Origin of the sequence: Neisseria lisongii, from assembly GCF_028463985.1 — a bacterium.
In the GTDB taxonomy this organism is placed as follows: Bacteria; Pseudomonadota; Gammaproteobacteria; order Burkholderiales; family Neisseriaceae; genus Neisseria; species Neisseria lisongii.
In genome coordinates, this window is sequence record NZ_CP116766.1 from 802445 (window position 1) to 917787 (window position 115343).

A 115343-nucleotide genomic window follows, 5' to 3' on the forward strand; every position below is an offset into this window, starting at 1 on the left:
GAAACTCGGGTGCCAGCGCCATGTATTCGGCAGGATTGGCAACGTGAACCAAAGTCAGACGGGCGTTATTGGCCTGAGCCAGGCTGGTGGCGTGTTTCAAGGCGTTCAATGAAGTTTCGCTACCATCGACTGCAACGACTAAATGTTTGTACATAGTATTCTCCTTGGAGGCAGTATCGGATTGGCCGCACAGCTTTATTGCGGACGGGCATTCTGATTATAGTCTGTCCGGCATGATTTGTACAACAGCCAAAAACGGCCCGATGGCTTACGCAGGCCTGTTTCTTCGTTATAATACGCTTTCGCATTCACACGCACGATTTTAATTGGACACAAGGTTGGTTTATGGCAGATATGGATTCTATGGTTTCCCGACGTTTCGGCGGCATTGCCCGTTTATACGGCAGCGGGGCATTGCAGCGTTTTCAAGAGGCGCATGTCTGCGTGGTTGGAGTCGGCGGGGTTGGTTCGTGGGGCGTGGAAGCCTTGGCACGCAGCGGCATCGGCAATCTAACGCTGATTGATTTGGACAATGTGGCGGAATCCAATATCAACCGCCAACTGCACGCTTTGAGCGACGATTTCGGTAAGCCAAAAGTCAGCGCGCTGCACGAGCGGATTGTGCAGATTAACCCCGAATGCAGGGTAACGGAAATCGAAGATTTTGTCGATGAAGACAATCTGGACACGCTTTTCAGACGGCCTTTTGATTTTGTAATCGATGCCATCGACCAAATCCGGGTCAAAGCCGCAATGGCAGATTATTTTGTGAAACACCGCCAACCGTTTATCTTGAGCGGCGGGGCGGGCGGACAGCGCAATCCGGCGCTGATTCAAACGGCGGATTTGAGCAAAGTTACCCACGATCCGCTGCTGGCAAATCTGCGATATACCCTGCGTAAAAAATACGGTTTCAGCCGGGATACCAAAGCAAAAATGCACGTTCCCTGCGTCTATTCGACTGAGAACATTACGCCGCCGCAAATAGAAGGCGGATGCGCCGTCGGCGAAGCGCCGCAGGGTTTGTCGTGCGCCGGTTACGGGGCCAGTATGCTGGTAACGGCAACTTTCGGCCTATATTGCGCCCAAGCCGCCATCGACTTTATCGCAGGTAAAAAATGAACCCGACCGCCACCGTTGCCGAACCGACCGTTGCATGGGTATTCGGCCAGCCCGTTACCGATTTGCCGCAAGATCTGTTTATTCCGCCCGATGCTTTGAAAGTGGTGTTGAGCAGCTTTCAAGGGCCGCTGGATTTGCTGCTGTATTTAATCCGCAAGCAGAATATTGATGTTTTGGATATTCCGATGGTGAAAATCACCGAGCAATATCTGCACTATATCGCCCAGATGGAAAGCTATCAGTTTGATTTGGCGGCAGAATATCTGCTGATGGCGGCAGTATTGATTGAAATCAAATCACGTCTGCTGTTGCCCCGCACCGAAGCGCCGGAAGAAGAGGAAGCCGACCCGAGGGCAGAATTGGTGCGCCGCCTGCTGGCATACGAACAGATGAAACTGGCCGCTCAGGGTTTGGATGCTTTGCCGAGGGCGGGGCGGGATTTCGCATGGGCGTATTTACCGCTGGAAATCGCCGCCGAAGCCAAATTGCCGGAAGTCTATACCGCCGATTTAACGCAGGCGTGGCTGGGCATTCTGTCCCGTGCCAAACACACCCGCAGCCACGAAGTGATACGGGAAGCCATTTCCGTGCGGGCGCAGATGACTTCGATTTTACGCAGGCTCAATGAGGGCGGAAGCTGTCCGTTTCACGCTCTGTTCAAGCCCGAACAGGGCAGGGCGTATGTGGTGGTAAACTTTATCGCCCTGCTGGAACTGGCAAAAGAAGGCTTGGTGCGGATTGTGCAGAACGAGCAGTTCGGCAGCATCGAAATCCATCTCAAAAACGAACAAAACGCCGCCTGATTTTTACCGAACTCACCCCAAAATCACACTTTTCAGACGGCATCGCCCGAAAAATCGTGTACACTTACGGCAGTTTGCCAAAAAAGAAGAGAATAGAGCCATGACCGAGCGAGCGCCCATCATTCAATCGCTGCTGGACACCGATTTATACAAATTCACCATGCTGCAGGTGATTCTGCACCAATTTCCGCAAACCCACAGCGTGTACGAATTCCGTTGCCGCAACCAAGAAACCGACTATCCGCTAGCAGAAATCCAACAGGAATTAGAGTGGGAATTAGATGCACTCTGTCAGCTGCGTTTTCAGGAAGACGAGCTGGACTATCTGCGCAGCCTGCGCTTTATCCGCAGCGATTTTGTCGATTATCTCGAACTGTTCCAACTCAAACGCCGCTTTGTCAAAATCAGCCCCGACGAACAAGGCCGTCTGAATATCCGCATCGAAGGCCCGATGGTGCAGGCGATGTTTTTTGAAATCTTCATTCTCGCCATCGTCAACGAACTCTACTTCCGCCGCTTGGAAACCCCCGAAATTCTCGCCGAAGGCGAACGCCGCCTGCAAATAAAAGTAGCGCAGCTGCACGAAATCGCCAAGCAGCAAAACCCCGCAGACCCACCGTTTGTTATCTCCGACTTCGGCACCCGCCGCCGCTATACCCGAGCATGGCAGGAACACGTTGTGCGCACCCTCCTTGCCGCCGAACCCGACATCGTACGCGGCACCAGCAACGTTTATCTGGCAAAAAAACTCAACATTACCCCCATCGGCACCATGGCGCACGAGTTCCTACAAGCCTTCCAAGCCCTTGACGTACGCCTGCGCAACTTCCAAAAAGCCGCCCTTGAAGCCTGGGTACACGAATACCGAGGCGACCTCGGCATCGCCCTGACCGATGTAGTCGGCATGGACGCATTCTTGGTCGATTTCGACCTCTATTTCGCCAAACTCTTCGACGGCCTGCGCCACGACAGTGGCGACCCGTATATTTGGGGCGACAAAGCCTACCGCCACTACCAAAAACTCAAAATCGACAGCCGCACCAAAATGCTTACCTTTTCAGACGGCCTCAACATCGAAAAATCTTGGGCGCTGCACCAATATTTCAAAGACCGCTTCAAAACCAGCTTCGGCATCGGCACCAACCTCACCAACGACTTAGGCCACACCCCGCTGAACATCGTCTTGAAACTGGTCGAATGCAACCGCCAATCCGTCGCCAAACTCTCCGACTCCCCCGGCAAAACCATGACCAACAACCGCACCTTCCTCGCCTATCTGCGGCAGGTGTTCAATGTTCCGGAGCAGGGGGAAACGGAAAACGGGAAGTAAATTCAGGCAATAAAAAAGACGGTTCACAATCGAACCGTCTTTTTTCAACTATATTCTTAAAAATAACCCGCTTTTTTACGTTCTTCCATCGCTGCTTCGGAAACCCGGTCGTCCATGCGGGTGGCGCTGCGTTCGGAGATGGTTGCCGTAGCGGTTTCGGCGATGATGTCTTCCGGTGTGGCGGCGGTGCTGGCAACGGGGCAGGTGCAGGAAATATCGCCGACGGTGCGGAAGCGGACATCTCGGATTTCGGATACTTCGCCGTCCCGTTTCGGTGTCAGCGGCGTAACCGGAACCAGCAGGCCGTTGCGTTCGACTACTTCCCGTTGGTGGGTGTAGTAAATCGGCGGCAGGGCGAGTTGTTCTCGGGCGATGTATTGCCAGATGTCGAGTTCCGTCCAGTTGGAAATCGGGAAGACACGCATATTTTCGCCGGGGAACAGGCGGGTGTTGTAGAGCGACCATAATTCGGGGCGCTGGTTTTTCGGGTCCCATTGGCCGAATTCGTCGCGGAACGAGAAAATCCGCTCTTTGGCACGGGCTTTTTCTTCATCTCGGCGTGCGCCGCCCATCAGTGCGTCAAACCCTTGTTCTTCAATGGTTTCTACCAAAGTAACGGCTTGAGCGGCATTGCGGGAATCGGTTTCCCGACGCAAAACGACCGTGCCTTTTTTGATGGAGTCTTCCACGCTTCCGACCACCAGCTGCACGCCGGTGCGGGCAACAGTTTCATCACGGAACTGAATCACTTCGGGGTAATTGTGTCCGGTATCGACGTGCAGCAGCTTGAACGGCAGTTTCAGCGGACGGCCTTCCAACTGAAAGGCTTTAACCGCCAGCGCCAGCAGCACAACCGAATCTTTACCGCCGGAAAACAGCAGCGCCGGATTTTTCGCTTCGGCAATCACTTCACGGATAATGTGGATAGACTCGGCTTCCAGCCAGTTGAGATGGTGGTTTTGGATAGACATGGTATTCGGCTCTTTAGTGGAATAAGAAATGGCATTACTGTAATCATGCCGTCTGAAAAAGGGAAAGAATGGTTTGTTTGTTAGAAAGATGATTTTGTTATATCGGTTTATTTCCGGTTGAAAAAATGCTTTTGATGCCGTCTGAAAATGGGTTTTCAGACGGCATTATCGGTGATATCGTGAATTAACCTAATAATCCATACAGTTTTTAAACAAGGCGTAGATACTATAAGCCCCCCAACAAATCAAGCCTTATCCAGACACATTTTCGCATAGCGTTCTTCGTTAAAGGGTTGTTGGTACTTCAATACAGATTGGGCAATGGTTACGAGTTTACGCATCAGAGCCACAATCACGGCTTTTTTCGCCAGTTTATTACGCTCCAGCAAGCGTTGGACAAACGAGCTGTAAATACTGTCCTTATATTTGCCAAAGCAAAACGACACGGCCGGCATATAGAGTATCTTCCTCAAATCACTCTGTCCGATACGGGAGATACCGACCCGCTTATCTACACTCGTTCCCGATTGTCTGACCATCGGGGTCAGTCCGGCATAGGTCGCAGCAGCCCTTCCGTTTTTAAACCGAGTGCCGTCGCCCAGTATGGCGAGCAGCCAACAGGCTGTGGTTTTGCCGATGGCGGGAATACTGCTCAACAGACGATGGTTGTGTTTCAACTGATCGTCCTGTTTCACCAACTGATGAATATGCGTTTCAACGGTTTTGACTTCGCACTCAAGAAAAGCAATCAGACGTTCGGACGAAGCCATTGCATACTCGTCCAACAGCATCTGCAGCCGGACTTTTTCTTTGGTCAGCGCTGTTTTTAAATGTTCGAGATGACGAAGTTGGCGCAATAAGGCTTTTTCGTTATTGCCCTTCGGTTGCCACAGGTCAAACTCATGAACATAGCTTTCGGCTAAGCGGGCAAGTAATTTGGCATCCGCTTTGTCGGTTTTGGAACGTAAGTTCAAACCTTTGGCAAAGTTGGCGGCACATTTGGGATTAATCACGACTACCGAATGTCCGGCCGCATATAAGTATTCGCACAACCTTTCGTGATAGACGTTTGTCGCTTCCATCACGATATAGAGCGGCTTATCCGAAAAGCTGTTCAGCCATTCGCTCAAAGCAGCAAAACCTTGCGGATGGTTCTCAAACTGGTGGTGTTGATACACTTTTGCGGATTTTTTAACCGCAACATCGAACTTTAACTTGGCAATATCGATGCCGATAAAATAAAATGGGGTGTCCATCATGCTCCTAACCTTGTGAATGCAGACTATGCACAGCATGTCTATGATACTATTCGGGGTGTTTGGACATTGAAAACAGGCTTTTATCTACGTCGCGGGCTTTGAAGCCCAAGGTTGGCGTACAACTCTGTTTTCAATCCCGCCCCTGATAGCTGCTTCTGTCGGGGGCTTTTTATTTTATCTTGTGGGTGGTGTTTCTTATACAAGGTTGGGTCGAGACCCAACATGATTTAAAACATAAGATTTTGTTGGGTTACGCTCGTGCCTCGCTAATCACAACCTACGCCTGCTTCTGTACAAGCCAGTAAGCTAATGCCACCTGCACACTGTCCCCCGTCCCGCTGGCGGGAAGGGGTTAGGGGGAAGGGTGGCTCGCTGCGGTGTCATATTTTTTTAGGTTAATTAACTATATATTTCCGAAAACAGACTGTTTTAAAAAAAGAAAAACCGATTTCTTTGTCGTTTTTCCCCATATTCGTTTTCCTGCTTGATTTTCTCAAAAAATCGGTTAAAATCCGCTTCTTGAAAAGATAATGATTTTTATTTATTAATGTATTATCTGTTCAAAAAGACATTTTTATTTTAATAAAAGGATTTTTTTATGCTGAAACCAAACAAACTTTTAGTGGCTTCTATCTTGCTGGCTGCTGCGCCGCTGCTTTATGCCAAGCCGGTTCAGGTTACGGATATTTTAAACCGCAAGGTAACGGTGGATTTGCCGGCCAAGCGGGTGGTGTTGGGCTTTTATTATCAGGACTATATGGCGGTCGGCGGTAATAAGGCGCTGGATAATGTGGTCGGTTTTTCTAAAAAAGTGTGGTCGGGCTGGGCGCCGGCAAGCTGGGAATTGTTCAGCAAGGCTGTGCCGAAGTTGAATCAGCTTGCGGACATCGGCGAAGTGGAAGAAGGGACTTTCTCGGTAGAAAAAGTATTGTCGCTGAATCCTGATTTGCTGGTGTTGGCGGATTGGCAATATAAGGCGCTGGGTTCGGATTTGGACAAGATTACCAAAGCCGGTATTCCGGTTGTGGTGTTGGACTACAATGCGCAAACTTTGGCCAAGCATGTACGTTCTACCGAGATTTTGGGCCAACTGACCGGCCAGCCGCAGCGTGCGAAACAGATTTCGGGCGAATATCAAAAAGCGGTGCAGCAGATTCAGCAGCGGGTGCGTACTGCAAAACAGCCTAAGCCGAAAGTGTATGCGGAATTCGGTCGCGGCGGTCCGAACGATCAGGGCGTAACCTTTTATTCGAGCATGTGGGGTTCGATGATTAATCTGGTGGGTGCGCAGAATATTGCACCGAGTTCGATAGGCGCTTGGGGTGCATTGAGTGCGGAACAAGTGCTGGCAACCAAACCGGATACCGTGATTATCACCGGCCGTGAAACCGAGTTGAAGAAAAATCAGGAAGGCATGGTGATGGGCTTCAATATCACGCCGTCTGAAGCGCAACGCCGTTTGGCGGGCTTTACCAAACGTGCCGGTTGGTCGGCATTGCCGGCGGTGAAAAACCAACGGGTCTTCGGTGCATATCACGCCAATTCCCGTTCGATGTCGGACGTGGCTTCGGTGCAGTTTGTCGCAAAAGCGGCCTATCCTGAATTATTTAAGGATTTGAACCCGACCAAAACCTATACCGATTTCTACCGTAAATACTTGCCGGTTGTGCCGAGCGGTACATTCTATATCCAACTGGCGAAATAAGGTCGGGCGGTTCGGATATGGAAAACGCTTTGAACCGCGACAACATTATCCGTCAACAGCGTTTGCTGGAACGTAAACGCTGTTTGATTTTATTGTTGTTTGCTTTGGCCGGTCTGACCGGTCTGGTGTTTGATATTGTTACCGGCCCGTCTATGTTGCCGGTGTCGGAAGTGGTGAAATCGCTGTTGGGCATGGAAGTGGCGGACGAGATGACGCACACGATTGTGTTCGAATTGCGTTTGCCGATTGCGCTGATGGCGCTGGCGGTGGGGGCGACTTTGGGCGTAGGCGGGGCGGAAATTCAAACGCTGTTGAATAATCCGATGGCAAGCCCGTACACTTTGGGTTTGGCAGCGGCGGCCGGTTTCGGCGCTTCGGTGGTGATTGCCTTCGGCAGCTTTGGTTTGCCGCTGCAATATGCCGTACCGATCGGCGCATTTTTAATGACCATGCTGGCGGCGGCGGTATTGTTTGCATTTGCTTCGGCACGCCGTTTCACTTCGGCAACGCTGGTGCTGGTCGGCATTGCCCTGCTGTTTATCTTCCAATCGCTGCTGTCGCTGGTGCAGTTTATCTCAGCACCGGAAATTTCGCAGCAGATTCTGTTTTGGCTGTTCGGCAATCTGAACAAGGCAACTTGGGAACATTTGGCGGTGTTGTGCATCGTCAGCGCCTTTTGCCTGACCCTGCTGCTGAAAGACAGTTGGAAACTGACTGCTCTGCGTTTGGGCGAAGAGCGGGCGGCAAGTCTGGGCATCAATTTGGTGGCGCTGCGCTTTAAAACGCTGGTGTTGGTGGCAATGATGACGGCGACCGCCATCAGTTTTGTCGGCATTATCGGCTTTATCGGTCTGGTTGCGCCGCACATCGCCCGTATGCTCTTGGGAGAAGACCAACGCTTTTTCCTACCCGGCGCAATGTTGATGGGCGCAGCATTTTTATCGCTTTCATCAGTATTGTCCAAAGTGATTATTCCGGGGGCGCTGTTTCCGGTGGGGATTGTAACCTCGTTTGTCGGCGTACCGTTTTTCTTCTGGATTATTTGGAGTAAACGCTGATGGATACGCTGTATATCAACGACTTAACCGTCCGTCGGGGCAGCCTGACGGTTTCAGACGGCATCAGTCTGGCGTTTGAAGCGGGCAAGGTTTACACCGTGCTGGGGCCGAACGGCACCGGCAAATCTTCGCTGATTAAAACCGTTTTCGGCGAATTGCCGTATCAGGGCGAAATCCGCTTTAATCAGGAAACACTGAGCCGCAGCCGTTTGGCAGACTGGCGGCAGCGTATCGGCTATATGCCGCAAGACAGCCATGTCGAAGCTGCGCTGACCGCTTTGGAAGTGGTGCTGCTCGGGCAGATGGACGCACTGCATATGCACGTCGGCGACACGCTGCTGCAGGAAGCCGCCGATTTAATGGCGCAGCTCAATATCGGCCATCTGGCGCACCGCCCGATTACCGGTTTGAGCGGCGGGCAGAGGCAACTGGTGATGTTTGCCCAAGTATTGATGCGCAAACCGAAAATCCTGTTGCTGGACGAACCGGTCAGCGCCTTGGATATGCACCACCAGCTCAACCTGCTCGAACAAGTGTGCCGCTATACCCGTAACCACAATTTAATCACCATGATGGTGTTGCACGATTTGAGCTTGGCAGGCCAGTTTTCAGACGGCCTGATCATGCTCGGCAACGGCAAAGTGCAGGCGCAGGGCGATGCACAAACGGTTTTGCAGGCAGACTTAATCAGCCGCCTGTATCAAATCGAAGTCGAACTGCTGCAATGCAGCCAAGGCTTGCCGGTTGTCCGCCCGCAACGCCGGAAAACCGAATCATCATCATAAGGAAACCAAATGAAATACCTACTCGCCGCCCTGATGATGGGCGCTTCGCTGGCCGCATCGGCCGCCAACCACGAAATCAAAATGCTGAATGCCGGCAAAGACGGCACCATGGTGTTCGAGCCGGGCGTGCTGAAAGCCGCTCCCGGCGATACCGTAACCTTTAAAGCCGCTTCCGCCGGACATTTCGTACAAAGCAAAGCCGTACCGAACGGGGCGAAAGACTTCACTTCCGAAGAAGACGAAAATTTCACCGTCAAACTGGATAAAGAAGGCGTGTACGTCTATATCTGTCCGCCGCACCGCACCATGAATATGGCGGGCATTATCCAAGTCGGCAAAGCCGTGAACCGAGCGGAAGCGGAAGCCGCCGTTGCCGAGCTTGAAAAACGGGCAACCGTCAATCAAGGCCGTCTGAAAACCTATCTGCAACAAATCAAATAATGCTGACCATTACCACCTGTTGCCAATATCCCGAACCGCCTGCAACCCTGATTGCCGTACAACAGCGTTTGCAGGCACTCGGCATCGACACCGCATTCGACACTTGGCAAAACCGCCCGCAAAGCCCGTATCTGCTCCCTTTGTGCGCATGGGATTACAGTGAGCAGCCGGAGGCTTTCCGCCATTGGTTGTACGCAGCACAGGCAGCGGGCAGCCGTTTTGCCAATGCGCCCGATTTGATGATGTGGAACAGCGACAAACGCTATCTCTGCGATTTGGCGGCACAAGGCGTTGATGTGATTCCCAGTCTGTATCTCGAACACGCCGATCGGGAAAACCTTGCCCGCATCATGCGGCAAAATGCTTGGCAGCAGGCGGTTATCAAACCCGCAGTCGGGCAGAGCGGCAAACAGGTGCAGAAAATCAGCCCTGCGCACATGCCCGCAGACTGTTCCGCCTACCGCAACGGCATGATGATTCAGCCCTATATCGCCGAAACCGCCGGCGGCGGCGAAATCTGCATGGTATTTTTTCAGGGGCAATACAGTCATGCCGTCCGCCGCCAGCCGCCGCAGGGCGAATGGCGGGCCAACTCCGCTTACGGTGTCGCCATTTTGCCGTATCAACCGGCAGAACACATCATCGCCGCCGCCCAAGCCGTTGTGCAGAAATTACCCGAATTGCCGCTCTACGCCCGAGTGGACGGCACATTAATCGGGCAAAACCTGCTGCTGAACGAATTGGAATTGATCGAACCGAGCCTGTATCTCGACCAAGCTGCAGGCGCAGTCGAACGCTTTGTTCAGGCAGTGGCGGAATGGGTAGCACGTTAAATCGGTATATAAGCCGTCTGAAAACCGATTTTCAGACGGCATTCTTTCATGAAAAAACGGCTAAAGTGAACTCACGATAAATTTCTTTAAAAACAAAGCGGTTAATAATCTATGTTGTTTGGTTTACAAAACTTACCGCAAATGGGATTTATTTTTAAATTAACTGTCGATAAAATGCCCCGCAATCCGCTGCACAAAGGTTCGCCTGCGGCGGGAAACCAAGGTTAAATTTCAAAAAGGATTGAAGAATGAAACTGTTATCCGCCATTGTGTTGTCTTCTCTGGTTGCCGTAAGCGGTACAGCCGCAGCAGCGCAAAAAACAGCCAACACCAAATCTGTGCAATACAGTTGCCAGCAGGGTAAAAAAGTCAAAGTAACTTATGCGTTCAACAAACAAGGCTTGCCGACTTATGCTTCTGCGTATGTAAACGGCAAAGTACGCACCATGCCGATCAACCTGAACCACTCCAATTCAGTGGATACCATCTTCGGTCAGGAAGATTCCTACATGCTGAACAGCAACTATCTGGACAGCAAAAACTACCGCAAATCTTCCATTATGATTACTGCGCCGGACAACCAGATTGTGTATAAAGGCTGTTCAGCCCGAGGTTAATAGCAATTGTTCCGATTCAGGCCGTCTGAAAAGCGATTTTCAGACGGCTTCTGCTTTTGGGCGGCTTTTTCCGTTATAATTCCGCATTGCCCGCTGCGGGCGTTTTCTAAAAGTAAGCACCATGACGCAACGCCAAATTATTCTCGATACCGAAACCACAGGCCTGTATGCCGACAACGGCGACCGGCTGGTGGAATTTGCCGGTTTGGAAATGATCAACCGCCAAATGACCGACCAAACCCTGCATTTATACGTCCACCCCGAACGGGATATGCCCGAAGAAGCGGCAAAAGTCCACGGCCTGACGATTGAAGTATTGGAAGCCAAAAATGCGCCGCCGTTTGCCGAAGTCGGGCAGCAGATTGCCGATTTTCTGCGGGGGGCGGAACTGATTATTCACAATGCCAAATTCGATGTCGGCTTTCTGGATATGGAATTCGAGCGTATGGGCTTGCCGAGTATCGAAGATTTGGGCTGCAAAGTAACCGATACGCTGACAATGGCACGGGAAATGTTCCCTGGGCAGAAAGCCAGTTTGGACGCATTGTGCAACCGGTTTTCAGTCGATAGAAGCAAACGGGTGTTTCACGGCGCACTAATTGACTGCGAACTGTTGGGCGAAGTCTATCTGGCGATGACCCGCCGGCAATTCGACCTGATGGGCGGGGCGCAGAGCGAAGACGAGCAGGCGGGCAAACCGCAGGCAGTGGCAGAAACCGTGCGCACAGGCCGTCTGAAAGTGATTGCCGCTTCCGCCGAAGAATTGGCGGCACACGAACAATATCTTGATGAGCTGGGTGAAGGCTGCGTATGGCGTGCCGCAGCGAAAACGCAGGCATAAAGGGCGGCATATGAACCACAGGCAGAACATCGTGCTGATTCCGGCGGCGGGCAGCGGCAGCCGTTTCGGCGCAGCCAAACCCAAGCAATATATCGAAATCAACGGCAAAACCGTGTTGCAGCACACCGTGGACATTTTCGAGCGGCAGCCGCAGATTGCACGGATTGCAGTGATTGTTTCCCCCGATTGCGCAGCAGAATTTGCCCGTTTTCAGACGGCCTCGGCGAAAACGCAGATATTTGCCGTCGGCGGCGACACTCGGGCGCAGACCGTGAAAAACGGCGTTGATACGCTGCTGGCACAAGGTCTGGCGCAGCCTGACGACAATATTCTGGTACACGATGCCGCCCGCTGCTGCTTGCCGCCCGAAGCCTTGCAGCGTTTGCTGGCAACAGCCGCCGACCGCCCCGAAGGCGGCATTTTGGCAGTTCCCGTCGCCGATACACTGAAACGGGGGCAGAGCGGTGCCATCGCCGCCACCGTTGACCGCAGCGGCCTTTGGCAGGCGCAGACACCTCAGCTGTTCCGTGCAGCGCTGTTGCAGCAGGCACTGTCTGTTTCCGATTTAAACGGCATTACCGATGAAGCCTCGGCAGTCGAAAAACTGGGCGTGCGGCCTCTGTTGGTGGCGGGCGACATCCGAAATCTGAAACTGACTTTGCCGCAAGACGAATATTTAGTGCGGCTGCTGCTGAATGCGGCCGAACAGGTCGTCTGAAAATCCGCTTTATCCGTTTTTCAGACGGCATAACGCCAAATATTTTATTCAAAAGTGATTGATTAGGAATAGATTTTATGAATATCCGAATCGGGCAGGGCTATGATGTCCACCAACTGGTCGAAGGCCGAAAACTGATTTTGGGCGGCGTAACCATACCGTTTGAAAAAGGCCTGCTCGGGCATTCCGATGCCGATGCCCTGCTGCATGCTATTACCGATGCCCTGTTGGGCGCAGCCGCCTTGGGCGACATCGGCAAACTGTTTCCCGATACGGCGGCAGAACACAAAGATGCCGACAGCCGTGTGCTGCTGCGGGCAGCTTATCAGGCCGTGCAGAAACAGGGTTGGGCGGTCGCCAATGTGGACAGCACGATTATTGCCCAACAGCCGAAACTGCGGCCGCATATCGATGCCATGCGGGCCAATATCGCCGCCGATTTAGGCTTGGACATCGGTGCAGTCAATGTTAAAGGCAAAACCAATGAAAAACTCGGCTATCTGGGACGCATGGAAGCGATTGAGGCGCAGGCGGTGGTGTTGCTGGTGCATAATGGTGCCGGAAAATAACACTTTCAACAGAGGCGGCAAAAATGGTATAGTTTTCCATCTTTACACGATATTGCATTCGCCTCACCATCAGGTACGGAATTTAAAGGGATAAAAGGAACACACTATGGCAACTCAAGACGATTTGAAACGCATTGCGGCGGAAAAAGCCGTTGAATTTGTACCCGAAAACGAATATATCGGCATCGGCACCGGCTCGACCATCAATTTTTTTATTGAAGCCTTGGGTAAAAGCGGCAAAAAAATCAAAGGCGCAGTGTCCACCTCCAAAAAATCCAGCGAGCTGCTGGCGCAATACGGCATTGAAGAAGTTTCGCTCAACGATGTAAACGGTTTGGCGGTGTATATTGACGGTGCCGACGAAGTCAATCATGTTTTGCAGATGATTAAAGGCGGCGGCGGTGCGCATTTGAATGAAAAAATCGTTGCCAGCGCTTCAGAAAAATTCATTTGCATTGCCGACGAGAGCAAATACGTTTCCCGTTTGGGCAAATTTCCATTGCCGGTAGAAGTGATTCCCCATGCCCGTTCGCTGGTGTCCCGCAAACTGCTGGCGATGGGCGGCCAACCCGAACTGCGTGTCGGTTTTACCACGTTTAACGGCAACCAGATTGTCGATGTCCACAATCTGAAAATCGATCAGCCGGTCAGCATGGAAGACACCATCAACCGCATTGTCGGCGTGGTGGAAAACGGCATTTTCGGCCACGATGCCGCCGACGTGCTGATTTTGGGTACGGCGCAGGGCGCAAAAGTGATTTTGCCGGGTCAGGAATAAGCCGGACGCAGAATGAATCACCCGTAAAGCGGATTTTCAGACGGCCTTTGGAGTAGGAAATACATGTTGAAACGCTTGGCAGCGCTGTTGGCTGTCGCAGGCGCATTGGGCGTTGGCGGCGAATATGCCGGCTGGTTTCGTGCCGCCGTGCCTTTGTTGGAAAAAATAGCGGGCGTTGGTGCCGGTCAGGGGATAAGCGAATGGCTGACAGTAATTCGGCAGTTGGTTCCCGAAAGCGAAGCGGCAGCAGAGCGCAGCCGCAGCGAACGCCCCGCCAAAACCGGAAAATACAGTTACAGCGGCACAGTCAGCCGTGTTCACGACGGCGACACGCTGCATGTCATCGACAATAGCGGTAAAAAACACAAAATCCGTATGGCGTATATCGATGCGCCCGAAATCGATCAGGCATACGGCACAGAATCCCGCAACCGCCTGCGCTCGGCAGCGCTGGATAAAAAAGTGCGGGTAAAAGTATTGGAAACCGACCGCTATCAGCGGGAAGTGGCGCAGGTGCTGCAGGGGCAGACCGATTTGAATTTAATGCAGCTCCAAGAAGGCGCAGCGTGGCATTATCAGGCGTATGCCAAAAAACAGCAAAACCGTTTGGCATTTGCCGATTACGCCGCCGCCGAAAAAGCCGCAAAAAACAAACGCAAAGGCCTGTGGCGCAAACATAATCCGACCGCGCCGTGGGATTTCCGCAAACAGAAAAACGCCCAACCGCAAAACGGCGGCAGCCGCCATTGGTACGGCTGGTAACATCCGAGAAAGAGCATGGCCATGCCTACGCTGTTGATTATCCGCCCCGAAGGGCGGGCAGAAAAAGAGCGGCAGATTTGCGCTCAGGCAGGCTGGCGGCCGCTGGTACTCAGCCCGATTGACATTGTGGCAGATACGGTGGCACTGGCAGAATTGCCGCAGCAGCTGGCGCAGGCCGATGCCATGTTTTGGGTCAGTCCGAGCGCCGTTGAAACCGCTTCACCGGTATTGAATGCCGCACTTGCAGACCAAACCCGTTTTTCAGACGGCCTACCGCCGCAGATTACTGTCGGCAAAGCCAGCCGCCAAGCATTGGCGAACTATATAACAGACGAAATTCATTGTCCGGAAGCGGGCAACGACAGCGAAGCCGTATTGCGGCTACCGTTGTGGCAAACCTTGCCGAAAGGCGCAACGGTGTTGATTGTCCGGGGGCAGGGCGGCCGCAATCTGTTGGCAGATACCTTGCGGGCGCAGGGTTTTCGGGTTGAGTTTGCCGAAATCTACCGCAGGGAAAACCGGCAGCTCAACTGGCAAAACTTCGATACCGCCGATATTGCCGCCGCCTACATCACATCGGTCGGGCAGGTGGAAGCGCTGTTTGCACAAATTCCGCCGCCGCTCGCCCGATTTTTCAAAAACTTGCTATACTTCACCCATCACCCCCGCATTGCCGCCGCTTTGGCGCAGGCGGGAGCAGAACAGATAAAAGTGGTTGCGGCGCTGGATGCCGCAGCTTTGCAAACCGTCCGACACGGAGCGAATATGAGTTCATCAGAAAACCTACCTGAAAACAAACGTCCTGATTCAAGCGCAGCAGCGCAGAAGCCGTCTGAAAAGCCGAATAATCCGCAGCCGTCCGCAGCGGCCGAACAAGGAAACACCATGTCGAAACAAGAACAGCCTGTACAGGCAGCCCAGCCGGTGGTGATCCGCCAATCATCGGGCAAAGGTTTGGCCGCCGGTGCGCTGGTGCTGGCGGTTTTGGGTTTGGGGGCGAGCGGATTTTTATTCGTTCAGGGGCAAAACGTCTTGAAAAACCAAGAGTTGGCGTTTTCCCAAAAAATCAGCAATGCTGCTTTGGGCGAATCGGAAAACGCTGCGCTGCTGAAAGACAACCTCAACCGCCAAACCGTTATTCAGGCTGAATTGGCACGTTTGGGCGACGGCCAGAAAGCCAACGGCGAACAAATCGCCCAAGCCCGTGCCGCTTATCAGGAATTGGTGAAAGGGCGGGTAAACTGGCTGGTGGACGAAGCCGAAACCATGATTAACATTGCCGCCCAGCAGTTGCAGCTTTCAGGCAATGTGCAGGGGGCAGTCGGCGTGTTGGAACACATCAACGAGCGTTTGAGCCGTTTCGATCAGCCTGATTTGTTGCCGATCAAACAGGCGGTCAGCAACGATCTGGCAGCCTTGAAAAACCGTCCTTATGTCGATGTATCGGGTACGGCGCTGCGCTTGGACCGTTTAGAAACCGCCGTTGCCGGTTTGCCGCTGATGGTGGACGGCGTACTCAAACCGGGTGCAGCCGAACCTGTGGCGGCCGACACCGCCGCTTCATGGTGGGAAAACGCTTGGCAGAAATCATGGGATGCTGTGAAAAATCTGGTGGAAATCCGCCATCTCGACAACAACGATGCCATGTTGCTGGCACCGGAACAGATTTACTTTATCCGTGAAAACCTGCGCCTGCGCCTGCTGGATGCCCGCACCGCATTGCTACAGCAAAACGGCGAAGTGTTCCAAAGCGATTTGAACAATGTTGAAGCTACGGTCAAACAATATTTCGACAAAAATTCACCCGCCACCCAATCGTGGCTGAAAGAAATTGCCGAACTGAAAACCTTGGACGTGCGCACCGTTGCCGATGATGCGCTGAAAGCCAGCTTGGCGGCGGTTCATAATTATCAGGACGATGTGAAAATGCGCCGCAGTGCCGCCCAAGCCGAAACCTTGCCTGCAGAGCAGGCGGCTTCGGAGGAAGCGGCTTCCGCACCGGCCGCCGCTTCCGGTGAAGCATCAGAATCCGCCAAAGGCGGCGTAGAAGCGCCGCAGTTGCCGTCTGAAAAGAAAGCCTCGGAAGCCTCGCCGGCCAAAGCGCCGAAAGCTGATGCCGTTAAAGGGGAAAAAGCATGAAGAGCGTGGTTTGGATTGTCGTATTATTCGCCGCCGCCATCGGTTTGGCGCTGGCCTCGGGCATTTACAGCGGCAACGTCTATGTAGTGGTCGAACAGACCATGCTGCGCATGAACCTGCACGCCTTTATTTTGGGCTTGGTGTTGGCGGTGGTGGTGCTGTATCTCTTGGTCAAACTGCTGGCGGGGATTTTAAACGTACCCGGCAGAATGCAGCGTTTCGGTTCAGCACGCAAAGGCCGTCGGGCTGCGGCAAATTTGAACCGTGCCGGATTGTCGTATTTTGAAGGACGGTTTGAGAAAGCCGAACAGGAAGCAGCCAAAGTTTTGGCCAATAAAGAAGCGGGCGACAACCGTGTGCTGGCGCTGATGTTGGGCGCACATGCCGCCGATCAGATGGACAATCTCGAACTGCGCGACCGCTATCTGCAGGATATTGAATTATTGCCGAAAAAACAGCAGCTTTCCCGCTATCTGCTGCTGGCAGAATCCGCTTTAGGACGGCAGAATTATCCGACTGTGGAACACAATCTGACTGCAGCGGCGCAAATCAATCCCAAGCTGACCCGCTTGGTACGCCTGCAGTTGCGTTATGCGTTTGACCGGGGCAACGCTTTGGAAGTATTGGATAAAGCGGAAAAACTGGCCAAAGCAGGTGCAATCAACGATTTTGAAGCCGAGCAATACCGAACTTGGGCATACCGCCGCCTGCTGGCGCTGGCAAGTGATGCCGACAGCCTGAAATCCTGTCTGAAACGCATTCCCGAAAGCATGAAAAACGGCGAATTGTGCGTAGCAGTGGCAGAGAAATACGCCCGCTTGGGTCTGTATGCGCAGGCAGTGAAATGGGTCGGCCATTATTATCCGCAAACCCACCAAACCGAGCTGCTCGGCCCGTTTGTCGAAAGCGTGCGCTATCTCAACGATCGGGAACAGCAAAAAGCCATCGACCTTGCCGATTCATGGCTGAAAACCCGTCCCGACAACGCCCAGTTGTTGCTGTATCTCGGTCAGTTGGCATACGGCAGACAATTATGGGGCAAGGCGCAGGGCTATCTGGAAGCCAGTTTGGCACTGACCCCGAGCGTATCCGCCCATCTGGCGCTGGCACGGGTGTTTGACGAAACCGACCAGCCGGAAAAAGCGGAACAGCAGCGCCGTCAGGTACTCGACAGCGTGGTTGATGAAGAATCACTGCACGGCGAAGTAAAAACCGCCGATTAATCAATACCCAAGCCGTCTGAAAAGCGGATTGTGTGTCAGCTGACGGGATTTAACCCATCATAGCCGAACACCGCTTTTCAGACGGCCTCATTCAGGATAAAACAACATGACCCCTTTAAAAAACGATACCTTCCTGCGTGCCTTATTGAAACAGCCCGTGGAATACACCCCGATTTGGATGATGCGCCAAGCCGGCCGCTACCTTCCCGAATACAAAGCCACCCGAGCGCAGGCGGGCAGCTTCTTGGATTTGTGTAAAAATACCGAATTGGCGACCGAAGTAACCATTCAGCCTTTGGAACGCTTCGATTTGGATGCCGCCATTCTGTTTTCCGACATCCTCACCGTTCCCGATGCCATGGGCTTGGGCCTGTATTTTGCCGAAGGAGAAGGCCCCAAATTCCAACACGCCCTGCAGCACGAAAACGACATTGCCAAACTGAGCGTGCCGGATATGGACAAACTCGGCTATGTATTTGATGCCGTATCCTCAATCCGAAAAGCGCTGGACGGCAGAGTACCGCTGATCGGCTTCTCCGGCAGCCCGTTCACATTAGCATGCTATATGGTCGAAGGCGGAAGCAGCAAAGAATTCCGCACCATCAAAACCATGATGTATTCCCGCCCCGACTTGCTGCATAAAATTCTGGAAACCAACGCCCAAGCCGTTACCGCCTACCTCAACGCCCAAATCGACGCCGGCGCACAAGCCGTGCAGATTTTCGACACCTGGGGCGGCGTATTGAGCGATGCTGCATTCGAAACCTTCAGCCTGAACTACATCCGCCAAATCGTCGCCGGATTAAAACGGGAAAACGAAGGCCGCCGGGTACCGGTTATCGTATTTGCCAAAGGCGGCGGCCTGTGGCTCGAAAAAATGGCCGACATCGGCGCAGACGCATTAGGCTTGGACTGGACATGCAATATCGGCGAAGCCCGCCGCAGAGTCGGCGACAAAGTCGCCCTGCAAGGCAACTTCGACCCCTTTGCCCTGTTCGGCACCCCCGAAGCCATCGAACAAGAAGCCGCCCGCATTCTCGCCGACTTCGGCAACGGCAGCGGCCACGTGTTCAACCTAGGCCACGGCATCAACCAACACGCAAACCCGGAACACGCCAAAATACTGGTCGATACCGTCCACCGCTTATCCAAAACTTACCACCAAGCCGGTTAAACCAAACACCATGCCGTCTGAAAATAGCGTTCCACATTTTCAGACGGCATATTTTTCGTCCCGCAAACAATAATTAAAGAGTAGGGCGGATATAGTGAATTCACTATAAATTTTTTCATTAATAAAATCCCTTACGGAAATCACATGAAACTGACCCTGATGTTTCGAGAATACTGCAGCCTTTGCCATAAAATGAAAGAACAGTTGCAACCTTATCAGCAGCAATACGGCTTCGAACTGGAAATCATCGATGTCGATGAAGACCCGGTATTAGAAGAACAATACAACGAACTCGTCCCCGTTTTACTAAACGGCAACACCGAAATCTGCCACTGGTTTTTAGATGAACCCGCATTACAGCAGGTTCTGCAGGCGGAATAAGTTGAAATATATTTTACGCATGGTATAACTTATTCAATATGCCAGCTTAAATCGAACCTTAAAACAAGCCGTCTGAAAACGGATATTCCCATTTTCAGACGGCTTGTTTTTAATACACCGCTTATCCTGACAAGCATCAGAGTTTATTTTTGGACTTGAGAATTATCAAAAAAGCAGTTTTTTAAGCTATGCTTTGTGTTAGTTATCTGCCGCAAAAAACAGACCTTTTCCGTGCAGATAAACGCTGGTCGGGCTGCCTGCCTGCCAGCTTTCATCGGTGAAGCGGCTTTCTAAAACCAGCGGAAAGCCGTGGCACAGGAGGTGGATTTCGGTGGTGCAGGCTTTTTGTTCGGTTTTAAGGATTTGGGCGTTCAGTTTGTGGGCATTGTGGCTCGGGGTATGCAGCAGGCTGAGTTGCTCAGGACGCAATAGCAGTGTGCCGTTTTCAGACGGCCTTTGCGGGGCATGGACGGGTATATCGCCCAAGTTGCAGTGTACGCTTTGGCGGTCGGGGTTGAGGGTGGCGGGCATGGTCAGGTTGTCGCCGATAAAGGTGGCGGCGGCAAGGGTATCCGGCTGCCAATATAGCTTGCGGGGAGCGGCTAGTTCGACAATGCGGCCTTGTTGGATAATGGCGATTTTGTCGGCGTAGCGCAGGGCTTCGTCCCGATCGTGGGTAACAAATACGGCGGATTTTCCGCTTTGGCGCAGGGCGGTGAGCATATCGTCGCGGATTTGTTGGCGTAAATGTTCATCTAAGGCACTGAAAGGCTCGTCCAGCAAAATCAGTTCGGGATTGGGTGCAAGGGCGCGGGCGAGGGCGACGCGCTGCTGCTGACCGCCGGAGAGTTCGTGCGGGTAGCGTCCGGACAATTCGCTGATGCCGGTCAGTGCCATTACTTCCTCAATCCGCTGCCGTTCGGCGGCGGTTTTGCCTTTGCCGTTGCCCAAGCCGTAGGCGATGTTGCGGTAAACGGTCAGATGGGGAAAGAGTACGCCTTCTTGGACGACATAGCCGATTTGGCGTTGCTGGGTCGGCAGGTTCAGTCCGTTGCCGAATACGGTTTTGCCCTGCAACAGGATTTCGCCCTGTTCGGGGGCTTCAAATCCGGCAATACTGCGCAGCAGGGTGGTTTTGCCGCAGCCGGAGGCACCGAGCAGAAACAGGATTTCGCCCTGTTCGAGGGTGAATGAAATATCCTGCAAGACAGGCGTATGTTGGAAGGTTTTGCTGAGTTGTTTGATTTGTAAAATTGGATCAGTCATCATTTAAACGCATATTTTTTCAGTAGAAACACGGGAATGCCAGAGAAAATCACCAGCATCAGGGCGTAAGGGGTGGCAGCGGCGTATTGTGCATCGCTGGTATATTCCCACAAGGCGGTGGAAAGGGTATGTACATCGTTGGCGGTCAGCAGCAGGGTGGCGGTCAGCTCTTTCATCAGATTGAGGAACACCAGTGCAAAGGCGGCGGTAATCCCCGGCAGAATGGCGGGAACAATCAGAGTGCGGAAAATATAGACGGGATTGCGTCCGAGCGTTTGCCCGACTTTTTCCATATTTTGCGGAAGCTGTTCCAGCGAACTTCGCAGGGTAGTCTGCGCCATCGGCAGATAAAGCATGAAGTAGGCGATGACGACAACGATAAAGGTTTGGTAAACCGGCTTGGCGTAGTTGACGCTGAAATAAATCAGTGATAAGGCAATCACCAAGCCGGGAACGGCGTGCAGCAAATAAGGCAGGCGGTCTATCCAAACCGTCAGACGGCTGCGGTAGCGGATTGCCGCCCATACCAGCGGCAGGGCGCATAATACGGTAACGGCGGCACCCAGTGCAGAAATCAGCAGGGAGTGGCCGAAGGCATCGAAAAATGAGGCGAAGTCGGTTAAATTATCGTGGGAGCTTCCGACAATCAGCCAATAAATCAGCATACTGAACGGCACGACGATACTGAGGGTAAACAGTGTACCGAAAAAGGCAATCAGCGGAATTTGTTGCAACGGAGTCAGTTTTTTAACGGGATACGGACGAATCACACCTTTGCCGCTGTGAAACAGTTTGACTTTGCCGCGAAACACGCTTTCAGACAACACCACCATGCCGCAAATCGCAATCAACACGGCAGAGAGCAGGGCGGCAGTGCTGTTGTTAAACGACATTTCATATTCTTGGAAAATAGCAGTGGTAAAGGTTTGGTAGTTCAGAATAGACACCGCACCAAACTCAACCAGCATATGCAGCGCAATCAGCAGAATGCTGCTTCCGATGGCGGGTTTGAGCTGGGGCAGAACCGCATAACGGAACGTTTGCCAGCGGGTTTTGCCCAACGACAGGCTGACTTCTTCCATCGAGCGGTCGAGCCGTTTGAGGGTGGCGGAAACGGGCAGATAGGCAAGCGGGAACGAGCTGAGGCTCATAATCATGATGGTTCCCCAAAACCCTTCGACACGAAAGGTCAAGCTGATCCAAGTGAAACAGCTGACAAATGCGGGAATGCACAGCGGCAGCGTCATCGCCGTCTGAAAAAAGGATTTTCCGAAAAACCGGAAGCGTTCAAATAAAAATGCGCTGACAATGCCCAAAATAATGGAAAATGCAGTTACGCAGACCATCAGCAGCAGGGTATTGCTCAATAAATCCCACATATACGGGCGGAACAGTAATTCGATGCTACGTTCCCAGCCGACTTCGTAGGCTCGGACGACAACGTATAAAAAAGGCAGAATCAGCGGCAGGCTGATGGCGATGACAGTCAGTGCCAGCCAGCGGGGCAGCGGACGGGTTCGCATAAAGATTCCCAATATCGGATAAATAACAAGCGGTCGGATAAGGCATCAGGACTTATCCGACCGACAGAAGCAGCCGTTTTATTTCATATTAAAAAGTGAAATTCAGCAGAAAATAATCTTCAATCATTTTTTTAATAAGAGAAAATTTCATTTCAAACCAAATTTCGGCAATTATACCCAATCACTTTGTTTGAAATCAAACAGTTTATGCTTCGCTAAAACACGTTTTTCAGACGGCCTTATTTTAAGCCGGCCTGTTCCAACAATTTGGTTGCCAACTCTTTATCCGCAACCGTGGTTGCAGATACCACCGGCGCCTGCAGTTTGGCATAAGGTTCCATATTGAATGCAGATTTCACGCCGGGATGCAGCGGATATTCGGCACGGGCGGCCGCCAATGCCTGTTGGCCCGGTTTGCTGGACAAAAATTCTACAAATTTTTTCGCTTCAGCTTTGTTTTTAGAGGTTTTCAATACCGCAGCGCCGGAATAGGTTACCAGCGCGCCCGGATCTTGATGACGGACAAAGTTCAGGCGGGAATTGAGGTTGGCAGTGCCTTTTTCTTTGGCCAGCGCATACCAGTAGTAGTTGTTAATCAGCGCAGCAGGCACTTCGCCGTTTTCTACCGCTTGCAGGGCAACGGTATTTTTCGCATACAGTTTGCCGTTGGCTTTCAAGCCTTTCAGCCAGTTCAACGCAGCGGCTTGGCCTTTCAGCTTCACGATGGCAACCACTTGTTCCAAGAATGCGCCTGAAGTCGGTACATAGCCGATACGGTCTTTCCATTTCGGCGTAGCGTAATTCAGCACGGATTTTTCCAAGTCTTTTTCAGACAGTTTGCGTGTGTCGTACACCACCACACGGGAACGGCCGCTCAAGGCTACCCAGTCTTTTTTGGCAGCGGCAGGCACGCCTTTGGATGCGGTGTTTTTAATGGTTGCAGCCGGCAGCGGCTCAAGCAGGTTGGCGGCAGACAGCGTTACCAAAGGAGGGATTTGTTCGGAATAGAAAACATCGGCAGGGCTGTTGCCGCCTTCTTCTTTGATTTGACCGGCAAGCTGTTCGCTTTTGCCGCTGTTGAGCGTTACTTTAATGCCGGTGGCTTTGGTAAAAGCGTTGGCTACGGCTTGGGTAGCTTCTTTGTGCTGGCCGTTATATACCGTAATATCGGCAAAACTTTGGGCGGAAAAGAGCAGGGAGAGAGCCAGCGTGGTGGCTTTAATGGAACGGGCGTTCATAGTTTTCCTCTGAAAATGCCGCCTCGGAAGCGGCGTTGCGGTTGAATCGGATGGCGTATCATGGTGGATTAAATCAATTCAAGATGATACGGCAGCCGGTTTTCAGACGGCATGATGCCGACACGGGGTTCATTCTAAAACTTTGGAATAAAAAATGCAAATAGTTCTTTTTTACAAAATGGTTTGGAGTTGAGAGATATAATTGAAACTTCATCTCATAAAGCACCAAAAATCCCGTATTCAAAAAACATGCCGTCTGAAAATCTGATTTTCAGACGGCATCGATGTAAAATTCAGTGAACACGTCTGCCGGAGCATACACATGTTCACTGAATATGTTCACTCAATATAGGAAATTAGTGGTGAGAATGGCCGATTTGGAAAGTCAGCGTCGTGTAAGTAGATTCTTTTTGGCAGACTTTTTGATCAGGGAAATCGGTTTTATATTCAACATTGGCTTTCCAGAAACCTTGGCGCAACGGGATAATGTCCACTTCGCCGTTGTCGTTGGTGGTGTCTGAGAATGCCTGCGCTTCGGTTTTATGGGTTTTCTTGCGGTCGCTGTTATCAAAACCGTCGTAAGTGGCAGTGAGCGTTGCACCCGGCAGCGGCTCGCCACGATACAGCACACGCACTTTAAAGCGTTCGCCGACGTGAACATTGGCCGGATTATCCAAAGGCACGATTTCCAGCAGTTGGCCGACTTGCTTGGTAATCACAGCAGTATCGGCACTTTCATGGCCGACATTGACGATGTTTTTGCCGTACATGCGGGTTTGTTCGCAATAAGCAGCATCCGGCATCTGTTTCATATCGTTTTGCTTCCAGCCCGCCTGATTTTTCGACCAGAAAGTCGGTTGGTATTCGGCAATCACCAAATAGCTACCGTCTTTAACCGGGTGGTTGCTGCGGTATTGGTAATTATATGTGCCTTTTTGCAGCATATTTTCTTTGCCTTTTTCTGTAACCAGCTGCATCGGTTTGCTGAAAATGTGCAGACGGTCTTTGGCAATCGGCTCCAACTCAGGAAATTCGCCGTAGCCCAATTCTGCGTTCAGATATTCGCCGCCGTGGGTGTGGGCGGTTTCCACCCAAACACGGTGGGCGTGTGCGGCGGTGGAGAGAAACAGGGCTGAGGTAATCAGTAAAACGGTTTTCTTCATCATGAATCCTTAAATGCGGAGAGAAATGATTTGTTATAGTATAACAAAAAATGTTAGAAGAAAAGAGGGGCGGGGATAAGAGCATTCAGACCGTTGATGGAGGAATCACTGTACTTGTCGGTTTCTATTCCACCAACTGTTCATTGAACGATAAGACTTTCAAGACCATGTTTTCCGGAAGCGCCACCCACTCTTCGCCTTTCTGCAGCTTGGAGGGTAAAGGAATTCGCCGATGATGCTCAAAATAAAAATCCATTGCACACTGCAAAGCATCTTCAGCCATCATACGGGTTTCAACCAAGTCGTCGCCTTGCGTTATGGCTTCCGGAATATCACGGAAGGTAACAATATATCCGCCTTTTTCATCGGGTGTAAATTGTGCAGGGTAAAGCATACCAAGTCTCTATAGTGAAATAATCTTAAAGTACTACAGCGTTGGCTTCGCCTTGCCGTATTGTCCATACTGTCTGCGGCTTGCCGCCTTGTATTGTTTTGGGGTTATTTCACTATAGAAAACGCCCAAAGGCCGTCTGAAAATCCGATTTTCAGACGGCCTTATTCAATATCAATTCAAGCGCTTATGCTGTTTAAAGCATTAAGCCGCACGTTTGCGGAATTCGCCGGTACGGGTATCGATTTCCACTTTGTCGCCGGTTTCGATGTAGGCCATTACTTGGATTTCGGTGCCGCCAACCAAGCGTGCAGTTTTCATTACTTTGCCTGAAGTGTCGCCTTTAACCGCAGGCTCGGTGTATTCCACTTCGCGTACGATGATGGTTGGCAGTTCGACAGAAATCGGGTTGCCTTCGTAGAAGGTAACTTCGCATTGGTCTTCCATGCCGTCAACGATGAATTTCAATGCGTCGCCGATGTTTTCGGCTTCGATTTCGTATTGGTTGAATTCTTCGTCCATGAAGACATACATCGGATCGGCAAAGTAGCTATAGGTACAGTTTTTGCGGGACAATACGACTACGTCGAATTTGTCGTCGGCTTTATAAATGGTTTCGCTGGCTGCGCCGGTCAGCAGGTTTTTCAGTTTCATGCTGACTTTGGCAGAGCTGCGGCCGCCTTTGATGTATTCGCTTTTTTGCACGACCATAGGATCGTTGCCCACCATAAATACATTACCGGCACGTAATTCTTGAGCTGTTTTCATTTGTGTTTTCCAATCAAAATCGGTTATCAGTAAAACGTGTTATTTTAGCGTATTTGATATAAATTTGGCTAGTTTTTCCAAAGCGGAAGGCTGCGCAAACAGAAAATCACGCCATGTTTCGGTGCTTCTCCGCCACACATCAAAGCGGCTGTCGAGCAGCTTCCAAGCGTGCAGACGCTCTTGCGCCGTCAAAGTTATGCCGCCGTTTAATTCGTCCGACAGGGCTTGGTGGGCGGCGGAAATTTCAGGGGCGTAGCAGTCGGCGGCTTTGCGCCAAAAAGCGTGCAATTTGTCTAAATGAACATTTTCATCTTGCGGATAAATATGCCAGAAAAAAGGTTTGGCGGCATATTGCGCCCGCATGAAACTGTCTTCGCCGCGCACAATCAGGCCGTCTGAAAACTGCAGCAGGCGGTCGAAATCTTGTTGCGGAACAAAGGGTAGGCGGTATAGCGTCAGGCAGCCGGTGCGGAAACAGCTACCGTCCTGTTGCAACGCATCGGGCGGCACGCAGCCGCTTTGCCGCAAACTGTCGATGATTTGCCCACCCGCCAGCAGCAGGGTTATCGGTTTGTCGTATTGCCGCCACATTTCCAGCCATTTTGCCCAAATTTCGCTGCGATAGCCAAACAACAGCCATGTGGGCGTATCGGTTTGGGGTAGATTGATTTTGCGGCGGAACTGTTCCTGCTCGTCAGGCGGATAAATGCAGTAATCCCGTTCCCGAATCAGGCCGCCGCCGGCTTCGCCGAAACCCATAAACCAAAAATATTTCTGTATGCCGCCGGCTTGCGGCGAGGGCAGAAGATGCAGCCGTTCGTTGCTGACTTCAGCGCTGAGGTATTCCCAGTTCAGCCACACAGGGCCGCTGTTGCGGATAATTTGCTGTATGTTTTCAGGCAGTTCGCAGGCAAACGTTTCAATCACCATATCCGGCGGCGGCAAAGTTCCCGCCGCTTCGGCATGATTTGAATTCCAGCGGTAAAGATGAATTGCCTGATAACGGCAGGGCAGCGGCGGCACATTTGGGCATAAAGCGGAAAGGGCGGCAAAATCGTCCACCCACAACGACACTTCGGCATTTAATTCCCGCTGCAGACTGCGTGCCAGCCGCCACGAAACGCCGATGTCGCCGTAATTGTCGATAACGTTGCAAAACAGCCAAATATGGTAAGGATGTTTGGGAAGCATAAGTTTTGTCGGTTAAAAATCAAACAGGCCGTCTGAAAATGCGGTTTGAGCAAAACTTGCAGTTTTCAGACGGCCTTTGCGGTTTAGAATACGCCGTAATAGTGAAACAGATACACAATCAAGGCAATAATCGGAATAAACAGCAGCATATTTTTCCGTTTTAACGCAAAATCTTGCCGCAAATGGCAGTGAATCACGCCGAATAAGACGAATTTAAACAGAAATGTAGCCTCACACGCCAAAATAATGCCGTTGATAAAATATTGGGTTTGATCCGGCGGCGGGAAGAGGGCGAAAACCAACAGCGTCAGCAGCGGAATCAGGCAGACAATCAGCCAGCGCAGCCATAATTTTTGAGAATCGGAAACAGCCATAATTATTTAATCTTTTGTTTTATAAACTATTTTGAACAATCCAAACCAAAATGCAGATAGCTGCGTTCGGTCGCCACCCGCCCGCGCGGCGTGCGCTGCAAAAAGCCTTGCTGAATCAGATACGGCTCAATCACATCTTCAATCGTATCGGTCGATTCGCCAATGGCCGCTGCAATATTTTCCAAACCCACCGGCCCGCCGTTGAATTTGTGCAACACCGCTTCCAAAAATTTGCGGTCCATCACATCCAAACCCTGATAATCGACATCCAGCATACTCAACGCCGCATCAGCCACCGCCGTATCAATCAAACCGTTGTTTTTCACTTCAGCATAATCCCGCACCCGCCGCAGCAGACGGTTGGCAATTCGGGGCGTGCCACGGCTGCGGCGTGCCACTTCCAAAGCCCCGTCGTGATCCATATCCAGCTCCAACAACGCAGCCGAACGGCGGACAATGGTAGCTAAATCGTTGTTTTCATAAAACTCTAATCGAGAAACAATGCCGAAACGGTCGCGCAGCGGATTGGTCAGCATACCGGCACGGGTGGTCGCACCAATCAGCGTAAACGGCGGTAAATCGATTTTCACCGAACGGGCCGCCGGTCCTTCACCGATCATAATGTCTAATTGATAATCCTCAAGGGCAGGGTACAGCATTTCCTCAACCACCGGACTCAAACGGTGGATTTCATCAATAAACAGCACATCATGCGGATCAAGCGTGGTCAAAAGCGCCACCAAATCACCGGTTCGTTCCAACACCGGCCCCGAAGTCTGTCGCAGATTCACGCCCAATTCATTGGCAATAATATGCGCCAGCGTCGTTTTCCCCAAGCCCGGCGGACCAAACAGCAAAGTATGATCCAAAGCCTCGCCACGGTTTTTCGCCGCCTCAATAAAAATAGCCAACTGCTCCTTGGCTTTGGGCTGTCCGATATAGTCGCTCAGACTTTTCGGCCGCAACGCCCGTTCCAATAATTCCTCTTGTTGGGAAATATTCTTTGAAGAAACAATACGCTGGGGCGATTGGGCAGTCAAATTGTCGGTATGTAGCATAAACGTTTATCCATTCAGATTTTCAGACGGCCTCAACCGCGCATTTCACGCCAAACCAGATAATCACGCAGCGGCGGTAACGGCGGATTGATACAGTGCGGACACACACCGGTTATATCCTCATCATCGCTGTCGATATGAAACGCATTCGGATCAAACCGAACCTGCTGCAAAACCGCCTGAGCCAAAGCCTGCGCCTGAACCACGTCAAACTGAAAACGGCTTAAAATATCGTTCAACAACGCCAGCTCGGCAGCGCTAAACTCAGCGCAAGCAGTTTGAATCATACGCCGATAATCAGAATTGGTAATTTTTGAGAGCAGCAAATCGTTTTCGGTTATCATGAAAAAACAGCATCAGACAAATTAAATAAGGCTGATATTATAGCCGTATTACCCCTGTTTTCGGAAAACTATTTTTATTCGTATAATGTATATTATGTTAAATTTTTAATATGGTAAAAAATAGCCTAAATCAGTTTCATGCAAAATCTTTATTCCCTTTTTTAAATTTAGGATGATTTACGGATATGTTCTACCCGCTCAACCTGTTTGGCCAAATAAAGTGCGGCGGCTGCGCCGCATATATCGGCGAGTGCGTCGCCCCATGTGCCTTCTCGGTCTAGGGTAAACAGTGCCTGCGCCAATTCGCTGGCAACCGCCCATATCAGTGCCGCTGATAATAGTCCGACTATGGGAATGTTTTTTCCTGCGGCTCGATATGCCCGGGTGCAAAGCCAGATTTGGGCGAAAAATAGTAGGAAATGTACCAGTTTGTCAAAATGGGGAAACGGCATAGCGCCGCCGCTGCTGTGGTGAAACAGCAGTGCGTAGATTGAGGCGGCAAACCACAGGGCGGCAAACAGGGTAAATTTATTTTTGGGCAAGCTCATGTTCTTCGTCCAGCCATGTTTGGCACAGTGCGGCCAGTCGGGTGAATTTTCCGCCCCGCTGCTGCAGCCAGTTTTGCCATTGTGCCACTTCCTGCGGCTTCGGCGCTTCGTCTATGCTGCATTCATAAAGCAGAAAATTGAGGGTTTCTTCGACCGTGCCGACGGTTTCGGTGCGGATTAAGTCTGTCAGTTCGCTCATGGTCTTTGTTTTGATGAAAATTGCTTGAGATGATGCCGTCTGAAAATCGGGGATATTTTCAGACGGCATCGCTGTTTTCGGTTTTATAAAAAAATATGATACTGCAGCGAGCCACCCTTTCCCTTCCCGTAGCGGGACGAGGAATCGTGTGTAGCGTGCTTGCCTAAATATGCACGTGTTCTTTAAATTTCATATAAATGCCGTCTGAAAATGAGCGTAGCGAACTTCGGCGAAGCTAAAATCGGATTTTCAGACGGCTTCGACATAAAACTCACAGAACAGGTGCGTGCTTTGGCGCACATCCTACAAGTGCCGGATTAAATGGTATGGATTATTCAGTTAATCCACTATATTTTGTACAGAAACTTCGGTGTTTTAACTATAAAACCACTTCCAAATTATCGATCAGCCGTGTCCGGCCCAAGCGGGCGGCGGCGAGGATAACGAGGGCTTTGTCGCCGCTGCGGGCAACGGCCAAATCTTCGGCTCGGCGGATTTCGACATAATCGACTGTCCAGCCTCGGGCGTTGAGTTCGGCGGCGGCGTTTTGCTCCAAGGCAACGTAGTCGGTATTGCCGTCTGAAAGTCGGGTGGCGACGCTTTGCAATACTTGATACAGTTGCGGGGCTTCTGCCCGTTCTTGTTCGTTCAGGTATTGGTTGCGGCTGGAGAGTGCCAAGCCGTCGTCGGCTCTTCCGGTATCGACGGGGACGATTTCAATCGGGAAATTCAGGTCTTCCACCAAGCCTTTGATGATGGCAAGCTGCTGGTAGTCTTTTTTGCCGAAACAGGCGACATCGGGGCAAACGATGTTGAAGAGTTTGGCAACGACGGTGGCAACGCCTCGGAAATGGCCGGGGCGGAATTTACCGCACAATTCGTTTTGCAGATGCGGCGGCTCGATGTTGAAGCGTTGTTCGGTATGCGGATACAGTTCTTTTTCGTCCGGCGCAAAAATAACGGCCACGCCCTCGCCTGCCAGTTTGTCGGCATCTTGCTGCAAGGTGCGGGGATAGCGGTCGAAATCTTCGCCCTGCCCGAATTGCAGGCGGTTGACGAAAATGCTGACAACGATATTGTCTGCCCGTTTGGCGGCTTCGCGCACCAATGCCAAATGGCCTTCGTGCAGGTTGCCCATGGTCGGAACGAAAGCGACTTTGCCGGCGGTTTTGCGCCACGCCCGCAGTTCTTGAACGGTATGAATGATTTTCATGGTGTGGGTTATTCCTTATTTGGAACGCTGTTTTTCAGACGGCCTGCCCTGAATCTTCAAATCAGGGCTTGAGGCCGTCTGAAAATGCGGTTTTGCCTTACATGGCAAAAGTGTGTTCATCGGCGGGGAAGGTTTTGGCTTTGACTTCGGCGACATAGGCCGCCACTGCTGCCTGAATGCTGTTTTGCCCCGCCATAAAATTTTTCACGAATTTGGCGGTTTTGCCGGGGAATATGCCCAGCATATCGTGCATCACCAATACCTGCCCGTCGCAATCTGCGCCTGCGCCGATACCGATGGTCGGACAGCTTGCGGCTTCGGTTACCTGTTTGCCCAATTCCGCCGGTACGCATTCCATCAGCAATACGGCGGCACCGGCTTCTTCATGCGCACGGGCATCGTTCAGCAATACTGCTGCCTGATCGCCCCGCCCCTGCACTTTATAGCCACCGAAGGCAAACACCGACTGCGGTGTCAGACCGATATGGGCGCACACGGGAATGCCCCGCTGCTGCAGAAATGCGGTGGTTTCCGCCATAAATGCGCCGCCTTCGAGTTTGACCATATGCGCACCGGCCGCCATCAGTTCCGCCGCCGCTGCAAACGCCTGTTCTTTGCTCTGCTGATACGCACCGAACGGCAAATCGCTGAGTATCAACGCATTTTTTGCACCCCGTGCCACGCATTTGGTGTGATAACACATATCCGCCAAGCTCACCGGCAAAGTCGAAGCCCGCCCCTGCACAGCCATACCCAGCGAGTCGCCCACCAGCAAAACGTCCACGCCGGCATTTTCCGCCAGCGAAGCAAAGCTCGCTTCGTAAGCGGTCAGCATGGCGATTTTTTCACCGTCCTGCTTCATTTTGCGCAAGGTGTTTACAGTAATCATATTTTCATTATCCCGCCTGATTTTCAGACGGCCTCAGTCTGATTAAGAAGCCGCTATTATAAAGTTTTGCCGCCGCAATGTGGGAAAACCGTTCCAATTTGATTGCAAAAATTTGTTTATTCAGGTGATAGCCTACCAAGCTATAGTGAATTCACTAAAAAGTAGGACAAGGCGGCGAGCCGAAGACAGTACAGATAGTACGGCTAGGCGAGCCAACGCCGTAATACTTTTAAAGTGGGTTCACGATACCCATGAACGCAGCGTTTCCCAATAAAACAGACACACCACGGCGACCAGCGCCATGCTGATACCGGCGGCGTTGATGCTGCTGATTTTTTCCTTGAAGAAACCGGCACCAATCAGCGTACCCAATACAATCACGCCCATGTTCATACCGGCAAATACGATGCTCGGATTCTCGCTCAGGGTTTGGTGCGCCCGGATATAGGTCAGGATATTCAGAAAATTCAATCCGCCCAACACTGCGCCGCCGATAATGCTTTCCGGCCGCCACTTGCTGCCTTTGGCAAACAGCCAGCCGAACATCAACACCGCTGCCAGACAAAACGCCACCAGCAGATTGCCCGAAAACGCCGTGCCGCTTTTTGCCAGCTGTTTGAACAGAATATCGATCACACCGTAGCCCGCCCAAACGCCCAACAGCAAGCCCGCCTGCTGCGTCAGCGTGCCGCCTTTTTTTGCGGTATCCGCTTTCCACAACAGACACAGCAGCGCTGCAAACGCCAGCACAATCCCGATCAAACGCCCTTCGGTAAGCGTTTCGCCGAAAATCAGAAACGATGCCAAAATCGGCAAAAACAGCGATAATCGCTGCGCTGCGTCCGATTTGACAATCCCGACCTGCTCGACCGCCCGCCCCATAATGATAAACACGCCGGGCAACAACACGCCCAAGGCGGCGAAAATCCACCATGTCGGCAAAAACTGTTGCGGCTGGTGCAGATCAGGCTGCAAAACCCACATCGTCAGCGCCACTGCCACAATATAGTTCACCGCCACCGCCTGCTCGATATCGATTTTCTGTTTGCGGGCGATTTTCAGCAAAACCGACACGCTGACGCTGCACAAAATACTGGCCAAAAGATAAATCATTTTATTCCCTTTTTATTTCAAAACCTTATACCGCTACATTTACCGTTTGCGGATTCAACACTTTCAAACCCTCGGGCGAAATGGCGGCGATAAAGCCCCGCTTGCCGCCGTTGATATAGATTTCGGGCAAATCCCAAATCGATTGCTCGACATAGACCGGCAACGCCGTTTTGCAGCCGAACGGCGTTGTGCCGCCGACCAGATAACCCGTCCATTTGTTTGCCTGCTTCGGATCGGCCGGCTCGATGTGTTTCATGCCCAATTCACGGGCAAGATTGCGGGTGGAAATCTGTTTGTCGCCGTGCATCAATACAATCAGCCCCTGTTTGTTTTCATTTTGCAAAACAATGGTTTTAATCACACAATGTTCGTCTGTATCAAACAGAGCCGCAAACTGCGCCGTGCCGCCGTGTTCCTCATAAGGATAGACATACGGACGAAATTCGATTTTGGCGCTGCGCCACACCCGCACGGCGGCGGTTACCGGATAATCCTGTTTACTCATCGTTTCCCTTCCATTAAATTCTTTGATTTTCAGACGGCATGCCGTCTGAAAATCAAAGACAATGCAAAGCGCAAATGTTACCATATACCGCACTTTTGGTTTAACAATCATTCACACTTTTAAGGAATCCTCAGCATGACTGTCCAATATTTCGGCCAAACGCCCCGCCTTTCCGAAGCCACTGTTGCCAACGGCTTCGTTTTTCTCTCCGGCATGGTACCGGAAAACACCGGAGACAACGTCAAAGCCCAAACCGAAAACGTGTTGGCGCAAATCGACCACTGGCTGGCGCAATGCGGTTCGGACAAACAGCATATTCTCGAAGCCACCATCTTCCTGCCCGACCTCGCCGACTACGCCGCCATGAACGAAGCTTGGGACGCATGGGTCAATCCCCAACGCAGCCCCGCCCGTGCCTGCGTGGAAGCCAAGCTCGCCAATCCCGAATGGAAAGTCGAAATCAAAGTTTCCGCCGTTCAGATCAAACCTTGATTGGCGGTAAAGATAAGGGATTTGTTCCGAAATATTCGAACAAATCCCTTTACTTTCCGGCAAGCGTCCCCATCTCGCCATCATGTTTCCCAACGCTAAGGACAGACTATGCACACCTCACGCCTGCCGTTTTTCGGCGTGGCCCGTGTCAGCGGCGATGAGCGCACCGCTTTTTTACACGGCCAACTTTCCAACCATATCGAAGCGCTGCAAGCCAACGAAGCCTGCTACGCCACCTACAACACGCCCAAAGGCCGGGTGATTGCCAATATGCTGGTAATCAACCGTGGCGACGATTTGCTGCTGGTGATGGCCGCCGACCTGCTCGAGAGCGTTATCAAACGCCTGCGCATGTTTGTATTGCGTGCCAAAGTCGTGTTTGAACCGCTGCCCGATTTTGCCGTCGCCTGCGAATTGGACGACAAGGCCAAAGCGCAAACCGCCGCCGAACCCTGCTTCACTTTTCCCGCCGCTACGGAAAACGGCATCACCACCGTTGCCCTGCCGCACACAGGCCGTCTGAAAATCGGCTTGGCCGACGACTTGCCCGCTTACCAAGCAGACGCTGAAAACACATGGCAACTGCACGAAATCCAAAGCGGCTACCCGTGGATCAGCGCCGCCACCAAAGAAACCGCCGTTGCCCAAATGCTCAACCAGCACACCATCGGCGGCGTTCACTTTAAAAAAGGCTGCTATCCCGGCCAAGAAATCATCGCTCGCGCCCAATACCGAGGGCAAGTCAAACGAGGCTTGGCCATCCTCTCCGGCAATAATAACCCCGCAGCAGGAACTGCGGTCGAACACAACGGCGAAGAAGCCGGCATCATCATCAACGCCGCCCGCAACGGCGGACAAACCCTCAGCCTCGCCGTTATCAAATTCGCCGCCGCCCAAGCAGCATTAAGCGACAGCAACGGCAACCCGCTGCAAGTGGAACAACGGTTTTTCCAAATCGACAGCGAATAAACCGCAAGCAATAAATAACACCATGCCGTCTGAAAACCGGTTTTCCCGATTTTCAGACGGCATGGTGCAAACATTGATTATAACTGTCTCAAAAATCCCCGCCCTTTTTCCAAGCCACCATCTGCCGGATTAAGTTTAACAGTTCAACCCGTTCCGGCTCGTCAAGCCGACGCAGCAAGGCTTCAAGCTGCACCGCCTGATCACGCACCCTCGTGCTGCCTTCCTGAAGCAGATCCACCGTATCGCAATTAAAAATATCCGCCAATTCAAGCAAACGCTCCACCGTCCAACCGATACCGCCCCGCTCCAAACGGGATACCGCATCCAAACTCAAATTCAAACGCTCTGCCAATTGCTCCTGCGTCATGCCGCAGCTTTTCCGGTATTTGGCAACCGTATTGCCGATGGTTTGATTGATGGTAGCTTTCACGATATTTACCGAGTTTTCCAAAACCCCAAATATCCGCTATTTAAACATCCAAAATAACCGACTAAAATTCTGTTGAAAGAATTTTATTCTTAAATTAAGATAGAAACACTACATAATATTCACAAAAAATTACAAAACAGCCTAAGCCTGCGACACAACCGTGCAACCCCAAACCGTACAATTCCCCCATTCCCATTCAACACGAGGCGAATAATGAAAGGCAAACACGAAAAACTGGCCTACCGGCTCACCGAAATACTCTGCAGGCTCAACAAAGGCGAACGCCTCGATATTCAACAACTCGCCGAAGAATTCCAAACCACGCCCCGCACCATTCAGCGAGACCTCAACGAACGCCTTGACTTTCTCGCATGGAACGAACAAGGCCCCCGCCATTACAGCCTCGACAAAGCCAAACTCGGCCACCTCTATCCGCAAGACATCGAACGCTTCGCCCGTTTTTGCAGCATTCAAGACCTACTGCCCCAAATCGACCGCCGTTTCTACCAAGAACACCTGACCCAAAGCGTACAGATTAAAGGCTTTCAATACGAAGACATTAAAGACAAGCTGCACGAGTTCCAACTCATCAACCACGCCGTAGAACACCGCAACCCGATTGAATTCCACTACCGCAAAGCCGGACAAGAAAGCGGCAAATACTACACCCTCGAACCCTACGCCCTGCTCAACCGCAACGGCATTTGGTACGTCATCGGCATCGACTGCGCAGCGGGCAAACAAAAAACCTTCTGCTTTACCCAAATGGCGGGATTAAACCGACAAAACACCTGTTTCGAACACAACCCGGAACTGCTGCAAGCCATACAGGACAACGACAGCATTTACCACGGCAACCAAGTAGAAAGCGTCATCATCCGCATCAGCGCCAAAGCCGCCCCCTACTTCCAACGCCGCGCCCTGCTGCCCAACCAGCAAATCTTGGAAAAACTGAACGACGGCGGCCTGCTGCTCAAATGCGAAAACGTAAACGAAATGGAAATCGTCCCCATCGTCCAATACTGGCTGCCCGATGCCACCATCATCAGCCCCGAAACATTCCAGCAGAAAATGGAACAACGGTTGAGAAACTATTTAGGAAAGTGAGTTAAATATGAGCGACAACATTTACCAAATCCACTACAGCGAAGCCGACCAAAATACCTATCTGACGCTGATTCAGGAAAAACAGAGCTTTGAAATCTGGGGTATAGACTTCAGCGATATGCTTGAAGAAGTCGGTACTTTAGAAAAACTTATCGAAGCCAACCGCCTGACTTGCCGAATTTATACCAAAGGACGGCTTGTCAGCGCAGGTCTCGGTTTCCTTACCATTGGTGCCGGTATTACCGCCCTAGCCGGAATTGCTGCCCACAATTTATTAACCTACAACCCCGACTACGAAATCTGCCGCGATATTGCCAACAATAGAATATTGGTTGAGTTTAAAAAATAAGTAGGAATGAAAAAATGTTTCAAGCTAAAAAGCAATACTCAGATGATTATTCAGCTCAGGTGCTGAGTGCTCTTAAAAATGAACTTAAAAGTGAAATTAACGATATTGATATGGAAAAAGCAACTTTAAATAATCAGAAAGGAAAGCAAGCCTCTATTTCCGTTGAAGCAACCCAGCCTCAGTACAAACTTGAAGATGTTATTTTGTCTTCTGCAACACGCACTCAACTTGAAGAAGGAATGGCAAAATTACGATTTCATAAAATCATCTATGAAGAATGGAATTTTGCTTCTGTAGATAAACAAGGCAAATCCGTCATACTCAATTTTTATGGCGATCCAGGCACAGGTAAAACACTGACAGCAGAAGCGTTTGCCGGAAGTTTAAATTTACCTATTATTAAATTAGGCATTGCTGAATTAGAAAGCAAATTTATGGGAGAAACATCAAAAAATATTCAAACTGTTTTCCAAAAAGCAACAGAAAGCGGAGCGATTCTATTTTTTGATGAAGCCGATACCTTATTAGGGAAGCGATTATCGTCCGTTACACAAGGGATTGATAATGAAGTAAATTCCATGCGTTCTACCTTACTAATTGAATTAGAAAAATTTGATGGAATTGCTATTTTTGCCACAAATTTTGCCAAAAACTATGACGAAGCATTCCGTAGCCGCATCAGCCATCATATCCATTTTGATTTACCTGATTCGGAAAACCGTAAAGCATTATGGCAAAGAATGTTAGTTGAACAAATTCCATTAGAAGGAGAAAGAGAACAAATTATTGCAAATATTGCAGAATTAACCGAAGGTTTTTCTGGTAGAGAAATTCGTACTTGTATGCGTTTAGTTTTGCCTAAAGCGTTACTAGAAGCAGAAAAAGCTCAAGTAGCTCCGAAAGTAACATTAGAACAGTTACAAGCGGTTATTTCTCAAGTAAAACTTGCCAAGCAAGAAGTAGCAAGTAATCGTAATCGCCGTTCTCGCTCTGAAACTTTGGAAGAAGTAAACACAGCAAGAACATTATTGGGTATTTCAGAGTAATGTAATTAATAAGGAAATTAAAAATGGGATTTTTTTCATCTCTTTGGGAAGGTGTGAAAAGTGTTGCCTCTTCTGTTTGGGAAGGTGCAAAAAAAGTTGCTAAAACTGTTGTTAATACAGCGGTTGAATGGGGCGGAAAAATTGTTGGCTCAGTCAAAAAAGTATATAACGCCGTAAAACCTTATTTACAACCTATTAAAAAAGCCGTGTTAGCTGCTACTGCTAAAATCAGTACAGTTTTTCCATGGGCTGCTACGGTAGGAACGGTTATTGCGAAAGGCTTGGATTGGTTAGACAAAATCGGTAATAGCCCTTTAGCTAAAAAAGTAGGCAAAGCAATAGAATGGGCTTTAGAGAAAGCCAAGTTCATTAAAGAAACTTTTTTCAATAAGGAAGAAGAAAATCAAGCTGTTACACGGCAAAAAGATTTGCATGAAGCAATGGGCTTCATGCAAACTGAAGAACAACGCCGATCCATTCGTTTTGCACAACTGATCAATGAATATATTTTGGTAAGAACCCGTATTCAAGAAGCATTAGATAGCTTTGAAATCAGCAATTCAAATAATTTCGATCATTATCTGCGATTACGTGCTACACAAAAATTATTGAAGATTACGGAACGGCGGTTAGAAAAAGCCCAAGATTTAAGTGAAATTTCGCATGATGATTTATTCTTAATCGAAACCGGTAATAAATTATTAGAAACAAACCCTTATTTGACTGAGGAGGAAACCATCCGCTTGGATAAACTTATCCAACAACGTTATGGTAAAGCATTATTACCTTTTGTATTTGAAGAACTTATTTTTTCTTGGAATATCAACCTAGAAGATATGCAAGATAAATGGAATAAACTAAATACGGAACTATCAAAATTACAACGTGAACTGACTCAACTTCAGGTAAAAAAGAAAATTGAAGATCTTTCAGCCACAGAACAACAACGCTTTAATTATTTAAATGAGGAGGTTAAAGAGCTTGGCGCAGATTTACGTGAGCAAGCAGGCAAAAATCGCACTATGCAAGATTATATTTATGCAGCAGAAGGATTCTTGCAAGTATTAGAAAAAACAGAACAGCAATGGATAGATGAAGATAGAGAATGGGTTCTTGAGGAAAGTGAAGAAGTAGGAATGTTGTTGATTGAATGTGTCGAAGGCAAACGTTCTTGGGATAGCCTGACAGATGAACAACAATCGCTGATTTCTGACTTTGCCAATGTATTTATGGAAGACAGCAAACGTCGAACAAAAGAAGTCGCCAACGAAGAAATTGAGGTAGCATAATGTTTATTTTAGATATTTTAAAATTCTTAAGCCCTTACTCAGGAAAAATTGAAGCTTTACCGATTTTCTTTTTTATTCTGATTATATTTTTATTCATTTTTACATGGAAAAACCTATCCAAAAATGCTACACAAGAAAACTGGGAAGCAAATTGGGATAATAAAAAACTGGATATTGAGCAAGGTACGATATCCGAACTCAGTTCCAGCGTTGAAACCAAATCAGAATATATTGCGGACACTATGCCCGGTATCATTTTAATTATTGGTTTATTGGGAACATTTATCGGTTTGGGTTTAGCACTTGATAAAGCTTCAAATATCCTTAGTAGTGCCGATATGAATAATATCGATGGTTCAATGGGACAATTAATGCAAATGATGGAAGGTTTGGGAACAAAATTTAAAACTTCCACCTGGGGCTTAATTGCATTTTTGGCATTAAAACTGATTTCTTCAAAAAATAACTATGAAGAACGAAGATTAAATTGGACTTTGTCCAAAGTAAAATCCATTTTAGATAAAAAGAGACAAGAATCTGGTTCTGCGTCGGATAAAAAACAAGAGGATTTATTACTGTCCATCGCTCAATTAACGAACAAATTGGAAAAATCTCAAGAAGAAAACCGTAAATCAAATGAGCATTCTTTGGAAAATGTAAGCAGAAAACAAGCAGAGACAATAAATATCAGCCTCAGTGCTATTCAGGAAGTAGCTGGTTCGGCTCATAAGCAATTATTAAATTCATTAAATGATTTATTTAATAAACTACTGATGAATCAGGAGCAAATCAGCCAACGCAATATGACTTTGCTTGAACATATTTCAAAAAAGCAAGCCGAGCTACTCAATCAGCAGCACCTTGAGTTTAAAGACACAACAAATATGATGTCGAATACTATTTCACAAACCATTGATCTTTCATTTAATAAATTGTTGGCACAACAAACTGAGCATTCAGAAGGCAACCAAGAAAATTTTAAAGAATTAGCTCAAAAAATTTGTACTTCCATTCAAATCCAACAAGAACATATCGTTGCCGCAATGGAGAAAAATAGTGCCTTCCTAGACAAAACAGCCCAAGAAAGTGAAAAAACCCGTGATGCGATGGATAACTTTGTTAATCGTAGCTTGGAAACAATTAACAGTCTCAAAGAATCAGCCTCAGGAATGTCTCAAGCCGCAAAAGATATGGGGGGATCCGCAGCGAAACTCCAAACAGTTATTGACTCTCTTGCAGTTGAAATGAACAATTTGATGTCTCAAATGAAAGAAGATTTGGGTAACACCATCAGTAATATGGATAAAAGCTTTATTACAAATATGGAGAAAATGACCCAAGATCTCAACACAACTATTGGAGATATGAGCGAAAGCTTCAAACAAAATATGACAGAAATGTCAGCAGGTTTAGGGCAAGCAACCACTGATATTTCGAATGCTGTAAATCAACTATCCGGTTCAGTTAATAACACGATGACCAATGTCAGCAATACAATTAACGAATCAATGGAATTACAAAAAAAATCTCAAGAGGTGTTCACCGCAACAAGTGATAATTTGAATGAGCAAATTTGTGCAATGACCAATCTAACTAATAAATTGAGTGAAGATATTAACAAAGGGCTTACTGCTATATCTCACAGCAACAGATCAATGGTGTCATTAGACAAACGTTATAATGCAACATCAGATCAAATTGAAGCCTTGGTTACCTCAATACAACATATTGTTGAAAATAATCAATCTCTCCAACCTGTATTAGCAGAAATTTTACAGAAAATGTCCAACACCAATCAATTACATGACTTTTTAAATAGGATTTCCCAATCATGCGAAAAATTAGAAATGCTGAATCTCATTCTTAATGAGCAACAAAAACAAACAAAAATTCAATCCAATTTGAACTTGACCCCAAATAGTGAGGGATTTAATGAAAGATAAACCAAATGAATGGGTTTCGATTTCTGATTTGATGTCCGGAGTAATGGCTATTGTTATGCTGCTGTTAGTAGTATCGGTATTACAAAAAACATATTCCGAATTCAAGCATAAACAGGAATCGCAGCAAGGAGAATTTGCACAGCGGAAAAAAATGACAGAGATGTTATCAAACCTGAAACAATCTATTTCCGAACAAGGTGCTTCTGAATTGGTTGACTTCAATATTGCTGACTCAAGAATTATTCTGAAAGACGGCGTATTTCAAAAAGGAAGTGCCTGCATTACCCCCCTTGCTCAAAAAGCGTTATCCCGTATTGAAGATAAAGTTATTGAGCATATAAAAAATGCACCTAATCATGAAATTTTTGTGGAAGGATATACAGATAGCGACCCTGTTTCTACTCCTGTAACAAATTTTGCACAATACTGTACCGTTTATGATGATAACTATACCCTATCAGCAGCCAGAGCAAGAGAAGCACGGAAACTGATTATTGGTAATTTATCAGGTGAAGATGCTAAAAAAATTATTGTTGCAGGCTATGGTGATTCCAGATTATTACCTAATATCCCAAGCACGGACTCAAGAAATAGGCGAGTAGAAATCCGATTTATTATCAATCAATCTAGCTAAAAGTTATTGTGGTGTAATTCATTAGAAATTACGCCACAATATCAATTTCCCTATCTGTTATAGGAATAACTATTATGCCCACTATTCAAACTTTAAACACTCATTATCTTGAGAACCGAAACGCTTACCCCGAACCGTTCCGCCTGCGTATCCACCGTTCATTGAGTTGGTTGAAACGTGCGGAAATGATGTTGGCAGACGGATATGATGAGCTTGATCGGCAACTGAAACAAAGTCGTTTACCTGAATCGGCTTGGGTAGCATTAGAAAATACAAAATCTGATTTGGATTTTGGTTTTGTCTCGTTATGGATTGCTTTTAATGCTGCGTATGCTTATGAATTAGAAAGCGCTAATTTACTGCATGATAAGGCTTCTTTTCGGGAATTTATTACCACCGTTTGCAGTTTGGATCGGGAAAAGCAGATTTATAATTTGGTCTGGCGGGTTTATTCTTCCGATATTCAGGCATTGTTAAAAAATCAATTTGTGTTTCAACCGTTTTGGGATTTTCACAATAAAAAGATTACGGAAGCTGTATTTCAGGAAAAATTTGATGCAGCACTGAAATCCGTCAATCGTGCTTTAGCTGCTCAAGATACAGATCAACTGCTGATGATTGTTTTCGACCGTCTCTACACGCTGCGTAACCAACTGATTCACGGCGGGGCGACTTGGCACAGCAGTGCCAACCGCAAGCAGTTGCAGTCGGCGTGTGCTTTTTTGATGAAACTGCTTCCGCTGTTTTTAATGGTGATGATGGAAAATCCGAATTTGAAACTTTGGGGTAAGCCGTTTTATCCGTATGTTCGTAATGATCAATAGGAGTGGTTGATATGGCGATGTTGTCAAAAACCAAAATGCAACATTTTTGCCCGAAATGCGGCTGGTCAGACAAGCCTGATTATTTTGGCGATGTTCGGTTTCCCGAACCGGATTGCCCGAAATGCGGCACAAAAACGCAAATCCGCCCCGCTCCGGGATTGCTTGACCGCTGGTTGGAGTTTTCTAAAAATGCGGCTGAAAAATACGGGAAAAAATAATAGCGTTATTTAAAACCATGCCGTCTGAAAACCGGTTTTCCCGATTTTCAGACGGCATGGTTTTTATCGACTTACTCTGCTTCGTCAATCCAAGCCTGTTGTACGGCTTCTAAGATTCGTTCGCCGCAGCGGGCGGGGTCGTCGTTGAAGTCGGGCAAAGCCAGAATCAGATCCCGCAGTTGGGTGAAGCGGACGGTTTTGGGGTCGATGCTGTCGCCGTGCAGGTCGTAGAGTTCTTCGGCGATGCGTTGGCTGTCGGTCCATTTCATAATCATGTTCCTTTTGATTGAGGCCGTCTGAAAAACGGGGGTTCAGATGGCTTGGTGTTAGTGTTCTCTGGCGTGGTTGATGGTGTATTTCGGGATTTCGACGATTAAGTCTTGATCGGCAACTACGGCTTGGCAACTCAGGCGGGAATCGGCTTCCAAACCCCAGGCTTGGTCGAGCAGGTCTTCTTCCAGTTCAGTCGGTTCTTCCATGCTGTCGAAGCCTTGGCGGATAATAACGTGGCAAGTGGTGCAGGCACAGGACTTTTCGCAGGCGTGATCGACTTCGATATCGTGGTCGAGCAAGACATCTAAAACGGTTTTGCCTTCGGGTGCGTTTTCGATAACTGCGCCTTCGGGGCATAATGCGGCGTGTGGCAATACGGTAATTTTCGGCATTTTTATTTTCTCTTTTTAGTAGGGTTTGCTGGTCGGCTTTTTAATTGAGGCCGTCTGAAAAACGGTATTTTATCGCAAAAATAAATTCTTTCCGCTATCGTGAATTTACTTTATCCATCATCCGACTGTTAAAACAATCTTTCGCTACCACAGGCGGCAACCGGTGGGTCTCCGCCTGTTTTCGGGTTAGATATTGTCGATACTTTGCCCTGTCAAGGCCCGCTGGATATTGCGGTTCATGCGTTTGGCGGCAAAGTTGTCGGTGCTTTGGCTTAAGGCGGCAACGGCGGCTCGGATGGTGTCGGCATCGCCCTGCTGAACTTGTTGTTGCAAGGCGGCGATATCGTGCTGAATCGCTGCGGCTTCGGCTTCGGTCAGCAAATCGCTGTCCAGCGCCAAGGCGGATTCGATGGCGGCAATCAGGCTTTCGGCTTCGACCGCGGCCTCCGCCCTCGCCCGTGCCGCCATATCGGCGGCGGCATGGCTCATGCTGTCTTTGAGCATTTGGGTGATGGTGTCGTCGTCCAAGCCGTAAGACGGTTTGACTTCAATCTGAGTCTGCACGCCGGTGCTTTGTTCTTGGGCGCTGACCGAGAGCAGGCCGTCGGCATCGACTTGGAAGGTTACTCTGATTCTCGCTGCGCCCGCCACCATCGGTGGAATGCCGCGCAAGGTGAATTTTGCCAAGCTGCGGCAATCGGACACCAATTCCCGTTCGCCCTGCAAAACATGAATCGTCATCGCCGTCTGGCCGTCTTTAAAGGTGGTGAAATCCTGCGCACGGGCGGTTGGCAATGTGCTGTTGCGGGGAATGATTTTTTCAACCAAGCCGCCGTAGGTTTCCAAACCGAGCGACAGCGGCGTAACGTCCAGCAGCAGCCATTCGCCGTCGGCTTTGTTGCCCGCCAGCACATTGGCCTGAACCGCTGCGCCGAGTGCCACGACTTCATCGGGGTTAAGATTGTTCAGCGGTGTTTGTCCGAAAAAGGCGGCAACGGTCTGCTGCACATGCAGCATTCGGGTTGATCCGCCAACCATAATCACGCCCTGAATATCGGCTTTGCCGACACCCGCATCTTTCAGCGCCTGCTTCACCGGCTCGATGGTTTTTTGTACCAAATGCTGGGTCAGATTATGAAATTCGCTGCGGCTAATCAAGGTATCAATCGTGAGGCCGTCTGAAAGTTCGGCCTGAATATGCGCCTGCGTTTCAAGCGTCAGCGTTTCTTTGGCGGAACGTGCCAGAGCCAGCAAAAGCTGGCTGTCTTGCTCGTTTAATTTGGATAAGCCGTTTTGTTCCAACAGATGGCAAAACAGGCGGTGGTCGAAATCGTCGCCGCCTAAGGCGCTGTTGCCGCCGGTAGCTTTGACTTCAAACAAACCTTTGGTCAGTTGCAAGACGGATACATCGAATGTGCCGCCGCCCAAGTCGTACACCACAAACGTGCCTTCCGAAGCATTATCCAAGCCGTAGGCAATCGCCGCAGCGGTCGGCTCATTGAGCAGGCGCAATACTTTCAGCCCCGCCAGTTTCGCCGCATCTTTGGTGGCTTGGCGTTGGGCATCGTCAAAATATGCCGGAACGGTAATCACCGCACCGACCAAATCGCCGCCCAATGTGGCTTCGGCACGGGATTTTAAGGTTTTCAAAATTTCCGCCGAAACTTCAATCGGCGTTTTATTGCCTTGACGGGTGTTGAGTTCAATCACCCGTTCGTTTTGACCGAAACGGTAAGGCAAATAATGCGCTTCCTGCTTTAAATCGTGTAAAGTCCGCCCGATCAGGCGTTTGGCGGAACTAATGGTGTTGAGCGGATCGGTTTTCTGCGCCTTTAATGCTTGAGCGCCGACCTCAATGCCGCCGTTTTCGGTATAGCGGACAACCGAGGGCAAGGTTTTTCTACCCGCTTCATCGGCCAGACAAACGGCGCTGCCGCTGCGGACAGTCGCCACCAAGCTGTTGGTCGTACCCAAATCAATGCCGACCGCCAAGCGGTGTTGGTGCGGAGCGGCGGACATGCCGGGTTCTGAAATCTGCAAAAGTGCCATAATGGTGTGTGCCTTGGATTATTCGATTTTCAGACGGCATTTTAACAGATTTCGCAGCGATAGTTGAGTGGTTTGCTCAGGAATTTCGCAAAATCGCCTGCCGTTTTTATCCATACAAAAAACCGGCATATCGCTGAAGATATGCCGGTTTTGGCTAAGAGAACGCTTGATTTTGGTAGCGGTTTGTATTTAGTCCTCTTGCGCCCCTGTTTGCAGATAGTTCTGCAAACCGAGTTTTTCCACCAGTTCCTGTTGGGTTTCCAGCCAATCGATGTGTTCTTCGTTGGTGTCTTTCTGTTTTTCCAACAGGTCGCGGCTGACGTAGTCCTGCTGCTGTTCGCAAACGGCAATGGCGGCTTGCAGGGCTGCGTGTTTTTCCTGTTCTTTGGCCAAATCGCAGGCGATGATTTCTTCGGTGCTTTCGCCGATTAAGAGTTTGCCCAGCTCTTGCAGATTAGGCAAACCTTCGAGCAGCAGAATGCGTTCGATTAAGTCGTCGGCGGCTTTCATTTCAACGATAGACTGTTTGAAGAAGTGTTCGCCCAATTCTTCCAAGCCCCAGTTTTTCAGAATGCGGGCGTGTAAGAAATATTGGTTGATGGTTACCAGCAGCAAGCCTAAATTTTTGTTCAGCTCGCGGATTACCAAACGGTCGCCTTTCATATTGTTGCTCCTTTTGCGGATTACAGTTGGCTTTGGTAGTAGTTGCCTTCACCAATCAAGTCGATCAGGCGCAGCTGTTGTTCCAGCCAGTGGGCGTGATCTTCTTCGGTGTCTTTCAACTGGGCAACCATCAAATCACGGGAAACGTAGTCTTGGGCTTCTTCACACAGTTTGATGCCTTTTTTCAGGGCATCACGCACTTCGTATTCGGTGTTCAAATCCGCTTGCAGGCAAGATTTTACGTCTGTACCGATATTCAATGCAGCCGGTTGCATTTTCGGCGTGCCGCCCAGCATCAGAATACGGCGGATAAAGTCTTCTGCATGTTGGGTTTCTTCTTCCATTTCGTGATTCAGACGGTCAAACAGTTTGGTATAGCCCCACTCTGAATACAGGCGTGAATGGATGAAATATTGATCGCGCGCCGCCAGTTCGCCCGCCAGCAATTCGTTCATATAGTCGATAACTTTTTGATTACCTTGCATGATTTTTTCCTTTTCAAAATGCAGCCGCTTCAGGCTGCTGTGTTGTTTCGAGATGGTGCTATTGTATTCAATTTTTGTTAAACAGACAAATTTTCTACTTAAAATACAAACAATTATCAAATATATCTATCGCTAAAATAGCAGTTTGGAAAAATCAATCTGTTGTTTTATTTCATATTTTACTGTAAGCAATATTGATAATCCCTAGCAACGGCTAAAAAATTTTACATTCCTTAACCATAAGTAAAATAAAATACCAACGCAATCCCAATCAATTTTAATTATCAATAACAGGCCGTATGAAAATGGGGGTTATCGCCGAAACAATCACACGCCATACCAAACGATAGGCAGGAAACGGTGTAGAAAATGCAGCGGGAAATGCGTTTTCCCGTTTTCCCAAAATATATGAAAAATATGTTTTCACGATAAACCCTGCAAATCATGTTACAATGTCGAGTTATTTTTACTGACCCATCTTTCCCTACTTCTTTAAAGACAAGATTCAACACCATGAAACAAATTCGCAATATTGCCATCATCGCCCACGTGGACCACGGCAAAACCACATTAGTCGATCAACTGCTGCGCCAATCCGGCACATTCCGTGAAAACCAGCAGGTTGACGAGCGTGTGATGGACAGCAACGATCTGGAAAAAGAACGCGGCATCACCATTCTTGCCAAAAATACCGCCATTGATTACGAAGGCTACCACATCAACATCGTCGATACCCCCGGACACGCCGACTTCGGCGGCGAGGTAGAACGTGTATTGGGCATGGTCGATTGCGTGGTGTTGCTGGTAGATGCCCAAGAAGGCCCGATGCCGCAAACCCGTTTCGTAACCAAAAAAGCGCTGGCTTTGGGGTTAAAACCGATTGTGGTGATCAACAAAATCGACAAACCGTCCGCCCGCCCGAGCTGGGTTATCGACCAAACCTTCGAACTGTTTGACAATCTGGGTGCAACCGACGAACAACTGGATTTCCCGATTGTGTACGCCTCCGGCCTGAGCGGTTTTGCCCGTTTGGAAGAAAACGGCAGCGAAACCGATATGCGTGTGCTGTTTGAAACCATTTTGAAACACACCCCCGCCCCGAGCGGCAACGCCGACGAAACCCTGCAGTTGCAGATTTCCCAACTCGACTACGACAACTACACCGGCCGTCTCGGTATCGGCCGCATTCTTAACGGCCGTATCAAACCAGGTCAAGTGGTTGCCGTGATGAACCACGAACAGCAAGTCGCCCAAGGCCGCATCAACCAATTATTGGGCTTCAAAGGCTTGGAACGTGTTCCATTGGAAGAAGCCGAAGCCGGCGACATCGTCATTATTTCCGGCATTGAAGACATCGGCATCGGCGTAACCCTGTCCGACAAAGACAATCCCAAAGGCTTACCAATGTTGAGCGTGGACGAGCCGACGCTGACCATGGACTTTATGGTAAACACCAGCCCGCTCGCCGGCACAGAAGGCAAATTCGTAACTTCCCGCCAAATCCGCGACCGTCTGCAAAAAGAATTGCTGACCAACGTCGCCCTGCGTGTCGAAGACACCGCCGATGCCGACGTATTCCGAGTATCCGGCCGGGGCGAACTGCACCTGACCATCCTGCTGGAAAACATGCGCCGTGAAGGCTACGAATTAGCAGTCGGCAAACCCCGTGTCGTATTCCGTGAAATCGACGGCCAAAAATGCGAGCCGTATGAAAACCTCACCGTGGACGTACCCGACGACAACCAAGGCGCAGTCATGGAAGAACTCGGCCGCCGCCGTGGCGAACTCACCAATATGGAGAGCGACGGCAACGGCCGCACCCGCCTCGAATACCATATTCCGGCACGGGGTCTGATCGGTTTCCAAGGCGAATTTATGACCCTGACCCGAGGCACCGGCCTGATGAGCCACGTCTTTGACGACTACGCACCGGTAAAACCCGACATGCCCGGCCGCCACAACGGCGTATTGGTATCCCAAGAACAAGGCGAAGCCGTTGCCTACGCCCTGTGGAACTTGGAAGACCGAGGCCGCATGTTCGTATCGCCGAACGACAAAATCTACGAAGGCATGATTATCGGCATCCACAGTCGTGATAACGACTTGGTGGTAAACCCGCTCAAAGGCAAAAAACTCACCAATATCCGTGCCAGCGGCACCGACGAAGCCGTACGCCTGACCACGCCGATCAAACTGACGCTGGAAGGTGCGGTTGAGTTTATCGACGACGACGAACTGGTAGAAATCACACCGCAGTCCATCCGCCTGCGCAAACGCTACCTGAGCGAACTCGAACGCCGCCGCCACTTTAAAAAATTAGACTGATTGCCGGTATCCGCAATCTAAACAATGAAGCCGTCTGAAAATCATGATTTTCAGACGGCTTTGTTTTTTCTAATCAAACAATGATTAAAGGATTAAAAACGGTAGTTTACGCCCAAAGTAAATTCACGGCCGCGCTCGTAGAACGGTGTGCGCTCAAAGCCGTTAGGGAAACGTTGACTGTGGCTGCGGTATTTTTTATCAAAGATATTGTTTACCGCAAAATTCACGTTGAAATTGTCTTTGCCGTTCGGCTGCCAGTTGGCATACACATCATGCACGCCGTAACCTGCTTTGTGAGTCGGCACATCAATCTTATCCCCATTCTTAGGTTGGCGTACTTTGTCGAGGAACTTAACTTTCTCAACATAGCGGCCGCGCCAGCCGATTTCCAGTTTCGGATGGTCAAATTGGTAAGACAAGCCGGTCAGCCATTGGCGACCCATATTGCGGAATGTAAACGAGCTTTCGTGAATATCCGATTGCAGTTTGTCCAATCCATAATATACATCACCGCTGATGCTCGGTTTCACATAAGACACGCCAAACCGTGCAGTCAGGCCGCCGTAGCGGTATTTGGTGTCAAATTCGTAACCCCAAGTTTTCAGCTTGCCGCCGTTGTAGATGCGGCCCTGTTTCTCTTCGCTGAGACCCCATTTATAAACAATCAAATCTTTGATGTTTTGATGGAACACGCTGCCGCTGACGCTTAAATTATCGTCATTCCAACGCAAGCCCAATTCGGCACGGCGGGCGGTTTCGGCTTTCAGTTTCGGATCGACTTTGTTGTAGAAGCCCGAAATATTATTCGCCAACAAGGCTTCGTTCAAACGAGGCGAACGGCTGGCTTGGTTTAAGGTAGCCAACAGGCTCAGGTTTTGGTTAATGTCCCAAATCAAGCCCAAGCTCGGATTGACTTGACCGTCTTTGGCTGTTTCGCCGCTGGCTGCATGGAAATTGAAATGATCGTAACGCAGGCCGGTGGTCAGCGTTACCGGATCAAAGCGCCAAATACCTTCTACATAAACACCGGTATCGGTTTTTTTCTCAGGAAAGGCTTTGTTGAAAAAGCCCGGTGGTAATTCTTTAGCATTGCTTTTATCAGACGGTTGGGTCGTTTCCCGACGGAAATTGGCACCATATTTCACGCTGTGGCTGCCAATGTCACTGGTGAAATCAAGATTGACACCTCGGGCGGTTGCTGTTGTCAGCTCCAGCGGATATTTTTTACGGTCTTCAGTTGAGTACTTTTCGCCACCTTTAGGCGGTTTGTAGTCGTGGGTTTTGATTTGGAACACATTGGCATCCAATTTGCTGACAAAGCCCAAATTGCGGCCGTGGTATTCCAAGTTGGCGGTGTTTTCAAGCTGTCCGGTGTTTTCATAAAAGCGGTCGCCCTCAACCAAAAACTCTGCTTTGTTGCTGCGGTCGCCTTTTTGACGTTCCTGACGCAAACTCAGGCGCACGCCGTGGTCTTGATTGAAATCGTAGCCGATTTTTGCCAGATAGCTGCTCTGTGCCAATTCGCTACCCTTATTCAGACGGCCTTCACCGTCTTTATAGTCCTTATTATTCAGGAAATTAGCGGCAACCAAAGCATCAAAACCATTCATATAAGCATAAGCCGCCACGCCGCCGTTGGTTCCTTTGTTGCTGCTCACACCACCGGATACCCGCACGCCGTAAGGTTTACCGTCCACCAGCAAATCTTTCGCATCAACCGTGGTCGCTTTAATCGTACCGCCGACTGCACCGATACCGGCTGAAGCCGAACCGGTACCTTTTTCTACGTTAATGCTTTTGAGCAGCGCCGGATCAAGCATAAAACGGCTTTGGTGGTGGAAGATTTTGGTGCTTTGGCTGGTACCGTCCACGTCCAGATTAATCCCGTCCTCACCCACTGCACGAATGCTGTAAAACTGCGAAACACCCGTACCGCCGCCGACACCCATACCGATTTGGTCTTTCATCACCTCTTTCAAATCGTTGGCGTTTTCACGATCCATCTGGCTACGGGTAACACGGGTCGGCACCGCTGTTGATGAAGCCTTGACCACCACTTCGTCAAGATTGACAGTTTGTCCTTCTGCATGGGCAAAACCCGCAGACAGCGCCAACGTCAGCATACTCAGGCGGAAGCCTAATGAATTAGAGAATGTCATATTTTATTTCCCTCTTAAATTCAGTTGATTTATGTAGGAAGTTTGTTTTTCTGTGAAATAAAATGTAAACAAACTGTAAGGAAGTTGCATTATAAACAAATATAAGAATTGTTATCAATATTGTTTGATAGGAGAAATCATTTTTGAAATTGCTTGTTTCGTTTTTACAACAATGGGGGAACGAGAAAAATATTTTGGTTTGGGAAAAACAACAAGCCGTCTGAAAACCGCAAAAAAGCCGCAGGCTGTCTGTCTGCGGCTTGGGTTTGGCGATGCTTTTAAAACTTCATTTCAAAGCCTAAGATAAAGTTCCGGCCCGGTGCGGCGTAGCGTTTGTAGTTTGAGCCTGCGGGCGCTTGCGCTGCGGTATTGACCGAGGTTTGGCGCAGGGTTTCCCATGTGAGGTAGCGGTAGTTCATCAAATTGTACACGCCGAAACGCAGGGTGGCCTGTTTCCACGGGCGGTAATAGCCGACAACGTCAAAGGTGTACCACGGGAGGGGGCGGGCTTGGGTGAGGCTGCGGCTGGATTCGTATCGGCCCGAGGTGCGCTGGGTGCTGATTTTATTAAGCAATTCCGAAGGGTCTTTGGCTTTGGAATAAGTCCCGTTGACGGTTACGCCCCATTTGTCGGACGGCGAATCGTAGTTCAGGCCGACAACGTAGCGTGAGGGCTGAATGGTTTCCAGCGGATAATCGGATACATAGCTGAACTGTTCTTCATGATTAATAAAGAGTTTTTTGGCTTTAATCCGGTTATACGCCACATTCAGGCTCAAACCTTCGGGCATTTTCTGCCACATGCCGTTCAAATCGAGATGGGCATTCAGGTTAATCCCTTTTAAATCGGCATTTTGCAGGTTGAAATTGCCGGTACAGCCGATAAAGGTGGTATCTTGGGGATCGAAACCGCATAATTTGGCCGTTTCGGGTTTGTTGCTGCTGTTTGCGTAGGCAATCAAATCACGGTAGCGGCTGTTGAAAATGCCGGCTTCCAGATAGCCGAAATCGCCTTTCAGATTCAGACCGATTTCCTGATTCAGCGATTTTTCGGGTTTGAGATCGGCTATGTATTTGTATTTGCTGCCCCGCTCCTGCCCCGGCACGCTGAAACCGTATAAATCTTGGAAGCTCGGTACACGGAAGCCGTTGCCGATGCGGTAGGAAAGCGACCAATGTCGGTTGGGTTTGACGACAATACCGGTGTTCCACGATACATTGTTGTAGGTTTTGCTGCGGATGGCGACATCTGCGGTTTTAAAGGCGTAGCGGTCGTAGCGTAGGCCGACACCCCAATCGAGATATTTGCCGAACGACATATTGTTGCGCAGGGCAATATAGCGGTTGCTGCCGGAAATCGGTTCTCGGCGGCAAGTATCGACATTGTTGTCTTGGCAATATTCGCCGCTCACCACCAAGGGATCGAGTTTGCGGTAAATATCGACTAAATAAGGTTTACCGTTGATTTCGGTTTTCTCTTTGCCGGTATGTTCAAACCGCTGGTAAACATCAGTGTTGAAAATGGTTTTGTTAAACGAGGAATCAAAATCGTCATAACCGGCGGTAACTTGCAGATTATGCTTACTCCAATCGAAGCGAAGCTGCTTCTGCCATTTTGCCTGTACGACATTATGCGTTTCCCGATAACGCACGTTTTCTTTACTCAGGGACGAGCCGGGTTTGTCTGCACCGGCCTCGCAATCGGCTAAAGTAGCGTAATTCGGATAGGCGGAACATTGGGCGTAAACCGTGCCGGTATCCAAGCGGATATTTTGTCGGTCAAACGCCAGCTCAAACTGATCCGCCCATGAATCTTTTTCTTTGTTTTCGTAGCGGTACACAATGCCGTTGCGGTTTTTACGGTGTTTCTCTTCCAAAAAGCGGGCTTTTGCCCATTGCAGTCCGGCAAAACCTTCCGCTGGCGTGTTGTACCAAACGCCTTTATTGTTGTTGGCATTTTTATCGAAACCGTCCACTGAAGCCAGCGGTTTACCCAGTTTGTATAAATCGGTATTCGGCCGGTAATAGGCCGCATAGTGCATATCCCGACTATCGTAATGCTGGGTAGTGTTTTCATTGAGCCAGCCGAGATAATGATTCGGCGAAAAACGGTAGCCCAAGCGGGTCAGCCACGAATCGGTTTGGTATTCCATCGGATTGGGGCGGATACGGTTGCTGCCGGTGTATTGATTCGCCGACAGGGTTTCTTTCGGATGCAGCATGGCTTGGCGTTGTTTTTCTTCATCCGGCGAGAGCGGAGAATTATTTAAATCCCGATTTCCCAAATCAACCACATCAACAGTCGGTTTAACTGTATGGCGGATACAGTCGCTGCTGGTGCAATCTTCAAAACGGAATAAATTATTCCCGTATTCCGTATTGGGCTGGCTCAAATCATATTTGTTTTCATAAAACGACTGTTTGCTGACCGTCTGTGTAAAATTGCCCGCATCACGGTGAATCGAAGGCTCGTGTCCTTGGCGGCGGGTATATTGCACCAAACCTTCCCAGCCGTTTTGGCGGAAAGCGGCGGAAAGGGTTTGCGCCGCCCGCTTGTCCCGGCTGCTGTACACCGATTTGCTGTTCAAGCCCCACGGTTTGTCGCCGCTGATAATATCGCCCACATCTTTGGTCGTATAATTTACCGAACCGCCCAAGCCGCCGCTGCCGACTTCTGCGCCGTTGCTGCCTTTGCTGATTTCCACGGCGGAAATGTTTTCGATTTCCACTTCGTTAATCGAGCCGCTGCCGCCCGAGTCGGAAGTGGTGTCGGCATACGACTGGATTTGGGCAATGCCGTCCACTGCAATCAGCACACGGTTTTTGTCCACACCCCGAATCGAAAAGCCGCTGGTACCGCCCCGACCCTGCTCGACGGTGGACACGCCCGGATCGTAGCGCACCAAATCGCGTACGCCCAACACCTGCTGGCGGTTTAACTGTTCGCTGTCTTTCACGATTTTGCCCAAGCCGGTAACTTCTTTGGTTTTCTTGGTCAGTTTTTTCGGTTTCGCCACCACATTGACGGTTTGCAGCTCGTGCGTCGCCACTTCTTCGGCGCAGACCGCACCCGCAGGCGCCAGCAACAGCAAGGCCAGCAGTTTCATTTTGAAATGAGTAGGATAAGTCATATTTCTTCTCTTTTTAAATATTGGAAAACGGTCAGGCCGTCTGAAAATCGGGGTTTACGGAAAGATCGGTTTTCAGACGGCCTCGGTCTTATTTGCCGCTCTGTTTCGCACCGAATACCGCACCGACACGCACACCCGTACCTTCCGATCCGTCATGGCCGTTTTGATATTCAAGCGTGCCGCCCAGTTCCGCTGCTTTGTTACCGTAGAAACCGCCCTGCACTTTCGCACCCCGCATTTCCAACTTACCGCCGCCACCCTGCGTGTTTTTTGAGTCAAACGCATAAACGCCGTCTGCCGTGCCGCTGAAACCGTTGCCTTTAATATCGGCTTTGATGGTGGCAAAAGTTTGCGAATTTTCGTCAGTACTGGTGATGAGTGAGCCTTTCAGAGTTTTGGCGGCAAAATCAACATCAAACGATGCTGTTCCTGCGTGTTCGTTACCAATGCCCGGCGTAAATTCATAAGGCAGGTAGAAATATTTACCATTAGCCCGTTTTCCCGTCATCACCGCAAAGCCGCCCCAAGTACCCTCATAGTGCAGATTGCCGCCGGTCGGAATATCCGCCAACGGGGTACGCAAGCCTTGGATAAAATAGCCTTTGCTGATGCTTTCATCTTCGGAGTTTGATACAAAGCGGTACGAACCCAAACGCAGCGCTTCCCAATTGCCGCAGCAGACATGAATCTTGCTGCCTGCCTCGCCTTTCGCATTGCGGCTTAAAACAATATCGAGACTGCTATCTTTATTGCGCACCACTTCCGCCTGCGGATAGCTCTGTTTTAACAATTCACTCAAACTGCCGCCGCTCAAATCGAATGTTTTGCCTTCGATATTGAGTTGCAGGATATTGCCCAAATTGTTCAAATCCTTACTCAAAGTATGCTCAACAGGCGGGGCTTCGTCGTCATTTTCTTCAGCAACACCGTCTTCAGCGGCATTGTCTTCAGTAACACTGTCTTCAACACCCTCGCTATTTTCTTCAGTATCTTCAGCGTCTTCATTATCGGCAACATCATCGGAATTATCTGCATCATCGGAAAGTTCATCATCCCGCTCCGGAAAAGCAATCTGCTTGGCATCAAACAACACCGTGCTGCTTTCCGCCGCTTCGCCGTCCCGCTTGGCACCGAACACCACGAATACCGAGTTGTGATCGCTTAAAAACTTACCGGCCAGCTCTTCGGCATTCGGCCCGTAAAAACCGCCCTCAAGTCGGCTGGCGCTGTCGCCGAACAGGTTTTGATTGTCTTCCGATACTTTTTTGTTCACGCCCTTGGTCGTACCGGCGGTGGAATCTGCCCGACCGGTGAAACGGTTGCCTTTGATGTCTGCCTCAATTGCATAAACATCATCCGGCTTGCGGTCGGTTTCGTCTGCCTGATCCCGATAATCGTTTTGATACGAGAGTTTGCCGGTTAATTTTTTATTATTGAAATCAACCGTAAAATCAGAAGTTTGCTTTTTAAAAGTTGCGCTGCGGGCATTGGTATAGGCGCTGGCGACGTTGCCGTCGTTTTTCTTGTCAAACGCCAAGCCGAAGTGAGGTGGCTCATCAGGCCCATAATAGCCTTTGTTGCGTTTAACTGCTTCTTGCTTGTTTTTTTCAATTGCTTCTTTCTCGGCTTTTTCTTTGATCACATCATCCTTTGTATAAGCACGCTGAAAAACCACGTTGCTCAAAAAATCCCATGAGCCGGAATAATGCAGCGACGGCGAATTGGGCAATGAACGGCTGGGCTGAGTGCCTAAATAATAGGCAAAAACCTTACCGCCTTGGCGATTGACCAAACCGTCCGAATCTTTTTCCGGTCTAGCGTAAAGATCGGTCAGATAGCCAAAGCGGATATATTGGTATCCCTCTCTACGGTGGTTGTCGTATTCCACCTCATCTTTGTCTTTGGCATTTTCCCATTCGGCAAATTTAACCAGATGATTGTCGTCGCTCAAATCCTCTGCCAACGGAAGGGCTTCCACATTGTCCGGCGAGAAATGCTCATTGCCCGCCTCGCCGTTTTTCGCCTGATTGCGGCGCAAGCCGTTTAAACCGTAGCCAAACGCAGGCTGTTGCAGTTTATCCTGAGCTTCAGGCTGCGGCTGCCCACCCTCCGGCGGATTTTCAGACGGCTCGGACTGTTCGGGTTTCGGTTTGTGAACATCGGGCTTGATCGGCACCGGCTCGGATACGTTCAAAGTATCAAAACTGCCGCCTGCGCAGGCGGTCAGTGCCAAACTCAAACCCCAAACCAATGGCGTGGTGGGTGTTTTCATAAAAGTCTCTCCTGTTTTACTTGCCGCAATGCTTCGTTTCCATACTGCTCTGTAGAAAACAAGCATTGCGTCGATAAATCGTTTTGCTGAAAAAAATAACAAACCTTGCCCGCACGGATTTTTCCGCCAGATCAAGGTATCGACATATATTTTGAGAATAAGATGAATAATGATATTTATTCTTAAATCTAGGCGATTGTAATGTATTTAAAATGTAAATTCAAGTTGGATTGTGTTTAGGAAAATAAACAAACACCAAAGCCGTCTGAAAATCAGGTTTTCAGACGGCCTTGGTTGCCTATCGTGAATTTATTTTACTGCTGAATTGGCATATAGTGAATTCACTTAAAAATCCATACAATTTTCCGATACCCCCGTCATTCCGACGAAAGTCGGAATCCATCTGTCAGATTCAGAAACTGTCAAGAAAAAACAGTTGCCTAAGCCGCTGAAATAGATTCCGACTTTCGTCGGAATGACGGGCATGTTGGGTTGAGAATGTGCTGGAAATTTGGTTGATTCACTATAGCATATGTGCCGAAGCAGCACGGGTTCGTTGAATGCTTCATTTAGGCCGTCTGAAAATGTACTTTTCCCATTTGACGACCTACTGCAATGTGTATCTGCCTAATGTAGATGGTCGTAAATTTTTTCTGCCAAGGCGGTGCTGATGCCTTCGACTTGTGCCAAGTCTTCTTTGCTGGCGGCGCTCACGCCCCGTAATCCGCCGAAGCGGGTCAGCAGGGCTTGGCGGCGTTTGCTGCCAATGCCGGGAATGTCGTTGAGCGAAGAGGTGAGCCTTGCTTTGTCCCGTTTTTTACGGTGGCCGGTGATGGCGAAACGGTGGGACTCGTCGCGTATGGTTTGTAGCAAATGCAAGGCGGGGCTGTTGGGCGGTAGGCGGAAGGTTTCGCCGCTGAACGGTAAAATCAGCTCTTCCATGCCGGCTTTGCGTTCCGGCCCTTTGGCGATGCCGACCAGCGGAATGTGTAAACCGAGTTCTTCCCATACGCTGACGGCAACGCCGATCTGTCCTTTGCCGCCGTCGATCAAGACGACATCGGGCCATTTGACGCTTTCGCCGTTGGCGGCGGCTTCCTGCATTTTGCCGTAGCGGCGGGTCAATACTTCGCGCATGGCGGCGTAGTCGTCGCCGGCTTTGGCGGTGGTGATGTTGTAGCGGCGGTATTGGCCCGGCTGGATATTTTGTTCGTCATACACGACGCAGGAGGCGACGGTGGCTTCGCCCTGTGTGTGGCTGATGTCGAAACATTCCAAGCGGTTGAGGCTGTCGGCCTCCCGATTGAGGATTTTGGCGAGTTCGTCCAAACGGTGTTGCTGGCTGCTTTGTTGCAGTTTTTTCTGCTGCAATGCCAACACGGCGTTTTGTTCTGCCATTTTCAGCCATACTTTGCGCTCGCCTATGGTTTTGGTAACAAACTGTATCTGCCTGCCCTGCTCGCTGATTAGAGCTTCCTGCAGGCTTTGCGGAACGGCAAAATTGCTGATGATGATGTCGGGCTTGCTGCGACCCAGATAATGTTGGGCGACAAAAGCCTCGGCGTAATCCTGCCCGACGGGTTCGGGGTCGTTGCGCACGTCGGGGAAGAAACTTTTATCGCCGACATGGCGGCCGCCCCGGATGCTGACCCAATGAATACACACGAGGCCGTCTGAAACAGCCAGTGCCAGTAAGTCGATGTCGTGCGGATTATTGGGATTTTTGCTGTCGATAAACTGCTGGCTCTGCATCACGCCCAATGCCTGAATCTGATCCCGATAATGCGCCGCCTGTTCAAATGCCAAATCTGCGGCGGCCTCTTCCATTTTCCGGTGCAGAAGCTGAATCAGCTCATCGGTTTTGCCGCTGAGAAAGGTGGCGGCACGGGCCACATCGCTGCGGTAGTCTTCCTGCGAAATATGGCCGACACACGGGCCGGAACAGCGTTTAATCTGATATAAGAGGCACGCCCGCTCCCGATGTTCGAATACGCTGTCTTCGCAGGTGCGCAGTTTGAATACTTTCTGCAGGATATGAATGCTGTCGCGCACGGCATTGCCGTTGGGATACGGGCCGAAATATTGGTTGGGCTTTTTCAGCGTTCCCCGATAATAGGCCATCTGCGGAAATTCATGGCCGCTGAGCATCAAATAGGGGTAGCTTTTATCGTCCCGAAACAGGATATTGTATTTCGGCGCCAAGGCTTTGATGAAATTGTTTTCCAAAATCAAGGCCTCGGCTTCGGAACGGGTAACGGTGGTTTCGATATGGTGAATCTGCTTGACCATCAGGCGGATTCGGGGCGACAAATCGTTTTTCTGAAAATAGCTGCCCACCCGCTTTTTCAGGTTCACCGCCTTGCCGACATACAGCACATTGTTTTGTCCGTCAAACATGCGGTACACGCCCGGCAAATTGGGTAGGTTTTTTAAAAAAACGGTCAAATCGAAAGAAGTATCGCTCACGGTCGGCCTTGATTGGGAAATTGGATAGAGAAACGGTTTGCCGTATTTTAGCAAAACACCGCCGTTTTCTGCCAAATATAGTGAAGTAACCGAAAAAAATACAATTCAGCGCCCACCCCCTAAGCTCGTCCCGCCGGTGGCACAGAAAATTTGGTGTTTTAACGATATTCCATTCCGACAAAACAGCAAAAGGCCGTCTGAAAATCGGATTTTCAGACGGCCTGCGGGATTAAGGCAAAGGCTTCAGCGTTACCGGTCAATCAGACGGTAAAACGTTTCGCCCTCCCGAACATAGCCCAACTCGACACGGGCGATTTCGGCAATCGCTTCCTGCCCGTGCGTCAGATCATCGACTTCGGCTGCCAAAAACTGATTGCGCAAAATGAGCGTTTGGTTTTCACCTTCCTGCAAAGCAAGTTGTTCTTTCGTATTTTCCCGATCGCTCCAGCTGCCTTTGCCGAACCACAGGCTGTATTGGAAGCAGACCAGCGCAACGGACAAAATAACGGTTACCCATTTCATGCGGCAATCTTTCTTTATTTAGCCAGTTGGTAGAATGCGGCTTTGCCCGGATAGTAGGCGGCTTCGGCCAATTCTTCCTCGATGCGCAGCAGTTGGTTGTATTTCGCCATGCGGTCGGAACGGCTCAATGAGCCGGTTTTAATCTGCATACAGTTGGTGGCGACGGCCAAATCGGCGATGGTGCTGTCTTCGGTTTCACCGGAACGGTGGCTCATCACGCTGGTATAGCGGTGGCGTTTGGCCAAATCTACGGCTTTCAGGGTTTCGCTCAAGGTGCCGATTTGGTTTACTTTCACCAACAGTGCATTGGCTACGCCTTTTTCGATGCCTTCGGCAAGGATTTTCGGATTGGTTACAAACAAATCGTCGCCGACCAGTTGCACTTTGTCGCCCAGTTTTTCAGTCAGCAGTTTCCAGCCTGCCCAGTCGGTTTCGTCCATACCGTCTTCAATGGAAACAATCGGATATTTCGCCACCAAGTCAGCCAGATAATCGGCAAATTCTTCGCTGGTGTAGGATTTGCCTTCGGCTTCCAGATGGTATTTGCCGTCTTTGTAGAACTCGCTGGAAGCGCAGTCCAAAGCAAACAGCACGTCTTCGCCCGACACATAACCGGCGGCGCTGACGGCTTCCTGAATCAGTTGCAACGCTTCTTCATGGGTGTTCAGGTTGGGCGCAAAACCGCCCTCGTCGCCGACTGTGGTCGGGAAGCCTTTGCTGTCGCACAGTTTTTTTAAAGCATGGAATACTTCCGCACCGCAGCGCAAGGCTTCACGGAATGATTTCGCACCCACCGGCATAATCATAAATTCTTGAATATTCAGACTGTTGTTGGCATGTTCGCCGCCGTTGATCACGTTCATCATCGGCACCGGCAAGGCCATCGGGCCGGCACCACCCAAGTAGCGGTACAGCGGCAAACCGGCATCTTCCGCCGCGGCACGGGCAACCGCCATCGATACCGCCAGCGTGGCGTTCGCACCCAAACGGCCTTTGTTGTCGGTACCGTCCAATTCAATCATGATTTGGTCGATGTAAGACTGCTCATGGGCATCAATGCCGATCAGCGCACGGGCAATTTCGTTATTAACGTGTTCCACCGCCTGCAATACGCCTTTGCCCAGATAGCGGGATTTGTCGCCGTCGCGCAATTCCAAGGCTTCTTTCTGACCGGTAGAAGCGCCGCTCGGTACGGCGGCACGACCCATCACGCCGGATTCCAGCAGAACATCACACTCAACGGTAGGGTTGCCTCGGGAATCTAAAATTTCACGGGCAAAAATATCAACGATTGCGCTCATGGGGAAACTCCAATGTAAGAATAAGAAAAAATGATGCCCCGCAACAGGGCGTTGCCGCCGGAACGGTTTGTTTTCCAAACAGCAGCATATAAATACGATGTGGGCAATTATACCGTTTCATGCCGTCTGAAAACAGGGTTTTTCACGCAAAAGCCAAAAAATTTTGCCGGACAGGCAGCGGCTGACAGCAATAAGCTGCTGCAGCGTGCATATCCGGCAAAATTCAGGCGGCCAATACCGCCCGAAGGCCTCCGTCCCAATCCAAAAACGGATTTTCAGACGGCCTTACTTTCTATTTTCAAGTGCAACATCAGTTAACAAAGGTTGGAAGATATTCAAGAATAAAACACTTGGCGTTTCATAGCCAAGTGTTTTTCTTGGTCGATGGTTCAGTTCATCCTGAACCTGCCGTATTTCCTTCCCACTGATTTTCCTGAAATCCGTCTGTTTCGGGAAGTATTGGCGTATCAATCCATTGGTATTTTCATTCGTTCCCTTTTCCCAAGAGCGGTACGGACGGCAGAAATAGGTTTCCGCTTTCAATCCATCAGCGATTTTCTTGTGCCGGTAAAACTCCTTACCGTTATCCATCGTAATCGTGTGTACCCTGTCTTTATGCGCCTTCAATACCCTGATGACAGCGTTGGCAGTATCTTCGGCTTTGAAGTTCTTCAACTTACAGATAATGGTGTAACAGGTAACACGTTCGACTAAGGTCAGCAATGCACTTTTTTGGTCTTTGCCGATGATGGTGTCAGCTTCCCAATCGCCGATGCGCATCCTTTTGTTGACGGTTTCGGGACGGTGTTCGATACCGACACGGTCAGGAACTTTGCCTTTGACCCATGTTTTGCCGCCGTATTTTTTACGGTAGGGTTTGCTGCATATTCTGAGGTGTTGCCACAATGTCCTGCCATTGTTCCTGTTTTGGTGCAGGTAGCGGTAAACAGTGCTGTGGTAGAGCTTAGTCTGGTGGTGTTTTTCGAGGTATCCGCATATTTGCTGTGGGCTGAGTTTTTGACAGACAAGGGTGTTGATGTGGCCGATGAGTTGTCCGGTCATTTTGTAGGGGGAACGCTTTTTCTGTTTGCATTGGCGGTCCGGCGTTTGTGCGATTTGTGTGATGGTTTGCCGGCGGTAATGATGCTGAATGTGGTATCGTTCGTCTTGGGTCAGTTGTGTGTAGCTCATTGCAATCTTTCTTGTCAGGAAAGGCAGTATGCTGCCGCATACTGACCTTTTCTGTTTTGCAATGTTGCGCTTGATAGGCGAATCCGCTGCGAAGTGCAAATTGACGGACAAACCTTCACCCAAGATGAATTGGCAAAATTTGAACCAATCCAAACCGCCAGCCGACTGCGTATCCACACCCAAGCCGGCAGCCATATTATGCTGCTGGGCGGCGAACCCTTGCCACATCCGACCTTGATTTGGTGGAACTTCGTCGCCGATCATCAAACCGCCCTAGAAAAAGCCGTCGCCGACTGGAACAGCGGACATCCCCGTTTTGGTAACATCGACATCAGCGGCACCACACTCACCCGCCTTATATAGTGAATTAGCCAAATTTCCAGTACATATCAAACCCAACATGCCCGTCATTCCGACGAAAGTCGGAATCCATTTCGGCGGCTTAGGTAACTGTTTTTCTTTACGGTTTCTGAATCTGATAGATGGATTCCGACTTTCGTCGGAATGACGAGTATGTTTGAAAATCGTACGGTTTATTAAGTGGATTCACTATAGCACCTGAGCTTAGTGCAAAAATAGGGTAGCGTCGTGAAATAATAATGCCGTCTGAAATTGGGTTTTCAGACGGCATTTTTGCAGGAAATTTGAGATTTTAGAGCGCTTGTCAGTTTGATTTTTCAATCTGATAAAATCATCCTTTACAAGAAACATTTCCAGACGGCCTTGGATATCTCCCAATGCCGTCTGAAAACTGCAAATCCGGCTTTAGAACTTCCAACCGATTGATGCGCCACCGGTGTAATCGCCATAATTATTAGCGCTACCGGAAAATTTGATGATCATCTTGCCGTTGTCCGACACTTTGGAATAACCCAAAGCAACAGCGGAAGCGCCACGGTATGTACCGGCGGATATGGCAACCAGACTTTCATTCGGATTCATCGCCTGCGGCAGCAAGCCGGTTGCAACAGCGGAAGCGACACCGCCTCTCAGTCTGTTATCAACATTGGTGATTCGGTCATGAGTTTGAATCAGACCACGATCCAACTGCGCCTTATTCACTGCGTCGGTTGGTTGTACAGCCTCAGCTACATTAGTGATGCGACGCTCATTACCCACAGAACCAACAGAAACTGTATTCACTTCATTTGCAACAGAGCCTTGACCCAAAGCAACTGAATTAGCAGCCATTGCTTTAGCACCGTAACCATAAGCAGAAGCATTATTACCCGAAGCTTCAGCATTCACACCTGAAGCTACAGCTTTATCACCAGTTGCTTTTGCATCTTTACCCATACGGGTCGATTCCCTACCCAAGTTAAGATCTATTGTGCCGCTCGAATCTTTACCATTTTTATCTGTCGAGTTGAAATCTTTTGATAAATCTTTTACAGCATTCTCAACGCGTGCAGTCAGTTTCTCTACTTCAATCTTAGCTCTGTCCACTTCGGCCTTAGCTTTAATTTCAGAAACTTTTGCGTTCGCTGCAGAACCTGCAGCTGCTGTTTCAGATGCTTTGGCGTTGGTTTCTGAGTCTTTAGCATTTGCTGCTGAAGCAGCGGCTTTGTTTGCTTCGGTTTCAGCTTTATTCGCCTGAGTTTCAGCTTTATTGGCTTCTTCGCCAGCTTTGGTTGCTGAAGCGGCTGCGGCATCTTCAGAAGTTTTAGCATTTGCTGCTGAAGCAGCGGCTTTATCAGCTTCTTCTTTAGCTTTGCCTGCTTCGGTTTCAGCTTTGGTTGCAGAACCTGCCGCTGCTGTTTCAGATGCTTTGGCGTTGGTTTCAGATTCTTTAGCTTTAGTCTCAGAGTCTTTAGCATTTGCTGCTGAAGCAGCGGCTTTGCCTGCTTCGGTTTCAGCTTTATTCGCCTGAGTTTCAGCTTTATTGGCCTCTTCGCCAGCTTTGGTTGCTGAAGCGGCTGCGGCATCTTCAGAAGTTTTAGCATTTGCTGCTGAAGCAGCGGCTTTGTTTGCTTCGGTTTCAGCTTTATTCGCCTGAGTTTCAGCTTTATTGGCTTCTTCGCCAGCTTTGGTTGCTGAAGCGGCTGCGGCATCTTCAGAAGTTTTAGCATTTGCTGCTGAAGCAGCGGCTTTATCAGCTTCTTCTTTAGCTTTGCCTGCTTCGGTTTCAGCTTTGGTTGCAGAACCTGCCGCTGCTGTTTCAGATGCTTTGGCGTTGGTTTCAGATTCTTTAGCTTTAGTCTCAGAGTCTTTAGCATTTGCTGCTGAAGCAGCGGCTTTGCCTGCTTCGGTTTCAGCTTTATTCGCCTGAGTTTCAGCTTTATTGGCTTCTTCGCCAGCTTTGGTTGCAGAACCTGCGGCATCTGTTGCTGAAGCAGCGGCTTTGTTTGCTTCGGTTTCAGCTTTATTCGCCTGAGTTTCAGCTTTATTGGCTTCTTCGCCAGCTTTGGTTGCAGAACCTGCGGCATCTGTTGCTGAAGCAGCGGCTTTGTTTGCTTCGGTTTCAGCTTTATTCGCCTGAGTTTCAGCTTTATTGGCTTCTTCGCCAGCTTTGGTTGCAGAACCTGCGGCATCTGTTGCTGAAGCAGCGGCTTTGTTTGCTTCGGTTTCAGCTTTATTCGCCTGAGTTTCAGCTTTATTGGCTTCTTCGCCAGCTTTGGTTGCAGAACCTGCGGCATCTGTTGCTGAAGCAGCGGCTTTGTTTGCTTCGGTTTCAGCTTTATTCGCCTGAGTTTCAGCTTTATTGGCTTCTTCGCCAGCTTTGGTTGCAGAACCTGCGGCATCTGTTGCTGAAGCAGCGGCTTTGTTTGCTTCGGTTTCAGCTTTATTCGCCTGAGTTTCAGCTTTATTGGCTTCTTCGCCAGCTTTGGTTGCAGAACCTGCGGCATCTGTTGCTGAAGCAGCGGCTTTGTTTGCTTCGGTTTCAGCTTTATTCGCCTGAGTTTCAGCTTTATTGGCTTCTTCGCCAGCTTTGGTTGCAGAACCTGCGGCATCTGTTGCTGAAGCAGCGGCTTTGTTTGCTTCGGTTTCAGCTTTATTCGCCTGAGTTTCAGCTTTATTGGCTTCTTCGCCAGCTTTGGTTGCAGAACCTGCGGCATCTGTTGCTGAAGCAGCGGCTTTGTTTGCTTCGGTTTCAGCTTTATTCGCCTGAGTTTCAGCTTTATTGGCTTCTTCGCCAGCTTTGGTTGCAGAACCTGCGGCATCTGTTGCTGAAGCAGCGGCTTTGTTTGCTTCGGTTTCAGCTTTATTCGCCTGAGTTTCAGCTTTATTGGCTTCTTCGCCAGCTTTGGTTGCAGAACCTGCGGCATCTGTTGCTGAAGCAGCGGCTTTGTTTGCTTCGGTTTCAGCTTTATTCGCCTGAGTTTCAGCTTTATTGGCTTCTTCGCCAGCTTTGGTTGCTGAAGCGGCTGCGGCATCTTCAGAAGTTTTAGCATTTGCTGCTGAAGCAGCGGCTTTATCAGCTTCTTCTTTAGCTTTGCCTGCTTCGGTTTCAGCTTTGGTTGCAGAACCTGCCGCTGCTGTTTCAGATGCTTTGGCGTTGGTTTCAGATTCTTTAGCTTTAGTCTCAGAGTCTTTAGCATTTGCTGCTGAAGCAGCGGCTTTACCTGCTTCGGTTTCAGCTTTATTCGCCTGAGTTTCAGCTTTATTGGCCTCTTCGCCAGCTTTGGTTGCTGAAGCGGCTGCGGCATCTTCAGAAGTTTTAGCATTTGCTGCTGAAGCAGCGGCTTTACCTGCTTCTTCTTTAGCTTTGCCTGCTTCGGTTTCAGCTTTGGTTGCTGAACCTGCGGCATCTGTTGCTGAAGCAGCGGCTTTGTTTGCTTCGGTTTCAGCTTTATTCGCCTGAGTTTCAGCTTTATTGGCTTCTTCGCCAGCTTTGGTTGCTGAAGCGGCTGCGGCATCTTCAGAAGTTTTAGCATTTGCTGCTGAAGCAGCGGCTTTATCAGCTTCTTCTTTAGCTTTGCCTGCTTCGGTTTCAGCTTTGGTTGCAGAACCTGCCGCTGCTGTTTCAGATGCTTTGGCGTTGGTTTCAGATTCTTTAGCTTTAGTCTCAGAGTCTTTAGCATTTGCTGCTGAAGCAGCGGCTTTACCTGCTTCGGTTTCAGCTTTATTCGCCTGAGTTTCAGCTTTATTGGCCTCTTCGCCAGCTTTGGTTGCTGAAGCGGCTGCGGCATCTTCAGAAGTTTTAGCATTTGCTGCTGAAGCAGCGGCTTTACCTGCTTCTTCTTTAGCTTTGCCTGCTTCGGTTTCAGCTTTGGTTGCTGAACCTGCGGCATCTGTTGCTGAAGCAGCGGCTTTGTTTGCTTCGGTTTCAGCTTTATTCGCCTGAGTTTCAGCTTTATTGGCTTCTTCGCCAGCTTTGGTTGCTGAAGCGGCTGCGGCATCTTCAGAAGTTTTAGCATTTGCTGCTGAAGCAGCGGCTTTATCAGCTTCTTCTTTAGCTTTGCCTGCTTCGGTTTCAGCTTTGGTTGCAGAACCTGCCGCTGCTGTTTCAGATGCTTTGGCGTTGGTTTCAGATTCTTTAGCTTTAGTCTCAGAGTCTTTAGCATTTGCTGCTGAAGCAGCGGCTTTGCCTGCTTCGGTTTCAGCTTTATTCGCCTGAGTTTCAGCTTTATTGGCTTCTTCGCCAGCTTTGGTTGCAGAACCTGCGGCATCTGTTGCTGAAGCAGCGGCTTTGTTTGCTTCGGTTTCAGCTTTATTCGCCTGAGTTTCAGCTTTATTGGCTTCTTCGCCAGCTTTGGTTGCAGAACCTGCGGCATCTGTTGCTGAAGCAGCGGCTTTGTTTGCTTCGGTTTCAGCTTTATTCGCCTGAGTTTCAGCTTTATTGGCTTCTTCGCCAGCTTTGGTTGCAGAACCTGCGGCATCTGTTGCTGAAGCAGCGGCTTTGTTTGCTTCGGTTTCAGCTTTATTCGCCTGAGTTTCAGCTTTATTGGCTTCTTCGCCAGCTTTGGTTGCAGAACCTGCGGCATCTGTTGCTGAAGCAGCGGCTTTGTTTGCTTCGGTTTCAGCTTTATTCGCCTGAGTTTCAGCTTTATTGGCTTCTTCGCCAGCTTTGGTTGCAGAACCTGCGGCATCTGTTGCTGAAGCAGCGGCTTTGTTTGCTTCGGTTTCAGCTTTATTCGCCTGAGTTTCAGCTTTATTGGCTTCTTCGCCAGCTTTGGTTGCAGAACCTGCGGCATCTGTTGCTGAAGCAGCGGCTTTGTTTGCTTCGGTTTCAGCTTTATTCGCCTGAGTTTCAGCTTTATTGGCTTCTTCGCCAGCTTTGGTTGCAGAACCTGCGGCATCTGTTGCTGAAGCAGCGGCTTTGTTTGCTTCGGTTTCAGCTTTATTCGCCTGAGTTTCAGCTTTATTGGCTTCTTCGCCAGCTTTGGTTGCAGAACCTGCGGCATCTGTTGCTGAAGCAGCGGCTTTGTTTGCTTCGGTTTCAGCTTTATTCGCCTGAGTTTCAGCTTTATTGGCTTCTTCGCCAGCTTTGGTTGCAGAACCTGCGGCATCTGTTGCTGAAGCAGCGGCTTTGTTTGCTTCGGTTTCAGCTTTATTCGCCTGAGTTTCAGCTTTATTGGCTTCTTCGCCAGCTTTGGTTGCAGAACCTGCGGCATCTGTTGCTGAAGCAGCGGCTTTGTTTGCTTCGGTTTCAGCTTTATTCGCCTGAGTTTCAGCTTTATTGGCTTCTTCGCCAGCTTTGGTTGCAGAACCTGCGGCATCTGTTGCTGAAGCAGCGGCTTTGTTTGCTTCGGTTTCAGCTTTATTCGCCTGAGTTTCAGCTTTATTGGCTTCTTCGCCAGCTTTGGTTGCAGAACCTGCGGCATCTGTTGCTGAAGCAGCGGCTTTGTTTGCTTCGGTTTCAGCTTTATTCGCCTGAGTTTCAGCTTTATTGGCTTCTTCGCCAGCTTTGGTTGCAGAACCTGCGGCATCTGTTGCTGAAGCAGCGGCTTTGTTTGCTTCGGTTTCAGCTTTATTCGCCTGAGTTTCAGCTTTATTGGCTTCTTCGCCAGCTTTGGTTGCAGAACCTGCGGCATCTGTTGCTGAAGCAGCGGCTTTGTTTGCTTCGGTTTCAGCTTTATTCGCCTGAGTTTCAGCTTTATTGGCTTCTTCGCCAGCTTTGGTTGCAGAACCTGCGGCATCTGTTGCTGAAGCAGCGGCTTTGTTTGCTTCGGTTTCAGCTTTATTCGCCTGAGTTTCAGCTTTATTGGCTTCTTCGCCAGCTTTGGTTGCAGAACCTGCGGCATCTGTTGCTGAAGCAGCGGCTTTGTTTGCTTCGGTTTCAGCTTTATTCGCCTGAGTTTCAGCTTTATTGGCTTCTTCGCCAGCTTTGGTTGCAGAACCTGCGGCATCTGTTGCTGAAGCAGCGGCTTTGTTTGCTTCGGTTTCAGCTTTATTCGCCTGAGTTTCAGCTTTATTGGCTTCTTCGCCAGCTTTGGTTGCAGAACCTGCGGCATCTGTTGCTGAAGCAGCGGCTTTGTTTGCTTCGGTTTCAGCTTTATTCGCCTGAGTTTCAGCTTTATTGGCTTCTTCGCCAGCTTTGGTTGCAGAACCTGCGGCATCTGTTGCTGAAGCAGCGGCTTTGTTTGCTTCGGTTTCAGCTTTATTCGCCTGAGTTTCAGCTTTATTGGCTTCTTCGCCAGCTTTGGTTGCAGAACCTGCGGCATCTGTTGCTGAAGCAGCGGCTTTGTTTGCTTCGGTTTCAGCTTTATTCGCCTGAGTTTCAGCTTTATTGGCTTCTTCGCCAGCTTTGGTTGCAGAACCTGCGGCATCTGTTGCTGAAGCAGCGGCTTTGTTTGCTTCGGTTTCAGCTTTATTCGCCTGAGTTTCAGCTTTATTGGCTTCTTCGCCAGCTTTGGTTGCAGAACCTGCGGCATCTGTTGCTGAAGCAGCGGCTTTGTTTGCTTCGGTTTCAGCTTTATTCGCCTGAGTTTCAGCTTTATTGGCTTCTTCGCCAGCTTTGGTTGCAGAACCTGCGGCATCTGTTGCTGAAGCAGCGGCTTTGTTTGCTTCGGTTTCAGCTTTATTCGCCTGAGTTTCAGCTTTATTGGCTTCTTCGCCAGCTTTGGTTGCAGAACCTGCGGCATCTGTTGCTGAAGCAGCGGCTTTGTTTGCTTCGGTTTCAGCTTTATTCGCCTGAGTTTCAGCTTTATTGGCTTCTTCGCCAGCTTTGGTTGCAGAACCTGCGGCATCTGTTGCTGAAGCAGCGGCTTTGTTTGCTTCGGTTTCAGCTTTATTCGCCTGAGTTTCAGCTTTATTGGCTTCTTCGCCAGCTTTGGTTGCAGAACCTGCGGCATCTGTTGCTGAAGCAGCGGCTTTGTTTGCTTCGGTTTCAGCTTTATTCGCCTGAGTTTCAGCTTTATTGGCTTCTTCGCCAGCTTTGGTTGCAGAACCTGCGGCATCTGTTGCTGAAGCAGCGGCTTTGTTTGCTTCGGTTTCAGCTTTATTCGCCTGAGTTTCAGCTTTATTGGCTTCTTCGCCAGCTTTGGTTGCAGAACCTGCGGCATCTGTTGCTGAAGCAGCGGCTTTGTTTGCTTCGGTTTCAGCTTTATTCGCCTGAGTTTCAGCTTTATTGGCTTCTTCGCCAGCTTTGGTTGCAGAACCTGCGGCATCTGTTGCTGAAGCAGCGGCTGCTGTTGCTGAGTTTGCAGCTGCTGTTGCTGAGTTTGCCGCTGCTGTCTCTGATGCTTTAGCATTAGTTTCAGAAACTTTTGCGTTCGCTGCTGAACCTGCGGCTTCTTTTGCAGCTGCTATGGCTTGATTTGCTGCGGTTTTGGTTTCATCTAAGCGGGTTTTGAAGTTGTCTGAAACCCCATAAATCACTTTACCGCTTGCATCGGTTGTTACTTTCAGATCTTCTGTTGCACCAAAGGTGATGGTGTCTTCGCTACCTAAAGACCAAGTTTTTGCATCGCCAGTCGTATTAGCTTTTTCAGTTTCATTATTGGCTACTTTAAATTTAAAGGTTGTATTGTTAACCTTGTTGAGTGCAGTAGTTGCTGTTGTTTGAGCTGCTGCTGCTGCATTATTTGCCTGAGTTGCAGATGTTTGTGCAGCATTTGCTGTTCTTTGAGCCCCAGCTGCTGCAGTATTAGCTTGATTTGCAGATGTTTGTGCAGCATCTGCTGTTGTTTGAGCATTGTTTGCAGCAGTTCTAACTTCTGCTACCGATTCATTTACTGCAGTAATTGCATCGTTAATTGCAGTGGCAACCGTTGTTGCGGTGGTTAAGCCTGCAACATTAGCAGCACTACCGCCTGTTGCAGAGGCCTTTCCGTTTGTAACGGTGATGCCTTGGGTTTTTACATCAAATTTCACGTCAGAAGCGTTATTGCCGTCTGAAACCACTGCTGTGGTGTAAGCGCCGTTGGTGAAATTAACTTTGCCGTTGTTGTTGATGCGGGATTTGTTAGCACCATTTTGTGCGATATTAAAGCCAACATTATTGGCAACATGATAAAGCTGGCTGCCGTTTACCGCATCGGTAGAATCAGCGCTGATCTTGCCTGCTGCTACATTTTGAATTTGGCGTTCTTTGCCTGCAGCCCCCACAGAAACTACGCCGTTATCTGTAGCTGGAACACCAGCAAAAGCAACAGGCGTGCCGTCAGTGCCCTGGTCATTTTTGGTAGCAAGCTGTTTTGCATTATCACCTATATTTACCGCATCGGTTACCGAGTTTGCACCAAGAGCAACAGAAAATTTGTGTGTTGCTGATGCGTTGTTACCGATGGCAACGGCTCGTTCAGCCGTTGCACTGGCACGACCAGCAACAGCATCACCATCTGCACTACCGATAGCAATGGATCGATTGCCAGTTGCTGAAGCTCGACCGCCCACAGCAACGGAATAGTCGATTGCATTGGATAAATAGCCCAAAGAAGTCGCACCTGCACCAGCACTTGCCCCCGTACCGAATGCAGAAGAAATGCCGCCATTTGCTGTTGCACCATAACCTACGGCAGTGGTATTCCACTCCTGTGCTTTAGCATTGCCACCGATGGCGACAGTGCTCGCCTTTGCCGCTTGGGCATTACCACCAATGGCAATCGCCGCATCGTTCAGGGCTTTGGCGTTGGCACCGATGGCAATCAGATTGGTTGGCGTTTTGTCGCCAGATTTTGTATCGTTTTGCACTGTTGCACCAGTACCGATAGCAATACCGTTCACAGCATCAGACACAGCACCGTTACCGATCGCCGTAGTGCTTGCCCATTTTGCAGAAGCACCACCCAAAGCAATAGCGTTATTGCCTGTTGCATTTGCACCCGCACCGATGGCGGTAGCATTAACGCCGTTACTTACGCTGCTAAGACCTACTGCAGCTGCGCCTGCGCCTGTTGCATTTGCGCTTGAACCGATAGCTGTGGTATTTGCACCATTGCCCAAGCTGCCATTACCCAATACTGCTGCACCTGCACCTGTTGCATTTGCACCTGCACCGATTGCGGTAGCATTAACGCCGTTACTCACGCTGCTAAGACCTACTGCAGCTGCGCCTGCGCCTGTTGCATTTGCGCTTGAACCGATAGCTGTGGTATTTGCACCATTGCCCAAGCTGCCATTACCCAATACTGCTGCACCTGCACCCGTAGCATTCGCCCCAGCACCGATGGCTGTGGCATTGACGCCATTACTTACGCTGCTAAGACCAAAAGCGGATGCACCTGTACCTGTTGCGTTTGCGCCAGAACCGATTGCAGATGCGTTAGCACTACCTGCAACTGCATCTGCACCGAAAGCAGATGCTTTTATTGCTGCTGCATTTGCACCACCACCTACCGCAGTCGCACGCTCGCCGTTTGTTCTGGCATTATAGCCCATTGCAACTGCAGTTATGCCTGTTGCATTGGCAGTGCCAATCGCAATAGCTCCATTGCCATTTGCTTTATTAAGATTCTTACCACCACCAATGGCAATGGTATTGGCATCACCGCTTGCTTCTGATTTAGCGCCAATAGCAAGACCATCTACTGTTGAATACTTTATTATCCCTGCTGTGGTCGCAGCACCAGTAACAGTAACAGGACGACCCGCTACTGTTGATATTCCTCGAGCAGTTACAGGTATGCTAGAAATATCAAAATTACTATTGTCATTGGTACTTGAAATCGCCGCATAACTTTGCCCCGCCAAGCCTAAGCCCAACGCTAGTGAAACCGATATTTCGGTTAATGAAAAACGACTATCAGCAACATCGGTTGCTTTTTGATTTGATGAAACGCTTGATTTAACTCGTCCTTTTGCTAATTCAGAAACAGCAACCCAAGTTTTTGTAGCATGATTGAATACGACGCGGAAGATTTTATTCATTTTAAAAGAAACCCTTATTAGCTCGATTTAATTATCAATATGAAAAAAGTTTGACGTATTTTAACTGATATTTACCGAAAATTGTTGAAATAAATTCTTATCAAATCAAAAATATAAACCGATATAGTGCATTCACTCAAAAAAAAAGCAAATCAGCAAGTTAAAGATGGTTCGATAAATTTTCTCAACGACAAATAACACACCAAGTAATCTTTATCCGTCATTCCAGCGGAAGTTAGAATCCATATCGGTGGAGTAGGTAACTGTTTTTTTCTTTACAATTTCTGAATCTGAAAGATAGATTCAGAATTCCGTCAGAATAACAGGCATATTTGAAAATCATATAGATTATTTAAGTGAATTCACTATAGGTTGGCTCTGTTTTTTGAATTATTCTCATCAACAACCAAGCGTTTAAAAATAAAATTTTCAAATATAATCAATATTTTGTTATTATAATTATTTATTAAAAATACTGTTCAAGATCCGCAACAGGCCGTCTGAAAATGGGGGAAACGTATTTCCGTGCAGCCAAAAACGGGACGGGCTATTGAAGCATACCGATATAAAACCAAATGGTTTATAATGCGGGCTTTGTTATTTTTTACGGAAGCCGAACCATGAATCCTCAAAGTGCCATTATTCCGGACCACTGCAAAGCCGCTGTGTTTATCGAGGCGGATATCCGTGTCGGACAGCTTGAAACGGTTAAAGCCGCCTGCCGCCAAAGTATTGCGCTGACCGAACACCTGCAGCAGCGTTTTGAGGGTTGCGCTTTGGGGGCAACGATTGGGTTTGGCGACGGGGCATGGAAGGCGTTCGGCCATCACAAGGAAGGCGGCGAGTTGAAGCCGTTTCGTGCTTTGGGCGGCGGTTTGGCTCCGGCAACGCAGCATGATTTGCTGATTCATGTTCAGGCTTTGCAGTTTGATGCGGCGTTTGCGCTGGCGCAGGAGATGCTGGCGCTGTTTGGTGAGAGTGTTACTGTCGTTACGGAAGAGCACGGCTACCGTCTGTATCAGGAACGGGGGTTGGACGGTTTTGTGGACGGTACGGAAAATCCGCAAGATGAAAAGGTTGCGCAAACGGCGCTGATTCCTGCCGGCAGGCCGGATGCGGGCGGGAGTTATGTTTTGCTGCAAAAATATCTGCATGATCTGAAAAAATGGGACGCTCAAGGCGTTGCCAAACAGGAGGCGTGTATCGGCCGTACCAAGGATGGCGATGAGGAACTGGATAAAAGCGCGCGCCTGCCCGATTCGCATTTGGGACGGGTGGATTTGAAAGAAAACGGTGCGGGGCTGAAAATCGTCCGCCGCAGTCTGCCTTTCGGTAAAATCAGCGGTGAACACGGGCTGATGTTTTTGGCCTACTGCCACACGCTCTATAATATCGAGGCGCAGCTTTTGAGTATGTTCGGCGGGCGGGACGGGCAAACCGATTTGGTGTTGAAACATCTGGCAACCGCTGTTTCCGGTGCGTATTATTATGCGCCGCCGCTGGAGCGTTTGGGCAGGCTTTGAAGTTTCTGCCCGTATCCGTCAGAGGCCGTCTGAAAATGCTGTTTCTGCCAAGCGGGAAAAGTGGTTTTCAGACGGCCTTTGATGTGGAAAATACGCCGTTTCCGCTATATGATGATGTTTTCCGTTTTCCGGACCGACTGCCATGACTTCTTCCTCCGCCCGCACCTTCGACCCGCTCGCGATTCCGATTGAAAGCAGCAATCTGATTGAGGCCTCTGCCGGTACCGGCAAAACCTACGGCATTGCCGCTCTGTTTACCCGCCTGATTCTGCTGGAGCAGCTCGCCGTTGATCGGATTTTGGTGGTAACGTTTACCAAAGCCGCCACTGCCGAACTGAAAACCCGCCTGCGGGCGAGGTTGGACGAGGCCTTGCAGGTTTTGGAACATGCGCCCGATGATGAGCCGTTTTCAGACGGCATCAGCGAATATTGTTGCCAACACCATGAAAACGATGAGTTTCTGCCCGCCCTGCTGCTCAAGGCTTTGGAACAGGAAAGCCGCAACCGCCTGATTGTGCGCCTGAAAGCCGCCATCAGCCGGTTTGACAATGCCGCCATTTACACGATACACGGTTTCTGCCAGCGGGTTTTGCGGGATTATGCTTTTTTGTGCCAATCGCCGTTTGATGTGGCATTATCGGAAAACGATCAGCAGATCAAGCTGCAGGCGGCGCAGGATTTTTGGCGGCAAACCGTCAGCGGTAATCGGGAACTTGCCGGATTGGTATTCAAACACCGCTGCACGCCGGAAAGCGTGTTGGCCGAAATCCAAAGCTATGCCGCCCGCCCTTATCTTACGCCCAACCGACCCGAAAACCGGTTGAGTGAAACCCGTGCCGCTGCTGAATGCAACTGGCAAAATATCCGGCAATCGCTGGCGGATTTAGAACAGACGTTTTGGCGCGTTCACGCTTCGCTCAACGGCAATGCCTACCGCAAGAATACGTTTGAAAAGGTATTCGCCCTGCTCGGGGAGGCTTCCGCAGCCGGCCGCCTGCCCGATGATGCTTATCTGCACGAATATTTGCCCAAATTCGCTGCCGACCGTTTGGAGGAAAAAGTCAAAAAAGGCCAAAGCCCCGACCTTGCCGCCTTTGCCAAGCTGCAAAGCCTTGCCAATCTGCAACGGGATTTGTCGGCAGTTGCCGAAGCCGAGCAAAACGCTTTAACTGCCCTCAAACTCGATTTGCTCGAGTCGCTCAAAACGGCTTTGGCGGAACAGAAAAAATCCGGCCGCAGCCGCAGCTTCGATGATTTGCTGCTGGATGTTTATCATGCTTTGGACGGACACAATCCGCACAGCGGGCAACTGGCGCACACCATCGCCCAAAACTGGCAAGTGGCGCTGATTGACGAATTTCAGGATACTGATCCGCTGCAATACGCCGTGTTCAGCAAAATCTTTATCGGCTACCGCAACCCGCTGTTTTTGGTGGGCGACCCGAAACAGGCGATTTACAGTTTTCGGGGTGCCGATATTTACGCCTACCTGCAGGCTGCGCTCGATGCGGCGCATCACTACACGCTGGATACCAACTACCGCAGCCACAGCAAACTGATTGGCGGCATCAATGCGCTGTTCCAACAAAAAAAACGCCCGTTTGTGCTGCCTAATATCGGTTATTCCGATGTTAAAGCCGCCCGTGCCGAAAGCCGCCTGTCGCCGCCGCAGCCCGCCATTCAAATCCGCTGGCTCAACGGCAAAAACGATGAAGTTCTGCCCAAAGATGCGCTGCGTCAGCGTGCCGCCGATTATTGCGCCAATGAAATCGCCTATGCCCTGAATGAAGCGGCGCAAGGCCGTCTGAAATTTAAAGAACGGGCTGTCTGCTCGGGCGATATTGCGGTTTTGGTGCGCACCCATTCCGAAGGCAGCATGGTTGCCGAAGCGCTGAAAAAACGGGGCGTGCGCAGCGTATTGAACGGGCGGCAGTCGGTATTTGCCGCCGATGAGGCCAAAAGCCTTGCCTCGCTGCTGGAATTTTTTCTCGATTCAAGAAAAACCGAAGCCTTGAGTTTTGTATTGGGCGGGCCGCTGTTCGGTTACACCGCCGAACAGCTATACCGGCTCAACCACAATGAAACCCTGATTCTGCAATGGATTGCCGCTGCCGAAGCTGCATTGGTGCAATGGCAGGAACAGGGCATTTATGCTGCCATGCAGGGCTTTGCCGGTTTTTGCGGCTTGGAAACCTCGCTGCTGAAAAAACGCAACGAACGCAGCCTGACCAATTACCACCAGCTTTTGGAGCGTTTGGCCGAAGAAGGCGAACACAACAGCCGCCCCGCCGCCCTGCACCAATGGCTGTTGGACCAAATTACCCAAGCCGCCGAAGGGCAAGTCGGAGACAACAATATCCTGCGTTTGGAAAGCGATGAAGAACTGGTTAAAATCGTTACCATGCACGCTTCCAAAGGATTGCAGTATCCATTGGTATATTGCCCTTTCGTGTGGGATGCGGCCGACAACACAGCCGGCGAATGGCAGATTATCCACCGCCAAGAAGGCAGCGAACTGCTTGCCAAAACCCAATTATCGGAAAACGATCTGACCCAGCTTGGCGACGAAGAAACCGCAGAACGCCTGCGCCTGCTGTATGTCGCCCTGACCCGTTCCGAAGAGCGGCTCACAATCTATGCCGCCGCTTTCGGCAGCAGCAAAGGCGGCCATGCCACCACAGCCGGCAATACTTTCGCCTATCTGCTCGAAGGCGGCCCCGACAGCCTGCGCAGCGATGTATGCAAAGCCTATCGGGACGAATTGTCTGCCAACAAAGAAGCCGGTTTAACCGCCATGCTGCGGCGCAACTGGCAGCGTTTTTTAGACAAGCAATCAGCCGATAACACCGATTTTGCATTTAGCGATGAAGCCCCGCCGCAAAGCAGTTTTCAGACGGCCTCAAACGGCTCACCCAAATATCGGGCATGGCAGCCGCCGCAACGCTATTTCTCCTTTATCCGCCATACCAGCTTTACCGGCTTGGCCCGACACAGCGGCGCAGCCGCCGAACCGGAAGAAACCGCTTTGCCCGATTTGGACGAAACCGACCTGCCGCCTGCCGCCGATACCGACGGATACACCGACATCCACTATTTCCCGCACGGCGCACAAGCCGGCCTCTGTCTGCATGAAATGCTCGAACATGCCGACTTCAACCGCCCTGCAATTGAACAAAGCGGCAAACTGCAAGAAATTCTGCACCGCTACCGTTTTGACGAAGCATGGCTGCCGGTGATGGCCGACTTAATCGATGCCTGCCGCCAAACGCCGCTCACCGCAGGTTTTGCCTTAAACGACATCGCCCCCAAATTCCGCCTGCCCGAAATGGGTTTCACCATGTATATGCAGCAATTTTCCCTCAAAGCGCTGCAAAACTGGTTTGCCGCTTCCGACTTGCCGCCCGAATGCCGCCAAGCCGCCGAACGTCTGAATTTCAAAGACTTGCAAGGCTATCTCAACGGCTTTATCGACATGGTACACCAAGACCCCGAAGGCAACGTGTGCATCAGCGACTACAAATCCAACAAACTGGGCAACAGCAGCGAAGCCTACACCCAAACCGCCATGAACGCCGCCATGGCCGAACACCATTATTATTTACAGGCCTTTATCTACGCCATCGCTGTCGCCCGCTATTTCAAACAACGCCGACAGCCGCTGCACGAAGTCAATATCCGCTACATCTTCCTGCGCGGCATCGGCAGCCCCGGCAAAGGCATCTGGTCGTGGAATATCCCAGCCGAAAGCCTGCGGGAGTGGCTGTGATGCAGGGCATAAAGTGAATTCACAATCGTGAAATAAGAATAAAGCAAAGGCCGTCTGAAAACCATGATTTTCAGACGGCCTTTGCTTTATACTCAAACACTTATTTCATAAAAAAACGCCACATTTCTGTGGCGTTTTATCACTCAATCGATTCAGTTGGCATTTTCTTGCAACGACATATCGACACGTTCCCGCAATTCTTTACCCGGTTTGAAGTGTGGAACGTATTTTTCAGGTACTTCCACACGAGCGCCGGTTTTGGGGTTGCGGCCGATACGAGCCGGTCTGTGGTTCAGATCGAAGCTGCCGAAGCCTCGGATTTCGATCCGTTGGCCTCGTGCCAGCGAGCGGGTCATGGTGTCAACCAAGACTTTTACGCTGTACTCAACATCTTTCGCCATCAGATGATTGCCGTTTTTTTCGGCAAATACTTCTGCCAAGCGAACCATCAATTCAGACTTAGTCATGTCTGCAACCTTATTCTTGGTCGCCGGACAGTTTGGCTTTCAGCAAGTCGCCCAAGCTGGTAGTACCGGCGTTGGCGGTTGCGGCAGCGTTCACTGAATTCAGAGCGTCGCGGTTTTCTTTGGCATCCTTAGCTTTAACAGACAGGCGGATGCTGCGGTTTTTGCGATCAACGGTCGCAATAACGGCTTCTACTTCGTCGCCTTCTTTTACCACGTTGCGCAGGTCTTCTACACGCTCGCTGGACCATTCGGCTGCAGGCAGGTAGGCTTCTACTTCTTCAGACAGAGCAACTACGGCACCTTTGGCATCTACTGATTTCACAGTACCTTTAACCAGTGAACCTTTGTCGTTTACGCTGATAAAGTTGCCGAACGGATCGCCTTCCAGCTGTTTGATACCCAAAGAGATGCGTTCTTTATCAACGTCGATTGCCAATACAACGGCTTCAACTTCTTCGCCTTTTTTGTATTTGCGTACGGCTTCTTCGCCGGCTTCGGTCCAAGACAGGTCAGACAAGTGTACCAAGCCGTCGATACCACCAGGCAGGCCTACGAATACGCCGAAGTCGGTGATGGATTTAACTGCGCCGGAGATTTTGTCGCCTTTGTTGTGGTTGGCGGCAAATTCTTCCCAAGGATTGGCTTGGCATTGTTTCATGCCCAAAGAGATACGGCGGCGGTCTTCATCGATTTCCAGAATCATGACTTCTACTTCGTCGCCCAGTTGAACCACTTTGCTTGGGTGTACGTTTTTGTTGGTCCAGTCCATTTCGGAAACGTGTACCAAACCTTCGATGCCTTGTTCGATTTCTACGAATGCACCGTAATCGGTCAGGTTGGATACTTTACCGAACAGGCGGGTGCTTTGCGGATAGCGGCGGGTCAGGCCGTTCCATGGGTCTTCGCCCAGTTGTTTCATACCCAGAGAAACACGTTGTTTTTCTTGGTCGAATTTCAATACTTTGGCTTCTACTTCTTGACCGACTTCCAACACTTCGCTTGGGTGTTTCACACGGCGCCATGCCAGATCGGTGATGTGCAGCAGGCCGTCGATGCCGCCCAAATCAACGAATGCACCGTAATCGGTGATGTTTTTAACGATGCCTTTAACCACTGCGCCTTCTTGCAGGTTTTCCAGCAGGGCTTTGCGTTCTTCGCCCAGAGTGGCTTCCAGAACGGCACGGCGCGATACGACAACGTTGTTGCGTTTTTTGTCCAGTTTGATGACTTTGAATTCGATTTCTTTGCCTTCAAAGTGTGAAGTGTCTTTCACGGGACGTACATCAACCAGCGAACCCGGCAGGAAGGCGCGGATGCTGTTGATCATTACAGTCAGACCGCCTTTTACTTTGCCGTTAATCACGCCGGACAGGATGTCGCCGTTTTCCATTGCTTCTTCCAAAGCAATCCAGTCGGCGGCACGTTTGGCTTTTTCGCGGGACAGTTTGGTTTCGCCGAAGCCGTTTTCAACAGATTCGATGGTTACGGTTACGAAATCGCCTACTTTAACTTCAATCTCGCCCTGAGCGTTTTTGAATTCAGCTACGTCAATCAGAGATTCTGATTTCAGACCTGCGTTTACAGTAACGAAGTTTTGATCGATTGCCACTACTTCAGCGGTAATCACTTCACCTGGGTTCATTTCTTGCAGGGTGAAGCTTTCTTCCAATAACTGGGCAAAATTTTCCATAGTCATAATTACTCTTTTCGGTACACCGCCAAGGGGTGCGGGTTGGGTTGCTGAAAATCTGCCGCCCTTGGCGCAGCAGACAAATTTTTAAAACATATTCAAATAAAACCGCCAATCTGATTTGGCGAAGCCTTTTATTTCGATATGCTTATTTAGTTTAATCCAAGTATAAACAGCATTTTCAGACGGCCTACGCCGATTTGTAGGCCGTCTGAAAAGCAACGGGGGAATTATACAGGATTTTTCACACTTTGCTATACCAATCAAGCACTTTTTTTACACTTTCTTCGATACCCAAATCGGTGGTGTCCAATAACAGTGCATCGGGAAGCTGCTGCAAAGGGGCAACGGCACGGCGGCGGTCGGCTTCGTCCCGTGCTTCGATGTCGGACAAAATGCGGTCAAACGCCACGCCTTCGCAAGGCAAACCGAGCTGTTTTGCCCGCCGTTCGGCACGCACCTGCGCACTGGCGGTCAGAAAAATTTTCAGTGCAGCTTCGGGGAACACCACCGAACCCATGTCCCTGCCGTCGCCGACCAAGCCTTTATCGCCGAGAAAATCCCGTTGCCGCTGCAATAATGCGGCACGCACTTTCGGCAACTGTGCCACGGCGGATGCGCCCATGCCGATAGCTTCGGTACGGATGGCTTCGGAAACGTCTTGCCCGTCCAGCCAAATGCTGCCGTCTTTAAATTCGGCGGGCAAGCGTTCTGCCAAAGCGGCAACGGCGGCTTCGTCATGCCATTCGGCGTGTTGCTGTTGGGCATAGAGTGCGGTCAGGCGGTAGAGTGCGCCGGAGTCGAGATAATCAAATCCCAATGCCGCCGCTACTCTGGAAGCGACCGTGCCTTTGCCCGATGCGCTCGGGCCGTCGATGGCGATGACTTTTTGTTTGACAGACATCTTTCATTCCTCGGTAATGATTTGGCGCTTATTTTAGCAGAGTATCGCCCGAATGCAGAACCTTGCTGCCGTGAAACCAGCCTGAACTGCCCTATTTCCTTTTCACCCGTTTTCAGACGGCCTTACCGGTTTGCGGTCTGACAAAACCTTGAGATTAACGGTATAATCCGAGCGTTTATTAAACAATTATAACGGAATTTAACATGCAACAACTCAAATTAGCCATTTCGGGCGCACAAATTTTATTTGTCGCCTTTGGTGCAATGGTGCTGGTGCCGCTGCTGACCGGTCTCAATCCGGCCCTTGCCCTGCTTGGCGCAGGTATCGGCACTCTATTGTTCCAACTGCTGACCAAACGTAAAGTGCCGATTTTTTTAGGCTCGTCTTTTGCCTTTATCGCACCGATTATTTATTCCATCGGCGAATGGGGGCTGCCGTCCACCATGTTCGGCCTGTTTGCCGCCGGTTTTATGTATTTTGTGTTTGCCGCACTGATTAAATGGCGGGGCTTGGGCGCAGTGCATAAATTATTGCCGCCGGTGGTGATCGGACCGGTGATTATGGTAATCGGTTTGTCGGTTGCGGGCGCAGCCAGCCAGATGGCGATGGGTCTGTCGGGCGGCAAACAGGTTATCGAATACGGCGACTCGCTGATTCTTGCCGGATTTACCTTTGCCGTAACCGTGATTGTGTCGGTATTTGGTAGCAAAATGATGAAGCTGATTCCGATTTTAATCGGCGTAGCATCCGGCTATATTCTGGCGTGGATGATGGGCTTGGTGGACACTTCCGGCATTGCCAACGCCCCGTGGTTTGCCGTGCCGCATTTTGAAACGCCACAGGTAAACTGGCAAGCGGCACTGTTTATGCTGCCCGTGGCGATTGCACCAGCCATCGAACACATCGGCGGCGTGATGGCCATCGGCAATGTAACCGGAAAAGATTACGCCAAAGACCCCGGTTTGGACAAAACCCTCGCCGGCGACGGCTTAGGCGTGTGCGTTGCCGGTTTGATCGGCGGCCCGCCGGTAACCACTTACGGCGAGGTAACCGGTGCCGTGATGATTACCAAAAACAGCAACCCGAAAATCATGACTTGGGCGGCGATTTTTGCCATCTGCATGGCGTTTTTCGGCAAATTCAACGCCTTTTTGGCCTCCATTCCGCTACCGGTAATGGGCGGCATTATGATTCTGCTGTTCGGCACCATCGCCTCTTTGGGCATGAAAACCCTGATTGATGCCAAAGTCGATTTGATGCAGCCGAAAAATCTGGTAATCGTCAGCTCGGTATTGACCACCGGTGTCGGCGGCATGATTATCAAAGTCGGCACCCTCAGCTTTGCCGGCGTAGGCCTGTGCGCCGTATTGGCAATTATTCTGAACTGGGTATTGCCAACTCCGAAAATCGATTCCGCCGAATAGTCCGCAGTAATCAAAACCAACAAGCCGTCTGAAAATGCAGTTTTCAGACGGCTTGTTGGTTGTCTATAACAGATATATAGTGAATTAATCGAAAAAATATGACACCGAAGCGAGCCGCTCTTCCCCCTAGCCCCTTCCCGCCAGCGGGACGGGGAGCGGTGTGCAGATGGTGCAACTTAGCCTGTTGCCATACATATTTGTACAGAAAATTCGGTGTTTTAACTAAAGTGAATCCACGATATAAATCTAAAACCGACACGCCGGAACAGCGGCGGGATATACCGACACTTTGGTCTGCGTTAAGGCAAACAGGTTTTCCAACTGGTTTTGCGCCTGACGGTTGGCGCTGCCGAGAATATCGGCACGACAGGCATTGTCGAGAACCTGTCGGCGTGCCTGCTGCTGCACGCTTTGAAACAGCGATTTGTCGGGCGGCAACAGATTAAATGTTCCGGTTTGAATATCGTACACTTCGATGTTTTCCAAATCCACGCTGAGAATTTCCACGGGCGGCAAGCTGATGAGGATTTTGTCGTCCACGATATGGATATTTTGCGCCGTGAGCTTGTCCAAATCCAAGCCTGCCAACACTTTGCCCCGCACGATAAACAGCCCGTTTTCCTTATCCTGCCATAATTTCCGCCAATCGCCTTTTTTCTCGGTACGGATAATGGTGTCGATATAGAATGCCGTACTTTCCAAACGGTTCATCTGCCGAATCTGCGTTACCACACCTTCGCGCGAAATCATCTGCGTATCGCTGCGCTGCTGATACAGCCACGCCCCCAGCGCACCTGCACCGCACAGCAGCAACGCCGCCAAAATTCGGAATCCGGTTTTCATCGGTTTGAGCCTTTGATTTGATTTGTTTGGATTAAACTATATATTGGCAAACAGAGCCGCTTTCAAGACAACAGGCCGTCTGAAAAACGGACAACGCAAATTTCAGACGGCCTTGCAATACTAAAATTACCAAAAAGTAATTACCCGATATCCGCCAATTTGAAAGTTTGCTTTTTGGTAAACTCAGGCATACAATCGCTGTTGTCCTTTTGCAAAAAGAAACCGATGAATATTACCGAATTGCGCCGCTGCAATCTGCGGCAATGGATAGACCGCCATTATGCAGGGCAACAGTCCCGCTTTGTCGAAGCAATTGCCATCAATCAGGGCGAACTGTCGGCGCTGTTGAAAAACAAATCCTTCGGCGAGAAAAAAGCCCGCAAAATCGAAGCCGCAGCCGGTATGCCGCCGATGTGGCTGGACAACGAACATCTTTCCACTTCCCCAAACACACACGAGCAATCTGAAATGAACACACCTATTTCTACCATCCCCGAAATTCTCGCCGACATCAAAGCCGGAAAAATGGTGATTATCACCGATGCCGAAGACCGTGAAAACGAGGGCGACCTGCTGATGGCGGCGCAATTCGTTACGCCTGAAGCCATCAATTTTATGATCAAACACGCCCGGGGTTTGGTCTGCCTGCCGATGGAAAGCGAAATGGTCGAAAAACTCGGCCTGCCGATGATGACCCAGAAAAACGGTGCGCAATACGGCACCAATTTCACCGTTTCCATTGAAGCGGCGCACGGCATCGCCACCGGCATTTCCGCCGCCGACCGTGCGCTGACCATTCAAACCGCCGTTTCGCCGTCTGCCAAGCCCGAAGACATCGTCCAACCCGGCCATATTTTCCCGCTGCGGGCGCAAAAAGGCGGCGTGTTGGTGCGTGCCGGACACACCGAAGCCGGCGTGGATTTGGCACAAATGTGCGGCCTGATTCCGGCGGCGGTTATCTGCGAAATCATCAACGACGACGGCACCATGGCCCGTATGCCCGAACTGATTGAGTTTGCCAAAACCCACGGCCTGAAAATCGGTACGATTACCGACCTGATCGAATACCGCAGCCGCACCGAAAGCCTGCTCGAAGAAATGGGCGACACGCCGGTATCCACCCCTTGGGGCGAGTTCCAACAACATGTTTATGTCGATAAATTATCCGGCGAAACCCATTTGGCGCTGGTAAAAGGCACGCCGACCGCCGACAGCGAAACGGTGGTGCGGGTTCACGAACCGTTCAGTGCCATGGACTTTATCCAAACCAATCCCCGCCATTCATGGCCGCTGCCCAAAGCCTTGGAACGCATCCAGCAGGCGGAAAGCGGCGTGGTGATTTTGATGCACCGCATGGAAGACGGTGCCGCCCTGCTCGACCGCACCCTGCCCAAAGGCGTAAACCAAGCCTATAAATGGGACAGCAAAAGCTACGGCATCGGCGCTCAAATCCTCGCCGGTTTGAACGTGAAAAAACTGCGGGTATTGGGCAAACCATCTTCCTTCACCGGCCTCAACGGTTTCGGCTTGGAAATTACCGGTTTTGAAGAAGCGGAAAAATATAGCTGACTATAGTAATTTACCAAATTTCTAGTACATTCTAAATCCACTATAGTTAAAACACTAAGTTTTCCATACAAAAGCAGGCGTAGTTTGTGCTTAGCGAGGCACGAGCGTAACCCAACAAAATCTTATGTTTCAAGGTTTTTTAAATTAATGCTGGGTCTCGACCCAACCTACGCCCTGTTTAAAAACCGTATGGATTATTAGGTTAATTTACTATATATATATTAACAGACACGTGCATGCTCCGGCATGCACGCTACGCCGAGTTTGGTGTAGCAACTGTATTTTTCACCCCGTCGGGCAAAAATACAAAAACGGTTAGTCTGAAGGCCGGTCTAAACAAAACCGGCAATACTTCAACATGATCAAACAGCACTCACTGCCGCCAAACGATCCCGCATCATCGCATTCAGAATCGTCAGCAGCTTACGCATACAGGCCGTTACCGCCACTTTGTACGGCTTACCCCGCAAACGCAGACGTTGGTAGAAGTCCTTAATCCTCGGTTCGTAGTGTGCCGCCACCATCGCCGCCATATACAGCGTTTTGCGTACAGCACTGCGCCCGCCGAAACAGCGGCTTTTAAACTTCATTGTGCCGCTTTCTTTCACATAAGGGGCGACACCTACCAAACCGGCAATCTGTTTATGCGATACTTTGCCCAATTCCGGCAACATCGCACATAAGGTCGCCGCAGTAGTCGGGCCGATACCTTTGATGCTTTGCAGCAGACTGCTTTTGTCGCCAAAATGAGTGTCGTTATGTTCTTCGATCTGTCTGTCCAAAGCAGCAATTAGTGCGTCGAAATGTGCGATCAGTGCTTCAACACTTTGAATCTGTGTTTCATGTACCTGCTGCAAACGGTTTTTTTCGGCACTGCGCATTTCAACCAGTTGAGTGCGGCGGCTGATTAAGGCTTCGAGGATTTCTTCTGCCTCACTCGGCGGCGTATAGAGCTGCCGTTCCCAATCGGGCTTTTGTGTGATTACCTGTGCGTAAAACGCCAACATTTTGGCATCGGCCGCATCGGTTTTGGTGAGTGATTGCGACTGTGCGAATTGGTGCGTCTGACGGGGATTGGCAATGATGACTTTGAATCCTGCCCGGTGCAGTGCTTTGGCCAATGGGATTTCCAGTCCGCCGGTGCTTTCCATCACAACCAGTGAGACCTGATGTTTTTTCAGGTATTCGATGGTGTGGAGAAAGCCTTTTTGGTTGTTGGTCTCGGTTTTGGTCTTTTTGGAAGACGTGATGCCGATAACGAAGTTTCGTTTGGCGATGTCGATACCGCCGTAGTTTTGGGTACTCATCATAAACCTGTCTTGCATTCGGTTGTGTTGTCGGGCAACTGTCCGGTTGTGTTGATGGGTTGCCCGGCTTCCCTAAGCTACACAGCGGTTGTTGAACCTTGGGTGCGCACGGGTGGCGGCCGGGCGGGTGTTGCTTGTTATGATACTGGAAGTTGGATATACAAGCGTGCGTGCCGCAGCACGCACGGGTTTGTTGATAAAACAGCCCCTCTTCTCCGTTCAAGCTCAAAATGATGCCGTCTGAAAACTAAATTTTCAGACGGCATCATTGTGTGTTCAAACAGTTTCAGTATTGTTTCAGCGTACGCAGGTCGCCAGCCAGACTTTTTGCTGCTGCGGTGTCAGCAGATGGTAAAAGCGGTGTTGCAGTGCCAGTTCTTCCACCGAATAGTCCATACCCGAAAGATAGCGGGCTTCGACATAATCGCGGGCGCTGTTGTTGTCAAACACATCGGAAGCCATGATTTTCATGATATTCTGGCGGCGGTTGCGCTCGGAACGGGCGGCTTTTTGCACGGAACGGTCGTAGGCTTTTTTATATTCGATGCGGATTCGGCGCAGGTTGTCGTGTTGTTCCCGGCTTAAATTCAGTGGACGGATGTCGCAGTTGTGGGAAAAATCGTCTAAGTGAATGGGGGCGGCTTCTGCCGTTACGCTGCACACCAGCAGCGCAACACAAAACATTTTAACGGGCAAACGGGCTTTAGGCATAAGAGACACAACGATTTCCAAGAATGGGAACAAATAGACTATAATTGAGTTCGGTGTGAATCGGGGTATCAATAAAGTTAACTTTTGTTAATGAATCCGCCTGTTTGATATATTTTAAAGTAACTGCTTTATTTTAAAGTTATTACGATTTGCCACCGACTGCCGAAAATAATCTGCCTGTGTTGTAAAAATACCGACTGTTCCGACCGGAGAAACCAATCATGACCACTTACCGCATCGCCCCCAGCATTCTTTCTGCCGATTTTGCCCGTCTGGGCGAAGAAGTTACCAATGTGATTGCCGCCGGTGCCGATTTGATTCACTTTGATGTGATGGACAACCATTATGTGCCGAATCTGACTTTCGGACCTATGGTCTGCAAGGCTTTGAAGCCGTATGCCGGCGTACCGGTGGACGTTCATCTGATGGTCGAGCCGGTGGACGATCTGATTCAGTCGTTTGCCGCCGCCGGTACCGACATCATCACTTTCCACCCCGAAGCCAGCAAACATATCGACCGCAGCCTGAGCCTAATTAAAGATGCGGGCTGTCAGGCCGGTTTGGTGCTAAATCCGGCCACACCGGTTCATGTTTTGGAAAACGTGTTGGACCGTTTGGATATGGTGCTGCTGATGTCGGTTAATCCCGGTTTCGGAGGACAGAGCTTTATTCCGCACACTTTAACCAAAATCCGCCGTGTTCGGGCAATGTTGGACGAATATCAGTTAGCAAGCGGACGGAAAATTGCGTTGGAAGTGGACGGCGGCATTAAAACCGACAACATCGCCGAGGTGGCCGCAGCCGGTGCGGATACTTTTGTTGCCGGTTCCGCCATTTTCGGCCAAGCGGATTACCGTGCGGTAATTGACGCTATGCGGCGGGAATTGGCAACAGTCTGACCGATCGATGCCGTCTGAAAACAGGGCTTGGGTTCAACGCTGTTTTCAGACGGCCTTGCGTTTTTTATCTGCATTCTCGGCAAACGGGCTTTTCAGACGGCCTCAAACAGGGTACATTTAGCCCATATTGTTTGCAATCCAGAGGAATATTATTCATGGATCATTTTTTAAAATCCAAAAAGTTAGAACAAGTCTGCTACGATATCCGCGGCCCGGTTCATAAAGAAGCGCTGCGGCTGGAAGAAGAAGGCCACAAAATCCTCAAGCTGAATATCGGCAACCCCGCCCCGTTCGGCTTTGAAGCGCCCGATGAAATTTTAGTAGATGTGATTCGTAATCTGCCAACCTCGCAGGGTTATTGCGATTCCAAAGGGCTGTATTCGGCACGCAAAGCAGTGGTGCATTATTATCAGACCAAAGGCTTGCTGGACGTGAGCGTTAATGATGTCTATATCGGCAACGGCGTATCCGAGCTGATTACCATGTCGATGCAGGCACTTTTAGACGACGGCGACGAGATTCTGATTCCGATGCCGGATTATCCTTTGTGGACGGCCGCCGCCACGCTGGCCGGCGGTAAAGTGTGCCATTATCTGTGTGATGAAGAACAAAACTGGTTCCCCGATTTGGCCGACATCGAAGCCAAAATCACGCCGAAAACCAAAGCGATTGTTATCATCAACCCCAATAATCCGACCGGCGCTGTGTACAGCAAAGAAATCCTACTGGAAATTGCCGAACTGGCCCGCCGCCACGGGCTGATTATTTTCGCTGATGAAATTTACGACAAAATCCTCTACGACGGTGCCGTCCACCACCATATCGCCGCCCTTGCGCCGGACTTGCTGACCGTTACCTTCAACGGCCTGTCCAAATCCTACCGTGTCGCCGGTTTCCGCCAAGGCTGGATGGTGTTAAACGGCCCGAAAGACCATGCCAAAGGCTATATCGAAGGCTTGGATATGCTCGCTTCCATGCGCCTTTGCGCCACCACGCCGATGCAGCACGCTATTCAGACGGCCTTGGGCGGCTATCAGAGCATCAACGAGTTTATCCTGCCCGGCGGCCGCCTGCTCGAACAGCGCAACAAAGCCTGGGAAATGGTCAATCGGATTCCGGGGCTGTCGTGTGTCAAACCGATGGGGGCGCTGTATATGTTCCCGAAAATCGATACCGAAATGTACCAAATCAAAGACGATATGAAATTTATCTATGATTTACTGGTCAAAGAAAAAGTCTTGCTGGTGCAGGGTACGGGCTTCAACTGGCACAAGCCCGACCACTTCCGCATCGTAACCCTGCCGCATATCCATCAAATCGAGGAAGCGATGGGCAAGCTGGAACGCTTCCTGCAAAACTACCGCCAATAAACGCCGCCAACCGCAGCTTTTCCCGCTGCGGTTTTTTTAACATTTTACAAACATTTCCTTACCGCTTTGGTGTTTATTTCCGCCCTGAAAATCCCGATAATAAGCGGCTGTTCCGTTTTATACCCAGATAAAAACATCATGAATACCTTAATCAAAACCGCACTTGCCGCCCTCACCCTGAGCGCCGCATTCACCGCCCACGCCCAAACCCGTGCCACGATTGAAACCAATATGGGCAATATCGAATTGCAGTTAGACGAAAACAAAGCCCCGAAAACCGTTGCCAACTTCGTCAGCTATGCCCAAAAAGGGTTTTACAACAACACAATCTTTCATCGGGTTATCGACAACTTCATGATTCAGGGCGGCGGCTACACCGAACAGCTTGCGGAAAAACCGACCGATAAAGCGATTGCCAACGAAGCCGACAACGGCCTGAAAAACGCCGTCGGCACCATCGCTATGGCCCGCACCGGTAATCCGCATTCCGCCACCAGCCAGTTTTTTATCAACACCGCCGACAATCAGTTTCTGAATTTCAAAAACAAAACGCCCCAAGGCTACGGCTATGCCGTATTCGGCAAAGTAACTTCCGGCATGGACGTGGTCAGCCGCATCGGCAAAGTACCGACCACCACCCGCAGTTTCTATCAAAACGTACCGGTCAAACCTGTTATCATTAAAAAAATTACTATTCACTGAGATGTAAGAAACATCTGCGTTGTTTACACAACAGGTTGAGAAAAATAAGCCTGTAAAACCTCAAAAGGCGTATCGCCTTTAAGGAACTTGGCTACACTGGTGACCGTACGGTCAGACAAAATGACCGCATACAGTTCCCGATAATAGTCGTCAATGGCGATAAACAAGTAATCCCTCGGGGCGCTTACTTTTTGATTCTGCAATAACGGCAACCGTTTGGTGTCGAAATGTAGCATTTCGCCAAGGTGGAATTTGTTGTAGCGTTTAGCCTGTTTTTGAGTTTGTCTTCGATGTCTTTCTCGATTTTGGCTAAACGCTTTATGCCGTACTTGGCCCGTTTAAAACGGTTGTTGGTGCAGTTGCAGCCGTGCGGCCTTAAGGACTTGGTAAATGGTTACTCTGCTGACCCGGTATTACCGGGTCAGCAGAGTAACCGTGATTTTATCCTGTGTATAGGCTCACCAAACAGCTTGGCGTTGATGAAGTGTCAGTCAGGACACTTGTTAAACGCTTCGTCAAACTTGCCCGCCTTAATCAGCTCGGCCTCTTCGTTGTCCGAAAACTGCTTCAGCATCAGCCGCACCGCATCAGGGTCAATCCCTTCAAACTGTTTCAGCTGCTCGCCTTGCGTTTTCAGCTTGCCCAGCAATTCGGAATTTTTCGCTTTCAGACCGCCGACCGCCGCCTCAACCGCAGCATCGATATCCGCCTGCGTCAAACCCTGCTGGCCGCCTGTGCCGCTGCCTGCACCATCACCGTCTGCACCGGCCTGATTGCGTAAAACGGAAAACATATTGCGGTAGTTCATAAAACATCTCCTTGAGATAAAAAATTAACGGGCCTTGCCCGCAAAAAAGCCCTGCAAAACTCAGGGCAACAAAAAAAGCGGCCTTTAGCCGCTTCGGTTAAAACATCAAAAAATCATTTTTCCATATCCCACCAGAAAGCACCGATGTTGTAATGATAATGCTGACAAATTTCCATTACATCCTCATATTCATAAGCCACCATTGCTTTAACACGGGCGTTCAACTCATTCGCCCCACAGCCGTCCCACTGATCTGGGACAAAATCCGCAGACTTATAACGGCTATACGATTCAGCACAAGAGAAGATATCGGTTTCCATCTCACCAATATAATCACATTCAGGGCTGATATCCACTTTGGTAAACGCTTTCTCGCGAAACCACAACCTTTGAAATGTATCTTCAAACTCATTGGCGGAAACCTCGCCTGCCACAAGCTGCCGTGCTAAATTCAAGATTGGAGAATCACCGACCGGTTGTGGCCGCAGTTTCCATTTCATTTTGGGATTCACCTCAAATTTCCTGTTTTAATATAGTTTTTATGCTGTTTTGAACCTTGTTCAAACTGCCATATACTCAAAAATTTATTTGTTTCCGTAAATACTGCCACTGTTTCAGACGGCTCATGATAAAACACTTTGGCATTTTTGTCTGCAAGATAACGCCCAAACTGCCGTGTTTCCGACCGGTTCATTACCTCCAAGATGTATTTTCGGTAAGATTCCACACCGTCAAGATTGGGTTTCGTTGCAATACCCGCCTCTTGAGCGTGCTTAAATTTATCTCTCAACTGTTTATAGCTGAAAGAAACACCTTTCAAGCTCCGTGTATCAACCGGCTTTTGTACAATGGCATCATACAGCGTTTCCAAGCGAACCTGCTTGAAATTCTTATCCAACTGCAAGCGTGCAAACTCTTTGGCTGTCAGGCCGCCATCACGGAATAACTGCGCCCGCTGTTTGCCCAACACTTCTTCCTGAAACGAAGCAGGCTGGGTTTTCAGCCAGTCGTAATACGTTGCCTGCGCCGATACTGCGCCGTCTTTGCCCGCCCGCTTGGCATCGGTATTCCGCCCTTTGTATTCAGGCTTCAATTCGATTACCAGCGACGAGCGGCAGTTGATGTGCAACGGCGGACGGGGGCCGTTGTCTATCGGGAACACTTCGCCGTCCAAGCTGCGGCAGATGGCGGAAGTCCGACCGTCCAATGTTGCCAAAAAGCGGAAACCGGCAACAATATCCTGATTCTCTTCCGCCGTTGCCTGCAGTACCATACTGGCAACATGGGTTGCCGCAGTACGGACAACGGCATCACCCTAACGCAGCGAAGCGCCGATTTCGGACGCAACTTTGGTATTACGTTACCCTATTTATGAGCAGTTTGGACGGCAGCATCGTCCATATCAGCTATATCCGATATGAAACACTTGCCCATTACCACCAAGGTTTATGTTCCATTATCGGCAAAGGCATCCATATTCAAAGCATTATTGCAGACGGCTTTAAAGGCATTAAGACTTTGTTTCCCGATATACCGTTCCAACTGTGTCAGTTCCAACAACAACAAACCATACGCTGTTAAAACCGAAATCGGCCGCCTCCTAGGCATTAAAACGACTGAGCGACAATATCTTTGGGGCTGTCCTAGATAACTAGAGTTATTCAAAGACATCTAAAATAACCCTCATAAAGAAAAGCCGATAAACAACACAAATCAATTGATCTGTTTGTTGCGGGCGTAACCAACAAAACAGCCGCCGAAAAAGAGTAATAACAGGTGCAAAAATGCCGTCTGAAAAACTGTTTTTCAGACGGCATACATATATGGAAAAATTGATTATTAAATAATCTACATTTCCTACATCAAACAATTAAAGTTTTATTTTTTCTTAGCTTTGGCTTTGGCAGCAGGCTTGTTCAAAGCGGCAGTTGCTTTTTTATCCAATACGCAGCTGCGGGCGATGATTTGGTCGTTTACTTCCACTTTGCCGTTGACTTCGGTCAGACCGCGGCGGAACAGGGCATTGCCGTCCACTTTATCGACATTTTGGGCGTTGGCTGCGCCGGAAGCCCAGATTGTACCATCGTTGCCCCAGAAGTAGTTTTGGTCGTTGTTGCCGACTACACGCAGTAGGTTAGGCGACAGTTGGTCACCCACACGCAGTTGTGCAATCACAACCTGACCGCCTTTAATGCCGTACATTACGCCCAGTCTGTCGATTTTATCGCATTTGTAGATCACTTCTTTGGTAGAGTCGATAGAATCAACTTTTACAGTTTGCGGCGCAGGAATTTGTGGTGCGGCTTGGGTTTGAGCCGGTTGGGCAGCCGGTTTTTCAGCGGCTTTGGTTTTGCCGGTGCTGCTGCAGGCAGACAGGGCTACGGCGGCCAATACGGCAGGAACGATTAATTTCAAATGTTTGTTCATAGGGATACTCCGTCAATGATTGGATAAAACATCGGCTGCTTCGGCCGAATACCGTTAATACCATAACAGACATTCCCCTGCTTGTCTTGCCTTTTCGGGCGTAAAACAGGTGTTTTTTGTATTTGAAAAAATAAATGATTAAAAAATAAATATTTATTGGGAATTGTTTTGTGAAAAGCTATTTGAAATTATTTGAATTTGCGTAAAGAGGTCGGATTGGTGCATTAATTTCGGTGGTAAAAATAAAAAAGCCACATAAAGAAAAAAGTACCGGATTCGGTACTTTTTTCTTTATGTGGCGCGGCGGACGGGGCTCGAACCCGCGACCCTCGGCGTGACAGGCCGATACTCTAACCAACTGAGCTACCACCGCATATCTAACAACAAAAGGAAACTGGTGGGTGATGACGGAGTCGAACCGCCGACATTCTGCTTGTAAGGCAGACGCTCTACCAACTGAGCTAATCACCCGAATAAGCGGTTATTAAACCAAAAAACGGTATTTTCGGCAAGACTGTTTTTCTTAATAAAATACAAGATTTTGAAGATAAACAGAATAAATTTTTATTTTTGCAGCAAATGTCCCAATTTATCGGCTTTGGTTTGCAGATAATGCTCGTTTTCAATATTTTCGCCAACTTGCAAGGCGACCCGTTCGACAACATTAATGCCGCTGTCTTTCATGGTTTGGATTTTTTCCGGATTGTTGGTCAGTAATTTAATGCTGGCTACGCCCAAATGGCGGTAAATATCGCCGGCGAGACTGAAATTTCGGGCATCGACCGGCAAGCCCAGTTCCAGATTGGCTTCCACTGTATCCAAGCCCTGATCTTGTAAACGATAGGCACGGATTTTATTGATAAGGCCGATGCCCCGACCTTCCTGACGCAGATAAACAATCACCCCCCGGCCTTCCTGCTGCACCGCTTTCATGGCCGCCATCAGCTGCGGACCGCAGTCACATTTTTTTGAAAACAGCGCATCGCCGGTCAGACATTCCGAATGAATTCGGGACAAAACCGGCAGGCCGTCTGAAACTTCGCCCATCACCAAAGCGATATGTTCCTGTCCGCCCGTTTCTTCAAAACCATGCATGGTAAAAATGCCCCATTCGGTCGGCAGGCGGCAAGAAGCCACAAATTTCAACGCTTCAGTCATAAAGTTTCGTCCTCACAAGAAAAATTCAATAATTGTTTTAACGGTTCAATCAACGCCAATGCCAGTGCCACCCATTCCGTTGCCGGTGTGTCGTCGCTTTCGGGCAACGGGTGTTCAAATTCCACTTGAATCACGCCCAATACCGTACCGTTTTCAGCACAAACCGGCACCGAAATCTGCGCACCATGCTGATTGCGGCTGCAAAACAGTTCGCCCGCCGCCGCCCATGCCGCCGTATCCGCAGCAATGTTCATCCACGCACTTTGCGCCGTACGCACTACCAAATAAGTTTGGCTTCCAAACTCATCCACCGCCAACGCCGCTTCCAAAGCAACACCTTGCGCAGTCAAACGTACCAAACGGTTTTCAGACGGCATCAACGCATAAACCGCCGCCGCTGCGACACCTTGAGAACGGCTGAACACCGAATCCAAAGCCATAAAGATTTTTTTCAGCAACAGCGTATTTTCCGCCGTTTCAGCAAAAAAATCAGCCAAAACCAATTCATCGCTGCAGTGCCACAGCAGCGGCCGCTCAATCGCCGCCTCCCCCATATCCACCACCGCTTTTGCCGCCGCATAAGCTACAGCAACATCGTCTTTCTGCAAACGCAAACCCTGAGTCTGCAAAAAATCTTCAATCAATAAAGCAGGCATATCCCACCATTCCTCAAAACCGATACACAGGATTTTCTACCGATTGCAGATAATGCAACGCAGCAGGTTGAGTCAGGCCGTCTGAAAACTGATTTTCAGATGGCCTAAAAATCATAATCCGCCATTATAACCGCATTTCCCAACAATACACACTTTGCACCCGGCAATATTGTGTGTATAATCCGCAAATCAAGTTTTGGGCTGGATTTGGTTTAACGTTTGTCTTAAACCCAACCATGCCCCGATACAGACAATATGCGGACGTGGCGAAATTGGTAGACGCACCAGATTTAGGTTCTGGCGCCGAAAGGTGTGAGAGTTCGAGTCTCTCCGTCCGCACCAAACTCATAAAAACGCAGCTTTCAAAGCTGCTTTTTTTACATCTAATACCGTCTAATCCAATCGACCAAATCCCCGACCCGCAAGGCTTTCAGCCTGATTGCCTGTTTTCTGATTTTCTATTTTTAGTCTAATATCATCTAATGCCGTCTAATTGAATCAAGCATAAATTGGGGGTATATTTGGGGGTGTCCCAAAATACCCCTGAAAAAAATACCCCCAAATGCCCCTGAACGACCGACAAATCAAGAATGCCAAGCCTGCTGAAAACCCTATAAGCTGAATGACGGGCGGGGATTGTATGTGTGCGACATTACCCTAAAACTGCTGACTTTGGTTAAAAACAAAGACATTGAAATCGTCGCATAATGAAGCCGTCTGAAAATCGATTTTCAGACGGCATAATCTTCCAAACTGCCCTATTTCCCCGCTAAATCTGCCAAAATCGGGCGGATTTGGTCGGCTTCTTTCAGGGCCCGAATCTGTTCAAACAGGTTTTGTGCCTGCGGATAGGCTTTTTTCATCATGCCCAGCCACTGTTTCAGGCGGGCGACGGGGTATTTGTTGTTGGTTTCTTTTTGCAGGCATAAATCGAAAAACAGCAGAATCCAGCCCGATATTTCGGCGAAATCCGCTTGGCGCACACTTTCGCCCTGTTCGTACTGTTTAATCTGCCGTGCCAAATCGGGGCGGATTACCGCACCCCGTCCCAGCATCACGCTTTGGCAACCGCTGGTTTCTTTAATCGCCAGATAATCTTCCAGCGAAAATACATCGCCGTTGGCGGTAACCGGAATATTGACGCTGTCTCGGATTTTGCGTACCCATTCCCAATGTGCCGGCGGTTCGTAGCCCTCGACTTTGGTTCGGGCGTGTACGGTCAGCGCACAAGCGCCGCCCTCGGCAATCGCTGCAGCGCATTCCAGTGCCAATGATGTATCTTCAAAACCCAAACGCATTTTGGCGGTCAGCGGAATTTCAGACGGCATACGGCGGCGCAGGGTTTGGACGATTTCAAAAATCCGTTGCGGCTCTTTGAGCAATACCGCCCCGCCTTGGTGTTTATTGACCGTTGGTGCCGGGCAACCGAAATTCAAATCGATTTTGTCTGCGCCGAAACGCACGGCTTCCAAGGCGTTTACCGCCATATTTTCCGCATCGCTGCCCAAAAGCTGCACCGTGCAGGGCGTACCGGCAAAGGTTTTGTTGCCGTTTGCCAGCTCGGGAACGTGTTTGAGCCAAGTTTGGCGTGAGTGAACCGTGTGCGTAATCCGTACAAATTCGCTGACGCATTCATCATAGCCGCCGATTCGGGTCAGCAAATCCCGCATCACAGGATCACAAAGGCCTTGCATGGGTGCCAGAATCAGACGGCTTTTCTGTTTTATATCATTCATTTAATTGTTTGGGATAAGGTTAATCCAACACCCGCTGTTCAGGCAAACGCCCTGCCCAATCGCAGGCGAACTGCCATGCGGAGCGTCCGGAGCGGTTGCCCCGTGTCTGCGCCCATCTTAATGCGGCGGCACGGGCGGTTTCATCATAGGTAACGCCGAAATCGCCCAGCCAGTTTTCAACCGCCTGCAGATAATCGTTTTGGTCGAACGGGTAAAAACTCAGCCACAAGCCGAAGCGGTCGGAAAGGGAAATTTTTTCTTCTACGGCTTCTTTTTGGTGGATTTCGCCACGAATGCCGGTTGTACCGCCATTTTCGTCCATATATTCGGGCATTAAATGGCGGCGGTTGGAAGTGGCGTAGATTAAAACATTGCTGCAGCGCTGCGACAGGCCGCCGTCTAGGGCGGTTTTCAGGGCTTTATAGGTTTCGTCGCCGTTTTCAAACGATAAGTCGTCGCAAAATACGATGAATTTTTCAGGCCGTTTTGCCAGCAACACCAGCAATTCCGGCAAGCTGACCAAATCGCTTTTATCGACTTCGATCAAACGCAGCCCCTGCCCGGCATATTCGTGCAGCAATGCTTTAACCAGCGAGGATTTGCCTGTTCCCCTTGAGCCGCTCATCAATACGTTGTTTGCCGGACGACCGGATAAAAACTGTTCGGTATTGCGTTTGAGTTTCTCGGTTTGCGGGCCGACTGCCGCCAGCCGTTCCAAAGGGAAGGTGTGCGGCATGGGTAGGCTTTCCAGAATGCCTTTGCGTCCGACACTCTGCCAGCGGTAGGCGTGCGCAGACCAGTCGGTATCGGCTTGGTGCGCCGGAAGCAGCAAATCCAAGCGGTCGATAACTGAATTGAGTTTTTTGAGAAATTTGCTCAGTTTCATTTTATTTTTCCTTTGTGATGAATCTGTTATGTGTTAAATCGAGCCGTTTTCAGACGGCCTGTGCGTTTTGCGCCATCACCCGCATAACGGTATCGACAACCGCCTGCGTTTGCGGATCGATTTCGATGTTGATACAGTCGCCAACTTGGCGGCTGCCGAATAAGGTGCGGTTGAGCGTTTCGGGAATCAGGTGGACGTTAAACTCGGTTTCGCTCACGCTGCCGATGGTCAGGCTGCAGCCGTCCAAGCCGACAAAGCCTTTGGTCAGGATATAGGGTTTCAGCGTTTCCGGAAGCGCAAACCATACGGTGCGGTTAGCCGGAGTTTGTTCGATACGGGTGATGTGTGTGTTGGCGATAATATGGCCGCTCATCACATGGCCGCCGATTTCGTCGCCGAATTTTGCCGCCCTCTCTAAATTGACGCTGTCGCCGGTTTTCAGACGGCCTAAATTGGTTTTTGCCAAGGTTTCGTTCATCAAATCGAAGCTGACCTGATTGTTTTCAATGCGGGTAATGGTTAAGCAGCAACCGTTGTTGGCAATGGAAGCGCCGATTTGCAGATTGTCTGTCATGTGTGGCGGCAATTCGACAATATGGGTGCGGAATTCGGCACTTTCCTGCTCGATGGCAACGATTTTGCCGATACCCTGTACAATTCCTGTAAACATTTTTTTCCTGAATATTGTGTGTTTATCAACGGTAAAAAGCCGTCTGAAAACAGAACCACGTTTTCAGACGGCCTTAATCGGAAACCGTCGGCAAACGGTTTCGATTTGATGCGGACAAGTGATTACAGAGCGTCTTTCAGCGCTTTGCCTGCACGGAATTTAGGCGTTTTCGCAGCTGCAATGGTCAAAGGCTCGCCGGTTTTTGGGTTGCGGCCTTGACGCTCGGCACGTTCGCCAACGTAGAAAGTACCGAAACCGACCAGAGTGACGGTATCGCCTTTTTTCAGCGCTTCGGTTACGGCGTTGGTAGTAGCGTCCAGCGCTTTTTGAGCAGCAGCTTTAGAAATGCCGGCTTCTTGAGCAATCGCTTCGATTAATTCAGACTTGTTCACAATCAGTCCCTTTCTATCGTTGAAAAATAATATGTTTGGGGTACTTCGCAGTACATGTGTGCTTTATAGCAATTCTGAAATTGGCATGTCAAGCGAAAAATGCGGAATCCGCCAGTTTTAGGGGCTTTCAGGGCGAACCCGCATTTTTTACAACACATTTTGGGTCAAAATCAGTGCTTGGTTGCCTTTGCTCTTGACGGACGGCTTTTTCCCGCCGCCGCAGCTTCCGCAGGCACGGTTTCCGCCCACGGCGCAGGCTGGCTTTCCAAACCCAATGCCAAGACTTCGTCTATCCATTTCACCGGATGGATGGTCAGGCCGGTTTTGACGTTTTCCGGAATTTCTTCCAAATCTTTGACATTGTCTTGCGGAATCAGCACATGTTTGATGCCGCCCCGCAACGCCGCCAGCAGTTTTTCTTTCAAACCGCCGATCGGCAGCACTTCGCCCCGCAGGGTAATTTCGCCCGTCATCGCCACATCGGCACGCACCGGAATCCGGGTGAATGCTGACACCATCGCCAAGGTCATGGCGATACCGGCACTCGGCCCGTCTTTCGGCGTTGCCCCTTCGGGAACATGGACGTGAATGTCTTTTTTCTCGTAGAAATCAGGCGCAAGTCCGACCGATTCGGCTCGGGAACGCACCACCGACCAAGCGGCAGATACTGATTCTTTCATCACATCACCCAGCTGGCCGGTACATTGAATCACACCCTTACCCGGCAATGCCACGGCCTCGACTGTCAGCAGTTCGCCGCCGACTTCCGTCCACGCCAAACCGGTTACCTGACCGATACGGTTTTCGCTTTCGGCAACGCCGTAATCAAAGCGGCGCACGCCCAAATAATCGTGCAGATTGCCTGCATCAACTTTGACCGCTTTCGGCTTGGCTTTGGATTTGGCAGCTTTTTTCTTGTCTTCCGACAAGGTAATCTGCATCACCACTTTGCGGCAGATTTTGGCAATTTCGCGATCCAGCGAGCGTACACCGGCTTCACGGGTGTAATAACGGATAATGTCCCGCACGGCGCTTTCATCAATAATCAACTCGCCCTCTTTTACACCGTTGCGCTTCATCTGCTTCGGCACTAAATACTGCATGGCGATATTGATTTTTTCGTCTTCGGTATAGCCCGACAGACGGATAATTTCCATACGGTCCAGCAGTGGGGTCGGAATATTTAGACTGTTGGATGTGGCGATAAACATCACATCGCTCAAATCGTAATCCACTTCGGCGTAGTGGTCGGCAAATTTGCTGTTTTGTTCGGGATCAAGCACTTCCAGCAGCGCACTGGCCGGATCGCCTCGGAAATCGTTGCCCATTTTGTCGATTTCATCCAACAAAAACAACGGGTTTTTCACACCGGCTTTGGCCATGTTCTGCAAAATTTTGCCCGGCATCGAACCGATATAGGTTCGGCGGTGGCCTCGGATTTCGCTTTCGTCACGCACGCCGCCCAGCGCCATACGCACATATTGGCGGCCAGTGGCTTTGGCAATCGATTCGCCCAAAGAAGTTTTACCCACGCCCGGCGGGCCGACCAAACACAAAATCGGGCCTTTGAGCTTGTCCATACGTTTTTGCACGGCAAGGTATTCCAAAATCCGTTCTTTGACTTTTTCCAAGCCGTAATGGTCGGCATTCAGCACCAAATCGGCTTTGGCAATGTCTTTGCTGACACGGGATTTTTTCTTCCACGGCAGTTCGAGCAGAATATCGATATAGTTGCGCACCACGGTCGATTCGGCCGACATCGGCGGCATCATTTTCAGTTTTTTCAACTCAGACAAACATTTTTCTTCCGCCTCTTTGGTCATGCCTGCGGCCTTGATTTTGCCTTCCAAGGCTTCCAGTTCGCTGCGCTCGTCTTCCTCGCCCAACTCTTTCTGAATCGCCTTAACCTGCTCGTTCAGATAATATTCGCGCTGGGATTTTTCCATCTGGCGTTTGACCCGACCCCGGATGCGTTTCTCCACCTGCATAATGTCCAGCTCGGCTTCCAAGCGGGCCAGCAGCAATTCCATACGCACCATCACGTTTTCGGTTTCCAAAAGCTGTTGGCGGTAGGTCAGTTTTAACTGCAGATGGGCGGCAACGGTATCGGTCAGGCGGCCGTTTTCTTTGATGCCGTGGACGCTGTTGATGATTTCCGCCGGAATTTTTTTGTTTAACTTGGCGTATTGTTCAAATTGCGACAGCAGCGTGCGGCGCAGAGCTTCGACATCGGGATGGTCGTCGCCCGCTTCATCGTCAAGTGCTTCTACATGTGAAACAAACAGCGTGCCGTTGTCTTCAACCGTCAGCGCACGGGCCCGGTAAAGGCCTTCCACCAACACTTTCACCGTGCCGTCAGGCAGTTTCAACACCTGCAAAACCTGGGCAACCGTACCGGTTTGGTGCAGATCGGCAGGCGCAGGCTCTTCCAATTCGGATTCTTTCTGCGCCAGCAGGAACACCGGTTCGTCATCGGCCATTGCCGCTTCCAAGGCAGCAATGGATTTCGGGCGGCCGACAAACAGCGGCAGCACCATGTGCGGATAAACCACTACATCACGCAGCGGCAAAGTGCTCAAGGCACGGTATTGCTCTATCGTTTTTTCTTTTGACATCTTAAATCTCAGTTGTTTCAACCAGGTTGCAGCCTAAGTTGGGTTGAACTGCGGGATTTCAAGACTTGAAAAACAGCTTTCCGATACCCACTTTGCCGAAATCGCTTTTTTACGGTGTTTGAGTTAGAATACCCACCTTGGACAGGCCGTCTGAAAACGGGCTTTTTCACAGCCCAGAATCCGAATCCGGAAAACCGGTTTCAGCTTCGCAGCAATGCGCTACGCTCATTTTCAGACGGCCTCTAAACGAAAGGAACCGCCATATTATGTCCGCCGCAGCGCAAAACGAACAAAAATCCCTGATTGAATTTCCATGCACCTTCCCGCTGAAAGTAATGGGCGCAGTCCACCCCGATTTTGAAAAAGCCGTTTTGGAAACCGTCCGCCTTCATGCGCCGGACACCGAAGCCCGCCACATTACCACCCGCCCGAGCAGCAAAGGCAACTATACCGGCGCTACCGTTCAGGTCAATGTCAGCAGCCAAGAGCAGTTGGACAACATCTACCGTGCGCTGACTTCCCACGAATTGGTTAAAGTGGTGCTGTAATGAAAATCGTGCAGAAAGGTTTGGTCGATTACCAGCCTACTTTCGAAGCGATGAAGGCATTCAATGCCGGACGCACCGACACTACCGAAGACGAATTGTGGGTGGTCGAACACCCGCCGGTGTTTACCCAAGGTTTGGCCGGCAAACCCGAACACCTGCTGATTCAGGACGATATTCCCGTGGTTCAAATCGACCGGGGCGGTCAGATTACCTACCACGGCCCCGGCCAGTTGGTCGTTTATACCATGATCGACTTCAAACGTCGCAAAACCAGCGTGCGCAGCATCGTGTCCGCACTGGAAAACAGCATTATTGCGACACTGGCGGAATACCATATTCAGGCCGCCGCCGACCCCAAACGCCCCGGCGTTTATGTCGGCGAGAAAAAAATCGCCTCTTTGGGCTTGAGAATTAAAAACGGATCGGTATATCACGGGTTGGCACTGAACGTCGATATGGATTTAAGCCCGTTTACCCACATCAATCCCTGCGGCTACGCCGGTATGGAAATGACCCAAATTGCCGACTTCGTCCGCCCCTGTCCGGCCTTGGCCGAAGTGGCCGGCAAACTGACCGCACACCTCTACACGCAACTTACAGCGAAAGAATCCTCATGAGCGAAATCAAAACAGACGATCCTAAACGCGGCGTCAAACTCAAAGGTGCCGACAAAACCGCACGCATTCCGATTAAAGTGGTTCCGCTGGAACAGAAACTGAAAAAGCCCGAATGGATTCGTGCCAAATTACCCGGAAAAAAATTCTTTGAAATCAAAAGTCTTTTGCGTGAACAAAAAATGCACACGGTTTGCGAGGAAGCCTCTTGCCCGAATATCAGCGAATGTTTTACCAAAGGCACGGCAACCTTTATGATTATGGGCGACATCTGCACCCGACGCTGTCCGTTTTGCGACGTGGGCCACGGCCGCCCGAATATGCTCGATCCGGACGAACCGAAAAATCTCGCCGAATCCGTAAAAGCAATGAATCTGCGCTATGTGGTGATTACCTCGGTTGACAGGGACGACCTGCGGGACGGCGGTGCGCAACACTTTGCCGACTGCATCAAAGCCATCCGCGAAACCAGCCCAAATACCAAAATCGAGATTCTGGTTCCCGATTTCCGCGGCCGCTTGGATATTGCCCTAAACATCCTCGCCGAAACCCCGCCCGATGTGATGAACCACAATCTGGAAACCCACCCCGATTTATACCGCAAAGCCCGTCCCGGTGCCGATTACAAACACTCGCTGGAACTTTTGCGCCGCTACAAAGAAATGATGCCGCATATTCCGACCAAATCGGGTATCATGGTCGGCTTGGGCGAAACCGACGAACAGGTTCGGGAAATCATGCGGGATATGCGTGCCAACCAAATCGAAATGATTACCATCGGCCAATATCTGCAGCCTTCAGACGGCCACTTGCCGGTATTGCGTTACGTTACGCCCGACCAATTCAAAGAATTTGAAAAAGAAGCCTACGAAATGGGCTTCAGCAACGCCGCCATCGGTGCCATGGTACGCTCAAGCTACCACGCCGACGAACAGGCCGCCGAAGCCCTGCGCGAAAGCCACGGCGGTTGCCACCACTAAAACCCGTTTTTCAGACGGCCTCAACCATACAGGCCGTCTGAAAACCAATATCCATTTGACTATTCCGAACAGAAAGCTAGATTATGGCCAACGAAAAAAGTAACAAAAACAACATCATCGAAGACAAAGGCAAGGCACTCGCCGCTGCTTTGGCTCAGATTGAAAAAAACTTCGGCAAAGGCTCGATTATGAAGATGGACGGCAGCCATCAGGAAGACAACTTAGACGTTATCTCCACCGGCTCGCTGGGCATTGATTTGGCTTTGGGTGTCGGCGGTTTACCGCGCGGCCGGGTTGTCGAAATCTTCGGACCGGAATCTTCGGGTAAAACCACCCTCTGTTTGGAAGCCATCGCCCAGTGCCAAAAAACCGGCGGCGTGTGTGCCTTTATCGATGCCGAACACGCCTTCGACCCGGTTTACGCCCGCAAACTCGGCGTAAAAGTTGAAGAGCTGTATCTCTCCCAACCCGACACCGGCGAACAAGCCTTGGAAATCTGCGATACGCTGGTACGCTCCGGCGGCGTAGATATGGTGGTGGTCGATTCCGTAGCCGCACTCGTACCGAAAGCCGAAATCGAAGGTGATATGGGCGACAGCCACGTCGGTTTGCAAGCCCGCCTGATGAGCCAGGCGCTGCGCAAACTGACCGGCCACATCAAACGCACCAACACGCTGGTGATTTTCATCAACCAAATCCGCATGAAAATCGGCGTGATGTTCGGTAATCCGGAAACCACCACCGGCGGCAATGCCCTGAAATTCTACTCGTCCGTACGCCTCGATATCCGCCGAGGCACGCAAATCAAGACCAAAGAAGACGAAATCATCGGCAACGAAACCAAAGTCAAAGTAATTAAAAACAAGGTTGCGCCGCCGTTCCGCCAAGCCACTTTCGATATCCTCTACGGCGAAGGCATCAGCTGGGAAGGCGAGCTGATCGACATCGGCACCGATCACAATATTATTGAAAAATCAGGCTCTTGGTACAGCTACAACGGCAACAAAATCGGCCAAGGCAAAGACAATGTCCGCCTGTGGCTGAAAGAAAATCCGGAAATTGCCAACGAAATCGATGCCAAAATCCGCAGCGCCGTAGGTGTCAATGTCAGCATTACCGAAGGCACCATCGACCATACCGACGGCGAAGCGCCCGAAGAATAACCCACCATCCCGCACAAGCCGTCTGAAAACCGGCAAACCCGTTTTCAGACGGCCTTGCCCACCATCAAGGAAACCCCATGCGCAAACCCCAACGAGGCTACGCCCGCCAAGACCGAGTAAAAGAACAGATTATGCGGGAAATGGCAGAGCTGGTCCGCACCGATTTAAAAGACCCGCGAGCCGGCTTTATCACCATTACCGATGTCGAAATTACCCGTGATTACAGCCACGCCACCATTTTCTACACCGTATTGAACGACACCGCCCGCAGCGTAAGCGAAGAAGCACTCGAACACGCCAAAGGCCACCTGCGCAGCGAATTGGCCAAACGGATTAAAATCTTCAAAATCCCAGAGCTGCATTTCAAATACGATGAATCTTTAGAACGGGGCATGACCCTTTCCGCCCTGATCGAACAGGCCGCCGCCGAAAAACCGGTTGAAGATTGATTACACAGAATATGTATTTTATTTATTGAAAATCAATGGTTTACATTTTCAATCTTAAAGAAAACAGAAGCCAGTGTTTCAACGATAACATTACTGTTAAAAAACCATAATTCACGGCGGCAAAATGCCGCCCATTTTTCCACCGCCCGACTTCCATGACTCAACGCAAAAACTTCCGAGCCGTCAACGGCGTTCTCCTGCTCGACAAACCCGGCGGCCTTTCCAGCAACACCGCCCTACAAAAAGCCCGCCGCCTGTATCGTGCCGAAAAAGCCGGACACACCGGCGTACTCGACCCCTTAGCCACCGGCCTGTTGCCCGTCTGCTTCGGCGAAGCCACCAAATTCGCCCAATATATGCTGGATGCCGACAAAGCCTACACCGCCACCGTCAAACTCGGCGAAGCCAGCACCACCGGCGATGCCGAAGGCGAAATCATCGAGCGCAGCAGCCAACCCGTTTCCCCAAACGATTTCCAACAAGCCTGCGCCGCCCTCACCGGCCCGATCCGCCAAGTGCCGCCGATGTTTTCCGCTCTCAAACACGAAGGCAGACCGCTCTACGAATACGCCCGCAAAGGCATCATCATCGAACGCCCGGCACGGGACATTACCATTTACCGTATCGACATCACCGAATTTACCTATCCCAAAGCCGTGATTGACGTGCAATGCAGCAAAGGCACCTATATCCGCACCCTCAGCGAAGACATCGCCCGCCAATGCCGCACCTTCGCCCACCTCACCGCCCTGCGCCGCACCGCCACCGCCGGTTTCACCTTGGAACACGCCCATACCTTGGACGAACTTGCCGGTTTGACCGAAAGCGAACAAGACAAATTACTGTTGCCTTGCGATGCACTGGTGCAATACCTCCCCGCCCTGACGCTCAACGACAAAGCCGTCGATATGCTGCGCAAAGGCCAACGCCCCCAATTTAGTTCCGACCATTATCCGGCACACAGCCCGATCCGCATCTACTCACAACAAAACCACTTTATCGGCCTCGCCGAATACCACCCCGAAGCCGCCCGCCTCAAACCCTTGCGTTTGATGAATACGGCACAGGCATTGTAAAAACTTACGCTTGAAATGTGTTTACATATAGCGTTGGCTCGCCTGGCTGTACTAAATTTCAACGATATTGGCAAAACAGCTATTAATAAGCCAATCTTTCGGTTTTCAGACGGCCTGTTTCCAACATTACCCGCCGCTTTCTTTGTTATAATGCCGTCTGAAAATCAAACTTCTTATTCAAAGACATATTATGGCCAACCAACGACTGATTTACGGTTTTCATGCCGTCAATGCCCGCCTGTGGCAAAATCCGAAATCCATTACCGAACTGTATCTGCAGGAAGGTAAAAACGATGCCCGCAGCCGGGAGGTATTGGAAAAAGCCGCTGCGGAAAACGTCCGCCTGCATTTTGCCGATGCCGAACGCCTCAATGCTTTGAGCAAAGGCGCACGCCATCAGGGGGTGGTCGGTTTTATCGATGCTTCCAAAAACCATGTTCATCTTGAAGATGTGTTGGAAAACCTGCAAGAGCCGCCCTGCCTGCTGATTTTGGACGGCATTACCGACCCGCACAATCTCGGCGCTTGTCTGCGTACTGCCGATGCGATGGGCGTACATGCGGTGATTGCACCGAAAGACAAAAGCGCCGGCCTGAATGCCACTGTCAGCAAAGTTGCCTGCGGCGCTGCCGAAACCGTTCCCTATATCACGGTAACCAACCTTGCCCGCACGCTGCGTGAACTGAAAGAATACGGCATTTGGATCGTCGGCACGGATATGGGCGGCGAAGCCGACCTCTACCACTGCACCCTGCCCGACAGCATTGCCTGGGTAATGGGCAACGAAGGCCAAGGCATGCGCCGCCTGACACGGGAACATTGCGATATGCTGGTTTCGATTCCCATGTTCGGTACGGTGGAAAGTATGAACGTATCCGTCAGCGCCGGCATGGTATTAAGCGAAACCCGCCGCCAGCGGACATTGAAAGCCGAAGCGGTGTAAACGGAAATGCCTGATTAGGCCGGGGCGTTTACTCCCATTTCACTGAAAAAAACCATGCCGTCTGAAAACCAGGTTTTCAGACGGCATGGTTTTTGTCTCAATCCGACAATCAGTATTTCACGCCTTTATGCAGCGCCACGATACCGGCGCTCATATTATGGTAATCGACGCTGTCGAAACCGGCATCGTGCATCATTTGTTTCAGGGTTTCCTGATCGGGGTGCATTCTGATGGATTCCGCCAAATATTGGTAACTGTCGGCATCTTTGGCAATCAGTTTGCCCATCACCGGCAACAGTTTGAAAGAATACAGGTCATATACGCCTTCTAAGGGTTTGTACACTTTGGAAAATTCCAATACCAGCAATGTGCCGCCGGGTTTTAAAACACGGTGCATTTCTTTTAAGGCGGCATCTTTATGGGTCATGTTGCGCAGACCGAAAGCGACGGACACCAAGTCGAAATAGTTGTCGGGAAACGGTAATTTTTCGGCATCGGCCAGCGATACGGGCAAAATCAGGCCTTCGTTGAGCAGGCGGTCGCGGCCGACAGTGAGCATGGAAGAATTGATGTCGGTCAGCCAGACTTCGCCTTCTTTGCCGACCCGTTTTGCCCAGCCTCGGGAAAGGTCGCCGGTACCGCCGGCAATGTCCAGCACTTTGCCGCCTTTTTTCAGGCGGGCGGTATTGATGGTAAAGTGTTTCCAGACACGGTGCAGGCCGCCGGACATCACGTCGTTCATGATGTCGTAGTTTTTGGCTACCGAGTGGAATACTTCGGCTACTTTGCCGGCTTTTTCCCGCTCATCAACGGTGCTGAATCCGAAGTGGGTTTTTTGGTCGCTCATGGTTTTGCTTTCTGTGGTGTGGGTTTGGCCGAAACGCTAAACCGCTTGCCGTTTTCAGACGGCCTGTTTTAATGTTTACAGCCGCAGCTTCCGCCGCCGCAGCCGGTTTTGACGGCGGCTTGGCGGTCGGGATCGGCTTGGCGGGAAGCGCCTGCTGCTTGCAGACGGCGCAGATAGTCCTCCCACAATTCATCGTATTGATAGGCCAGTTTGTGCAGATATGCCCAATCGTAAAGGCCGCTGTCGTGGCCGTCTGAAAAAGTGATTTTGACGGCGTATTGTCCGACCGGTTCCAAACCCATCACGGTTACGTCTGCTTTGCCGGTCTGCAATACTTCCTGATTCGGGGCGTGTCCCCGCACTTCGGCGCTGGGGGAATACACCCGCAGATATTCCGCCGGCAAGGTTTTCGGTTCACCGCCGTACACCAGCACTAAGGCGGTGCGGTCTTGCCGCAGGCGGATTTCGTCCGGAACAATATGTTGCATGGTTTTCTTTCGGAAACGGCGGAAATGCCGTTTTGTCGTACACGATAATCGGATAGAGGCGCACTTGAGACGCTGTATTTTAGCAGTTTTAAACGCCGCTTTCGATACGGCGGCAAAATTGCCGGGAGAGGCCGTCTGAAAACGTATGTTGCGATTTTCAGACGGCCTTCAGTATCGTTTTAACGCTCGATTTGCGATACGTCCCGTACTGCGCCTTTGTCGGCGGAAGTCGCCATCGCACCGTAGGCACGCAGCGCCGGAGAAACATAGCGGTCGCGGTTTTTCGGCTTCCACGCACGGTTGCCGAGGGCTTCCATATTGCGGCGGCGTTCGGCAAGGGCTTCATCGGAAATGCGCAGGTTGATACTGCGGTTCGGAATGTCGATGTCGATGATGTCGCCCTCTTCCACCAAACCGATTGCGCCGCCCTCTGCGGCTTCCGGCGAGGCGTGGCCGATACTCAGACCCGATGTACCGCCGGAAAAACGGCCGTCGGTGAGCAGGGCGCAGGCTTTGCCCAGACCTTTGGATTTGAGGTAGGAAGTCGGATACAGCATTTCCTGCATACCCGGGCCGCCTTTCGGGCCTTCGTAACGGATAATCACAATGTCGCCCGGCTCGATGGTGTTGGCCAAAATGCCTTCTACCGCAGCGTCTTGGCTTTCAAACACTCTGGCTTTGCCGGTGAATTTCAAAATGCTGTCATCCACGCCGGCGGTTTTCACCACGCAGCCCCGCTCGGCGATATTGCCGAACAACACGGCCAAGCCACCGTCTTGCGAATAAGCGTGTTCCACGCTGCGGATACAGCCTTTTTCACGGTCGAGGTCGAGCGTTTTCCACATGCGGTTTTGCGAAAATGCCTGCGTGGTGCGCACGCCGCCCGGCGCAGCTTTGAAGCGTTCGATGGCTTCGGTGTTGTCCGGATTGGTTACGTCCCAGCGTTTGATGGCTTCGCCCAAAGTCGGTGCGTGAATGGTGTACACATCGGTATGCAGTTTGCCCGCTTTTTCCAATTCTTTCAGAATGGCGAAAATGCCGCCGGCACGATGCACGTCTTCCATATAGTAATCGTGGTTGTTCGGCGCAGTTTTGCAGATACACGGCACAATGCGGCTCAAACGGTCAATATCGGCCATTTTGAAATCGACACCGGCTTCGTTGGCAACCGCCAGCAAATGCAGAATGGTATTGGTCGAACCACCCATGGCAATGTCCATGGTCATGGCGTTTTCAAAGGCTTTTTTGGTGGCAATGCTGCGGGGCAGCACGCTTTCGTCGTTTTGTTCGTAATAACGTTTGGTAATTTCGACAATCAGACGGCCTGCTTCGAGAAACAGGTCTTTGCGTCCGGCGTGGGTCGCCAGATATGAGCCGTTGCCCGGCAGCGACAAGCCCAAGGCTTCGGTCAGGCAGTTCATCGAATTGGCGGTAAACATGCCCGAACACGAGCCGCAGGTCGGGCAGGCGTTTTGCTCGACTTCAGCAATCGCCGCATCGGAAACATTGTCATCAGCCGCTTCAACCATAGCGTCAATCAAGTCCAAACGACGCTCATCGGCAATGTTAATCGCACCAATCACCTTACCCGCTTCCATCGGGCCGCCGGAAACGAAAATGGTCGGAATGTTCAGACGCATGGCGGCAATCAGCATACCGGGAGTGATTTTGTCGCAGTTAGAAATACACACCAGCGCATCGGCGCAGTGGGCATTGACCATATATTCGATGGAATCGGCAATCAAATCACGGCTCGGCAGCGAATACAGCATACCGCTGTGGCCCATGGCAATGCCGTCGTCCACGGCAATGGTATTGAATTCTTTGGCAATCGCACCCGCTTTTTCGATTTCACGGGCGACAAGCTGGCCCATATTGTGCAGATGGACATGGCCCGGCACAAACTGGGTGAACGAATTGGCAATGGCAATAATCGGTTTGCCGAAATCGGCATCGGCCACGCCTGTCGCACGCCACAGCGCACGTGCGCCCGCCATATTGCGGCCGTGGGTAGAGGTTTTGGAACGGTAGTCCGGCATGATGGGCTTCCTTATCTTTTATCTTGAAATATTTTATTTTCTATTTAAGGCCGTCTGAAAACCGCTTATCCGGCTTTCAGACGGCCTGTTATTTTTTGAAATGCTTATTTTATACCAATTACCGGCAATTAAGAAACGCTATTTTCACAGCGTTTGCATAAACGGTATTTGCTTCTCTTTTATCTCTCAGCAAATTCCGCCAGCCAGTCCCTCGGTTTCAGATAATCGTTCAACCTTGCTTCGGCACTACCGGCTTCAGGCTGATATTGATATTCAAAACGCACCAGCGGCGGCATCGACATCAAAATGCTTTCGGTACGCCCGCCGCTTTGCAGGCCAAAAAGCGTACCCCGATCCCAAACCAGATTAAATTCCACATAGCGGCCCCGGCGGTAAAGCTGGAAATCCCGTTCCCGCTCGCCATAGCCGGTGTGTTTGCGTTTGGCGACAATCGGCACATAGGCTTCCAGATAACCCTCGCCCACTGCTTTGATAAAGTTCAGACAAGTGTCAAAATCCCAACGGTTCAAATCATCGAAAAACAGGCCGCCCACACCTCGGGTTTCGCCCCGGTGTTTGAGATAAAAATATTCATCGCACCATTTTTTATATTCGGGATAAACCTCTGCGCCGAACGGCTCGCAGAGATTGCGTGCCACACCGTGCCAATGGGCAATGTCTTCATCAAACGGATAAAACGGGGTCAAATCGAAGCCGCCGCCGAACCACCATACCGGCTCGGCGTTTTCAGGATACGCAATAAAAAAGCGGACGTTGGCATGGCTGGTCGGCACATAGGGATTTTTAGGATGAATCACCAGCGATACGCCCATCGCTTCAAACGCAGCGCCCGCCAATTCGGGGCGGTGGGCGGTGGCGGAAACCGGCATTTTGTCGCCTTTGACATGAGAAAAATTCACCCCCGCCTGCTCGAATACTGCGCCGTTTTTCAATACCCTCGTTTCGCCGATTCCCAGCCGGCTTTGCCAGCTTTCCGGCACAAAATCCGCCGCCCCGTCCTGCTGTGCCAAGGCTTGGCAAATATTGTTCTGCAACTGTTTCAATACGCTGATAACTTGCTGTGTGTGCATGATGTTTCCTTTTTTTGTTTCTGATTGCAGTTATTCCCAAAAATACAGCAACGCAATGAACTACTCTTTCCCCTAACTCCGTCCCACCGACAGGCGGGGAACAGGTTTCCGTTGTCGTTCGGCGTAAGGTGGCACAACTTGTTACCCATCAAACATCGTCTGGCTGTTATAGTGAATCAGCCGAATTTCCGGCACATTTTAAATTCACTGTATATTAACAGACCCGTGCATGCTCCGGCATGCACGCTACTACTGTGTTTGGTGTAGCGTGTGTGCCAGAACACGCACGGGATTGGTAAATTTCACATTATACTGAGTTATGAACCAACCTACACTTTGTTCTCTTTTTTAAGCAAACCCATCCATCGCTTAATTTTCAGACGGCCTTGCTTCAAAAAAACGTATGTGCGCCGAGATAGTTTTTGGCGTAATACGGTTTGGACAGTTTTTCGGTCTGAATGGTTTTGCCGCTGCTCGGCGCATGGATAAATTCGCCGTTGCCGATATAGATGCCGACATGGGAATATTTGGTGCGGCTGCTGGTGTTGAAAAACACCAAATCGCCCGGCATCAGCTGTCGGTCGGGAATTTTGCGGGAAGCCGCCGCCATATCCCGTGCGGTGCGGGGCAGGTTCACGCCGAGTGCGGTTTTGTACACATATTGAATCATGCCGCTGCAATCGAAGCCGGTGGTGGTGGAACTTCCGCCCCATTGATACGGCGTGCCGATCAAGCCCATGCTCTGAATCATAATTTCCTGCGAGCCGTGGGTGCGGTCGATATGGGTAATGCGCACCGGCTTGACTTTGCTCTGCGCAGCCTGCACCGGCTTGCCGTGCTTTTTGCCGCTTGCGCCGCAGGCCGCCAGTATCAGGGCGGCAAAAATGCTTAATGCGGCGGTGAATCCGCTCTTCATCATCTTCCCCTGTTTGCAAGGCCGTCTGAAAACCGAACAATGCCGTTTTCAGACGGCCTGTCTTATTTTGATGTCAGCCAAGGTGGTTGGTTATCATGGCATTTTAAGGCGTATTCCCCCAAAATTTCCAACATCTTATCGCCGAATTGTTTAATTGCTGAATCTGTCCAACCAAACGACCGCCATTGTTCTACAGTATTTCCGTATGCTTTGAAAAAATCAAAAGTATAATTGACAGTAAACCGCCCACTGGATACGCCGTTCCCACCGCATTCGCATAACCGTTTGAATACCGCTTTATCATTAAGTCTACCGCCGGTTTCCCATGTAACCGCCAAAGATAACGCCAGCATTCTTGGGAAAAAGTAGCAGTTGGTATCGATATGGCGGGCAGTTATGCGATTAAATTTCATCTTCAACTTCTGCTGACTTCCAGCCGCTTGAATGTCAAAATAAACATCTTCCGGCAAGCTGTCGTAATTGCCGACCGATTCCCAGTTATCGGGGCAGATCAAATTGCCGTTTTCACCGCAGAAATTGCGCAAAGCATAAGCATAATCTGCGCCACCCTTCTCCATCGTTTCAACCAAACTTTCGACATGCTCCGGCTCATACCAGTTATCATCGTCCAAATAGCAGACATAATCTTCTTGGGTCAAAAACGGGGCAATGGCATTGATGGTACTGTTTACTTTGCCGTTTGCACCGGTATTCATCGGCAGATAAACGGTAACGACTTCGGGATATTTTTTAACGATTGCCCGCACTTTTTCGGCAAACTGTTCGCCATCGACAATCACATAATGTTTGGCCGGATAAGTTTGCGCCCTAACGCTTAAAATCGCCCGTTCCAATTCTGCACGGCCGGTGCTGGACGTAATCACGGCAACGGTAGCGGTATGTTTTTTCTTGTTGTCAGGCTGTTTGTCTGTTTTCACCAAACAATCGCTTATTTTTTCTGTATCCACTTTGTCCTCAACAATATCTGTCCATGCCAAAGTATTGTAAAAAACATAAAGCCCATGCAAGCTGCTTTGAAAATCACCAGGCTTCCAAGGTTTGGCTGCAGTGGAGTAATGAGCAACCAACGGCAATTGGCGACTGAAATCATCCACCATCAGAGGAGATTTACCGGCTTTATGCCACATAAATTCAATACCGGTTTGGTAATTAAAGTTTCTACTACAGCTCAACCACCGCCCTCGGAATAAAACGTTCAATACCTCTTGATCTCCATTACGGATAAGCTGTTTATTCCGTTCAGTATAATCCAAAGCCTTTTGACAAATTTTTTCCTGCCGCCACAAAGCATTGTTGATTAACAAAACGCCTGCGTTAAACTCATTTTCTTGTTGATGATATTCAACTGCAATCGGGTCTTTGACTGCCGCGACAAAAGCGTTGCCCAAATCCAATCGGAAAAAGTCATTCAACGAACCATTTACCACCAAATCGCAATCAAGATACAGTACTTTGTCTTCATCAATTAATTCGGGAATAAAATAGCGGAAATAAGTCGCTTCCGAATTAATATGCGGATAGGTGTCAAAATCGGCGATAGTCTCATTACTCACATAAATATTGCTAATTGTACTGCCCAATAACGCCAAATGAGCAGAGATTGTTTCAAACCATTCTGACGGAAAATCTCTGTTGAGCAGGTAAAAATCAACATCTCGATTGTGGCAACAAATAGATTTCAAAGTCGTTTCAACTTGTTTGGCATAGTAATAATCTGCACCAAAAACAATCTTAAGCCTTTGATTCATGTATTTCCTCTTAATTTATAAATAGTTTTACATGCCGTCTGAAAACCGGTTTCAGCTTCATCCAACATTTTTCAGACGGCATCAATCGCTATTTTACACCCAAACGGCCATTATTTACTGGCACACAATCCGAACCGCCAGCCCGCCTTTTGAGGTTTCCCGATATTTAGCGTTCATATCTTTGCCGGTTTCGTACATGGTTTCGATAACCTTGTCCAAGCTGACGTGGGTTTGACCCTCACGGGTCATCGCCATGCGGGCGGCGTTGATGGCTTTGACGGCACCGATGGCGTTGCGTTCGATACACGGCACTTGGACTTGTCCGCCGACGGGGTCGCAGGTCAGGCCGAGGTTGTGTTCCATGGCGATTTCGGCGGCGGTGCAGACTTGTTCGGGTGTACCGCCCCGTACCGCCGCTAATGCGCCCGCCGCCATCGAACAGGCAACGCCGACTTCGCCCTGACAGCCGACTTCGGCACCAGAAATCGAGGCGTTCATTTTATACAGCGAACCAATCAAACCGGCGGTCAGCAGGTAGCGACTGATGATGTCGGGCATGAGTTCTCCAAGGTATTTTCGGTAATACATCAACACGGCCGGCACAATGCCGCAGGCTCCGTTGGTTGGCGCAGTTACCACCCGCCCGCCGGCGGCATTTTCTTCGTTTACCGCCAAGGCGTACATATTAATCCAATCGACAACCTGCATCGGATCGTCGTCGTTGCCTGCGGTGGCGGCTTCCAAACGTTTTTTCAGCAGCGGCGCACGGCGGGTTACTTTGAGCGGGCCGGGCAAAATGCCTTCGGTTACCAAGCCCCGTTCGATACAGTCGTGCATAGTTTGCCAGATGGACTGCAGGCGGCAGTGTACTTCGGCTTCGCTCCCCAACACAGCGGTTTCATTGGCCAGCGCCAATTCCGCAAGGCTGATATTGCGGCTGCGGCAGATGTTTAAAATATCGTCGGCATATTGGTAGGGAAACGGAATATCGGCAGCCTCGGGCGGCTGTTCGCCGAAATGCGCTTCGTCCACGATAAAGCCACCGCCGATGGAATAATACGTTTGCCGGTATAATACGAGGCCGTCTGAAAATGCGGTAATGCTCATGCCGTTTTCGTGCAGCGGCAGAAAAGTGTCGTGAAACTGCATATCCTGCGCATAATCAAAACGGACGCTGCGGCTTCCTTGGTCGATGGGCAACACGCCGCTGTCTTTGACGTTTTGCACAAAACGGGGAATCAGGTCGATATCGACATCGTGCGGCAGATAACCCGCCAAACCCATCATGATGGCAGTATCCGTGCCGTGGCCGATACCGGTCATCGACAGCGAACCGTACACATCGACATGGATATGTTCCGCCTTATCCAAAAGCCGCCGCTCGCACAATTCGTCCACAAACTGCTTGCCCGCCTTCATCGGGCCGACGGTATGCGAACTCGAAGGGCCGATACCCACCTTGAAAATATCAAAAACACTGATCATGTTTGCTCTCTGAATGCCCGTTGCAACAGGCGGAAAATTATTGTTGTTTGTCGATTAATGGCCGTTTCAGCTTCACAGAAATCCGTTACACTCAATTTTCAGACGGCCTCATCCTGCTACGGCCACAGCCACGCCCACACTTTCCGCCCCTCACCTTCCAGCAGCAACAGCGTGCGGCAGGCGGCGGCAGTGTTCATACATTCCAAAGCGATACCGGCGGCAGCAAGTTGGGCGGTAATTTTCGGGTGAACGAAACGCTGTTTCGCCCCGCTTCCGAGCAGCCAGATTTCAGGTTGTTCCGAATCGATTTGCTGCAGCAAATCATCGGCGGTCAAACCG

General features: G+C 50.1%; 103 protein-coding genes, 3 tRNA genes and 4 pseudogenes (2 of these 110 running past the window's edge). 48 read left to right on the forward strand and 62 right to left on the reverse strand.

All coding sequences use genetic code 11. The annotated features are described in order from the left end of the window. A protein-coding gene (locus PJU73_RS03580) for a universal stress protein (RefSeq protein WP_237091615.1) crosses the window boundary here: on the reverse strand, positions 1–154 show its beginning. The gene continues 308 nt to the left of window position 1, outside the view; 154 of the gene's 462 nt are visible here — the first part of the coding sequence; it begins with the start codon at positions 152–154; the stop codon falls past the left edge of the window. Between the two features lie 191 nt (positions 155–345). Between PJU73_RS03580 and PJU73_RS03585 the strand changes: the two genes are divergently transcribed. From PJU73_RS03585 to pncB, 3 genes are all read left to right on the forward strand, one after another. Next, positions 346–1122: a tRNA threonylcarbamoyladenosine dehydratase gene (locus PJU73_RS03585; RefSeq protein ID WP_237091616.1), complete on the forward strand. Its 777-nt coding sequence runs from the start codon at positions 346–348 to the stop codon at positions 1120–1122. Further along, positions 1119–1925, forward strand: coding sequence for a segregation and condensation protein A (locus tag PJU73_RS03590; protein ID WP_237091617.1), 807 nt, complete (start codon positions 1119–1121; stop codon positions 1923–1925). Before PJU73_RS03585 ends, PJU73_RS03590 begins: the two co-directional genes overlap by 4 nt. A gap of 100 nt (positions 1926–2025) precedes the next feature. Continuing rightward, positions 2026–3255 (forward strand): nicotinate phosphoribosyltransferase, encoded by a 1230-nt coding sequence (gene pncB / locus PJU73_RS03595; protein WP_237091618.1) that lies wholly within the window; start codon positions 2026–2028, stop codon positions 3253–3255. A gap of 56 nt (positions 3256–3311) precedes the next feature. Here the strand turns inward: pncB and cysD are convergent, their stop codons facing one another. Beyond that, on the reverse strand, positions 3312–4226 hold the full coding sequence (gene cysD / locus PJU73_RS03600; protein ID WP_237091619.1) for a sulfate adenylyltransferase subunit CysD: 915 nt from the start codon (positions 4224–4226) through the stop codon (positions 3312–3314). Positions 4227–4471: 245 nt separating this feature from the next. Then, entirely contained in the window at positions 4472–5485 is a 1014-nt protein-coding gene (locus PJU73_RS03605) for an IS110 family RNA-guided transposase (RefSeq protein WP_272607598.1), read from the reverse strand. A gap of 598 nt (positions 5486–6083) precedes the next feature. Between PJU73_RS03605 and PJU73_RS03610 the strand changes: the two genes are divergently transcribed. The 16 genes and pseudogenes from PJU73_RS03610 to PJU73_RS03685 all read left to right on the forward strand — a co-directional run bounded on the left by PJU73_RS03610 (position 6084) and on the right by PJU73_RS03685 (position 19509). Further along, on the forward strand, positions 6084–7190 hold the full coding sequence (locus PJU73_RS03610) for an ABC transporter substrate-binding protein (RefSeq protein WP_237091489.1): 1107 nt from the start codon (positions 6084–6086) through the stop codon (positions 7188–7190). 17 nt (positions 7191–7207) lie between these two features. Next, positions 7208–8248 (forward strand): FecCD family ABC transporter permease, encoded by a 1041-nt coding sequence (locus PJU73_RS03615; RefSeq protein ID WP_237091488.1) that lies wholly within the window; start codon positions 7208–7210, stop codon positions 8246–8248. Then, positions 8248–9033, forward strand: a complete 786-nt coding sequence (locus tag PJU73_RS03620) for an ABC transporter ATP-binding protein (RefSeq protein ID WP_237091487.1) — start codon at positions 8248–8250, stop codon at positions 9031–9033. The genes PJU73_RS03615 and PJU73_RS03620 overlap by 1 nt, the downstream gene beginning before the upstream one ends. 9 nt (positions 9034–9042) lie before the next feature. Then, the gene (locus tag PJU73_RS03625) at positions 9043–9474 is read left to right on the forward strand and encodes a plastocyanin/azurin family copper-binding protein (protein ID WP_237091486.1); all 432 of its coding nucleotides are present in this window, start codon (positions 9043–9045) and stop codon (positions 9472–9474) included. Then, the gene (locus tag PJU73_RS03630; RefSeq protein WP_237091485.1) at positions 9474–10307 is read left to right on the forward strand and encodes an ATP-grasp domain-containing protein; all 834 of its coding nucleotides are present in this window, start codon (positions 9474–9476) and stop codon (positions 10305–10307) included. The genes PJU73_RS03625 and PJU73_RS03630 overlap by 1 nt, the downstream gene beginning before the upstream one ends. Positions 10308–10555: 248 nt before the next feature. Beyond that, entirely contained in the window at positions 10556–10924 is a 369-nt protein-coding gene (locus PJU73_RS03635; protein WP_237091484.1) for an ACP-like domain-containing protein, read from the forward strand. 121 nt (positions 10925–11045) lie between these two features. Then, a complete protein-coding gene (gene dnaQ / locus PJU73_RS03640) occupies positions 11046–11765 on the forward strand; it encodes a DNA polymerase III subunit epsilon (protein WP_237091483.1) in 720 nt (239 codons plus the stop codon). 10 nt (positions 11766–11775) lie between these two features. Continuing rightward, complete coding sequence (gene ispD / locus PJU73_RS03645) at positions 11776–12483, forward strand: 2-C-methyl-D-erythritol 4-phosphate cytidylyltransferase (RefSeq protein WP_237091482.1); 708 nt, start codon at positions 11776–11778, stop codon at positions 12481–12483. A 77-nt stretch (positions 12484–12560) separates the two neighbouring features. Then, positions 12561–13052: a 2-C-methyl-D-erythritol 2,4-cyclodiphosphate synthase gene (gene ispF / locus PJU73_RS03650; protein WP_237091481.1), complete on the forward strand. Its 492-nt coding sequence runs from the start codon at positions 12561–12563 to the stop codon at positions 13050–13052. Positions 13053–13158: 106 nt separating this feature from the next. Continuing rightward, entirely contained in the window at positions 13159–13830 is a 672-nt protein-coding gene (gene rpiA, locus PJU73_RS03655) for a ribose-5-phosphate isomerase RpiA (RefSeq protein WP_237091480.1), read from the forward strand. Positions 13831–13893: 63 nt separating this feature from the next. Then, the gene (locus tag PJU73_RS03660) at positions 13894–14592 is read left to right on the forward strand and encodes a thermonuclease family protein (RefSeq protein WP_237091479.1); all 699 of its coding nucleotides are present in this window, start codon (positions 13894–13896) and stop codon (positions 14590–14592) included. Between the two features lie 21 nt (positions 14593–14613). After that, positions 14614–15324: pseudogene (locus PJU73_RS03665) on the forward strand (uroporphyrinogen-III synthase); the annotation flags it as partial. Positions 15325–15357: 33 nt separating this feature from the next. Continuing rightward, positions 15358–16731, forward strand: a complete 1374-nt coding sequence (locus PJU73_RS03670) for a uroporphyrinogen-III C-methyltransferase (RefSeq protein WP_371871504.1) — start codon at positions 15358–15360, stop codon at positions 16729–16731. Then, positions 16728–17954 carry a heme biosynthesis HemY N-terminal domain-containing protein gene (locus PJU73_RS03675; RefSeq protein WP_237091478.1) on the forward strand — a complete coding sequence of 409 codons (1227 nt, stop codon included), beginning with the start codon at positions 16728–16730 and terminating at the stop codon, positions 17952–17954. Before PJU73_RS03670 ends, PJU73_RS03675 begins: the two co-directional genes overlap by 4 nt. 106 nt (positions 17955–18060) lie before the next feature. Continuing rightward, positions 18061–19128 carry a uroporphyrinogen decarboxylase gene (gene hemE / locus PJU73_RS03680; protein ID WP_237091477.1) on the forward strand — a complete coding sequence of 356 codons (1068 nt, stop codon included), beginning with the start codon at positions 18061–18063 and terminating at the stop codon, positions 19126–19128. A gap of 144 nt (positions 19129–19272) precedes the next feature. Continuing rightward, positions 19273–19509 (forward strand): glutaredoxin family protein, encoded by a 237-nt coding sequence (locus tag PJU73_RS03685; protein WP_237091476.1) that lies wholly within the window; start codon positions 19273–19275, stop codon positions 19507–19509. 198 nt (positions 19510–19707) lie between these two features. Here the strand turns inward: PJU73_RS03685 and PJU73_RS03690 are convergent, their stop codons facing one another. From PJU73_RS03690 to PJU73_RS03765, 16 genes are all read right to left on the reverse strand, one after another. Further along, complete coding sequence (locus PJU73_RS03690; protein WP_272607660.1) at positions 19708–20775, reverse strand: ABC transporter ATP-binding protein; 1068 nt, start codon at positions 20773–20775, stop codon at positions 19708–19710. After that, positions 20775–22298: an ABC transporter permease gene (locus PJU73_RS03695; protein WP_237091474.1), complete on the reverse strand. Its 1524-nt coding sequence runs from the start codon at positions 22296–22298 to the stop codon at positions 20775–20777. Before PJU73_RS03695 ends, PJU73_RS03690 begins: the two co-directional genes overlap by 1 nt. 239 nt (positions 22299–22537) lie before the next feature. Beyond that, complete coding sequence (locus PJU73_RS03700) at positions 22538–23536, reverse strand: iron ABC transporter substrate-binding protein (protein ID WP_237091473.1); 999 nt, start codon at positions 23534–23536, stop codon at positions 22538–22540. A 356-nt stretch (positions 23537–23892) separates the two neighbouring features. Further along, a complete protein-coding gene (locus tag PJU73_RS03705) occupies positions 23893–24699 on the reverse strand; it encodes a DUF4198 domain-containing protein (protein ID WP_237091490.1) in 807 nt (268 codons plus the stop codon). A 124-nt stretch (positions 24700–24823) separates the two neighbouring features. Further along, positions 24824–25093 (reverse strand): type II toxin-antitoxin system HicB family antitoxin, encoded by a 270-nt coding sequence (locus PJU73_RS03710; RefSeq protein ID WP_237091472.1) that lies wholly within the window; start codon positions 25091–25093, stop codon positions 24824–24826. Positions 25094–25294: 201 nt separating this feature from the next. Next, a complete protein-coding gene (gene efp / locus PJU73_RS03715; RefSeq protein ID WP_237091471.1) occupies positions 25295–25858 on the reverse strand; it encodes an elongation factor P in 564 nt (187 codons plus the stop codon). 39 nt (positions 25859–25897) lie between these two features. Next, a complete protein-coding gene (earP, locus tag PJU73_RS03720) occupies positions 25898–27049 on the reverse strand; it encodes an elongation factor P maturation arginine rhamnosyltransferase EarP (RefSeq protein ID WP_237091470.1) in 1152 nt (383 codons plus the stop codon). An 83-nt stretch (positions 27050–27132) separates the two neighbouring features. After that, complete coding sequence (locus PJU73_RS03725) at positions 27133–27423, reverse strand: hypothetical protein (RefSeq protein WP_237091469.1); 291 nt, start codon at positions 27421–27423, stop codon at positions 27133–27135. Positions 27424–27449: 26 nt separating this feature from the next. Beyond that, positions 27450–28481 carry a Holliday junction branch migration DNA helicase RuvB gene (ruvB, locus tag PJU73_RS03730; protein ID WP_237091468.1) on the reverse strand — a complete coding sequence of 344 codons (1032 nt, stop codon included), beginning with the start codon at positions 28479–28481 and terminating at the stop codon, positions 27450–27452. Positions 28482–28513: 32 nt separating this feature from the next. Beyond that, a complete protein-coding gene (locus tag PJU73_RS03735) occupies positions 28514–28825 on the reverse strand; it encodes a hypothetical protein (protein ID WP_237091467.1) in 312 nt (103 codons plus the stop codon). Positions 28826–28992: 167 nt separating this feature from the next. Beyond that, positions 28993–29373 carry a VanZ family protein gene (locus PJU73_RS03740; protein WP_237091466.1) on the reverse strand — a complete coding sequence of 127 codons (381 nt, stop codon included), beginning with the start codon at positions 29371–29373 and terminating at the stop codon, positions 28993–28995. Then, entirely contained in the window at positions 29354–29572 is a 219-nt protein-coding gene (locus PJU73_RS03745; protein WP_237091465.1) for a dioxygenase, read from the reverse strand. The genes PJU73_RS03740 and PJU73_RS03745 overlap by 20 nt, the downstream gene beginning before the upstream one ends. Positions 29573–29951: 379 nt before the next feature. Continuing rightward, positions 29952–30785 carry a pantoate--beta-alanine ligase gene (gene panC / locus PJU73_RS03750; RefSeq protein ID WP_237091464.1) on the reverse strand — a complete coding sequence of 278 codons (834 nt, stop codon included), beginning with the start codon at positions 30783–30785 and terminating at the stop codon, positions 29952–29954. Positions 30786–30882: 97 nt separating this feature from the next. After that, positions 30883–31674, reverse strand: a complete 792-nt coding sequence (gene panB, locus PJU73_RS03755; protein ID WP_237091463.1) for a 3-methyl-2-oxobutanoate hydroxymethyltransferase — start codon at positions 31672–31674, stop codon at positions 30883–30885. Positions 31675–31914: 240 nt separating this feature from the next. Then, on the reverse strand, positions 31915–32787 hold the full coding sequence (locus tag PJU73_RS03760; RefSeq protein ID WP_237091462.1) for an EamA family transporter: 873 nt from the start codon (positions 32785–32787) through the stop codon (positions 31915–31917). Positions 32788–32812: 25 nt separating this feature from the next. Beyond that, complete coding sequence (locus tag PJU73_RS03765; RefSeq protein WP_165008200.1) at positions 32813–33292, reverse strand: aminoacyl-tRNA deacylase; 480 nt, start codon at positions 33290–33292, stop codon at positions 32813–32815. Between the two features lie 135 nt (positions 33293–33427). On the opposite strand from PJU73_RS03765, the gene PJU73_RS03770 reads away from it, so the two are divergent. Both PJU73_RS03770 and ygfZ read left to right on the forward strand, forming a co-directional pair. Next, positions 33428–33784 (forward strand): RidA family protein, encoded by a 357-nt coding sequence (locus PJU73_RS03770; RefSeq protein WP_237091461.1) that lies wholly within the window; start codon positions 33428–33430, stop codon positions 33782–33784. A 108-nt stretch (positions 33785–33892) separates the two neighbouring features. Further along, positions 33893–34753: a CAF17-like 4Fe-4S cluster assembly/insertion protein YgfZ gene (ygfZ, locus tag PJU73_RS03775; protein ID WP_237091460.1), complete on the forward strand. Its 861-nt coding sequence runs from the start codon at positions 33893–33895 to the stop codon at positions 34751–34753. An 88-nt stretch (positions 34754–34841) separates the two neighbouring features. Here the strand turns inward: ygfZ and PJU73_RS03780 are convergent, their stop codons facing one another. Then, complete coding sequence (locus tag PJU73_RS03780; protein ID WP_237091459.1) at positions 34842–35183, reverse strand: helix-turn-helix domain-containing protein; 342 nt, start codon at positions 35181–35183, stop codon at positions 34842–34844. A gap of 213 nt (positions 35184–35396) precedes the next feature. Between PJU73_RS03780 and PJU73_RS03785 the strand changes: the two genes are divergently transcribed. The 7 genes from PJU73_RS03785 (at position 35397) to PJU73_RS03815 (ending at position 42375) form a co-directional block, all read left to right on the forward strand. After that, complete coding sequence (locus PJU73_RS03785; RefSeq protein ID WP_237091458.1) at positions 35397–36290, forward strand: helix-turn-helix transcriptional regulator; 894 nt, start codon at positions 35397–35399, stop codon at positions 36288–36290. Between the two features lie 7 nt (positions 36291–36297). Next, the gene (locus PJU73_RS03790) at positions 36298–36639 is read left to right on the forward strand and encodes a hypothetical protein (protein ID WP_237091457.1); all 342 of its coding nucleotides are present in this window, start codon (positions 36298–36300) and stop codon (positions 36637–36639) included. A gap of 14 nt (positions 36640–36653) precedes the next feature. Continuing rightward, entirely contained in the window at positions 36654–37685 is a 1032-nt protein-coding gene (locus PJU73_RS03795; protein ID WP_237091456.1) for an ATP-binding protein, read from the forward strand. 23 nt (positions 37686–37708) lie between these two features. Then, a complete protein-coding gene (locus PJU73_RS03800) occupies positions 37709–38974 on the forward strand; it encodes a hypothetical protein (protein WP_237091455.1) in 1266 nt (421 codons plus the stop codon). After that, the gene (locus PJU73_RS03805; RefSeq protein WP_237091454.1) at positions 38974–40917 is read left to right on the forward strand and encodes a methyl-accepting chemotaxis protein; all 1944 of its coding nucleotides are present in this window, start codon (positions 38974–38976) and stop codon (positions 40915–40917) included. Before PJU73_RS03800 ends, PJU73_RS03805 begins: the two co-directional genes overlap by 1 nt. Further along, positions 40907–41551, forward strand: a complete 645-nt coding sequence (locus PJU73_RS03810; protein ID WP_237091453.1) for an OmpA/MotB family protein — start codon at positions 40907–40909, stop codon at positions 41549–41551. The genes PJU73_RS03805 and PJU73_RS03810 overlap by 11 nt, the downstream gene beginning before the upstream one ends. Positions 41552–41625: 74 nt before the next feature. Then, positions 41626–42375 carry a HEPN domain-containing protein gene (locus PJU73_RS03815; protein WP_237091452.1) on the forward strand — a complete coding sequence of 250 codons (750 nt, stop codon included), beginning with the start codon at positions 41626–41628 and terminating at the stop codon, positions 42373–42375. Positions 42376–42664: 289 nt separating this feature from the next. Here PJU73_RS03815 and iscX read toward each other — a convergent pair whose 3' ends face one another. The 5 genes from iscX to bfr (PJU73_RS03840) form a co-directional block, all read right to left on the reverse strand. Further along, complete coding sequence (gene iscX, locus PJU73_RS03820) at positions 42665–42862, reverse strand: Fe-S cluster assembly protein IscX (RefSeq protein ID WP_237091451.1); 198 nt, start codon at positions 42860–42862, stop codon at positions 42665–42667. Between the two features lie 57 nt (positions 42863–42919). After that, complete coding sequence (fdx, locus tag PJU73_RS03825) at positions 42920–43258, reverse strand: ISC system 2Fe-2S type ferredoxin (RefSeq protein ID WP_237091450.1); 339 nt, start codon at positions 43256–43258, stop codon at positions 42920–42922. A gap of 186 nt (positions 43259–43444) precedes the next feature. Continuing rightward, positions 43445–45307, reverse strand: a complete 1863-nt coding sequence (hscA, locus tag PJU73_RS03830) for a Fe-S protein assembly chaperone HscA (RefSeq protein WP_237091449.1) — start codon at positions 45305–45307, stop codon at positions 43445–43447. 189 nt (positions 45308–45496) lie between these two features. Next, complete coding sequence (gene bfr, locus PJU73_RS03835; RefSeq protein WP_237091448.1) at positions 45497–45970, reverse strand: bacterioferritin; 474 nt, start codon at positions 45968–45970, stop codon at positions 45497–45499. A 20-nt stretch (positions 45971–45990) separates the two neighbouring features. Then, the gene (gene bfr, locus PJU73_RS03840; protein ID WP_237091447.1) at positions 45991–46455 is read right to left on the reverse strand and encodes a bacterioferritin; all 465 of its coding nucleotides are present in this window, start codon (positions 46453–46455) and stop codon (positions 45991–45993) included. A gap of 513 nt (positions 46456–46968) precedes the next feature. Here bfr (PJU73_RS03840) and typA point away from each other — a divergent pair. Further along, positions 46969–48780 (forward strand): translational GTPase TypA, encoded by a 1812-nt coding sequence (typA, locus tag PJU73_RS03845; protein ID WP_237091446.1) that lies wholly within the window; start codon positions 46969–46971, stop codon positions 48778–48780. 92 nt (positions 48781–48872) lie between these two features. On the opposite strand, the gene PJU73_RS03850 is transcribed toward typA, so the two are convergent. The 6 genes from PJU73_RS03850 to eno form a co-directional block, all read right to left on the reverse strand. Further along, positions 48873–50939: a TonB-dependent receptor plug domain-containing protein gene (locus PJU73_RS03850; RefSeq protein ID WP_237091445.1), complete on the reverse strand. Its 2067-nt coding sequence runs from the start codon at positions 50937–50939 to the stop codon at positions 48873–48875. 278 nt (positions 50940–51217) lie between these two features. Further along, complete coding sequence (locus PJU73_RS03855) at positions 51218–54070, reverse strand: lactoferrin/transferrin family TonB-dependent receptor (RefSeq protein ID WP_237091444.1); 2853 nt, start codon at positions 54068–54070, stop codon at positions 51218–51220. Between the two features lie 88 nt (positions 54071–54158). Beyond that, entirely contained in the window at positions 54159–56342 is a 2184-nt protein-coding gene (locus PJU73_RS03860; RefSeq protein ID WP_237091443.1) for a transferrin-binding protein-like solute binding protein, read from the reverse strand. A gap of 627 nt (positions 56343–56969) precedes the next feature. After that, on the reverse strand, positions 56970–58808 hold the full coding sequence (gene uvrC, locus PJU73_RS03865) for an excinuclease ABC subunit UvrC (protein ID WP_237091442.1): 1839 nt from the start codon (positions 58806–58808) through the stop codon (positions 56970–56972). A 249-nt stretch (positions 58809–59057) separates the two neighbouring features. Next, positions 59058–59330, reverse strand: a complete 273-nt coding sequence (gene ftsB / locus PJU73_RS03870; RefSeq protein ID WP_237091441.1) for a cell division protein FtsB — start codon at positions 59328–59330, stop codon at positions 59058–59060. Between the two features lie 14 nt (positions 59331–59344). Then, complete coding sequence (gene eno, locus PJU73_RS03875) at positions 59345–60631, reverse strand: phosphopyruvate hydratase (RefSeq protein WP_237091440.1); 1287 nt, start codon at positions 60629–60631, stop codon at positions 59345–59347. Between the two features lie 30 nt (positions 60632–60661). On the opposite strand from eno, the gene PJU73_RS03880 reads away from it, so the two are divergent. Further along, positions 60662–60949, forward strand: coding sequence for a hypothetical protein (locus PJU73_RS03880; RefSeq protein WP_272607612.1), 288 nt, complete (start codon positions 60662–60664; stop codon positions 60947–60949). Here the strand turns inward: PJU73_RS03880 and PJU73_RS03885 are convergent. Then, complete coding sequence (locus PJU73_RS03885; RefSeq protein WP_272607662.1) at positions 60917–61822, reverse strand: IS30 family transposase; 906 nt, start codon at positions 61820–61822, stop codon at positions 60917–60919. The genes PJU73_RS03880 and PJU73_RS03885 overlap by 33 nt on opposite strands. Positions 61823–61915: 93 nt before the next feature. Between PJU73_RS03885 and PJU73_RS03890 the strand changes: the two genes are divergently transcribed. Continuing rightward, entirely contained in the window at positions 61916–62185 is a 270-nt protein-coding gene (locus PJU73_RS03890; RefSeq protein ID WP_237090877.1) for a pirin-like C-terminal cupin domain-containing protein, read from the forward strand. Between the two features lie 402 nt (positions 62186–62587). Here PJU73_RS03890 and PJU73_RS03895 read toward each other — a convergent pair whose 3' ends face one another. After that, positions 62588–71584 carry a YadA-like family protein gene (locus PJU73_RS03895; protein WP_272607614.1) on the reverse strand — a complete coding sequence of 2999 codons (8997 nt, stop codon included), beginning with the start codon at positions 71582–71584 and terminating at the stop codon, positions 62588–62590. A gap of 13 nt (positions 71585–71597) precedes the next feature. On the opposite strand from PJU73_RS03895, the gene PJU73_RS03900 reads away from it, so the two are divergent. Continuing rightward, the gene (locus tag PJU73_RS03900) at positions 71598–71882 is read left to right on the forward strand and encodes a hypothetical protein (protein ID WP_272607615.1); all 285 of its coding nucleotides are present in this window, start codon (positions 71598–71600) and stop codon (positions 71880–71882) included. Positions 71883–71965: 83 nt separating this feature from the next. Here PJU73_RS03900 and PJU73_RS09590 read toward each other — a convergent pair. Next, positions 71966–72073 (reverse strand): annotated as a pseudogene (locus tag PJU73_RS09590) (ESPR domain-containing protein); the annotation flags it as partial. 620 nt (positions 72074–72693) lie between these two features. Here PJU73_RS09590 and PJU73_RS03905 point away from each other — a divergent pair. Then, a complete protein-coding gene (locus PJU73_RS03905; RefSeq protein WP_237091978.1) occupies positions 72694–73596 on the forward strand; it encodes a Dyp-type peroxidase in 903 nt (300 codons plus the stop codon). A 142-nt stretch (positions 73597–73738) separates the two neighbouring features. Beyond that, complete coding sequence (gene recB, locus PJU73_RS03910; RefSeq protein WP_237091979.1) at positions 73739–77362, forward strand: exodeoxyribonuclease V subunit beta; 3624 nt, start codon at positions 73739–73741, stop codon at positions 77360–77362. Positions 77363–77514: 152 nt separating this feature from the next. Here the strand turns inward: recB and PJU73_RS03915 are convergent, their stop codons facing one another. From PJU73_RS03915 to cmk, 3 genes are all read right to left on the reverse strand, one after another. Continuing rightward, positions 77515–77829: an integration host factor subunit beta gene (locus tag PJU73_RS03915; protein WP_237091980.1), complete on the reverse strand. Its 315-nt coding sequence runs from the start codon at positions 77827–77829 to the stop codon at positions 77515–77517. Positions 77830–77839: 10 nt separating this feature from the next. Further along, positions 77840–79525 carry a 30S ribosomal protein S1 gene (gene rpsA, locus PJU73_RS03920; protein WP_237091981.1) on the reverse strand — a complete coding sequence of 562 codons (1686 nt, stop codon included), beginning with the start codon at positions 79523–79525 and terminating at the stop codon, positions 77840–77842. Positions 79526–79763: 238 nt separating this feature from the next. Next, positions 79764–80423 carry a (d)CMP kinase gene (cmk, locus tag PJU73_RS03925; RefSeq protein WP_237091982.1) on the reverse strand — a complete coding sequence of 220 codons (660 nt, stop codon included), beginning with the start codon at positions 80421–80423 and terminating at the stop codon, positions 79764–79766. 203 nt (positions 80424–80626) lie between these two features. On the opposite strand from cmk, the gene PJU73_RS03930 reads away from it, so the two are divergent. Beyond that, positions 80627–81847: a uracil-xanthine permease family protein gene (locus PJU73_RS03930; protein ID WP_237091983.1), complete on the forward strand. Its 1221-nt coding sequence runs from the start codon at positions 80627–80629 to the stop codon at positions 81845–81847. 246 nt (positions 81848–82093) lie between these two features. Here the strand turns inward: PJU73_RS03930 and PJU73_RS03935 are convergent, their stop codons facing one another. Beyond that, complete coding sequence (locus PJU73_RS03935; RefSeq protein ID WP_237091984.1) at positions 82094–82690, reverse strand: DUF4230 domain-containing protein; 597 nt, start codon at positions 82688–82690, stop codon at positions 82094–82096. Positions 82691–82915: 225 nt separating this feature from the next. Between PJU73_RS03935 and ribBA the strand changes: the two genes are divergently transcribed. Then, complete coding sequence (ribBA, locus tag PJU73_RS03940; RefSeq protein WP_237091985.1) at positions 82916–84259, forward strand: bifunctional 3,4-dihydroxy-2-butanone-4-phosphate synthase/GTP cyclohydrolase II; 1344 nt, start codon at positions 82916–82918, stop codon at positions 84257–84259. A 362-nt stretch (positions 84260–84621) separates the two neighbouring features. Here the strand turns inward: ribBA and PJU73_RS03945 are convergent, their stop codons facing one another. Further along, on the reverse strand, positions 84622–85584 hold the full coding sequence (locus PJU73_RS03945; RefSeq protein WP_443094073.1) for an IS110 family RNA-guided transposase: 963 nt from the start codon (positions 85582–85584) through the stop codon (positions 84622–84624). Positions 85585–85863: 279 nt separating this feature from the next. Beyond that, the gene (locus PJU73_RS03950) at positions 85864–86277 is read right to left on the reverse strand and encodes a Spy/CpxP family protein refolding chaperone (RefSeq protein ID WP_237091271.1); all 414 of its coding nucleotides are present in this window, start codon (positions 86275–86277) and stop codon (positions 85864–85866) included. A gap of 221 nt (positions 86278–86498) precedes the next feature. On the opposite strand from PJU73_RS03950, the gene rpe reads away from it, so the two are divergent. The 3 genes from rpe to PJU73_RS03965 all read left to right on the forward strand — a co-directional run bounded on the left by rpe (position 86499) and on the right by PJU73_RS03965 (position 89248). Beyond that, positions 86499–87176: a ribulose-phosphate 3-epimerase gene (gene rpe, locus PJU73_RS03955; RefSeq protein ID WP_237091270.1), complete on the forward strand. Its 678-nt coding sequence runs from the start codon at positions 86499–86501 to the stop codon at positions 87174–87176. Between the two features lie 155 nt (positions 87177–87331). After that, complete coding sequence (locus tag PJU73_RS03960; RefSeq protein WP_237091269.1) at positions 87332–88546, forward strand: pyridoxal phosphate-dependent aminotransferase; 1215 nt, start codon at positions 87332–87334, stop codon at positions 88544–88546. A 138-nt stretch (positions 88547–88684) separates the two neighbouring features. Then, positions 88685–89248 (forward strand): peptidylprolyl isomerase, encoded by a 564-nt coding sequence (locus tag PJU73_RS03965; protein WP_237091268.1) that lies wholly within the window; start codon positions 88685–88687, stop codon positions 89246–89248. A gap of 74 nt (positions 89249–89322) precedes the next feature. Here the strand turns inward: PJU73_RS03965 and PJU73_RS09595 are convergent. The 4 genes and pseudogenes from PJU73_RS09595 to PJU73_RS09600 all read right to left on the reverse strand — a co-directional run. Beyond that, positions 89323–89739 (reverse strand): annotated as a pseudogene (locus PJU73_RS09595) (transposase family protein); the annotation flags it as partial. Further along, positions 89736–90056: a hypothetical protein gene (locus tag PJU73_RS03970; RefSeq protein WP_237091267.1), complete on the reverse strand. Its 321-nt coding sequence runs from the start codon at positions 90054–90056 to the stop codon at positions 89736–89738. The gene PJU73_RS03970 and the pseudogene PJU73_RS09595, both read right to left, overlap by 4 nt. Positions 90057–90169: 113 nt before the next feature. Next, positions 90170–90568 carry a colicin immunity domain-containing protein gene (locus PJU73_RS03975; protein WP_237091266.1) on the reverse strand — a complete coding sequence of 133 codons (399 nt, stop codon included), beginning with the start codon at positions 90566–90568 and terminating at the stop codon, positions 90170–90172. Next, positions 90565–91347 (reverse strand): annotated as a pseudogene (locus tag PJU73_RS09600) (minor capsid protein); the annotation flags it as partial. The gene PJU73_RS03975 and the pseudogene PJU73_RS09600, both read right to left, overlap by 4 nt. A gap of 80 nt (positions 91348–91427) precedes the next feature. Between PJU73_RS09600 and PJU73_RS03990 the strand changes: the two are divergent. Next, a complete protein-coding gene (locus PJU73_RS03990; protein WP_237091264.1) occupies positions 91428–91637 on the forward strand; it encodes a hypothetical protein in 210 nt (69 codons plus the stop codon). A 297-nt stretch (positions 91638–91934) separates the two neighbouring features. On the opposite strand, the gene PJU73_RS03995 is transcribed toward PJU73_RS03990, so the two are convergent. From PJU73_RS03995 to PJU73_RS04015, 5 genes are all read right to left on the reverse strand, one after another. Continuing rightward, positions 91935–92483, reverse strand: a complete 549-nt coding sequence (locus tag PJU73_RS03995; protein ID WP_237091263.1) for an ACP-like domain-containing protein — start codon at positions 92481–92483, stop codon at positions 91935–91937. A 296-nt stretch (positions 92484–92779) separates the two neighbouring features. Beyond that, positions 92780–92856: transfer RNA gene (locus PJU73_RS04000), tRNA-Asp, on the reverse strand. 22 nt (positions 92857–92878) lie between these two features. Next, a tRNA-Val gene (locus PJU73_RS04005) sits at positions 92879–92954 on the reverse strand. Positions 92955–93047: 93 nt separating this feature from the next. Continuing rightward, positions 93048–93641: a GTP cyclohydrolase II gene (ribA, locus tag PJU73_RS04010; RefSeq protein ID WP_237091262.1), complete on the reverse strand. Its 594-nt coding sequence runs from the start codon at positions 93639–93641 to the stop codon at positions 93048–93050. Continuing rightward, positions 93638–94297: a hypothetical protein gene (locus PJU73_RS04015; RefSeq protein WP_237091261.1), complete on the reverse strand. Its 660-nt coding sequence runs from the start codon at positions 94295–94297 to the stop codon at positions 93638–93640. The genes ribA and PJU73_RS04015 overlap by 4 nt, the downstream gene beginning before the upstream one ends. 257 nt (positions 94298–94554) lie before the next feature. Between PJU73_RS04015 and PJU73_RS04020 the strand changes: the two genes are divergently transcribed. Then, positions 94555–94639: transfer RNA gene (locus PJU73_RS04020), tRNA-Leu, on the forward strand. Positions 94640–95055: 416 nt separating this feature from the next. Here the strand turns inward: PJU73_RS04020 and PJU73_RS04025 are convergent. From PJU73_RS04025 to lon, 5 genes are all read right to left on the reverse strand, one after another. Beyond that, positions 95056–96033, reverse strand: a complete 978-nt coding sequence (locus tag PJU73_RS04025; RefSeq protein WP_237091260.1) for a tRNA dihydrouridine synthase — start codon at positions 96031–96033, stop codon at positions 95056–95058. Positions 96034–96052: 19 nt separating this feature from the next. Further along, positions 96053–96919 (reverse strand): ATP-binding protein, encoded by an 867-nt coding sequence (locus PJU73_RS04030; protein WP_237091259.1) that lies wholly within the window; start codon positions 96917–96919, stop codon positions 96053–96055. A 49-nt stretch (positions 96920–96968) separates the two neighbouring features. Next, the gene (locus PJU73_RS04035) at positions 96969–97589 is read right to left on the reverse strand and encodes a riboflavin synthase subunit alpha (RefSeq protein WP_237091258.1); all 621 of its coding nucleotides are present in this window, start codon (positions 97587–97589) and stop codon (positions 96969–96971) included. Between the two features lie 122 nt (positions 97590–97711). After that, positions 97712–97981: an HU family DNA-binding protein gene (locus PJU73_RS04040; protein ID WP_066078839.1), complete on the reverse strand. Its 270-nt coding sequence runs from the start codon at positions 97979–97981 to the stop codon at positions 97712–97714. A gap of 170 nt (positions 97982–98151) precedes the next feature. Continuing rightward, a complete protein-coding gene (lon, locus tag PJU73_RS04045) occupies positions 98152–100596 on the reverse strand; it encodes an endopeptidase La (RefSeq protein ID WP_237091257.1) in 2445 nt (814 codons plus the stop codon). 266 nt (positions 100597–100862) lie between these two features. Here lon and PJU73_RS04050 point away from each other — a divergent pair, with 266 nt between their 5' ends. The 7 genes from PJU73_RS04050 (at position 100863) to rlmB (ending at position 106369) form a co-directional block, all read left to right on the forward strand. Next, complete coding sequence (locus PJU73_RS04050) at positions 100863–101144, forward strand: HP0495 family protein (protein ID WP_237091256.1); 282 nt, start codon at positions 100863–100865, stop codon at positions 101142–101144. Beyond that, positions 101144–101761: a lipoyl(octanoyl) transferase LipB gene (gene lipB, locus PJU73_RS04055; protein ID WP_237091255.1), complete on the forward strand. Its 618-nt coding sequence runs from the start codon at positions 101144–101146 to the stop codon at positions 101759–101761. Before PJU73_RS04050 ends, lipB begins: the two co-directional genes overlap by 1 nt. Next, positions 101758–102738 (forward strand): lipoyl synthase, encoded by a 981-nt coding sequence (lipA, locus tag PJU73_RS04060; protein ID WP_237091254.1) that lies wholly within the window; start codon positions 101758–101760, stop codon positions 102736–102738. Before lipB ends, lipA begins: the two co-directional genes overlap by 4 nt. A gap of 113 nt (positions 102739–102851) precedes the next feature. Then, positions 102852–103901: a recombinase RecA gene (recA, locus tag PJU73_RS04065; protein WP_237091273.1), complete on the forward strand. Its 1050-nt coding sequence runs from the start codon at positions 102852–102854 to the stop codon at positions 103899–103901. A 77-nt stretch (positions 103902–103978) separates the two neighbouring features. Next, positions 103979–104350 (forward strand): 30S ribosome-binding factor RbfA, encoded by a 372-nt coding sequence (rbfA, locus tag PJU73_RS04070; protein ID WP_237091253.1) that lies wholly within the window; start codon positions 103979–103981, stop codon positions 104348–104350. A gap of 155 nt (positions 104351–104505) precedes the next feature. Next, positions 104506–105426, forward strand: coding sequence for a tRNA pseudouridine(55) synthase TruB (gene truB / locus PJU73_RS04075; protein WP_237091252.1), 921 nt, complete (start codon positions 104506–104508; stop codon positions 105424–105426). Positions 105427–105616: 190 nt separating this feature from the next. Continuing rightward, positions 105617–106369: a 23S rRNA (guanosine(2251)-2'-O)-methyltransferase RlmB gene (gene rlmB / locus PJU73_RS04080; RefSeq protein WP_237091251.1), complete on the forward strand. Its 753-nt coding sequence runs from the start codon at positions 105617–105619 to the stop codon at positions 106367–106369. Between the two features lie 109 nt (positions 106370–106478). On the opposite strand, the gene ubiE is transcribed toward rlmB, so the two are convergent. From ubiE to PJU73_RS04120, 8 genes are all read right to left on the reverse strand, one after another. After that, entirely contained in the window at positions 106479–107216 is a 738-nt protein-coding gene (gene ubiE / locus PJU73_RS04085) for a bifunctional demethylmenaquinone methyltransferase/2-methoxy-6-polyprenyl-1,4-benzoquinol methylase UbiE (protein WP_237091250.1), read from the reverse strand. Positions 107217–107284: 68 nt separating this feature from the next. Then, entirely contained in the window at positions 107285–107704 is a 420-nt protein-coding gene (locus PJU73_RS04090) for a gamma-butyrobetaine hydroxylase family protein (protein ID WP_237091249.1), read from the reverse strand. A 179-nt stretch (positions 107705–107883) separates the two neighbouring features. Beyond that, complete coding sequence (gene ilvD / locus PJU73_RS04095) at positions 107884–109743, reverse strand: dihydroxy-acid dehydratase (protein WP_237091248.1); 1860 nt, start codon at positions 109741–109743, stop codon at positions 107884–107886. A 179-nt stretch (positions 109744–109922) separates the two neighbouring features. Continuing rightward, complete coding sequence (hemF, locus tag PJU73_RS04100; protein ID WP_237091247.1) at positions 109923–110834, reverse strand: oxygen-dependent coproporphyrinogen oxidase; 912 nt, start codon at positions 110832–110834, stop codon at positions 109923–109925. 391 nt (positions 110835–111225) lie between these two features. Then, positions 111226–111753: a C40 family peptidase gene (locus tag PJU73_RS04105; protein ID WP_237091246.1), complete on the reverse strand. Its 528-nt coding sequence runs from the start codon at positions 111751–111753 to the stop codon at positions 111226–111228. 59 nt (positions 111754–111812) lie between these two features. Then, complete coding sequence (locus PJU73_RS04110; protein WP_237091245.1) at positions 111813–113519, reverse strand: glycosyltransferase family 8 protein; 1707 nt, start codon at positions 113517–113519, stop codon at positions 111813–111815. A 114-nt stretch (positions 113520–113633) separates the two neighbouring features. Then, positions 113634–115004 carry an L-serine ammonia-lyase gene (locus PJU73_RS04115; protein ID WP_237091244.1) on the reverse strand — a complete coding sequence of 457 codons (1371 nt, stop codon included), beginning with the start codon at positions 115002–115004 and terminating at the stop codon, positions 113634–113636. A 116-nt stretch (positions 115005–115120) separates the two neighbouring features. Continuing rightward, positions 115121–115343: the 3' portion of an Mth938-like domain-containing protein gene (locus PJU73_RS04120; protein WP_237091243.1), read on the reverse strand. The gene runs 146 nt beyond the window's last position; the window shows 223 of its 369 coding nt (coding positions 147–369); its start codon lies off the right edge, out of view; its stop codon occupies positions 115121–115123.

Bases quoted from the DNA above. Each gene is read 5' to 3' on its own strand.
- PJU73_RS03585 (WP_237091616.1), top strand. From the start codon at position 346: ATGGCAGATATGGATTCTATGGTTTCCCGACGTTTCGGCGGCATTGCC.
- PJU73_RS03590 (WP_237091617.1), top strand. From the start codon at position 1,119: ATGAACCCGACCGCCACCGTTGCCGAACCGACCGTTGCATGGGTATTC.
- pncB (WP_237091618.1), top strand. From the start codon at position 2,026: ATGACCGAGCGAGCGCCCATCATTCAATCGCTGCTGGACACCGATTTA.
- cysD (WP_237091619.1), bottom strand. From the start codon at position 4,226: ATGTCTATCCAAAACCACCATCTCAACTGGCTGGAAGCCGAGTCTATC.
- PJU73_RS03605 (WP_272607598.1), bottom strand. From the start codon at position 5,485: ATGATGGACACCCCATTTTATTTTATCGGCATCGATATTGCCAAGTTA.
- PJU73_RS03610 (WP_237091489.1), top strand. From the start codon at position 6,084: ATGCTGAAACCAAACAAACTTTTAGTGGCTTCTATCTTGCTGGCTGCT.
- PJU73_RS03615 (WP_237091488.1), top strand. From the start codon at position 7,208: ATGGAAAACGCTTTGAACCGCGACAACATTATCCGTCAACAGCGTTTG.
- PJU73_RS03620 (WP_237091487.1), top strand. From the start codon at position 8,248: ATGGATACGCTGTATATCAACGACTTAACCGTCCGTCGGGGCAGCCTG.
- PJU73_RS03625 (WP_237091486.1), top strand. From the start codon at position 9,043: ATGAAATACCTACTCGCCGCCCTGATGATGGGCGCTTCGCTGGCCGCA.
- PJU73_RS03630 (WP_237091485.1), top strand. From the start codon at position 9,474: ATGCTGACCATTACCACCTGTTGCCAATATCCCGAACCGCCTGCAACC.
- PJU73_RS03635 (WP_237091484.1), top strand. From the start codon at position 10,556: ATGAAACTGTTATCCGCCATTGTGTTGTCTTCTCTGGTTGCCGTAAGC.
- dnaQ (WP_237091483.1), top strand. From the start codon at position 11,046: ATGACGCAACGCCAAATTATTCTCGATACCGAAACCACAGGCCTGTAT.
- ispD (WP_237091482.1), top strand. From the start codon at position 11,776: ATGAACCACAGGCAGAACATCGTGCTGATTCCGGCGGCGGGCAGCGGC.
- ispF (WP_237091481.1), top strand. From the start codon at position 12,561: ATGAATATCCGAATCGGGCAGGGCTATGATGTCCACCAACTGGTCGAA.
- rpiA (WP_237091480.1), top strand. From the start codon at position 13,159: ATGGCAACTCAAGACGATTTGAAACGCATTGCGGCGGAAAAAGCCGTT.
- PJU73_RS03660 (WP_237091479.1), top strand. From the start codon at position 13,894: ATGTTGAAACGCTTGGCAGCGCTGTTGGCTGTCGCAGGCGCATTGGGC.
- PJU73_RS03670 (WP_371871504.1), top strand. From the start codon at position 15,358: ATGAGTTCATCAGAAAACCTACCTGAAAACAAACGTCCTGATTCAAGC.
- PJU73_RS03675 (WP_237091478.1), top strand. From the start codon at position 16,728: ATGAAGAGCGTGGTTTGGATTGTCGTATTATTCGCCGCCGCCATCGGT.
- hemE (WP_237091477.1), top strand. From the start codon at position 18,061: ATGACCCCTTTAAAAAACGATACCTTCCTGCGTGCCTTATTGAAACAG.
- PJU73_RS03685 (WP_237091476.1), top strand. From the start codon at position 19,273: ATGAAACTGACCCTGATGTTTCGAGAATACTGCAGCCTTTGCCATAAA.
- PJU73_RS03690 (WP_272607660.1), bottom strand. From the start codon at position 20,775: ATGACTGATCCAATTTTACAAATCAAACAACTCAGCAAAACCTTCCAA.
- PJU73_RS03695 (WP_237091474.1), bottom strand. From the start codon at position 22,298: ATGCGAACCCGTCCGCTGCCCCGCTGGCTGGCACTGACTGTCATCGCC.
- PJU73_RS03700 (WP_237091473.1), bottom strand. From the start codon at position 23,536: ATGAACGCCCGTTCCATTAAAGCCACCACGCTGGCTCTCTCCCTGCTC.
- PJU73_RS03705 (WP_237091490.1), bottom strand. From the start codon at position 24,699: ATGAAGAAAACCGTTTTACTGATTACCTCAGCCCTGTTTCTCTCCACC.
- PJU73_RS03710 (WP_237091472.1), bottom strand. From the start codon at position 25,093: ATGCTTTACCCTGCACAATTTACACCCGATGAAAAAGGCGGATATATT.
- efp (WP_237091471.1), bottom strand. From the start codon at position 25,858: ATGAAAACAGCTCAAGAATTACGTGCCGGTAATGTATTTATGGTGGGC.
- earP (WP_237091470.1), bottom strand. From the start codon at position 27,049: ATGCTTCCCAAACATCCTTACCATATTTGGCTGTTTTGCAACGTTATC.
- PJU73_RS03725 (WP_237091469.1), bottom strand. From the start codon at position 27,423: ATGGCTGTTTCCGATTCTCAAAAATTATGGCTGCGCTGGCTGATTGTC.
- ruvB (WP_237091468.1), bottom strand. From the start codon at position 28,481: ATGCTACATACCGACAATTTGACTGCCCAATCGCCCCAGCGTATTGTT.
- PJU73_RS03735 (WP_237091467.1), bottom strand. From the start codon at position 28,825: ATGATAACCGAAAACGATTTGCTGCTCTCAAAAATTACCAATTCTGAT.
- PJU73_RS03740 (WP_237091466.1), bottom strand. From the start codon at position 29,373: ATGAGCTTGCCCAAAAATAAATTTACCCTGTTTGCCGCCCTGTGGTTT.
- PJU73_RS03745 (WP_237091465.1), bottom strand. From the start codon at position 29,572: ATGAGCGAACTGACAGACTTAATCCGCACCGAAACCGTCGGCACGGTC.
- panC (WP_237091464.1), bottom strand. From the start codon at position 30,785: ATGAAAATCATTCATACCGTTCAAGAACTGCGGGCGTGGCGCAAAACC.
- panB (WP_237091463.1), bottom strand. From the start codon at position 31,674: ATGATTACTGTAAACACCTTGCGCAAAATGAAGCAGGACGGTGAAAAA.
- PJU73_RS03760 (WP_237091462.1), bottom strand. From the start codon at position 32,787: ATGATTTATCTTTTGGCCAGTATTTTGTGCAGCGTCAGCGTGTCGGTT.
- PJU73_RS03765 (WP_165008200.1), bottom strand. From the start codon at position 33,292: ATGAGTAAACAGGATTATCCGGTAACCGCCGCCGTGCGGGTGTGGCGC.
- PJU73_RS03770 (WP_237091461.1), top strand. From the start codon at position 33,428: ATGACTGTCCAATATTTCGGCCAAACGCCCCGCCTTTCCGAAGCCACT.
- ygfZ (WP_237091460.1), top strand. From the start codon at position 33,893: ATGCACACCTCACGCCTGCCGTTTTTCGGCGTGGCCCGTGTCAGCGGC.
- PJU73_RS03785 (WP_237091458.1), top strand. From the start codon at position 35,397: ATGAAAGGCAAACACGAAAAACTGGCCTACCGGCTCACCGAAATACTC.
- PJU73_RS03790 (WP_237091457.1), top strand. From the start codon at position 36,298: ATGAGCGACAACATTTACCAAATCCACTACAGCGAAGCCGACCAAAAT.
- PJU73_RS03795 (WP_237091456.1), top strand. From the start codon at position 36,654: ATGTTTCAAGCTAAAAAGCAATACTCAGATGATTATTCAGCTCAGGTG.
- PJU73_RS03800 (WP_237091455.1), top strand. From the start codon at position 37,709: ATGGGATTTTTTTCATCTCTTTGGGAAGGTGTGAAAAGTGTTGCCTCT.
- PJU73_RS03805 (WP_237091454.1), top strand. From the start codon at position 38,974: ATGTTTATTTTAGATATTTTAAAATTCTTAAGCCCTTACTCAGGAAAA.
- PJU73_RS03810 (WP_237091453.1), top strand. From the start codon at position 40,907: ATGAAAGATAAACCAAATGAATGGGTTTCGATTTCTGATTTGATGTCC.
- PJU73_RS03815 (WP_237091452.1), top strand. From the start codon at position 41,626: ATGCCCACTATTCAAACTTTAAACACTCATTATCTTGAGAACCGAAAC.
- iscX (WP_237091451.1), bottom strand. From the start codon at position 42,862: ATGAAATGGACCGACAGCCAACGCATCGCCGAAGAACTCTACGACCTG.
- fdx (WP_237091450.1), bottom strand. From the start codon at position 43,258: ATGCCGAAAATTACCGTATTGCCACACGCCGCATTATGCCCCGAAGGC.
- hscA (WP_237091449.1), bottom strand. From the start codon at position 45,307: ATGGCACTTTTGCAGATTTCAGAACCCGGCATGTCCGCCGCTCCGCAC.
- bfr (WP_237091448.1), bottom strand. From the start codon at position 45,970: ATGAAAGGCGACCGTTTGGTAATCCGCGAGCTGAACAAAAATTTAGGC.
- bfr (WP_237091447.1), bottom strand. From the start codon at position 46,455: ATGCAAGGTAATCAAAAAGTTATCGACTATATGAACGAATTGCTGGCG.
- typA (WP_237091446.1), top strand. From the start codon at position 46,969: ATGAAACAAATTCGCAATATTGCCATCATCGCCCACGTGGACCACGGC.
- PJU73_RS03850 (WP_237091445.1), bottom strand. From the start codon at position 50,939: ATGACATTCTCTAATTCATTAGGCTTCCGCCTGAGTATGCTGACGTTG.
- PJU73_RS03855 (WP_237091444.1), bottom strand. From the start codon at position 54,070: ATGACTTATCCTACTCATTTCAAAATGAAACTGCTGGCCTTGCTGTTG.
- PJU73_RS03860 (WP_237091443.1), bottom strand. From the start codon at position 56,342: ATGAAAACACCCACCACGCCATTGGTTTGGGGTTTGAGTTTGGCACTG.
- ftsB (WP_237091441.1), bottom strand. From the start codon at position 59,330: ATGAAATGGGTAACCGTTATTTTGTCCGTTGCGCTGGTCTGCTTCCAA.
- eno (WP_237091440.1), bottom strand. From the start codon at position 60,631: ATGAGCGCAATCGTTGATATTTTTGCCCGTGAAATTTTAGATTCCCGA.
- PJU73_RS03880 (WP_272607612.1), top strand. From the start codon at position 60,662: ATGATGCCCCGCAACAGGGCGTTGCCGCCGGAACGGTTTGTTTTCCAA.
- PJU73_RS03885 (WP_272607662.1), bottom strand. From the start codon at position 61,822: ATGAGCTACACACAACTGACCCAAGACGAACGATACCACATTCAGCAT.
- PJU73_RS03895 (WP_272607614.1), bottom strand. From the start codon at position 71,584: ATGGGCTATAATGCCAGAACAAACGGCGAGCGTGCGACTGCGGTAGGT.
- PJU73_RS03900 (WP_272607615.1), top strand. From the start codon at position 71,598: ATGCCTGTTGCATTGGCAGTGCCAATCGCAATAGCTCCATTGCCATTT.
- PJU73_RS03905 (WP_237091978.1), top strand. From the start codon at position 72,694: ATGAATCCTCAAAGTGCCATTATTCCGGACCACTGCAAAGCCGCTGTG.
- recB (WP_237091979.1), top strand. From the start codon at position 73,739: ATGACTTCTTCCTCCGCCCGCACCTTCGACCCGCTCGCGATTCCGATT.
- PJU73_RS03915 (WP_237091980.1), bottom strand. From the start codon at position 77,829: ATGACTAAGTCTGAATTGATGGTTCGCTTGGCAGAAGTATTTGCCGAA.
- rpsA (WP_237091981.1), bottom strand. From the start codon at position 79,525: ATGACTATGGAAAATTTTGCCCAGTTATTGGAAGAAAGCTTCACCCTG.
- cmk (WP_237091982.1), bottom strand. From the start codon at position 80,423: ATGTCTGTCAAACAAAAAGTCATCGCCATCGACGGCCCGAGCGCATCG.
- PJU73_RS03930 (WP_237091983.1), top strand. From the start codon at position 80,627: ATGCAACAACTCAAATTAGCCATTTCGGGCGCACAAATTTTATTTGTC.
- PJU73_RS03935 (WP_237091984.1), bottom strand. From the start codon at position 82,690: ATGAAAACCGGATTCCGAATTTTGGCGGCGTTGCTGCTGTGCGGTGCA.
- ribBA (WP_237091985.1), top strand. From the start codon at position 82,916: ATGAATATTACCGAATTGCGCCGCTGCAATCTGCGGCAATGGATAGAC.
- PJU73_RS03945 (WP_443094073.1), bottom strand. From the start codon at position 85,584: ATGCAAGACAGGTTTATGATGAGTACCCAAAACTACGGCGGTATCGAC.
- PJU73_RS03950 (WP_237091271.1), bottom strand. From the start codon at position 86,277: ATGCCTAAAGCCCGTTTGCCCGTTAAAATGTTTTGTGTTGCGCTGCTG.
- rpe (WP_237091270.1), top strand. From the start codon at position 86,499: ATGACCACTTACCGCATCGCCCCCAGCATTCTTTCTGCCGATTTTGCC.
- PJU73_RS03960 (WP_237091269.1), top strand. From the start codon at position 87,332: ATGGATCATTTTTTAAAATCCAAAAAGTTAGAACAAGTCTGCTACGAT.
- PJU73_RS03965 (WP_237091268.1), top strand. From the start codon at position 88,685: ATGAATACCTTAATCAAAACCGCACTTGCCGCCCTCACCCTGAGCGCC.
- PJU73_RS03970 (WP_237091267.1), bottom strand. From the start codon at position 90,056: ATGAACTACCGCAATATGTTTTCCGTTTTACGCAATCAGGCCGGTGCA.
- PJU73_RS03990 (WP_237091264.1), top strand. From the start codon at position 91,428: ATGAGCAGTTTGGACGGCAGCATCGTCCATATCAGCTATATCCGATAT.
- PJU73_RS03995 (WP_237091263.1), bottom strand. From the start codon at position 92,483: ATGAACAAACATTTGAAATTAATCGTTCCTGCCGTATTGGCCGCCGTA.
- ribA (WP_237091262.1), bottom strand. From the start codon at position 93,641: ATGACTGAAGCGTTGAAATTTGTGGCTTCTTGCCGCCTGCCGACCGAA.
- PJU73_RS04015 (WP_237091261.1), bottom strand. From the start codon at position 94,297: ATGCCTGCTTTATTGATTGAAGATTTTTTGCAGACTCAGGGTTTGCGT.
- PJU73_RS04025 (WP_237091260.1), bottom strand. From the start codon at position 96,033: ATGAATGATATAAAACAGAAAAGCCGTCTGATTCTGGCACCCATGCAA.
- PJU73_RS04030 (WP_237091259.1), bottom strand. From the start codon at position 96,919: ATGAAACTGAGCAAATTTCTCAAAAAACTCAATTCAGTTATCGACCGC.
- PJU73_RS04035 (WP_237091258.1), bottom strand. From the start codon at position 97,589: ATGTTTACAGGAATTGTACAGGGTATCGGCAAAATCGTTGCCATCGAG.
- lon (WP_237091257.1), bottom strand. From the start codon at position 100,596: ATGTCAAAAGAAAAAACGATAGAGCAATACCGTGCCTTGAGCACTTTG.
- PJU73_RS04050 (WP_237091256.1), top strand. From the start codon at position 100,863: ATGTCCGCCGCAGCGCAAAACGAACAAAAATCCCTGATTGAATTTCCA.
- lipB (WP_237091255.1), top strand. From the start codon at position 101,144: ATGAAAATCGTGCAGAAAGGTTTGGTCGATTACCAGCCTACTTTCGAA.
- lipA (WP_237091254.1), top strand. From the start codon at position 101,758: ATGAGCGAAATCAAAACAGACGATCCTAAACGCGGCGTCAAACTCAAA.
- rbfA (WP_237091253.1), top strand. From the start codon at position 103,979: ATGCGCAAACCCCAACGAGGCTACGCCCGCCAAGACCGAGTAAAAGAA.
- truB (WP_237091252.1), top strand. From the start codon at position 104,506: ATGACTCAACGCAAAAACTTCCGAGCCGTCAACGGCGTTCTCCTGCTC.
- rlmB (WP_237091251.1), top strand. From the start codon at position 105,617: ATGGCCAACCAACGACTGATTTACGGTTTTCATGCCGTCAATGCCCGC.
- ubiE (WP_237091250.1), bottom strand. From the start codon at position 107,216: ATGAGCGACCAAAAAACCCACTTCGGATTCAGCACCGTTGATGAGCGG.
- PJU73_RS04090 (WP_237091249.1), bottom strand. From the start codon at position 107,704: ATGCAACATATTGTTCCGGACGAAATCCGCCTGCGGCAAGACCGCACC.
- ilvD (WP_237091248.1), bottom strand. From the start codon at position 109,743: ATGCCGGACTACCGTTCCAAAACCTCTACCCACGGCCGCAATATGGCG.
- hemF (WP_237091247.1), bottom strand. From the start codon at position 110,834: ATGCACACACAGCAAGTTATCAGCGTATTGAAACAGTTGCAGAACAAT.
- PJU73_RS04105 (WP_237091246.1), bottom strand. From the start codon at position 111,753: ATGATGAAGAGCGGATTCACCGCCGCATTAAGCATTTTTGCCGCCCTG.
- PJU73_RS04110 (WP_237091245.1), bottom strand. From the start codon at position 113,519: ATGAATCAAAGGCTTAAGATTGTTTTTGGTGCAGATTATTACTATGCC.
- PJU73_RS04115 (WP_237091244.1), bottom strand. From the start codon at position 115,004: ATGATCAGTGTTTTTGATATTTTCAAGGTGGGTATCGGCCCTTCGAGT.